The following is a 114358-nucleotide window of genomic DNA, read 5'->3' as shown; positions in this document are numbered from 1 at the left end:
GGCGTCCCGCTCGCCCTGCCGCTGGCCGTCATCGTCTTCATCACGGCGTTCATCCCGATCGTCGGTGCCACCGCCGCCGGCATCCTCGCCGCCCTCGTCGCGCTCGTGGCCCTCGGCCCCGTGCAGGCGCTCATCGTGATCGGCATCGTGATCGTCGTGAACCAGCTCGAGGGCAACTTCCTGCAGCCGGTCCTGATGGGTCGCACCCTCAAGCTGCACGGCCTCGTCATCCTGATCGGGCTGACCGCCGGCACCGTCCTCGCCGGCATCACGGGCGCGATCATCTCCGTGCCGCTGATCGCCGCGGCCTGGGGCGCGATCCTCGTCTGGGACGGCCCGAACACGCCCGCCCGCCCGTGGCGGAAGAAGCGCAACGAGGACGTCACCGCGCACGAGCTGCCGCAGGGCTGACCCGCAGCGCCGCCCCAGCGGGCGCGTTGCGGACATCCACTTCGCGCAACGGGCCCGCACCCAGCAGGATGGAGGAGTGCTCGTCTCCATCGTCTACATGAGTCGCGCCGTCGTCCCCTTCGACGACGAGGCCCTGGCGGTGCTGCTCGCCGAGTCCCGGCTGCGGAACGAAGCGCTCGGGGTCTCCGGGCTCCTGCTCGCCAAGGGTGGCCGGTTCATGCAGCTGCTCGAGGGGCCGGCGTGGAGCGTCGACGACCGTTTCGCCGTCATCGCGAAGGACCCGCGCCACGGCGAGGTCAAGTCACTCGTGCGCGAGGACATCGAGCGCCGGCGGTTCGACGGCTGGTCGATGGCCTACCGGGCGCTCGACGACGCGGACGTCCGGTCCGAGGAGGGCTTCAGCCCGTTCCTCTCCGGCACGATGGACTTCCCGCGCTCGTTCGACCGGACCAGCGCGGCGTGGCTGCTGAAGTGGTTCCGCGACCGCGAGCTGCACGACCTCTGATCCGCCGGCGGTGGCGCCCCGTCGGCGGCGCTTCAGCCGGTGCCGAACGCGTCCTCGACGACGGCGAGCAGCCGGTCGCGGTGCTTCGGGTCCGCCGTCGCCGCGATCACCACGCGCCACATGGTCGCCACCGCGGGCATCAGGTCGGTGCGTCGCGTCCGGACGTCGGACACGAGCTGCACGCCCGTGAAGTACGGCACCACCGTCGAACCGAGCTGTTCCGCGGTCAGGTCGGTGCGGAGTTCCCCGCTCGCGACGGCCAATCGGAACACGTCGACGATCCCGCCGATCCACTGCTCGTAGAAGCTCAGCGTCGCGGTCTGGAACTCGCCGCGCTCCAGCGACAACCGGATCCCCGCCCGCACGATCGGGTCGGTCCGGAGCAGGTCGGCGATGCCGTGCGACGCCCCGATCAGCGCGGCGACCGGCGAGCTGTCGGTGTGGCTGACGACGTCGAAGGTGCGGGCGTTCTGCTCGCCGATGACGCCGAGCGCCAGGGCGAGCTTCGTCGGGAAGTGGAAGTGGAGCGTGCCCTGCGAGACGCCCGCCGTGCGGGCGATGCCCGCGATCGTCGCGCCGGCGAAGCCGACGCGGTCGAACTCCTCCGCCGCGGCCACCAGGATCTGCTCACGTCGTTCCACGGGACCAGTCTCACAGTCTGGAGGCACGGTGCCAGCTGGCACCGCGCCTCTCCCCACCGGCACGGCCGGTCGGCCGCTGGCGCGACGACCCGGAACCGGCGGCGTGGGCCCAGTCCGAGGGGTGGTGCGTCTCAGGCCGCGTGCCGGCAGTCCGAGGTGTGGTGCGGCTCAGGCCGCGTGCCGGCCGAGCGTGATGCGCTCCTCGGGCAGGTCCTGCAGGTCGCGCCCACGGAACCAGCGGAGCAGCCAGTCGGCGGGCGTACCCGCCACCCCGGTCGGCAGACCGGTGCGGTCGCTGAGGAAGGTGCTGAAGCCGGGCTCGTCACGGAGCTCGTCCCCGGTCGGGCTGCCGAACGCCATCGCCCAGCCGTCGAACCGACGCGTGCTGATGGACTCACGCGACAGCGACTTCACGCCGGTGTGCCGCGGGTCGCGCTCGATCGCGGCGAAGCGGTCCTCGACGCTCCAGACCGGACCCTCGAGCACCTGCATGAAGCGACCGCCCTTGGCGAGCAGGAGCCCGGAGACGCCGAGCGCGTGGTTGCGGAGCCGCGCCTCACGCAGCATGGCGACCAACTGGTCGTCGGTGAGGTCGTCGACGGCGACGGACATGTAGACGAGGGAGGTGAGGGAAGTCATCCCCTGCAGTCTGGGTCGTGGTCGGCGGCACGGTCAACGCGTCGTCCGCACACCGCACCGGACGGTGCGGCATGCGGACGACGGGCGGATCCGAAGGCCGTCGATCAGGTGAGGGCGAGCAGGTTGTTGACCTGCTCGTTGACCCCGGTCAGCGTCGAGATCGGCTTGCCGTTCGCGTAGACGTCATCGAAGGCGGGCTGCAGCAGGGCCTGCACGTCGGCGGGGTTCTTCGTGACCGGGAACAGGAACGTGGTGTCCTCCTCGACCTGCCGGGTGAACGCCGAGACGTCCAGGCCGCGCTTCCGGAACGACGCCACCGCGGCCTCGGTGCCCGCGGGACGAGCGGGGAACACGATCCCGCGCTCACCGACGATCCGCTGCGCCTCGTCGCTGCCCAGGAACGCCACCCACTTCGCCGCGGCCTCGGGGTCCTTCGCCTGCTTCGTGATCGAGTCGCCGAGTCCGTTGAACATCGAGGCACGGTGACCTGATGGCCCGATCGGGGTCGGGGCGACCGCGACGTCGAGGCCCTCCATGCCGAGGTACGACCCGATCATCCACGAGCCGTTGAACGACAGCGCGCACTTGCCGGCGCCGAGCTGGACCTCGGGCCCGGTCGTGGTGGAGAACACCCCGTACTTCGCCATGTAGCCCTTCTCCGCCAGCCGGTAGTACCAGGCGAGGGTGTCCTGCACGACCCGCTCGTCGTAGCGGAACCTGTCACCCCAGGGGTTCTCGTTCGTGTAGAACCAGTCGACCGATCCGGTGAACGGTGACCACTGGGTCTGGCCGAATCCGTCACCGCCCGAGCCGTTCGACGAGATGCCGTAGACGGCGACGTCGTCCTTGTCGAAGCCGTCCTCGTCGCCGCGGCGGCCCTTCGAGTCGACGGTCAGCCGCGCGAGCATCCGTTCGAACGTGCCGCCGTCGTCCGGGTTCCACTCGAGCGACCCGAGCTCCTCGGCGGAGACCCCGGCCGTCGCCATCGCCTTCTTGTCGTAGAACATCGCGACGGTGTCCCAATCCTTCGGGGAGCCGTAGCGGTGGCCGTCCTGGCCCTTCCACAGTTCGGCGAGCCCGGACTGGTAGTCGTCGTCACGGATGCCCTTCGTGGCGTAGAGTTCGTCGAGCCCGTAGAGCACGTCGAGGTCGGCGTACTGCGGGAACTTCGTCAGGTGGTCGGTGAAGACGTCTGGCGCGGTGCCGGCGATGAAGCCGGCGGTGAGCTTGGTCCAGTAGTCGTTCCACCCGAGCTGGGTGATCTTCACGGTGATGTCCGGGTTCGCGCGGTGGAACGCGTCGGCGACGGCCTGGTACGCGGGCTGCTGGTTCGCGTCCCAGAGCCAGTAGCTCACGGTGCGCGCACCCGACCGGTTCGTCGTGCGGCGACCGGGCGACGAGCAGGCGGCGAGCGCGCCGAGGGCCAGGGCGGAGGCACCGCCGGCGAAGAGCGTGCGGCGGGTCAGTTGGTTCGTCATGGTGTTCGTCCTGTCCGACAGCCGGGTCACTTGATCCCGGAGAAGCCGATGGAGTTGACGATCCGCTTGGCGAAGACGCCGAACAGCAGGATCATCGGGAGCGCCGCCACCAGGGTCGCGGCCATCAGCCCGGCCCAGTCGGTGCCGGACTGCGGGGTCTGCGACTTGAAGACGCCGAGCGCGACGGTCAGCACCCGCGAGCTGTCGGTGTACGAGACCATGAGCGGCCAGAAGTAGTCGTTCCAGCTCGTGATGTACGTCAGTACGGCGAGCGTGGCGATCGGTGCCGCCGCCATCGGGATGACGAGCCGGAAGAACACGCGGACCTTGCCGGCGCCGTCGATGAGCGCCGCCTCTTCGACCTCCTTCGAGATGCCGAGGAAGAACTGGCGCAGGAAGAACACCGCGAACGGGGTCATGAACATCGTCGGCAGGGCGATGCCGAGCAGGTTGTCGACGAGCCCCAGCTGCTTGATGAGGGTGAAGTTCGGCAGCAGCGTGAAGATCGCCGGGACCATCAGCCCGGCGAGGAACACCCCGAACACCCTGTCGCGACCGGGCCAGCGCAGCCGGGCGAAGGCGTAGGCGGCCGCCGCTGAGAAGAACACCTGGCCGACCGTGACGAGCGTCGAGACCAGGATCGAGTTGAGCAGGTACCGCCAGAAGTTCAGCGCGGCGCCGGAGCCGCCCTGGGCCAACGCCTCTTCGGTGGACTGCAGGCCGAAGACCCGCTCGAACCCGCCCAGGCTGAACCCGACGGGCAGCAGCGAGGTGGGGTCGGAGTTGATCGCGGTGTTCGACGACAGCGCGGTGCGCAGGATCCAGTAGAACGGGAACAGGGTGACGACGATGACGAGGATCATCGCGACCCAGGCGAGCACCCGGCCGAGTGACGGGCGACGACGGTGGCCGGCGCCCATCCGCGGCGGGCGGGACGTGGTGACGGAACGGGTGAGTGTCGTGGTCATGGCGCTTCCGTTCAGTCCAGGTCCGACTCACCCGAGCGGGTGAGGCGGTACTGGATGATCGTGATGATGCTGAGGACGATGAGGAGCGCGACCGAGACCGCGGACGCGTAGCCGAACTGGAACCGGCCGAACGCCAGGTTGTAGATGTAGTTCTGCACGACGTTCGTGGCGTTCGCGGGGCCGCCCTGCGTGGTGACGGCGACGGTGTCGAACACCTGGAACGACCCGATCACCGTGATGATCAGCACCAGGGACAGGATCGGGCGGAGCAGCGGCACCGTGATGCGCCAGAACATCTTCCACTCGCTCGCACCGTCGATGCGTCCGGCCTCGTACACGGTCTCGGGCAGCGACTGCAGGCCGGCGAAGATGAGCAACGCCGTGTAGCCGACGTGCCGCCAGACGTTGATGAGCGCGATCGAGGGAATACCCCAGACGTCGCTCTGCAGGAACGGGATGCGGTCGAGCCCGAGTGCGGCGAGCATCTCGTTGCCGATGCCGAGCTGGGTGTCGAGGATCCAGAGCCAGACGAGGGCGGCGACGACGTTCGACACCAGGTACGGCGCGAGCACGATGCCGCGCACGAAGGTCGACTTGGTCAGGCGGTGCATCATCACGGCGATGAACAGCGCGACGACGGTCTGGATGACGATGTTGATGAGCACGTACTCGACGGTCACCACCATCGAGTGCCAGAAGATCGAGTCCTGCACCAGGCGGGCGTAGTTCTGCAGGCCGGTGAACTCGGGCTCGGTGAGCAGGTTGTACGAGGTGAAGCTCAGGTAGATGCCCCGCACGGTCGGCCAGGCGAGGAACACCGCGAACCCGACGGCCGCCGGGGCGATGAAGACGAGCGCGAGCCACAGGTCGTTCCTGGGGCGGCGCCGTGGTGCGGTGGTGCGGGCACGGGCGAGGTCGGCGGACCGACTCCTCCGTCTCGTGCTGGCGGTCGTCAAGGGTGACGACACAGGGCTCTCGGTTGCCATCGCGACTCCTTCGTCTGCGGTGGACTGACGTGCAGCAGTCCGTGAGCCGGGAATCTACACGTGGGGACCACCGCTGGCAAGAGTCGCTTTTCGGGCTGTGGACCGGGGTTGTCACGTGTAGACACCGTGTGTCAGGATGGCGCTCGATCGCATCGGAGCGACCCGCTCGGCGACGCATCCCACACCCTGGAAAGGTCACTGATGATCTCTGTCGGAATGGTCGGCGCGGGCCAGTTCGCCCCCCAGTTCGCCAAGCTGTTCAAGCTCCACCCCGACGTCGACCGGGTCTACGTCACGGACCTCGTCGGCGAGCGCGCGTCCGAGCTCGTCGAGACGCAGCACCTCGACGGCACGTTCCCGGACTTCGACGCCGTCCTCGCCTCGGACGTGGACGCCGTCGCGATCTTCACGCAGCGCTGGACCCACGGTCCGCTCGTGGTCGAGGCCCTGCGCGCCGGCAAGCACGTGTACTCCGCCGTGCCGATGGCGATCTCCGTCGACGAGATCCGCGACATCATCCAGGCGGTCCGCGAGACCGGCCTGACCTACATGATGGGCGAGACGAGCTACTACAACCCCGCGACGGTGTTCGCCCGCAAGCAGGTCGCCGCCGGCGCCTTCGGCCGGGTGTTCTACGCCGAGGGCGACTACGTGCACGACATGGACCTCGGCTTCTACGCCGCGTACCAGTACAGCGGCGGCGACGAGTGGAAGCGCACCGCCAGCTACCCGCCCATGCTCTACCCGACGCACTCGGTCGGTGGGGTCCTCGGCGCGATCCCCGGGCACGCGGTCAGCGTCAGCTGCATCGGCGTCAAGGACGACCGCGGCGACGGCGTCTTCGACAAGGACGTCAGCCAGTTCGACAACGACTTCTCGAACGCCACCGCCCTGTTCGAGCTCGACAACGGCGGGATCATGCGCATCAACGAGATGCGTCGGGTCGGCTACCCGTCGCACATCCGTGAGTCGCGCTTCCGCTACTTCGGCACCGAGGCTAGCTTCGAGCAGCTCGCGAAGACCAGCGTCTGGCAGGACAAGGAGGACTCGTACGACATCAGCGACAAGATCGACACGCAGGCGACGATGTCCCTCGACGACCCGCGCCTGGCCGACGTCGACCCGTCCCTGCGCGACGCGTTCGTCTCCGGCTACGCCGAGGTGCACGACACCGACCGTCTGCCCGCCGAGTACGACGGTGTGCCGACCGGACACGAGGGCAGCCACCAGTTCCTCGCCGACGACTTCGTCCGCGCCGTCGTCGACCGCACCCTGCCGCCGGTGAACGCCTGGACCGCCGCGCGCTTCACCCTGCCGGGCATCATCGCCCACCAGTCCGCGCTGCAGGGCGGCGCCCGCCTCGAGGTGCCGGACTTCGGCGACGCCCCGGAGACGGCAGGCAGCACGTCGTCGGCTACGATCGCGTCCGAGTAACACGTGTCGTTCGGGTGCCGGTCCCTCGCGGGCCGGCACCCGAACGACGCTCCCGGACCCGACGAAGGTGGCTGCCGTGACCGTCCCGACGAATCCCAGGGCGGTCACCCGTGCGGACGTCGCCCGCTACGCCGGGGTCAGCACCTCCGTCGTCAGCTACGTCGTGCACGACGGCCCCCGCCCCGTCGCCGCCGCCACCGCCGCCCGGGTGCGCGAGGCCATCCGCGTCCTCGGCTACCGCCCGAACGCGAGCGCCCAGGCCCTGCGCACCGGCTCGTCGAAGATGCTCGGCCTGATCGTGCCCGAACTCGACAACCCGTTCTGGTCCGAGCTCGCCGTCGCGGTCACCCACGCGGCCGCTGCACGCGGCTACGACGTCCTGCTCGCCAACAGCGACGGCGACGCCGCCCAGGAACGCGAACGGCTCCGCAGCCTGTCCGCCCGCCAGGTCGACGGCATCATCGTGACGAGCATCATGACCCACCCGGACCTGTCGACCGTCACCGACCCCGGCCTGCCGATGGTCCTGCTCAACACGTTCTTCGAGGTCCCCGAGTACGCCAGCATCGGTGTCGACGCCCTGCGCGGCGCTCTCGACGGCACGCAGCACCTGGTCGAGCACGGCTACCGCTCGATCGGTCTCGTGATGGGGCACACCGGCTCGATGGAACTCCGCGAGCAGGGCTGGATGCGTGCCCTGCGCCAGGCCGGCCTGCCCGACGGTCCCATCGTCCGCACCGACTTCACCCGCCGCGGGGGCTACGAAGCCGGCCTCCGGATGTTCGCGGACGAGACCGGACCCCGAGCCGTCTTCGTCAGCTCCGACATGCAGGCGATCGGCGTGATGCGCGCACTCTGGGAACTCGGGCTCCGCGTCCCCGAGGACGTCGCGATCGTGTCGTTCGACGGCGCGGCCGAGGCCGACTACACCAACCCGCAGCTCACCACGGTCCGGCAGCCGATCGAGACGATGGCGGTCGCCGCGGTCGACCGCGTGCTCGGCCTCGACGCCGACAACCAGTGGCACCGCGACCTGGTCCCCGCCGAGTTGGTCCTCGGCGCGAGTTGCGGGTGCGACGTGCGTCGCTGATGCACCCACCGACGGCCTGGAGGCGCGGGGCGGGGCCGCCACGGGCCTCCTGGCCGTCAGGTGGTCGCGTTCAGGACGTGCGCTCCATGACGGCGTCCAGGCGCGCGGTCGGGATGCGCTGCTGCGCACCCACCGTCACGGCGGCGGCCTCGACCGCGTCGCCGGTCTCGGCGTCGACGAAGCGCAGGTCCGACGCCCGATCGGACGGGCGGTGCCGGTCGGCCCAGCCGCCGAGGGCGAGCAGCACGAGCGACAGGTCCCGGCCCGCCTCGGTCAGGACGTACTCCTCGCGGGCGCGCGCCCCCTCGGGCTTGTAGGTCGTGCGTTCGAGCACTCCCCCGTCGACGAGTGAGGCCAGCCTCGCGGTCAGGACCTCGCGCGGGACGCCGAGGCTCTGCTGGAACTGACTGAAGCGGGTCGAGCCACCGAGGGCGTCGCGGACGATCATGAGCGTCCACTTCTCGCCGAGGACGTCGAGGGAGCGTGCGATGGGGCAGCGCTCGTCGCCGCCGAGGATGCCGAGCATGTGGCCATCCTATCTGGGTTCGATTTCCGGACACAACGTGCTAGGTTCGGCTTCCGTACTCAACATCCCGCATCCCTGCACGACTGGAGCACCCCATGACCGACCTCACCAACGCCGTCGTCCTCGTCACCGGAGCGAACGGCGGCCTCGGCGCCGCGTTCGTCCGCCAGGCCCTGGAGCGTGGCGCCACCAAGGTCTACGCGACCGCTCGCAACCCGCGCGCCTGGGACGACGAGCGCATCGTCCCGCTCGCCCTCGACGTCACGAGTCAGGAGAGCGTCGACGCCGCATCCCGTGCCGCGGCCGACGTGACCGTCGTGGTGAACAACGCCGGCATCGGCGGCATGGCGCCACTGCTCGAGACCTCGGTCGCCGAGGTGGAGCGCCTCTTCGCGACGAACGTCTTCGGGGCGCTCCGTGTCGCGAAGGCCTTCGCCCCGACGATCGCCGGTGGCGCACTGGTCGACGTCCACTCGGTGCTCAGTTGGATCGCGCTCGGTGGCGCCTACTCGGCGTCGAAGGCGGCCTTCTGGTCCATCACCAACTCCTTGCGCCTCGAGCTCGTACCGCAGGGCACCCAGGTCGTCGGCGCGCACCTCGGCTACACCGACACCGGGATGACGGAAGGACTGGACGTCGAGAAGTCCGACCCCGCGGACATCGTCCGATCGATCTGGGACGCCGTCGAGGCCGGCGAGCACGAGGTCCTCGCCGACCAGGTCAGCCGTGACGTCCGTGCCGGACTGAGCGCCCCGCTCGCCGCGCTCTACCCGACGCTCGCCGGCGCCTGAGGCCTGTTCCCGTTCGGGCTGTGACGGTCCTGGTTCGCGAACACCCGGGTTCGTGAACCAGGACCGTCAGCTACCCCGGCAACCTCCCGCTCATCACCGGTACGCTGACCCGATGACGGCAGGGGAAGCGTTCGGTCAGCGGCGCAGCGGGTGGTCATCGGCAGGGCGCACTGCGGTCTTCTGGGCGACGGCAGCGCTCGGGACGTTCGCTGGCTTCGCCACGTGGTTCTGGCTGTACCTGGCGTCCGACGTCGACAACCGACGTTCAGCTGACGACTTCTCGCACCCGAACGAGGGCGCGCTGTCCCTCGGTCTCCCGGTGGTGGTGGTCGCGCATGTGATCGGTTTCTGCGTCCTGCTGCTGACCGCCCGGAGGGCACGTCGCGACCGCCGGTCGGCATCGTGGTTCGCCGCGGTCGCACTGATCATGAGCTCGCTGGTCGGGATGATGGCACTGATGCCCCTGACCGACGGCCACCTCCTGATGCCGTACCCGCTCCCGTTCGTGCCGTGAGTGCGGCGGGTCAACCGGCTGCGCCGCGGTCGGTGATCCGACGGTTCGTGGCGGTGATGGCGGCGCGCTCGTCGTCGGACAGGCCACCGGCGTGGAGGATACGGCCCAGCACCTCGCTCTTGCGCTCGATGTAGTCGTCGATGTCCTCGGCCTCGGAAGCCGCCCGGCGCTTCACGGCGGCGTACTCGTCGCGGAGCGCCGGATCGGCACGCAACACGTCGCGGACGGTCAGGTGGTTCCGCAGCGCGAGCGATCCCACGGTGATCACGTAGGTGTTGGTCGGTGCGAAGCGCTCGGGCGTGCGGAACGCCTGCCGCCCCGGAACGCCCAGTTCGCCACGCGACTCGAAACCGATCATGGCCATCGCTGCCACCGCAGCGGGCACGTCAGCTGCATCCACCACGATGTCGACGTCGAGCACGGGCTTCGCCGCCAAGCCAGGCACGGACGTGCTGCCCACGTGCTCGATGCTGCGGAACGGCACGGCGGCGTCGTCGAGCGCGGCGGCGTACGCATCGTGCAGCTGCCGGAACCGCTCGGGCCAGGACGTCTGGTACTCGACGACCTCGATCACGGGGCCGACGTCGGCGCGAGGAGCTGGAACATGACGTGGTCGCGCCAGACCCCGTCGATCTTGATGTACTCCGGCGCGAAGCCGTACCGGGTGAAGCCCGCCGACTCGAGCGCGCGCTGCGAGCCGACGTTCTCGGGCAGGGTCTCGGCCTGCACGCGGTGCAGCCGGAGCACGTCGAACGCGTGATCGGCCGCCGCGCGGACCGCACGGGACGCGTGGCCTTGTCGGGTGCGGTCGGCGCGGATCCAGTACCCCATCGCGCACGACTGCAGGGCGCCGCGGACGACGCCGCTCAGCGTGATGCGGCCGAGGAGCTCCCCGTCGGTCGACTCGATGACGAACGGCACCGCGTTGCCGGCCCGCTGCGCGGCGAGGGCCTGCGTGATGACGTCCCGCTGGCCGGACTCCGTGTAGTACGACGGCGCTCGGGCCGGTTCCCACGGTCGTAGGTGGTCAGCGTTCTCGGTGATGACCGCAGCCAGGACGGCCGCGTCGTCGAGGCGGAGTGGGCGCAACCGTGTGTCCATCGCGGAGGGTGTGGGATTCGAACCCACGAGACATCTCTGCCCACCTGTTTTCAAGACAGGCTCCATCGGCCGCTCGGACAACCCTCCAGTGACGCGACCACGTGGCGAGACGTGATCGCGTCCCGGGAAGTCTACCCGGGCCTCCAGGCTGGGGTGCGCGCGAGCGCGGACTAGCGGGGCAGGGAGTCGAGCGCCGCTGCCAGGCCGTCGTCGGTGATGCCGCCGGTGAGCTCGTTGCCGGCGTCGACGACGTCGTCGGGCGCCTGGCCCATGACGACGCCGCGACCGGAGGTCGAGGCCCAGCGGAGCATGTCGATGTCGTTGCGACCGTCGCCCGCGGCGAAGACGCGGGAACGCGGGATGTCGAGCCACTCGCGGACGCGCTCCATCGCGGTGGCCTTCGTCACGCCCTCCGGCGCGATGTCGAGCCACGACGTCCAGCCGACGGAGTAGGAGACCTTGTGCAAGCCCATCTGCTCGACGATCTGCAGGAAGTCCTCGGTGTCGTGGCCGGGCGAGATGACGACGACGCGGGTGGCCTCGACGCCGAGCAGCTGCTCGAACGGCACGTGCTCGCCCTCGACGGTCATGGTGTCGTCGGGGAAGTTGCCGGACAGCAGGAAGTGACCGGTCTCGTCCTCGACCCCGAAGGCGGCGTTCTCGAGCGCGCCGTGGATGGTCTGCAGCACCTCGGACGGGTCGAACCGCTCGACGTGTTCGCGCACGTAGGAGCCGTCGGCGCGGCGGGCCAGGATGAGCGCTCCGTTGGCGCAGACCAGGTACTTCGGCCGGATGCCAAGGGTCTCGAGCAGGGGCACGGTCATGCCCTCGCTGCGGCCGGTCGAGAGCATGACCTCGTGCCCGGCGGCCTCGGCATCGCGCACGGCGGCGACCACCGCTTCGGTGATGACACCGTCCTCGCGCATGGTGGTGCCGTCGATGTCGAGCGCGACGAGCCAGCGCTTGGTGCGGGCGGGCGCGTCGGTGCCCGCGCCCTGTCGGGTGCCGTCCACGAAGCGTCCCTGGGTGCTCATCGGGGCTCGATCACCTCGACGCCACCGAGGTAGGGGCGCAGGACCTCGGGCACGACGACGGAGCCGTCGGCCTGCTGGTGCGTCTCGAGGATCGCGACGATCCAGCGGGTGGTGGCGAGGGTGCCGTTCAGGGTGGCGACCGGGGCGGTCTTGCCGCTCTCGGTGCGGTACCGGATGTCGAGGCGGCGTGCCTGGAACGTCGTGCAGTTCGACGTCGAGGTGAGCTCGCGGAACGTGCCCTGGGTCGGGACCCAGGCCTCGATGTCGTACTTCTTCGCCGCGCTCGTGCCGAGGTCGCCGGCGGCGACGTCGATCACGCGGTAGTGCAGCCCGAGGTCCTGGAGCATCTGCTCCTGGTGCGCGACGAGCCGCTCGTGCTCGGCCTCGGCCTGGTCCGGGTGGACGTAGGCGAACATCTCGAGCTTGTTGAACTGGTGGACGCGGAGGATGCCGCGGTTGTCCTTGCCCGCCGAACCGGCCTCGCGCCGGTAACAGGTCGACCAGCCGGCGTAGCGGTGGGCCTGTCCTTCCTCGAGCGGCAGGATCTCGTCGGCGTGGAACCCGGCGAGGGCGACCTCGCTCGTACCGGTCAGGTACAGGTCGTCGGCTTCGAGCCGGTAGACCTCGGCCGCGTGCTCGCCGAGGAACCCGGTGCCGGCCATCGTCTCGGGGCGGACGAGCGTCGGGGTGATGAGCGGCTCGAAGCCGGCGGCGATCGCACGGTCGAGGCCGAGCGACATCAGCGCGATCTCGAGCCGGGCGCCCATGCCGCGCAGGAAGTAGAAGCGCGAGCCGGAGACCTTCACGCCGCGCGGGATGTCGATGATGCCGAGGTGCTCGCCGAGGTCGGCGTGGTCCTTCGGCTCGAAGTCGAACTCGGGCTTGGTGCCGACGGTGCGGAGCGTGACGAAGTCGTCCTCGCCGCCCTCGGGCACCCCGGGGAGCACGACGTTCGGGATGCCGCGGACGACGGTGTCGAAGGTGTCCTCGGCCGCGGTGACGGTGGCCTGCGCCTCCTTCACCTTGGCGGAGAGGGCCTGGGCCTGCTGCACCAGCGCGGCCTTCTCGTCCTTCGGGGCCTTGGCGACGGTCTTGCCGAACGCGTTCTGCTCGGCGCGGAGCGACTCGAACGAGGTGATCGCACTGCGGCGGGCGGAATCGGCGGCGACGGCTTCGTCGACGACGGCCACGGAGGCACCACGCGCCTGCTGTGAAGCCTTGATGACGTCCGGGTTGTCGCGAAGCAGCTGTGGATCGATCACCGCCCCATCCTAGACGGGGCAACCGCACGCAGCCTCGATCGGTAGCGTGGGCGTATGTCGACCCCTTCGGAGACCGCGCCCGCGGATCAGGACGCCCTCCCCACCGAGCAGCGGACGGCCGCGGTGGTCTACAACCCGGTCAAGGTCCACCTGCCGACCCTCAAGCGCACGGTCCAGGAACACCAGGAACAGGCCGGTTGGGCCGAGACCCTGTGGTTCGAGACCTCGGAAGAAGACCCGGGCGGCGGCATGGCCCGCGCTGCGATCGAGGCCGGTGCCGACGTCGTCGCGGCGGCCGGCGGTGACGGCACGGTCCGTGCGGTCGCCGAGGTCGTGCACGAGGCCGGTTCGACCCTGGCGCTGCTGCCGAGCGGCACCGGCAACCTGCTCGCGCGCAACATGAAGCTCCCCCTCGACGACCTTGCCGCGAGCGTCCGGACGATCTTCCACGGCGACGACCGCAGGATCGACTTCGGCATGCTGAAGATCGAGCGACCCGGCGGCGAGCGCGAGCGCTTCGGCTTCCTGGTGATGGCGGGTCTCGGGCTCGACGCGCGGATGCTCGTGAACACCCGCCCCGAGCTGAAGAAGAAGGTCGGCTGGCTCGCCTACGTCGACTCGCTGTTCCGCTCGGTGCGCGACGCCGATGCGTTCGAGTTCCGCTACCAGCTCGACGACGACGGCAACCACTCGCTCCGGGCGCACTCCCTGATCGTCGGCAACTGCGGGATGCTGCAGGCCGGTGCGATCCTGCTGCCCGACGCCGAGATCGACGACGGTGTGTTCGACATCGCCGTGATGCGTCCCCGCGGGTTCTTCGGCTGGGTGCGGATCGGAGCCCGGGTGTTCTGGGAGAACGGGATCCTGCGGGCGTTCCGCCGGTCGAACCTGTCCAAGACCGCCGTCGGCAAGAAGATCGTCTCGAAGTCGCGCGAGGAACGACCCCTGCGCTACCTGCGCGGGCAGGAGTTCACGGCGCGGCTCGAGCGGCCCGACGAGTTCGAGATCGACGGCGACCCGGTGGGCGAGGTCATCGCCTTCCGGTCGCGCATCGACCCGATGGGGCTGTCCGTGCGGGTGCCCGACCCGGCGGACGACCGCCACGGCTCGCGCCAGGTGCCCTGAGCTGAGCCGGGGGCGGTTCCGCCGCTACCGAGCCCCGGGCTCGCCGGACACGATCGCGCGCAGCCAGTCGCGCGCCTCGACGAACGCGGCGTCCGAGTAGCGCGCAGGCACCTCGGGGCGGGCTCCGTCGGCGCGCGGGTACGACCCGAGGAACGTCACGCGCGGGCTGAACCGGCGCAGGCCGAGCAGCGCGTCCGCGACGCGCTCGTCGCGCACGTGCCCGTCGAGGTCGATGACGAACCGGTAGCGACCGAGCTCGTCACCGATCGGCCGTGACGACAGCAGCCCCATGTTGATGCCCCGCGTCGCGAACTGCTCGAGCATGTCGACCAGGGCGCCGGGGTGGTCGGCGGGCAGCTCGACGATGACGCTCGTCTTGTCGGCACCGGTGGGCTCGGGCAGGGCGAGGGTCTTCGACACGAGCACGAACCGGGTGACCGCCGAGGCGTTGTCGCCGATGGACGACGCGAGCACGACGACGTCGTGGTGGTCGGTGATGCCGGGCGGTGCGACGGCGGCGTCCGCCGTGGGGTCCGCCTCGAGCAGGGCGAGCGCCGCGGCGACGTTCGACGACGCCGGGATGTGGCCGTGGCCGGGCAGGTTGGCCTCGAGCCAGTTGTGGGTCTGCGCGTAGGCGACCGGGTGTGCGTTCACGGTGCGGACGTCGGCGAGCGTGGTGCCGGGCCGGGCGACGAGCACGAAGTCGACGGGGACCAGGTACTCCCCCACGATCCGCACGCCGGGGATCCGGGCCAGCGCGTCCTGCGTGGCGCTGACCCCGCCGTCGACGCTGTTCTCGATCGCGATGACGGCCCCGATCGACCGGCCGGACACGACGTCGTCCAGGGCCTCACCGACGTTGTTGACGCTCCGCCAGGGCTTGCCGGCGGCGGCCTCGACGAGTTTCAGGGCCGCCTCGGTGAAGGTGCCGGCGGGTCCGAGGTAGGAGTACGTGTCGGACGGCGCGGCGGGGTCGGTCATGCGGCGAGCCTATTGCAGGGACGCGACGGTCAGGCGGCCTCAGTCCGTGGCCGCACCCGTCAGCCGCTGCTCGCAGATCGCGGTGTCGTCGTCCTCGCGCGGGTACGTCAGCGCCGCGAACCGCCCCTCGGGGTCGAGGCGGGTCAGGAGCGACGCGGCGATGCCGTCGAGCTGCGCGACCTGCTCGTCGGAGAGCGCGTCGATCACCACCCGGCGGGCGGTGCGGACGTGGTCCGGAGCGGCCTCGACGATGGTGGTGTACCCGGCGTCGGTCAGGCGGACGTCGGTGGCCCGGCGGTCGGAGGTCGACGGGCACCGGGTCACGAGCCCGCGCTTCTCGAGGCGGGACACCACGTGCGACAGCCGCGGCAACGAGGCGTTCGTGGCCGAGGCGAGCGCCGACATCCGCAGGGTCCGGGTGTCGGTCTCGGAGAGCATCGCGATGACCATGTAGTCGAAGTGCGTGAGGTCGGCGTCACGCTGCAGCTGCTGGTCGAGCGCGGCCGGCAGGAGTTCCATGACGGCGACGAGCTTCATCCACGCGCGTAGCTGCTCGCGGGTGAGCCACGGGGTCTCGTCGGTCATGAGCTGATCATACCGAAAGGTTGTCCCTTCAACCAGTGGTGCGCACCGCGGACGAACCAGCCGGACCCGCCGGATCGGACGAACCGCGAGTCCGACGCGACCGCACCACCCCGACCACGAGCACCACCACCACGACGACGAGCAGCGCCCCCTCGACGAGCAGCAGCCGCGTGCCGTAGTCGAACGGCAGCACGGTGGGGTTCTTCTGCCCGTGGTCCTTGGCCGCGATCTCCGGCAGGACCACCAGGGCGAGCACGCTGCCGAGGACGATCGCCGCCTGCACGACGACGAGCACCCAGGCCCGGAGCGAGCGTCCGGCCCGACGCAGCAGCAGCCCGGCACCGACCACGAACGGGGACAGGACCGCGTCGTGCAGCACCACCGCCGCGAGCAGCCACACCCCGAGCCCGCCGATGCGGTTCGGGGTGACGGACGTCACGAGCACGGACGCCCCGAACGCGATGACCAGCACGCCGATCACCACGAGCACGATCCGCGCGGCCTTCACCGGAGCACCTCGATCTTCTCGATCCACTTGGTCTGCAGCACACCGGGCCGCCCGGGAGCGATGATCCGCGCCGGGAACCCGTGGTCCAGGTCGAGCGTCGCACCGTTCAGCTCGAGGGCGATCAGCGTCGTCGGGTCCTCGGCGTACTCCGGTCCCATGTCCATGATCCGGTAGCCGCCGTGCCGCTCCAGGCTCGTCACCCGCACGTGGGACCCCTGCGGCGCCTGCACGGCGTCGAGCAGGTCGCGCATCCGCACGCCCTTCCAGCTCGCCATCTGGCTCCACCCCTCGACGCACGAGATCGGCAGGTCGACCTGCGCGGTGCCGAGCGCGACGAGTTCCGCCCGGACGAACGTCCGGCTCACGTCGTGGCCGACGACGGTGAGCGTCCAGTCGGCGGCGGTCGCGCTGGCGAGCACACCGGCCGCACGCGCGGTCCGGTTCACCGGCAGCCCGTTCGCCCCGATGCCCCGGCCGCGGGCGCCGAACACGTTGAACGGTTCCGCGAGCTTCGAGGACTGCCCCGCCGTGAGCGCGACGACACCGACGGTCGCCGCCGTCACACCGGCGAAGAACCCGCGTCGGGCGATGCGCTGGCGTCGTCCGGTGGCTGCGTCCGGCGTCGGCCTGGAGGCCCGGCTCGGCTCCGCCACGTCGGCCGTCGGCTGGGCGGGACTCGGCTCCTCGGACCCCTCGCGGGTCTCCGGGGCCGTGTCCGGTCCGGTCGGCCGGGACTCGGCGCCGCCGCCGGGGGCGGCGTCGACGCCGTCGATCCAACGGAACACGCGGCCCAGCAGGCCGGGGGCGGTGGACCCGGTGGTCTCGGCGACCGCAGCGTGCGGGGCGGACGCGGGATGCGCCTCCAGGCTGGGTGGGAGCAGTTCACTGCCGGACGCGGGGTCCGCGATGAACCGGCCGTGCACGTCGTAGGAGTCGCGCTTCCGCCAGTAGCGGGCGATGACCGGCAGCTTGGCGGCGATGTGGATGGCCAGCGACCCGATGATCACGTAGGCCATCGCGTTGTGCACCTGGCGGAACGGGAACGGCCACGGGTACCACTGGTACGTGTTGAGCAGGCCGGTGACGACCTGGATGATCGACGCGGACACGAGCACCGCGATCGACAGCCGCTCGAGCAGGTGCAGCACGCCACGCACCGGCGGCACCTGCACCAGGGCGGGCATGACGGTGTTGAGCTTGGCGAGCAACAGCGGGATGATCGCGATCCCGGTCGTGATGTGCAGGCCCTGCGTGAACTGGTACAGCTGCGTCGGACGGGTCGGGAACCGCATCCAGCCGAGCGGTTCCTGCAGCAGGTGGCTGTAGATCCCGGTGCCGAAGCAGATCAGGAACGCGATGCCGAGCAGCCGCCCGAGCACCACCGCCGAGCGGGCGTTGCGGTTGGGGGACGCCAGAGCTGCTCGTCCGTCGTGCAGCAGGCGCTGGAGGCCGGATAGCCTCGACGCACCATGAGCGACCGACTGCGTGCCCTCCGACCGTCCCTGGCCGACGGCACCGCCGCCCGGATCGGCACGGTGCTGGCCGTCGTGGGAGTACTCGCCCTGTCGGGCGTCATCGCCGTCGGCGTCACGCATCTGGGGTTCCTCCGATCGGGCCATCGTTCTGCATTCGTTGCGTGGACGCTGATCGCTTGGACCGTCTTCGTCATCGCCGTGCTCGGGGTGCGTTTCGTGCCCGTCCGGTGGATGACCACCGTGGTCATCGGCGGAGCGGTGGTGATCGGCATCGCCGCGCTGGTCGGCCCGCCGAACACGAGCACCGACTCCGCTCGGTACGCGTGGGACGGCATCGTCCAGCATGCCGGTGTCTCACCGTACGCGCACACCCCCCAGTCCGCGGCACTGTCCGGTCTGCGACCCGACTGGTTGTTCCCCGACAAGGTGGACGGCACGTGCGATCCGCTGAAGCCCCGGTTCCGCGGGCTCGGCGACGGCGCCGACGGGCACTGCACCGCGATCAACCGGCCGGACGTCACGACGATCTACCCGCCGATGGCGCAGCTGTGGTTCGCCGCGGTGCGGTTCTTCGTGCCCGCGACCGCGCAGTACCTGCCGTTCCAGGTCGCCGGACTGCTCGTGTCGCTCGGCGTGACCGTCGGACTCGTCCTGGTGCTCCGTCGGATCGGCCGTCCGACCTGGTGGGCGGCGCTCTGGGCCTGGTCGCCGCTCGTCGCCTCCGAGGCGGTCACCAACTCGCACGTCGACGTCGTCGGCGCCGCACTCGCCACGGCCGGTGTCGTGCTCGTCGCGTTCGGCCGGCCGATCTGGGGCGGCATCGCGCTCGGGGCCGCGACCGCGACGAAGCTCATCCCGGCGATCGTGTACCCGCCGTTGCTCGGCCGCGGGCGGGCCTGGTGGGCGATCCCGATCGGCATCGCGGTGTTCGGGTTGCTCTACGTGCCCTACGTGCTGACGACCGGGCTCGACGTGCTCGGGTACCTGCCCGGCTACCTGAGCGAGGAGGGCTACGAGGACGGCTCCCGGTTCGCACTGGTGTCGCTCGTGGTCACGGGCGACGCGGCGACCCTGGTGGTGGGGCTCCTGGTGCTGCTGGCGGCGTTCGTGGCCTGGCGGCTGTCCGACCCGGCGCGGCCGTGGTCGGGCGAGGTCCTGATGATCGGCGTGACGTTCCTCGCCGTGACGCCGCGCTACCCCTGGTACGCGCTGCTGCTCATCCCGTTCGTGGTGCTGTCCGGGCGCTGGGAGTGGCTGTCGATCGGCCTCGCCATCGCACTGCGCGGGGTGTGGCCGTCGGCGGACGCCTACCGGTGGTGGTTGCTCGCGGCCGTGGCGGTCATCGTGCTCGTCACGCTGCTGCGCACGGAGCGGTCGGAGTGGCGACGGTGGTGGGAACGGCTGTCGTTCCGGCGCGTGGAACACGTACGCTGACGACCATGGCACCCGCGATCCTGCTCGGCACGACCGGCTCCGTGGACCCGGCTCCCGCCGGGCTCGTCGACCGGTTCGGGCGTCGCGCCGTCGACCTGCGGGTGTCGCTGACCGAGCGCTGCAACCTGCGCTGCACGTACTGCATGCCCGCGGCCGGGCTGCCGTTCGCCCCCGACGAGGCCCTGATGACGGCGACCGAGATCGAGCGCCTGGTGCGGATCGGCTCGTCGCGGTTCGGCGTCCGCAAGGTCCGGTTCACCGGCGGCGAGCCGATGCTCCGGCACGACCTGGTCGACGTGATCGCCCGGTGCGCCGCGCTGCCCGACGCGCCGGAGCTGTCGCTCACCACGAACGCCATCGGCCTGGCCCACCGTGCCCAGGGCCTGTACGACGCCGGGCTGCGGCGCGTGAACGTGTCGCTCGACACCGTCGACCCCGACGTCTTCACCACCGTGACCCGCCGCCCGTTCCTCGACAAGGTCATCGCCGGGCTGTCGGCCGCGCACGACGCCGGACTCGACATCAAGGTGAACGCGGTGCTGCTGCGCGGCATCAACGACGAGGCCGCCCCGGAGCTCCTCCGCTGGTGCCTGGAGCGTGGCTACGAGCTGCGGTTCATCGAGCAGATGCCCCTCGACCCCGACCACGCCTGGGACCGCACCTCGATGATCACCGCCGCCGAGACCCGCGCGCTGCTGGCGACGTCGTTCGTGCTCACGCCCGACGACGCTCCGCGCGACGGTGCCCCGGCCGAGCGGTACCGCGTGCACGATGCGGTCACCGGGGAGCCGCTCGGCACCGTCGGGATCATCGCGAGCATCACCGAGTCGTTCTGCGCCGACTGCACCCGGACCCGGCTGACCGCCGACGGGCACGTGCGCAGCTGCCTGTTCTCCGACGAGGAGACCGACGTGCTCGGGCCGATGCGCTCCGGGGCCGACGACGACCACGTCGCCGAGCTCTGGCGGCTCGCGATGTGGGCGAAGCCGCGCGACCACGGTGACGACAGCGACGAGCTCGTGCACCCGACGCGTGGCATGAGTGCGATCGGCGGCTGAGGCATGACCACGATCCGGTTCTTCGCCGCTGCCCGGGCCGCCGTGGGTGTCGACTCGATGACGACCACGGCCGACACGATCGACCAGGCGGTGCGCGAGGTCGTGCCCGCGGACCCCGAGCGCTGGACGGCCCTGCAGGAGCGTTGCTCGTACCTGGTCGACGGCGTGACGACGCGTGACCGGGCGACTGCGCTCCACGGTGTCGAGGTCGTCGACGTCATGCCGCCCTTCGCCGGGGGCTGAGCGGCGCCCGTTCCTTCCCAGAACGCCCGCGATACCAGGCGTTTTCGGGCATACCGTGTCGGAACTCCTGACCAGGTACGCCCGAATCGACCCGGCATACCCGATGCGACCAGGTACGCACGCAACGGCCTGGTTCAACCAGGGGGCGCGTAGACCGCCACCTCGGCTGCGGGGACGTCGATGCGCACCGCGTCGCCGGGGGCGATCCCGAGCGCGGTGAGCCGGGCGAGCGTCAGGTCCGCCACCAGGTCACCGGCCCGGACACGCACCAGTCCGTCGCGCGGTTCGAGCGACGAGACGGTGCGCGTGGCTCCGGCACCGTCCCGCGTCAGCACGGCGGCCGTCGGGTGGAACGCAGCCAGGGCGGGCCGGCCGGGAGGCACGGCGTGCGTCCCCGACGCCAGCTCGCCCCCGCCGTCGATCGCGATCCCACCCCCGGTGGCGGTCCCGCGCACCAGCGCGAGCCCGGAGAACGTCGCGGCGAACGCACTCGTCGGACGACCGAGCACGGCCGCGGGGGTGCCCTGCTCCACCATCCGTCCGCCCTCGAGCACGACGACGCGGTCGGCCAGGGCGACGACCTCGACCGGGTCGTGCGTGACGAGCACGGCGGGCCGGCCGGCGACCGCGGTCCGGAGTGCCGCGCGGACCTCGTCCTGCGCGCCGACGTCGAGCGCCGAGGTCGGTTCGTCGAGCAGCAGCACCGCCGGTTCGGTGGCGAGCGCCCGGGCGATCGCGACGCGCTGCGCCTGACCGCCCGAGAGTGCTCCGGGGTGGCGGGTGGCCAGGTCGGCGACCCCGACGGTGTCGAGCGCGTCGAGGGCACGTTCCCGGGCCGTGGCACGACCTGCTCCGGCCGCACGGGGCCCGAAGGCGACGTTCCCGACGACGTCGAGGAACGGAAACAGGTCGGACCGCTGCGCGACGAGTCCGGTCCGACGACGGTGCGCGGGCACGGTGTGCCGCGGGCTCGAGACCTGCACCCCGCCGAGTTCGATCCGGCCGGCGTCGATCGGCAGCAGGCCGGCCAGGGCCTCGAGCAGCGTCGACTTGCCGGCACCGTTCGGCCCGATGATGGCCAGGCACTCCCCCGCTCGGACCTCGATCGCGACGTCGACGTCCCGCGACCCGACGACGACGTGTGCCCGGACGCCCACCGTGCCCTCGGCCGTCACGCCAGGGCTCCGCGGGTCCGGAACGACGAGGCGCCGATGACGACGACGGCCACCACGACGAGCACGACCGACAGGGCCACCGCGGTGTCCGGGTCGACCTCACGCTGCAGGTAGACCTCGAGCGGCAGGGTCCGGGTGACCCCCTGCAGGCTGCCGGCGAAGGTCAGGGTGGCGCCGAACTCGCCGAGCGCCCGGGCGAAGCAGAGCACCAGCCCGGACACGATCCCCGGCAGGACCCGCGGCGTCGTGACGGTCAGGAAGGTCCGGGTCGGTCCGGCGCCCAGGGTCGCGGCGACCCGCTCGTAGCGGTCGCCCTCGACGCGGAGTGCCCCCTCGACCGAGGACACCAGGAACGGCATCGCGACGAAGGTCTGCGCGATGACCACCGCCGTCGTGGTGAACGCGATGTGCAGGCCGTGGTCGTCGAGGAAGGCCCCGACCACCCCGAGCCGACCGAAGGCCGCGAGCAGCGCGAGGCCGCCGACCACCGGCGGCAGGACGAGCGGTAGGAGCACGACGGCCCGGGCGACGCCGACCCACCGTGACCGCGACCGCGCGAACAGCACGGCGAGCGGGTACCCGAGGACGAACGCGACACCCGTGGCCGCGAGCGCCGTGCCGAGGCTGAGCCCGAGCGCGGTCAGCGACGCAGTGGAGGTCACGAGCCCGACGAACGACGACCAGTCCACCCGGCCGAGCATCGCGAGCACGGGCACGACGACGAACAGCCCGCCGAGCACCGCGGGCAGCGGGAGCCACCACGCGACCGGCGGCCGTCCGTCAGCGCGCGGAGCCACGGGTCAGGGCTTCCCGAAACCCGCGTCGGCGAGCACACGCTGCCCGGCGGCGGAGCGGACGTACTCCGAGAACGCCTGCGCGAGCGCCGGGTCCTCCGAATCCCGGAGCACGCCGATCGGGTACGTGTTGACGGCCGTGGCCGACTCGTCGAACGGCACGCCGTCGACCTTGCCGCCGGCCCCTCGGACGTCCGTCACGTAGACGAGTCCGGCGTCGGCCTGACCGGATTCGACCTTGCCGAGCACGTCGGTGACCGACTGCTCCTCGCTGACCGGCTCGAGATCGACGCCCGATGCGGACTCGACCTCCGCCGTCGCGGCACCGCACGGCACCGGGGCGGCGCACGTGACGAGCTGGACGCCCGGAGCCGTCAGGTCGTCGAGGTCCGTGATGCCCTTCGGGTTGCCCGGAGCGACGGCGATCTCGAGGACGTTCGTCGCGAAGTCCCGCGGCGATCCGCTCGCCAGGTCGGTCGACGACAGCTTCGCCATGTTCGCTTCGTCGGCGGACGCGAACACGTCGGCGGGGGCACCGTTCTGGATCTGGGTGACGAGGTCGCTCGAGCCGGCGAACGAGAACCGGATCGAGGCGCCGGGGTTCGCGGTCTCGAACCGCTTGCCCAGGGTCGTGAAGGTCTGCTGCAGGGACGCGGCGGCGAACACGGTGATCGAACCGGTCGGCCCCTCGGTGTCGGACCCCGCCGGGGCCTGGGCCCCCGAGCCCGTGTCCGGAGCCGTGCACGCTGCGAGCCCGAGCGCGACGGTGGCGGCGAGGGCCAGCGCCGCGAACGGCCGGAGGAGGCTCATCGTTCGTCCTCGTGCCGTGCGGGTGCCTCGACCGCGACCATCGTGGCCTTGACGGACGCCACCGCGACGGAACCGACCTCGAGCCCCAGGTCGCGGACGGCCTCGGCACTCATCAGGGACACCACGCGGTGCGGGCCGCACTGCAGTTCGACCTGCGCCATCACGGTGTCGACGACCAGGTCGGTGACGATCCCGACGAAGCGGTTGCGCGCCGAGCTCTTCACCGCGGACGCCGGGTCGGTCGGCTCGGTGCTGCGTTCCCGTGCGTACGCGGCGACCTCGCGACCGTCGACCACGGCTCGCCCCGCGTCGTCCGTGGCACGGGTGAAGGTGCCCCCGTCGACGAGCCGGCGCACGGTGTCGTCACTGATCCCGAGGAAGGCCGCAGCGTCCCGTACCCGCAGTTGCGTCATGATCGACCAATCCTACCCGCAGACGCGGCGGCAGGCGCAGTGGACGTGACCGAACGAGGTCAGGACCGGTGCTCGATCGCCACGGGCAGGCCCTCGCGACGCCAGGCCTCGAAGCCGCCGTCGAGGACCGCCACGCGCCTCCCGGCCGGCTGCCGCGCCGCCCACGCGTCCGCACGGGGTCCGCGCGCGCAGTAGACGACGACCTCGTCCGAACCGGTGTCGTCGGTGACGGCACCGGCGACCACGCCGGCCGCGCGTTCCTCGGCGGTCCGGACGTCGACGACGACCAGCGGATCCGACGGGTCCGCCACCCTGGCGGCCAGGGCTGCCGGCGCGATGCGCGGCGCCGCGGCGACGGCGGGTGCCGGTCGACGCGAGGCGGGACCACGACGGACGGGGCTCTCCGTCCAGCGCCACCGGCGGGCGTCGACGGTCAGGACGCGTCCGAGCAGGGGGTCGCCGCTGCCGGTGACCAAGGCGAAGACCTGCCCCGCCATCACCGCACCGACCGCGCCGCACAGTGCCGGGACGACGCCGTCGAGGGCGCACGAGCCCTCGTCGGGCAGGGCGTCGGGGTGCAGGTCGTGGAAGTCGACGCCGTCACCTCCGGCGTCGCGGAAGACGCTGACCTGCCCGTCGTGGCCGAGCACGGTGCCCCACACGAACGGCACGCCGGCCGCGGCGCAGGCGTCCGAGACGGCCCGAGTGACCACGACCGAGTCGGCGGCGTCGACCACGACGTCGTGCCCGGCGACCAGGTCCGGCGTGAACGACCCGACCACGGCGACCGCGTCGAGTTCCGGGTCGACGGCGACGGCTCGGGCGACCGCGACCTGCGCCTTCGGCGAGCCGACGTCCGCGGCCGTGAAGAGCGTCTGCCTGGCCAGGTTCGAGGCGTCGACCACGTCGGGGTCGACCACCGTGAGCCGACCGATCCCGGCGAGGTACGCGACCACCGGCGCCCCGAGCCCGCCGGCCCCGACGACGAGGATGCGCGATGTGGCCAGGCGGCGCAGCCCGGTGACCCCGACGTCGGCGAGCGCGGCGGTCCGCGAACCGAGCTGCGTCCGTCCCGGGGAGAGCGCGGCGGCGGGGGCGACGAGGGGTTCCATCCCGTCATTCTGGCCCGTCGCACCGAACGCCTGCATGTGAGAGTTCAACGCCCGGACGCGGCGGATCCCCAGAGCAGATCGGTACGGTCGCGGACGTGAGTTCCCCGCGTACCGGTACCGTCCCGGTCCGACGCACGACGTCGGACGCGTCGGTGCGTGCGCGCTCGCGCGGGGTCGTCGTGGCGGCCGTCCGGGCCCTCGCGCGGACCCCCGAGATCACCGTCGGCGCGCTCGGCGTCGTCGTCGCCGCGGCCTTCAGCTGGGTGCCGTCGGTCTGGTACGACGAGGCCGCGACCATCGCGAGCGCGCAGCGGAGCTGGCCGGCGCTCTGGGCCGAGCTGCAGAACGTCGACGCCGTCCACGGCCTGTACTACGCCGTGATGCACGTCTGGTTCACGCTCGTCGGGTACTCGCCGTTCACGCTGCGGTTCCCGAGTGCCCTGGCCATCGGGGTCTCCGCCGGGCTCGTCGTCGCCCTCGGCCGTCGGCTCGGCGGTGTGCGGCTCGGCGTCGTCTCCGGGATCGTGTTCCTGGTCCTGCCCCGCGTCGCCTGGGCCGGCACCGAGGGGCGCCCGTACGCCACCGTCACGACCTTCGCCGTCGCGCTGACCCTCGTGGGGATCACCGCGGTCCGGCGCACCCGGACCCGGCACCACGCGACCCGGTGGTGGGTCGTCTACGGCCTGCTCGCCGTGGTGGCCGTGCTGTTCAACGTCTACCTGGCCCTGGCCGTCGTCGCGCACGGGGTCGTGCTCCTCTGGACCGCCGTCGCCGACCGTGCCGCACGGCGCGACGCCGTGCTCTCGCAGCGAAGCGGTCCGGTGGCCGCGCCGATGGTCGACCGCGCCGCGCTCGTGCGCTGGGGTGTCGCCGCCGTCGGGGCCGCCCTCGCGGTGTCGCCGTTCATCGTCCTCGCCGCAGGTCAGGCCAAGCAGGTCGGCTGGATCACCGGCGTCGGGTGGGCCACCGTGCGCCAGGTCGTCGCGACCGCCTGGTTCGGTGCCGTCTGGCCGTACGCGGTGCTCGGGTGGGTCCTGATGATCGTCGGCGTCGTGCTCGCCGTGCGCGCGGCGCGACGCCCCTCCCCCGCTTCCCGTGACCTGCTGCGGATGCAGGCCCTTCGCGTCGCCGTCCCCCTGACGGTCCTGCCCACCGCACTGCTCGTCGGCGCGACCGCGGCCGGGGAGCACCTGTACTCCCCGAAGTACGCCAGCCTGAGCCTGCCGTTCGTCGCGCTGCTCATCGGCCTGGCGATCACGGCGATCCGGCCCCGGCGGTGGCTGGCGCTCGCGGTCGTCGGGATGCTGCTCGTGTCAGCACCGACGAGCACGATCGTCCGGCTGCCCCACGCCAAGCAGGACTCGCACTGGGCGAACGCGGCGGCGATCATCGAGCGCGAGCGGGACCGCCGCACCGACCAGAACGAGGGCGTCGTCTTCGGCAGTGTCTGGGAGCACCCGGGCACCACCGCGCAGGTGATCGCCGACTCCTACCCCGAGGCCTTCACCGGGATGCGCGACCTCGCCGTCGCCGAGACCGGTGCCGAACGCGGCCAGCTCTGGAACGTCAACGGCGACATCGCGACGACGGTGCCCGAGCGGGTCTCGGGGATCGACACCGTGTGGTTCGTCGGCGGCAAGTCGCGGAACATCCGCCCGCAGGTCACCGACACGCTTGTGGCCGAGGGGTTCCACGTCGTGCGCTACTGGCACACCGGCACGGTCATCCTCTGGAAGTACAGCCGCTGACGGTGGCGGTCCAGCCGCTGACGGTGGCGCTCCAGCCGTCGACGGCTGCGCCGGGGCGTCGGGTCAGTGCAGCACGCGAGCGCCGTGCACCGGGCCGGTGGCACGGAGTGCGACGAGCCCGGCGGCGCTGAGCTCGACCTGCAGCTCGAGCGCGGCGTCGCGGTCGCCCACCAGGAACGCCACCGTCGGGCCGCTCCCGGACACCAGGCCGGCCAGGGCACCGGACTTCTCGCCGAGCTCGAGCGTCGCCGCGAGCCGGGGCTGCAGCCGCATGGCCGGAGCCTGCAGGTCGTTGTGGACGCAGTCGGCGAGCAGGTCGGGGTCGCCGGCGCGCAGGGCCTGCAGCACGTTCGCCTCGACCACGGGGTGCGACGGCGCCGGGGAGATGTCGGCTCGGTACCGCTCCCGGTGCTCGTCGAGCGCACGGTAGACGGCCGGGGTGCTCAACCCGTCGTCGCTCAGGGCGAGGACCCAGTGGAACTCGCCCTTGGCCAGCGCCGGGCTCAGCTCGTCACCGCGGCCGGTGCCCACGGCGGTGCCGCCGGCGAAGGCGAACGGCACGTCAGCGCCGAGCTGCGCGGCGAGCCGGAGCAGCTCTTCGCGACCGAGCGCGGTGCCCCAGAGCGTGTCGACGGCGAGCAGGGTCGCCGCGGCGTCCGCGGAGCCACCGCCCATCCCGCCGGCGACGGGCACCTGCTTGTCGATGGTCAACCGCACCCCGCCGCGGTGTCCGGCCGCGTCGGCCACGAGCCGGGCCGCACGGATGGCCAGGTTCGACTCGTCGACCGGCACGGTGCTGGTGTCGATCGGACCCGTGAAGGTGACCGAGAAGTCGTCGGCGGCTTCGGCGGTGACGTCCTCGTACAGGGACACCGCCTGGTACGCCGTGGCGACGTCGTGGTAGCCGTCGTCCTGCAGCGCCCCGACGGACAGGAACACGTTGATCTTGCCGGGGGCGCGCGTCCGTACGCGGGTCGGTGCGGCCAACGTGGTCATGCCCCCAACCTATCCCGCTGCGGCTGCCGTGAACCCCCGCGCCAGGTCCGCGGTGATGTCGTCGATGTGCTCGAGGCCGATCGACAGGCGGATGAGACCGTCCCCCACCCCGGCGGCCGCCCGCTCGGCGGAGGACATCTGCACGTGGGTGGTCGATGCGGGGTGCACGACGAGCGAGCGGACGTCACCGAGGTTCGAGACGTGGTCGAACAGCTCGAGCGCCGCCACGAACCGTCGGCCCGCGGCGACCCCGCCGGCCAGGTCGAACGACAGCACGGCCGACGGCCCCTTCGGCACGTAGCGCTGCTGCAGGTGGTGCCACGGCGAGTCCGGCAGGCCGGCGTAGTGCACGTGCTCGACCTGGTCGTGCGCGTCCAGCCAGGACGCCACCGTGGCGGCGTTCGACACGTGTCGGTCCATGCGGAGTGACAGCGTCTGGATGCCCTGCAGCACCAGGAACGCGTTGAACGGTGCGATCGCGGGCCCGAGGTCGGCGGACAGCTTCGAGCGGGTGCGCTGGATGAACGCCCGTCGCCCGAACTTCTCGGCGAAGTTCGTGTTCGCGAACCCGGACTGCTCGGTCGAGGCCAGCTGCGGGTACTGCTCGGCGTGCGCGGCCCAGTCGAAGTTCCCGCTGTCGACGATGAGCCCGGCGATGGCGCTGCCGTGCCCGGCCAGGTACTTCGTCGCCGAGTGCACGACGATGTCGGCACCGTGCTCGATCGGGCGCACCAGGTACGGCGTCGCGATGGTGTTGTCGACGATGAGCGGCACACCGGCCTCGTGCGCGACCGCGGCCACCCCGGCGAAGTCCAGGACGTCCCCGCGGGGGTTCGGGATGGACTCGCCGAAGAACGCCTTCGTCTCCGGGCGCACCGCCGACGCCCACTCGGACAGGTCGGTCGGGTCCTGCACGAACGTGAAGGTGATGCCGAGGTCCCGCAGGGTCGAGGCGAACAGCGTGTAGGTCGCGCCGTACAGCGAGGCGCTCGACACCACGTGGTCACCGGCGCGTGCGACGCCGAGCACGGCCAGCGACGTCGCCGCCTGCCCGGACGCCAGCGCCAGCGCACCGATCCCGCCCTCGAGGTCGGCGATCCGGCGCTCGAGTGCTGCGGCCGACGGGTTGTTCACCCGCGTGTAGGTGTGGCCGGGGGCGTCGAGCATGAAGCGTGCGGCGGCGTCCTCGCCCGACGGGTAGACGTACGCGGCGCTCTGCGCGATCGGCGGTACGTTCGCGCCCCAACCCGGGTCGGCCTTGAAGCCGGCGCGGATCTGGCGGGTCTCGAACGCCCAGCCGTCCTCGGCGTTGGTCGACGCGGCACCCATCAGGACTGCGCCCCGACCGACTGCCGGACGAGCGTGATGACCTGCTCGCCGAACCGGTCCATCTCCTCGAGCTGCGGCGAGAACTGCAGCAGGAGCGTGTCGACCCCGGCGTCCTCGAATTCCCGGATGCGGTCCGCCACCTGCGACGGCGTCCCGACGAACCCGGGGCGCAGGCCGCGGTTCGACACCGAGTAGTCCTCGAGCGAGGGCACGTGCTCGAGCTGCGACTTCGAGATGAAGTCCTGGTACGACTCGTACGCCCCGCCGTGCTGCACGTCGGTGATCCGGGCGAGTTCCGCCTGCGCCTCTTCCTCGGTCTCGCGCACGATGACGTACGCGGCCATGCCGAACGCCTCGAACGGCGGCAGGCCGGCGTCGACGCGGCGCTGCTTCATCTCGTCGATCTTCGCGCGGAGTTCCTCGACGGTGCCGCCGTGCGTGACGTAGGCGTCGGCGTACCCGGTGATCGCGGCCTTGCCGGCCTCGCTCTCCCCACCGGCGTAGATGCGCGGCGTCACGCGGGGCTTCGGCTCGAGGTGCGCGTTCTCGATGTCGTAGTACTCGCCCGAGAACGAGTACGGGGTCTCGCGCCACAGGCCCTTCATGACCTCGACGAACTCCGCGGTGCGCTTGTACCGGTCGTCGTGCTCCGAGAAGATCCCGCCGTACTGCTTCGCCTCCTCCGCCCACCAGGCGCTCACGACGTTGAAGGTGAACCGGCCGCACGAGATGTCGTCGATCGTCGCCGCCTGCTTCGCCGTCACCGCCGGCAGGTGGTACCCGGGACGCATCGCCGCCATGATCTCGAGGCGCTCGGTCGTCGCCGCGATCGCCGCCGCGAGCGACCAGGCCTCGAGCGAGGGCGCCGCGGTGCCCTTGATGTCGTTGAGGTTGAGCTCCGGCACGAGCGTCAGGTCGAAGCCGATCCGCTCGGCGCGCTGCGCCAGGCGCTTCACGTAGTCGAAGGTGACCGGCATGTTCTCGTTGTCGACGTTGCGCAGCCAGCCGCCGAAGAGCGGGGTCCAGTATCCGAATCGCACGATGGTTCCTTGGGGGTGTGGGAAGGCGGACGGGAGGCCCGTGGCGGGCCCGCCACGGGCCTCCAGTCCGGTGGGTCTAGCGTCCTCAGGCCGTGAGCTGCGCCGCGTACTCGTCGGCCAGGAGGCCACCGAGGTACCGGGCGATGGAGCGCGGGCCGGAGGCCGGCGCGGACTCCTCGACCGTGGGGTTGTAGTTCGTGTTCGTGTTGATGTCGTAGACCACGGTGCGGCCGTCCGTCGTCTCCATGAACTCGACGCCCGCGATGGTGATGCGCTGGTCGGCGAGGAACGTGCGGAGCTGCTGGACCAGCGGGTGCTCGGCGGTGACCTCGGTGCGGACGCTGAACGCCGGGGGCGCCCCGGCGATCTCGGTGCCGGGGACGTCGCAGACCGCACCCGCGATGGTCTGCGGGACCTCGCACGCGTCGGCCGGGCAGAGCTCGAAGCTGCCGGCGCTCGTGTCGACGCGGACGGCGTAGACGAACTCGCCGCCGACGAACTCGACGCGGGTGATGAAGGGCTCTCGGGCCGTCAGGTACTCCTGCAGCAGGGTGATGCCGTCGACCGGGGCCTCGAACTCGGGGCTGTCGACGTAGGCGTCGAACTCGGCGAGCGAGTCGAACCGCCGCACGCCCAGGCCCTTGCCGCCCTGGTTGTGCTTCGTGATGAACGGCACGTCCTGCCCGTCGGTGAAGGTGCGGGCGGCGTCCTTGAGCGTCGACGTGCCGAACACGGCGGTGGTGCGGGGCACGTCGAACCCGGCCTGCTGCAGGAGACCGTGCTGGGCGACCTTCGACACCTCGAGCTCGAGCACGTGGCTGCCGCCCACGACCTGGCGGCCGGCGCGCTCGAGCCAGCCGAGGATCGCCCGGGTGTACTCCTTGCTGTGCTCGTGGCCGCGGGTGTGGGAGCTCGCGGACATGCGGCTCCAGTAGACGCCGGGTGCCGGCTCGGCCGCAAGATCGATCTGCCCCTCGGTCAGCAGGATCTCCTCGACCGGGACGCCCTCAGCCTGGAAGGCGGCGGCGAGCGGCGGGAACCACTCGGGGTTCTCGTGGATGACGTACACGCGGGGAGTGCTCACGCCCCCACCCTAGGCACGGTATACCGCACGTGCCCAAGTGTGTGACGCGGCGTTGCTTCGCGGCGAGGGCCGCACGGGGTCCTGGTCGCTCGGTGCGAGGTTCCGTACGCGGTGCGACCTGCTCGCCGTCGCACGGCGTACGGAACCTCGCACCGTTCGGTACCGGCGGTGGTCGACCTCGCACCGTGCGAGGTCTTCAGCCGGCGAAGGTCTGCTGTCCGACGACGCCGAGGAGCTCGAGCTTCTGCGCGTCCTCCGATCCCGGAGGCGCCGTGAACAGCAGCAGTGCCTGCGCCTGGTCGTCGGTGTGCAGCACCTGGCAGTCGACGGTGATGCGGCCGAGCTCCGGCTGCACGATCGTCTTGTTGTCCGACCAGCGCGTGGCGACCTCGTGCTTCGCCCAGAGCTGGCGGAACTCGGGGCTGCGGGCCTCCAGCTCGGCGATGAGCTCGGCGGCCCGGCGGTCGCCCGGACCGGCCAGGCTGACGGTCGCGCGGAGCGACGCGACGACGGTCCGCCCCAGTCGTCCGTGCTGCTCGGGTGCGTACTTGGCGCGTTCCTCGCCCGTCACGAACCACCGCCAAGCCTGGTACCGCTGGTTGCCGGCCAGGCCGACCGAGCTGCCGAGGAGTGCCGCAGCGAGCCGGTTCTCGACCAGGGTCTCGCCCAGGTGGCTCACGACGATCGCCGGGGTGTCCTCGAGCCGGTCGAGCACGCGCAGGATGGCGGGGTCGACGTGGTCGGCGCGGTGCATCCGGGTCGGGGCGTTCTGCCCGGCCAGGTGGAACAGGTGGTCGCGCTCGTCGAGGCTGCAGCGCAGGGCCCGGGCGATCGCCGCGATCATCTGCTCGGACGGCTGTGGACCGCGCTGCTGCTCGAGTCGCGTGTAGTAGTCGACGGACATCCCGGCGAGGGCGGCGACCTCCTCACGGCGGAGCCCCGGGGTCCGGCGTCGCGGACCCTGCCCGAGACCGACGTCCTCGGGGCGCAACAGCTCCCGGCGACGGCGGAGGAAGTCGGCGAGCGCGGCACGGTCCATGGGTCGATCATCGTCCGGTTCGCGTCGAGGTGCCAGGGATCGCCGATCCCCCGATGACCGCGCTCTGGTTGCACCCCTGCCCGCGGAGCATCGTCGTGGTCATGGACATCACGAACTCCACCGTCTTCATCCCCGGCGCGACCTCGGGCATCGGTCTCGCTCTCGCCCAGCGTCTGCAGGCCGCCGGCAGTACCGTCGTCATCGGCGGGCGTCGTCAGGCGCTCCTCGACTCCCTCGCCGCCGAGCACGGCTTCGGCACCGTGCAGATCGACGTCGCGGACGCGGCGTCGATCGAGGCCGCTGCCAGCTCGGTGCTCGAGGCGTACCCGACCCTCGACGCCCTCATCACCATGTCCGGCATCATGCGCAACGAGGACCTGCGTTCCTCGGACCACATGGACGACGCGATCGAGACCATCCAGACGAATCTCGTCGGGACGATCCGGCTCATCGACGCCTTCCTGCCGCACCTGCTCGCCCAGCCCGCCGCGACGCTGATGACCGTCACGTCCGGTCTCGCGTTCGTGCCGCTGACCGCCACGCCGACCTACAACGCCACGAAGGCCGGGGTGCACTCGTACACCCAGGCCCTGCGACAGCAGCTCGTCGGTTCGTCCGTCGAGGTGCTCGAGCTCGCCCCGCCGGCCGTCATGACCGATCTGATGGGCGGCGCCGACTTCGGCGGGATGCCGCTCGACGCCTTCGCCGACGAGGTCATGGCGCTCATCGAGTCCGGCGCTGCCCCGGAGATCCTGGTGCAGAACGTGCACCCGCTGCGCTTCGCCGAGCGGAACGGCAACCACCAGCAGATCCTCGAGATGATGGCCGGCGCGGGGCACTGAGCCCGGCGAGCAGGTTCAGCCGGCGGCGTTCTCCGGACCGGGGGCGTCGCCGGCCTCGCGTCGGGCAATGACCCGGTCGAGGAACTGGTTGAGCACGGGGAGGCCGCACACCACGACGAGGCCGAGCGCGGAACCCCACACGGTCCATCCGAACCACGACCGGAGGATCTCGTAGGCCCACGCCGCGATCGCGGTCCACATGAACGCCGTGGCCGCTCGCTGGACCGGACGAACGGGCGTGGAGCCGAGCGCGACGGCGTCGTCGGCGCCGCGCGAGTCGGCGGCGTCGTCGGCGCCGCGCGAGTCGGCGGCGTCGTCGGCGCCGCGCGAGTCGGCGGCGTCGTCGGCGTCGTCGGCATTCGCGTCATACCGGCCGAGCATGCTGAAGGCGACGCCCCAGCCGATGATCGCTGCACCTGCCAGCAGTCGCACCCAGACCACGTCGTCGGTCGGACGCTGCACGAGGTCACGCACCGAGAGCACGATGATCGCGATGCCACCGATGACGGCGATCAGAGTGATGGCGATGGCGAGGCGGCTGACGGGTCGACGGGGCACGGAGTCGATCGTAGGGGCGTCCGCGCTCGGCCCGCGCACCCCCGTTCGCGGTGTCAGAGTCCGGCGAGGAGCCGCTGCAGTTCGGCCTTGGCGTCGGGCATCCGCTCGGGGCCGGTGAGCCGCTCCCGCTGCACCGAGATGCGGACGGTGTCCGGCCGGGGACCGTCCTCGGTGGTGAGCAGCACGGACTCGCGGTCGGGGAAGGTCCACCGTGCCGACGGGCGCTTGCCGCCGCGGCGTCCGGACGTCGGCGCCGACCCGAGTGCGGCCGTGAACACCGGCACGATCCGGTCGAGCACCGCCTCGCGTTCACCCGGGACCTGTCGTGACGCCGACACCGCGAAGGTGCCGTCCGTGCGCTGACCGGGGATGCGGAGTCCGCGGGCCTGCTCGTAGCCGATGGTGATGCCCTGCGCCCACCACGGTTCGACGCCCTGGTCGATCAGCCAGGACGCGATCGCCGCGTGCCCGATGGTGGTCCCGTCTGCGCCGTCGATCAGGGCGTGCCACTCGTCCGGTGACCTGCCCGTCGCTGCGAGGACGCGGTCGGGCGCCATCCCCTGTGCGTGCGAGCGAACCGTGCCGTCGGTCATGCCGTCATCGTAGGGCGCAGAGCGTGCGGAGCACCGCCAAGTCAGGTCAGGTCACGTCACGACCGGACCGCGCCCGCAAGCGACGCGCCTGCTTCGCGCCCCCGGCGTCGATGATCAGCGGCAGGCGCTCCTTGTCGACCACCCCGAATGCCGGATCGACCGTCACGAAGCCGTCGACCTCCCAATCCGACGCTGTTGCGACGTGAACGGCACCCGAAACGGTCAACCCGAACTGCTCCATGAGGTGCGGGACCTCGTCGCTGACGGCATCGATCCCGACCCAGTGCAATTGAGTCGACCGCAGCAATTCCCTCAACGCGGCGACGTGGCGACGAGCGGCTTCCGCGCCCATCCCGTGAGCAGCCTGCAGCACCTCGAACTCCGTGTAGGCGCTGTACAGGATCTCGGTGCCGACCAGGTCGAGGTGATCGAGGAAGGTGACCACCTCGGCATCCTGACGCTCGCATCGGCGCAGAGCGCTCCGGATGAAACTGGAGTCGACGAGGACGACGTCCGGCCGGGCGGCGCAGTCGTTGAACTCGAGGACCCGGTACTCGTCGAACTGATGCGGCTCGAGTCGATCGAACACGGTCAGAGTCGACCGTGGAACGCCGCGGTCGGCTCGACCCAGAAGTCCGGATCGATCAACTCGGACGCTCGCCGCCGACGCTCGCGACGTTCTTCGAACGTGCCCTCCGGCCGCGGTGTCCCGGCGAAGAGGGCTCGACGTTCCGCCGCAGTGGAGATGCTCGTTGCTCGCTGATGATCGAGGTCAGCTCGCCGCAGCGCTCGAAGACGTCCCTCTGCGGCCTGCGCCTCGGTCGGGACACGGCGGAGCGGATGGGGTGATTCGGCTGGTCGCACGGTGCCTCCTTGGTCGATGGAGTCAACCGTAGGAGCGCCGAACGGACGCCACAGAACATTCCGTATTTCGCCGCCTGTCCGTCGACCAGACGTCACTCGGCAGCAGCGAGGACCGTCCGCCCGAGCCGCACGAAGTCGTCGACACCGATCGCCTCACCCCGGGCGGTCGGGTCGATGCCCGCCGCCGTCAGGACCTCGGACGCGTGCGCACTGCCGCCGAGCACCCCGGACAGGCTCTGCCGCAGCATCTTGCGCCGCTGCTGGAACGCGGCGTCCACCAGCGTGAACACTCGCGACCGCAGGAGTTCGTCGCCCGGGGGCTCGTGACGGTCGAACGCCACCAGGACACTGTCGACGTTCGGCACCGGCCAGAAGACCTGACGGCTGACCAACCCGGCGGTGCTCCACGACCCGTACCAGGCGGCCTTGACGCTCGGTGAACCGTAGACCTTGCTGCCGGGGCCGGCGGCCAGCCGGTACCCGACCTCGGCCTGCACCATGACGAGCGACCGCTCGATCGACGGGAAGGTCGCGAGCAGGTGCAGCAGCACGGGCACGGAGATGTTGTAGGGCAGGTTCGCGACGAGGTGCGTCGGCTCGACGTCGAGGTCCGACGCGGCGACCGTCATGGCGTCCTGCTGGACCACGGTCAGCGTGGCGTCGGGCTGCAACGCGGCGACCGTCGCGGGGAGCTTGGCGGCCAGGCGCTTGTCGATCTCGACGGCGGTGACGGGTGCGCCGGTCTCGGTGAGCCCGAGCGTCAACGATCCGAGCCCCGGCCCGATCTCGAGCACCTGTGCCGACGGGGTCACACCGGCGACGGACACGATGCGCCGCACGGTGTTGGCGTCGTGCACGAAGTTCTGCCCGAGCTTCTTCGTCGGGGTGACGTCGAGTTCGGCCGCGAGCTCCCGGATCTCCGCCGGGCCGAGCAGTGCACCCACGACTACTCGTCCACCGTCACGGGCTCGGCGTCCCACGCGCCGTAGACGAGCTCGGTGTTCGAGGCGATCTGGGCCGCGAGCATCGAGGCGTCCGTGCCGAGCGTCTCCGCCATCGACCGCAGGGTGAGGGGGATGAGGTACGGCGCGTTCGGGCGACCACGGAACGGGGTGGGCGTCAGGAACGGTGCATCGGTCTCGATCATGATCAGGTGCCGCGGGGCGACGACCAGGGCTTCACGCAGCACGGCGGCGTTCTTGAACGTCACGGTGCCGGCGAAGGACATGTACCAGCCGCGCTCGGCGCAGAGCCGGGCGAGGTCCGGGCCGCCGGAGAAGCAGTGGAAGACGGTCCGCTCCGGGGCACCCACGCGGTCGAGGACCTCGACCACGGCGTCGTGCGCGTCGCGGTCGTGGATCGTCAGCGCGAGGTCGTGCTCCTTCGCGATGCGGATGTGCTCCTCGAACGAACGGACCTGGGCGTCACGGCCGTCCTCGCCGGTGCGGAAGAAGTCCAGGCCGGTCTCACCGATCGCCCGGACCCGCGGCAGCGCGGCGAGCCGTTCGATCCCAGCGAGGTGCTCGTCGAGCAGCCCCTGTTCCTGCAGCACGGGCGCTTCGTTCGGGTGCAGCGCGACGGCCGCCAGGACCCGGGGCTCCCGAGCGGCGATCGACGCCGACCACTCCGAGGTGGCGAGGTCGGTGCCGACCTGCACGACACCGCGCACGCCGACGCTCGACGCGCGGTCGAGGTGTTCGCGGTACTCGAGCGGTCCGTCACCCCCGTCGCCGACACCGTCGGCGATCTCCATGTGGGTGTGGTTGTCGTACACCGGCACGACGAGCGCCTGGGGCAGCGGCGGGTAGGTCAGGTCGCGCTTCGACCCGCCGGACGACCCGTCACCACGCGCCCGGACGTGCGGTTCCGCGTCGGTCACGCGGAGACCTGCTCGATGCGCGGGAACAGCCCGCTCTCGAGCGGCACGACGTTCGCTGCGCCCTGCCACTCGAACGCGCGGTCGACCCGCTGCTCGGTGACGGAGCCTCCGGCGCCGATCGAGGCCCAGAGCTTCTCGGTCGCCTTCGGCGTGACCGGGGAGAGCAGGACGGTGACGGTGCCCAGGCCGCGGAGTGCCGTGGTCAGGACCGTGCCGAGCCGCTCGCGGTCGGCGTCGTCCTTCGCCAGGGTCCACGGCGCCTGCTCGGTGATGTAGCCGTTCAGGGCGTCGACGAGCTCCCAGACGGTGGCGATCGCGTCGTGCGGGGCGAAGGCGGCGACCGCGGCGTCGGCACGCTCGGTGACCGAGATCGCCAGGTCGTCGATCGCCTGGTCGGACTCGGTCAGCGCACCCCGGGTCGGGACCGCGCCGTCGAAGTACTTCTGCAGCATCGCGACCAGGCGGGAGGCCAGGTTGCCGTACCCGTTCGCGAGCTCGGCCTGGTAGCGCGCCGAGATGTCCTCCCAGCTGAAGTTGCCGTCCTGCCCGAAGGTGATGGCGCGCAGGAAGTAGTAGCGGAACGCGTCGGAACCGAACGTGTCCGTGATCTCGGACGGCGCGATGCCGGTCAGCTTCGACTTGGACATCTTCTCGCCGCCGACGAGCAGCCAGCCGTGGCCGAAGACGCGCTCCGGTACGGGCAGACCAGCGGCCATGAGCATGGCCGGCCAGATGACGGCGTGGAAGCGGGCGATGTCCTTGCCGACGATGTGGACGCTCGGCCAGAGGCGCCGGAAGGCCTCGTCGTCGTCGGTGCCGTAGCCGAGGGCCGTGACGTAGTTGAGCAGGGCGTCGAACCACACGTACAGCACGTGGTCGCTGTCCCACGGGATCGTGATGCCCCAGTCGAAGCTGGAACGCGAGATCGACAGGTCACGGAGCCCCTGCTTGACGAACGAGATGATCTCGTTGCGGACGCTCTCGGGCTGGATGAACAGCGGGTTCGACTCGTACAGGTCGAGCAGGCGTTGCTCGAAGTCGGACATCCGGAAGAAGTAGTTGCGCTCGGCCAGGACCTCGACCGGGATCGAGTGGATCGCGCAGACCTGCTGACCCTCGTACGCACCGGTGCCGGCGACCAGGTCGCTCGGCTGCTTGTACTCCTCGCAACCCACGCAGTAGAAGCCCTCGAACTCGCCGGCGTAGATGAAGCCGTCGTCGTAGAGCTTCTGCAGGAACGCCGTCACGCCACGCTCGTGCCGTTCGTCGGTGGTGCGGATGAAGTCGTCGTTCGCGACGTCGACCGTGTCGAGCAGTGGCTTCCAGGCATCGTTGACCAGGCGGTCTGCCCATTCCTTGGGCGAGACGTCGTTCGCCGAGGCGGTGCGCAGGATCTTCTGCCCGTGCTCGTCCGTGCCGGTGAGCAGCCAGGTGTCGTCACCGCGCTGCCGGTGCCAGCGCGCGAGGAAGTCCGCGGCGACCTCGGTGTAGGCGTGCCCGATGTGGGGCACGTCGTTCACGTAGAAGATCGGCGTGGTGATGCTGAACGAGGACCCGGCGGACATGCGGACCATCCTACGGGCGCACCGAACCCTGATGACGCGCGCGGCGGTGGACGGTGGAGAACCGGGTCCGGGAGGCCCGCGACGGGCCCGCCCCGCGCCTCCAGACCGGCGAACGGGAACGTGACGAGCCCCGCTCAGCGCGCCGCGAGCGCCCCCTCGTACAGGTCGCGCTTCGACAGCCCGGTCGCGTCAGCGACCGCCGCGGCGGCCTCCTTCATGCGCATGCCTGCGGCCACCCGCTCGAGCACCAGCCGGACGCCGTCGTCGAGCGTCGCCTCCTCGGTCGCCTCGGCCGCGCCGGCCACGACGACGCAGATCTCGCCCCGCACACCGTCGGACGCCCACGCGACGAGTTCGTCCAGCGGCCCACGGCGGACCTCTTCGTAGAGCTTCGTGAGCTCACGGCACACCGCGGCGCGGCGGTCGCCCCCGAACCCGACGGCCATGTCGGCCAGGGTCTCGGCCAGCCGGTGCGGGGACTCGAAGAACACCATCGTCCGCTGCTCCCCCGCCAGCGCCTGGAACGCCCGGCGACGCTCCCCGGCCTTGCGGGTCGGGAACCCCTCGAACGTGAAGCGGTCGGTGGGCAGCCCGGACACGGCGAGCGCCATGAGCACGGCCGACGGCCCGGGCAGGGCGGTGACGGTGACCCCGGCGGCCGCGGCGGCCTCGACGAGGGGGAAGCCCGGGTCGCTGATCGCGGGCATCCCGGCGTCGGTCAGGACCACGACGTCCTCGTCACGGGCGAGCTCGACGACCTCGGACGCCTTCGCCCGCTCGTTGTGCTCGTGCAGGGCGATGAGCCGCGGACGGTTCTCGATGCCCAGGGCGCGCATCAGGTGGATGGCGGTCCTGGTGTCCTCCGCCGCGACGACCGTGGCGTTGGAGAGGGTCTCGACGAGACGGCGCGAGGCGTCCCCGAGGTTGCCGATGGGCGTTGCTGCGAGGACGATCACGCACCCATTGTGGGTGCACCGCCGTCCGAGCGGGGACACGCGGTCGATCCGTAGGATGCTCAGCGATGACCAGCGAGCTGACCGACGACCGCACGGCCGTGCCCGACGGGCCGGTCGGCTCGCGCCTGGACGACTGGTGGGGGCGGGTGCTCTCCACGTCGCAGCGGGTCGCCGTGTGGCGGTGGACGGGTCCGCTCGCGGTGACGCTCCTCGCCGCCGTGCTGCGGCTGGTGAACCTCGGCAACCCGCACTCGCTCGTGTTCGACGAGACGTACTACGTCAAGGACGGCTGGTCGATCGTGCACCTCGGGTACGAGGGCACCTGGCCCGCGAACCCGAGCGGTGACACCGCCCCGACGACCGACGACCGGTTCGTCCGCGGTGAGACGGACATCTTCACGAGTGCCGCGGAGTTCATCGCGCACCCGCCGCTCGGCAAGTACCTCATCGGCATCGGCATGCTGCTGTTCGGCGCGGACAACTCGTTCGGCTGGCGTTTCACGGTGGCCGTGCTCGGCATCGCGACGGTGTTCCTCACCGCGGTGATCGCCCGGTCGCTGTTCCGTTCGACGATGATCGGCACGCTCGCCGGCTTCCTGCTCGCGATCGACGGGCAGGCGATCGTGATGTCGCGGGTGACGCTCCTCGACGGCATCCTGACCTTCTTCGTCATCCTCGGCTTCGGGGCGCTGCTGCTCGACCGTCGGCAGAGTCGACGGCGGCTCGACGAGTGGGTCGCCGCCCGCGCCGCCGCCGGCCGGCCCACCCTGTGGGGGCCGGTGCTCTGGTGGCGTCCGTGGCTGTTCGCGATGGGCCTGGCCCTCGGGCTGGCAGCGGCGACGAAGTGGTCGGGGGTGTACTTCCTGGCGTTCTTCGCCGTGTACTCCGTGCTGAGCGACATGATGATGCGCCGTCGCGCCGGGGTCGAGTTCTGGTCGTCGAGCGCGCTGCTGCAGCAGGCACCGGTGTCGTTCCTGCTGACCGTGCCGATCGCCGCCGTGACCTACGTGGCGTCCTGGACCGGCTGGTTCGTGTCGAAGGACGGCTGGGACCGCAACTGGCTGTCCTCGGGCGGCGAACGCTGGACCGGAGTGCTCGCCTGGGTGCCGGACAGCCTGCAGAACTGGTGGCACTACCAGTCGGAGATCTACGCCTTCAACATCGGGCTGCACACCCCGCACTCGTACCAGGCGAACCCGCTGCTCTGGCTCGTGATGCAACGCCCCACGTCGATGTTCTACGTCGGCACGGACGCCGGACAGGACGGCTGCTGGGCGAACCGCTGCGGCGAGGCGATCACCGGCATCGCGAACCCGTTCATCTGGTACGCCTCGGTCATCGCGACGGTCGCACTGCTCGTGCTCTGGATCCTGCGCCGGAAGTGGGAGTACGGCTTCGTCCTGCTCGGGGTCGCGGCGGGGTACCTGCCCTGGCTGATGTACGTCGACCGGACGGTGTTCCAGTTCTACACGATCGCCTTCGAGCCCTACATGGTGATGGCGCTGGCCGCCGCGATCGGGGTGGTGCTCGGCAGACGGAGCGACGAACGGTCACGGAGGTCACGGGCGATCCTGTGGGTCGGTGTGTACCTGGGCGTCGTCGTGCTCGCCTCGGTCTACTGGTACCCGATGTGGACGGCGATGCAGGTGCCCTGGGACTTCGTCCGGTCGCACTACTGGATCCCCAGCTGGCTGTAGCCGGCCGGGCGGATCCGGCCGGTCCGGTCGCGCGCGTCGCGCCGCGCGCTCTGGTGGCGACCACCGCCGGACCGGAGGCCCGTGGCGGCGCCGCCACGGGCCTCCGGTCCGTCCCTGGTCAGGACTGCGCGTGCAGCGCGCGCTCGATCGACTCGCGGTCCAGCGGTTCGCCGAGCATCGGCGCGGTGTCGTCCGTGCCCGGCAGGACGCCCTGGACCAGGAGTTCCGCGTAGCGGCGCCAGGCGTCCGGGTCGTGCTCGCGGGTGGCGTCGGCGACCGCGCCGACCATCGCGGTGAGCATCGGCAGGTCCCGGGAGTCGAAGCCGGGGCGGACGACGCCGGCGGCCTCGGCACGGCCGATGATCGCGGCGACCTGCCGTTCGAGCCGGTCGCGCTCCTGCACGATGGACGGTCGGGCCTTGCCGGCGCGGACGATGGCGTCGGCGAGGGCGCGGTCGCGCGCACGGAACGCGAAGACGCCCATCAGGTAGACGCGGAGCGCCTCGCGCGGGTCGGACACGTCCGCGGCGCGCGCAGCGGCCTCGTTCATGGCCTCGAACTTGGTGGCGAGCAGCGCCTCGATCAGGGAGTCCTTGTCGGCGAACCTGCGGTAGACGGTGCCGACCCCGACGCCGGCCTCGTGCGCGATGTCGTTCAACGTGACGGAGAGCCCGCGCTCCGCGAAGCACTTGCGCGCCGTCTGCAGGATCAGCTCGCGGTTGCGCGCTGCGTCGGCGCGCAGCGGTCGCTCGAGGTCGGACGCGGACTCGGTGGTGCTCACGAGGACGAACCTAGTTGAACTATCTGGGAACAAGTGGATGCGGTTCCTCCGTTTCGGTCTACACTGGCCACAAGCGGATGCTGCGCATCCGGTTCGACCCCCTCTCCTTTCGGAGCGCCCGACGGTGCGCGCTCCGAGTCCCCCTCCAACCTTCATGAAGGAGGCTGCCGTGACGGCAGAACACACCGTGCCGACCCCCACCGGGACAGCACCCACGACTCCGGGCACCACCCCCGCCAAGAGCAACCACCGCTGGATCGCCCTGGCGGTCATCGCCCTCGCACAGCTGATGGTCGTGCTCGACGCGACCATCGTGAACATCGCCCTGCCCTCGGCCCAGGCCGACCTGGACTTCGGCACCGACCAGCGGCAGTGGATCGTCACCGCGTACTCGCTGGCCTTCGGCTCGCTGCTGCTGCTCGGCGGTCGTCTCGGCGACCTGTTCGGCCGCAAGAACACCTTCATCATCGGGCTGGTCGGCTTCGCCGTCGCGTCGGTGCTCGGTGGCCTCGCCGATTCGTTCGGCCTGCTCGTCGCGGCCCGCGCACTGCAGGGCGTCTTCGGCGCGCTGCTCGCCCCGTCCGCCCTCGGCATGCTGACCACCACGTTCCGCGACCCCAAGGAACGCGGTCGCGCGTTCGGCATCTTCGGGTCCATCGCCGGCTCGGGCGCGGCCATCGGCCTGCTGCTCGGCGGCGTGCTGACCGAGTACGCCTCGTGGCGCTGGTGCCTCTACGTCAACGTCGTCTTCGCCGTGCTCGGCGTGATCGGCGCGCTCGTCTTCATGGAGCGCCCGCCGAAGGTCGAGCGTCCGCGCATCGACGTGCTCGGCGTCATCACCATCACCGCGGGTCTGGTCGGGGTCGTCTACGGCTTCTCGAACGCCGAGACCAACGGCTGGGACTCCCCCGTCACGATCGCCATGCTCGCCGCCGGCGTCGTGCTCATCGCCGCGTTCGTCTTCATCGAGACCCGCGTCGCTCACCCGCTGCTGCCCCTGCGCGTCGTGCTCGACCGTGACCGCGGCGGCTCGTTCATCGCCATCGGCCTCGTCGCGATCGGCATGTTCGGCATCTTCCTGTTCCTGACCTACTACCTGGAGCAGACCCTCGGGTTCAGCTCGCTGCAGACCGGTCTCGCCTTCCTGCCGATGCCGCTGTCGATCATGATCTCGGCGACGCAGATCGGTGGCCGTCTGCTGCCGCGCGTCGGGCCGAAGGTGCTCATCTTCGCCGGCGGCCTGGTCGCCGCGACCGGGCTCCTGCTGCTGCTCCGCACCGACCTGGACAGCTCCTACGCGGGCACCGTCCTGCCGGCGCTGATCGTGATCGGCCTCGGCATGGGCACGATCTTCTCGTCCGCGATGAACACCGCGACGACCGGGGTCGCCCGAGCCGATGCCGGTGTGGCATCGGCGACGGTCAACACGATGCAGCAGATCGGTGGCTCGATCGGCACGGCGCTGCTGTCGACGATCTTCGCGGACGTGGTGTCGAACAGCCTGTCCGGGCTGTCGGCCGCACCGACGAAGCTGCAGCAGGCCCAGGCCACGCTCGACGGGTACCACGTGGCGTTCGGCATCTCGGCCGGCGTGCTCGTGCTCGTCGCCCTGGCCGGCGGACTGCTCATCAACCGGCAGTCGGTGCGGGTCGAGCGGCTCGCACGTGCCGGGTCCGCCACGACCGGGAGCATCCCCGCCGCGGCGCACTGACGCTGGCGGCTCGCTCGGCGCCGACGGCCCGTTCCGGCCCTGCCGGGGCGGGCCGTTGCGCGTGCGGGGGGGCGCACCCGTTCCGCGACGATCCACCTGTCGAACGACGCGTGCATCGTCGATGGATGCGCACGCACTCGGTGCCCACGCACGTTCCGACTCACCACTCGTCGAACGACCGGCGCATCGTCGACCACTGCCCACGCATCCACCCCACCCCCGGTTGCGCCGTGTGTCCACGTCCCTGGCCCACGTCAGGGGTGCGGATTATGGTGTGCAACATGGCCCCCGTCCTGACCTCGCCACTCGTGTCGACGCAGTGGCTCGCAGACCACCTCGGTGCTGACGAGCTCGTCGTGCTCGACGCGTCGGTGCACACGGTCGGGGCCGGGTTCGACACCACCTGGTTCCCCGGGCGGGACGCCCACGAGCAGCGCGGCCACGTGCCCGGCGCCCGCTTCGCCGACCTGATCGACGACTTCTCCGCCGCAGACGCCGACGTCCCGTTCACCCGCCCCGGCGCCGAGCGCTTCGAGGTCGCCGCAGCACGGCTCGGCGTGACGAACACCTCGACCGTCGTGGTCTACGACGACAGCGTCGGCGAGTGGTCTGCACGCCTGTGGTGGATCTTCCGTTCGTTCGGCTTCGACTCGGTCGCGGTGCTCGACGGCGGCTTCACGAAGTGGCGCGACGAGGGCCGCCCGGTCCGCGTTGGCGCACTCCGCACCCCCGCGGCGCCGTCCGACCCCGATGCCGGTGCGTTCCTGGCCGGCGAAGAACGTGCGCTCTGGGCCGACCACGACCGCGTCACCCGCGCGGTCTCCGGCGAAGAGCCGGCGTCCCTGGTGTTCGCCGCGCCCTGGGCCGCCCTCAGCAGCGACGACCACCCGCCGATCGTGCCGGGCAGCACCCCGATCACGGCGGACACCGTGGTGGACCCCGAGACGAACGTGTACCTGCGCGGTGCCGAACTCGAGCGGGCCTTCGCCGCGGTGATCGGTGCCGACGAGATCGTCACGTACTGCGGGGTGGGCAGCGCCGCGTGCGTCGACGCCCTCGCCCTGACGGTGCTCGGGCACGACCGGGTGAAGGTCTACGACGGCTCGCTGGCCGACTGGTGGCGGCACGAGCAGCTCGCCTCCTGACGGAACCGAAAGCGGAACGAGGACCCCGTCTGGCCGACGGACGCGGACCGAGGCCCGGCAGCCGAGGACCGACGGCAGCGGAGCGACGGCCCCGCCGCACTACCGTTGCACCATGAGCACCAGACGCGCGGTCATCCTCGGCGGCACCGGCGGCATCGGCTCGGCCGTCGCCCGCGCACTCCTCGACGCCTCGGGCCGCGGCGGCGACGACTGGCAGGTCGACCTCGTCGCCCGACGCGGTGGCCCGGTCGCCGACAGCCTGACGGCTTCCGGGGCCACGTTCGTCCCCGGCGACCGACGCGACCGTCCCGTCCTGCGTGACCTGCTCCGCCCCGGGGCCGACCTGCTCGTCGACACCGTCGGTGTGACGCGCGACGACGCCCAGCAGCTCCTGCCGTTCCTCGACGACGTCGGCTCGACGGTCTTCGTCTCGTCCAAGGCCGTCTACGCCGACGAGCAGGGTCGGCACGCGAACTCGCTCGACAAGCCGGTGTTCGGCGGCGCGGTCACCGAGATCCAGCCCACCGTGACCGCCGGGGACGGCGACCCGACGAGTCGTGACGGGTACGGCGCCGCGAAGGTGGCGGCTGAACAGGTCCTGCTGGACCACGGCGCCCCGGTCACGGTGCTCCGTCCGTCGAAGGTGTACGGCGTCGGCATCGGCCGCCCGCGGGAGTGGTTCGTCGTCCGCCGTGTGCTCGACGGCCGGGAGCGCATCCTGCTCGCCGACCACGGCCGCGGCGTCGACCACACGACGGCGGCGAGCGGCATCGGTTCGCTCGTCCGACTCGTGGCGGACGCGCCGGACCGCCGGATCCTCAACGTCGCGGACGCGTCTGCGCCGACCGCGCTCGAGATCGTCCGCACGATCGCCGGACACCTGGACCACCGGTTCGACGAGGTCCTGCTCGACGAGGACGCACCCGCCTTCGTGGGCGGCACGCCCTGGTCGTCGCCGTCGCCGTTCGTCCTCGACACCACCGCAGCACGTGGCCTGGGTTGGGAACCGCCGGAGTTCGCGACCGCCGTCGCCCCGGAGCTGGCATGGCTCGTCGAGACCGCCCACGCGACGCCCGCCGACGGCGACGTCCCGTGGGCCGACGACCCGTTCTGGGAGCACATGTTCGACTACGGCCCCGAGGACGCCGCCCTCGCACTCCTCTCCCTGAACCTGGGCTGACACGGTGCCCCGGTCCGAGGTCCTGTTCATCGGTGGACGCTCCGGTGTGGGCAAGTCCACGGCGGCCGAGGCACTGCACGACCTGCTCGTCGCGGCGGACGTCCGGCACTCGGTGATCGAGGGCGACCTGCTCGACCTCGCCCACCCGGCACCGCACGTCGAACACCCCGAGGCCCACCTGGCCGAGCAGAACCTCGCCACGATCTGGGCCGGCTACCGGGCGATCGGTCACCACCGACTCGTGTACACCAACACCGTGTCCGTGCTCGAACACGACCGACTCGCGGCGGCGATGGGCGACGACCCGCTGGTCAGCGTCGTCCTGCTCCGCGCGTCCGACGACACGACCGCCGACCGGCTCGCACGACGAGCGGGTGGTGCGGTCCCGCAGGCGCAGCTCGCGCACAGCACGCGGACGGCCGGGAGGCTCGACGCGGCCACCGCGGACACGGTCACCCGGGTGGGCACCGACGGCCAGAGCCCCGCCCAGGTGGCCGCACGGCTCGCGGCGGTCACGGGGTGGCTCGAGCGCTGATCTCTCCGCACGGCCTGTGCAGAGTGGCCAACCCGTCCACAGATGTCCCCGGGCGGTGGTCCGCTCAGTGGTGGGCGGGCACGCTGGAGCCATGAACGACAACCGCCTCGGCACCTCGGTCAGCCCGTACCTGCGTCTGCACGCCGACAACCCGGTCGACTGGCGCGAGTGGGGTTCCGAAGCCTTCGCCGAAGCGCGCGAGCGCGGGGTCCCGGTGCTGGTGTCCGTCGGGTACGCCACGTGCCACTGGTGCCACGTCATGGCGCGCGAGAGCTTCGCCGACCCGGAGATCGGCGAGCTGCTCCGGCGGGACTTCGTGTCGGTGAAGGTCGACCGCGAAGAACGGCCGGACGTCGACGCAAGCCTGATGGCTTCGGCGAGTGCGTTCACGCAGCAGCTCGGCTGGCCGCTGACGACGTTCCTGACGCCGGACGGGCACGTCTTCTTCGCGGGGACGTACTTCCCGCCCACTCCCGTCGGGCAGGTCCCGGCGTTCCGGCAGATCCTGGCCGCGGTGCTCGATGCCTGGACCGAGCGTCGGCACGAGGTCGACGCGAACGCCTCGGCCATCGCGACGGCGATCCGGCAGGGTGCCGTGGCGGACGCGACCGCCCGCTCGGGCGAGGGCGGTGCCGGCGCCGACCCGGGCCTCCCGTCCGTCGACGCCATCCGGGCCGTCACGGACCAGCTGTCCCAGGCCGAGGACACCACCTACGGCGGATTCGGCGGCGCGCCGAAGTTCCCGAGCACGCCGTTGCTCGAGTTCCTCGCCGACGCGGCGGCCGACGGCGACGCCGAGGCCGACGGGCTGCTCGAGCGGTCGTTGCACGCGATCCGCGCGTCCGAGCTGACCGACGCCGACGGCGGCGTCTTCCGGTACGCCACCAAGCGCGACTGGAGCGTGCCGCACTACGAACGGATGCTCTACGACAACGCGGGGCTGCTCGCGGTCGCGGGGGCCGAGCAGGCGCGCGGCATCGCCGATTTCCTCCGGGACACGCTGCGGCGCGCCGACGGGGCGTTCGTCGCCGCGCAGGACAGCGAGTCGACCATCGACGGCCGTCGGGTCGAGGGCGAGTGGTACCACCGGCCGATCGCCGAGCGCGCCCAGCTCGACCCACCACCGCTGGACGACCAGGTGCTCACGGGCTGGAACGGCCTGGCGATCCGGGGGCTCGCGATCGCCGGCGCACGGCACGGCGATCCGGAACTCGTCGCGCTCGCGCGGGGCGCGGCCGACGCGGTCCTCGCCGCCCACGTGCAGGACGGCCACGTGGCGGTGCGGTCCAGCACACCGCGCGGGGTGTCCTCCGCCCCGGCCACCGTCGAGGACGTCGGACTGCTCGCCGAAGGGCTGCTCGAACTGGCCCTGGTGACGGGCGAGGTCTCCTACGCGACCGTCGCACGCTCGCTCGTCGACGACGGCCTGGCCGGGCGCTTCGACGTCGACCCGGTGCTGGCCGCTGCAGGGACCGCCACGGGCGAACAACCGCAGACCGCGATGCGGTCCGGCACCGTGGCGCTGGCATCGGCCGCCGCGACGCTCGGGGCGCTGACGGGCGACGAGGCACTGCGGAGCGCGGCGGCACGACTCGTCGCCGACCGCGCCCGCACCGGGACCGAGCGACCCCTCGGTCACGCGGATGCCCTCGGAGTCGCCCTGGCCCTGCAACGGCCGTCGCGTGAGATCGTCGTCGTCACGAGCGGCACCGACGACCCGATGCGAGCCGTGGCACACCGTGCTCGGCGCCCCGGCACGGTCGTCGCCACCACGACGCCGGAGCAGGCACGCGGCTGGGCCGAGGCGGGCTTCTCGGTGTTCGAGGGACGCGACGTGCTCGAGCCTGCCGCGTACGTCTGCCACGACCAGGTGTGCGAACTGCCGACCCGGTCGGCGGACGCCCTGGCCCAGCAGATCGCCTGACGCACCAGCCGCCCGGCGCGCCTGTATCCTGGAATGCTCATGTCTTCTCCGCTGCCCGTCATCACGTACCCGCCCGAACTGCCGGTCTCGCAGCGGCGGGACGACATCGCGGCCGCCATCCGTGACAACCAGGTGGTCATCGTCGCCGGGGCCACGGGCTCCGGCAAGACGACGCAGCTGCCGAAGATCTGCCTCGAGCTCGGTCGTGAGCACATCGGGCACACCCAGCCCCGCCGGATCGCGGCGCGGACCATCGCCGAACGCGTGGCGGAAGAACTGGGCGGCGGAGAGCTCGGCGGGCTCGTCGGCTACCAGGTCCGGTTCACCGACAAGGTCAGCTCCGAGACCCGCGTGAAGCTGATGACCGACGGCATCCTGCTGAACGAGATCCACTTCGACCGCGACCTCAAGCGGTACGACACGATCATCATCGACGAGGCGCACGAGCGGTCCCTGACGATCGACTTCCTGCTGGGCTACCTGAAGCGACTGCTCCCCCGCCGCCCCGACCTGAAGCTCATCATCACGAGTGCGACGATCGACCCGGAGTCGTTCTCGAAGCACTTCGACGACGCCCCCATCATCGAGGTGTCCGGCCGCACCTACCCGGTCGAGATCCGGTACCGTCCCCTCGTCGCCGAAGACCAGGACGACGACGCCGACGACGAGTCGGACTCCCGCACCGGTGACAGCGGCAACGCAGCCGACGACCGCGACACCCTGCAGGGCATCACCGACGCCCTCGACGAGCTGGCGCAGGAGGACCCGGGCGACGTGCTCGTGTTCCTGTCCGGCGAGAACGAGATCCGCGACGCGCAGGACGCGATCGAGGGCAAGCGCTACCCCGGCACCGAGGTCCTGCCGCTGTACGGCCGCCTGTCCGCCGCCGACCAGCACCGGGTCTTCGAACGCCGGCACACCCCGGGCATCCGCCGTCGTGTCGTCCTCGCCACGAACGTCGCCGAGACCTCGCTGACCGTGCCCGGCATCAAGTACGTGATCGACACGGGGACGGCGCGCATCTCGCGGTACTCCCCGCGGGCCAAGGTGCAGCGCCTGCCGATCGAGGCGATCTCGCAGGCCAGCGCCAGTCAGCGCTCCGGTCGAGCGGGCCGTACGAGTGCCGGCATCGCGATCCGGCTCTACTCCGAGGACGACTTCGGCCGACGTCCCGAGTACACCGACCCCGAGATCCTCCGCACGAACCTCGCCGCGGTGATCCTGCAGATGATCTCGCTCGGCTTCGGGGACATCGAGTCGTTCCCGTTCCTGCAGCCGCCGGACAGCCGCGGGGTGAAGGACGGCCTCGACCTGCTCCGCGAACTCCGTGCCGTCGACAAGGACGGCCGCATCACGAAGTCCGGGCGACAGCTGACCCGGCTGCCGATCGACCCCCGGCTCGGTCGCATGGTGCTCGAGGCGGGGCGGCAGGGTGTCGGACGTGAGGTCATCGCGATCGTCAGCGCCCTGAGCATCCAGGACCCCCGCGAGCGCCCCCTCGAGAAGCGCGCGCACGCCGACCAGTTGCACGCCCGGTTCGCCGACCCCACGAGCGACTTCCTGACCCTGCTGAACCTCTGGAACCACATCGAGGACCAGCAGGAGGAACTGTCGTCGAGCGCGTTCCGCCGGCTGTGCAAGGCCGAGTTCCTGAACTACCTGCGCATCCGCGAGTGGCAGGACCTGTACCGGCAGCTCTCCCGTGCGGCGAAGCAGGTCGACGTCCGAGTCGGGCAGTCCCGTTCCGACGACGGTGACGCCGTGCACCGTGCACTGCTCGCCGGACTCCTCAGCCAGATCGGCCTGCGGGACCGCGAGAAGCGCGACTACCTGGGCTCGCGGAACACCCGGTTCGTGGTGTTCCCGGGCAGCGTGCTCGCGAAGAAGCAGCCCGACGCCGTGATGGCCGCCGAGCTCGTCGAGACGAGCCGGCTGTTCGCCCGGACCGTCGGCCGGATCGACCCCGCCTGGGTGGAGCCACTCGCCGGTGACCTGCTCAAGCGCACCTACGGCGAGCCGCACTGGGAGAAGAAGCAGGGGGCGGTCGTCGCCTACGAGCGGGTGACCCTGTTCGGCGTGCCGATCGTGCAGCGTCGCCGCGTGCAGTACTCGCGGATCGACCCGGAACACTCCCGTGAACTCTTCATCCGGCACGCCCTGGTCGAGGGCGAGTGGGAGTCGCAGCAGGCCTTCGACCGCGCCAACCGGAAGCTCCGCAAGGAACTCGAGCAGCTCGAGGAACGCACCCGCCGCCGGGACATCCTGCTCGACGACGAGAACGTCTACGAGTTCTACGACGCCCGCATCCCGGCCGACGTCGCCACGACCCGCGACTTCGAGGGGTGGTGGCGGACGACCCGCCGTGAGCAGCCGGACCTGCTCACGATGCGCCGCTCGGACCTGCTGGACGAATCAGCGGCCGAGGCCGCCGAGGACGACGTCGAGTACCCGACCCAGTGGCGGAGCGGCGACCAGCGTCTCGCCATCCAGTACCGCTTCGAACCCGGCGCACAGGACGACGGGGTCAGCGTGCAGGTCCCCCTCGCGCTCCTGCCGCGGATGCGTGAAGAGGGCTTCGACTGGCAGGTGCGCGGCCTCCGCAAGGAACTCGTCACCGCGCTCATCAAGTCGCTGCCGAAGCAGATCCGCAAGAACGTCGTGCCCGCTGCCGACTGGGCCGAGAAGATCGTCGCCGAGCTGCCCGACGACGCCCCGACCGAGCCGACGGAGTCGTTCCGCGCCACCCTCGCCAAGGCGATCCAGCGCATGACCTACGTGCCGGTCTCCGAGTCCGACTTCGACCTGTCCCGCGTCCCCGCGCACCTGCTGCCGACGTGGGCCGTGGTCGACGAGCGTGGTCGCCGGGTCGAGACCGGCAAGGACCTGTCGGTCCTGCAGACCAAGCTCAAGGACCGGACCCAGCAGAGCGTCGCCTCCGCCACGGCGAAGGGCGCGGGACGGACCGGAGGCGCGGCTCGCGTCGCATCCGCCGGTACCGGTCGTCCGCTGGAACATTCCGGACTCACCGCGTGGCCCGACCAGGACCTGCCGCAGACCCTCGACACCAAGCAGGCCGGAGGCGTCATCCGCGCGTACCCGTCCCTGGTCGAGGAAGGCACCGGCCCGAAGGCGACCGTGGGCGTGCAGCTGCTGGCCACCCCGTCCGACCGCGTCGTCCGGATGCCCGCCGGGGTCCGCCGTCTGGTGATGCACGCGGTGCCGTCGCCCGTGTCGTACATCCAGTCGCACCTGACCGCGCAGGAGAAGCTCGCGCTCGCCGCCAGCCCCTACCCGTCGACCGCCGCGCTGTTCGACGACGTGCTGGCCGCCGTGGTCGACGCCGGCATCCGTCGTGCCCACCCGGACGGCCTCGTCTTCACGAAGGCCGAGTTCGAGTCGGTCCGCGATGCCGTGTCGGCCTCGGTCGTCGACACGATGTTCACCGCGGTGTCCGAGGTCGCGGCCGTCCTGGCAGCACAGCGCTCCGCCGAACGAGCACTCAAGCAGGCGAACTCGATGTCGCTGCTCGCCGCCCTCAGCGACATGCGGCAGCAGATGGAGCGCCTGGTGTTCCCGGGGTTCGTCGCCGTCGCGGGGCTCGACCGACTGCGCCGCATCCGCGTGTACCTGCAGGGCATCGAGGCGCGCGTGCAGAAGCTGCTGCAGAACCCCGGACGCGACGCGACCTGGATGCGCGAGGTCACCGTGGCGACCGACCGCTACACCGATGCCGGTGGCACCTTCCCGCCCGCGGTCGGCGCGCACCCCGAGCTCGTGCACGCGCGGTGGATGCTCGAGGAGTTCCGGCTGAGCCTGTTCGCGCAGGAACTCGGGACCGCCGAGACCGTCTCGTTGCAGCGGATCACGAAGGCTCTGACCGCCGCGCGCTGACGGGTCTACCGTGTCGGCCATGATCGGCACACTCGACGTCGTCGTCCTGGACTGCCCGGACACCCGCACCCTCGCCCGCTTCTACGCCGAACTGCTCGGTGGGGAGATCGTCGGCTTCGACGAGGACTGGGCGGAACTCGCCCTCCCGTTCACCGACCACCGTCCGATCCTGGCGTTCCAGCAGGTCGACGACTACCGGGCGCCGGACTGGCCGGGGCAGACGGTCCCGCAGCAGAGCCACCTCGACGTGAAGGTCGACGACCTCGACGACGGCGAGGCAGCGGTGCTCGCGATCGGTGCGACGGCGACGGGGTCGGGCACGGAGACGTTCCGCGTCTACCTCGACCCCGCAGGGCACCCGTTCTGCCTCATCCGGCCGTCGGACTGACCGGTTCGGTCGCCAGACCCTCGACCACGGTCACGTTCGGCAGCGCGGTGAGTGCGGCGCCGGGCAGGAACAGCTTGGCGGCGCGACGACCGGCACCGATGACGACCTCCGGGGCGTCGAGGACGCGCGCGTCGATGTAGAGCGGCCACGAGGACGGCAGCCCGATCGGGGTGATGCCGCCGTACTCCATGCCGGTCAGCTCGACCGCTTCGTCCATCGGGGCGAAGCTCGCCTTGCGGACGTCGAGCAGCTGCTTCACGACCCGGTTGACGTCGAGCTTGGTCGATGCGAGGACGACGCAGGCGGCGTAGCGGATCTCGTCACCGCGCTTCCCCGCGACGACGATGCAGTTCGCGCCGCCGGCCAGCGGGTAGCCGTACGCCTCCGAGAACGCGGCGATGTCGGCCAGGTCGGCGTCGATCGGGGCCCCCTCGATCTTCGCGACGACCTCGGCCGGCAACGCGACGAGGGCTTCGGCGACGGGGATCGCGAGGAATCCGGTGGCGACCAGGGCGGGAACACGTTCGAGCGTCGGCATGGCTCCACCGTAGGGAAGCGATCCCGCACGAGGCTGGAGCCATGACCGAAGTCCGGGCGATCGACGTCGACCAGTGGCCCCGCCGGGAGCACTTCGAGCACTACCGGCACCGCGTGCCGTGCGCGTACGAGGTGACCGTCGAACTCGACGTCACGGCTTTCGTCGAGCGCGTCCGAGCGACCGGCCGTCGAACCTACGCGTCGCAGCTCTGGGCGATCGCGACCGTGGTGAACCGGCACGACGAGTTCCGGATGCAGCTGCTCGACGACGGTTCCCCCGCCGTGTGGGACCGTGTCCACCCGATGTTCACCGTGTTCCACCCGGACACCGAGACGTTCTCCGCCCTCGTCGTGCCGTACGACGACGACTTCGGCGCCTTCCACGACGCTGCGGTGTCGACGATCGAGCGGTACCGCGACGACACCCGGATGTTCCCGCAGGACGACCGACCCAGCAACGTGTTCGACGTCTCGACCCTGCCGGGAGCGTCGTTCACCGGCTTCTCGCTCCAGGTGCGCGACGGCTGGGACCACCTGCTGCCGATCATCACGCTCGGCGGGTACCGGACCGCTGCTGACCGGACGCTGCTGCCGCTGGCGCTGCACATCGACCACGCGGCTGCCGACGGCTTCCACACGACCCGGCTGCTGCGCGAGCTCGAGGAGCTGTTCGCCGACCCTGGCTGGCTCGGCTGACCTCAGGGCATCGGCCGGAGTAGGACGGCGCGCATGACGAACGCAGTGGTGCACGTCGAACTCATCGGCCCGACCCGGATCGGTTGCGGGCCTTCTACGCCGCGCTCTTCGACTGGGACTCCCCGGCGGGTGCCCCGGTCGCCGCAGCCGTCTCCGACCAGTCCTCGTACTCGTTCCTCGACCCGGTGCCGGGCGCCGGACCGGTCGCGGGCGGCATCGGCGGTGGCCCGATGGGTCCCCTGGACCTCGATCACGCGTGCCGTCGGTGTTCTGAGCACGTACGGCTCATCGCTCACCTCCCGATCTGGGGGTGAAGGCGGCTTCCAGAATGGCGTGAGCCCCCAGTACTGTCCTCTTGAACGTCCCTCATTTCAGGAGAGTAAGCATGTCTGGTCCGTACGCCCCGGGTACGCCGTCTCCATTCCCCATGCAGCCACAATCCCCGCGGTCGCATCCGGCGAAGGGCCTCGCTACGGCGGCACTGGTGTTGGGCATCATCTCCGTGGTTCTGTCGTTCGTTCCAGTCGTTCTGCATCTCGGCTTCGTGCTGGGCGTACTCGCGTTGGTCTTCGGAATCTTGGCGCTAGCTCGCCGAGTCAGAGCCGGAGTGACGGGGACAGTCCTGGGTGGAATCGGGGTGGTGCTCTCGCTCGTGTTCGGCACCGTCTACGGTCTCACCGCGTTCAGCTCTGCGCCTTCTGCTGTACAGGCGACGAGCGCCGCCGATGCGACCGACGACGCTGCAGACAGCGCGCAGGTCGAGGTTCCCGATGTGGTGGGCAAGACCATCGAGGACGGAGCCGCTGCATTGACAGATGCGGGCTTTGTCCCGGAAACGAGCGACGCCGACTCATCCGCGGGGATCGCCAGCCAGTCTCCTGCCGCAGGTCAACGAGTAGCGAAAGGCTCGACAGTCCGACTGACGCCGGCGGAAACGGATGGTTCCAGCGCCAATTCCCCCGCCCCTGTCGGCACGAAGTTCCAAATGACCAGCACGAACCGTCTCGATGACACTGAGACTGACTACACACAGTGGATCGACGGGTACAACGACAACTACACCTCCGCGAACGAGTACGAGCAACCTGACGCGAACATGAAGTACGTGGTGCTCACGGTGCACGTCACGGCGTCAACTGCCGGGGTCGACGCGAGTTCTGCAGCATATGACGTCGCTCTGGCGGCAACCGACGGTGCTGTGTACGACTCGACGTACCTCAGCGACGTAGAGGAGATGCCGAGCGTGACGCTCGGTGCTGGTCAGAGCGCGACCGGCAAGGTCGTGTTCGAGGTCCCCAATACCTTCCACGGCGGAATCGCATCGTTCGGTGACGGGAGCGTCTTCGTGAAGACGAACTGACCACTCTCGCTCCACACGACGCGTGTTCCGGGGCGCCGAACCACGAAGAACGCCTCGGCCCCCGTGACGCCCGAGACGTCCTCGGACCGCATCTCCTACGCTGACCCCATGACGTCGCAGTCGGAGTCCTCGGCCCGCAAACGCATCGGCCTCGTCGGCGCGGGCGGTATCTCCGTCGCCCACCTGCCCGGGCTGCTCCGCCTGGGTGACGTGGTGGTGCACGCTCGCGAGGGCGCCCACGAACTCGTCGCCGCCTTCACCGACACCGCCCGGGCCGAGGGCAGCACGATCACCGTCGCCGACAGTCTCGACGACCTCCTCGCCGGGGTCGACGTCGTCGACGTGGTGGTCCCGACGCACGCGCACGCCGAGGTCGTCCGTGCGGCGATCGCGGCCGGCAAGGACGTCGTCTCCGAGAAACCCCTGGCCCGGACCGACGCGGACGCGGCGGACCTGGCGGCGCGCGCTGCGGACGCGGGCGTGCAGCTCTACCCGGCCCAGGTGGTGCGCTGGTTCCCTGCGTACGCGCGCCTGCACGAGGCCGCGACCACGGGCCTCCTGGGCGACCTGGCGGTGTTGCGGTTCTCGCGGTCGGGCGCCTTTCCCACCCACGTCCCCTGGTTCGGCGACCGCGCGCTGTCGGGTGGGATCGTGATGGACCAGATGATCCACGACCTCGACATCGCGCGCTGGGTGGCAGGCGAGGTGACCCGGGTGTCGGCGGTGAGCGTCCGCGCGGGTTCCGAGGCCGAGCCGGTCGAAGCGGCGCACGTCCTGCTCACGCACGAGTCGGGCGCGATCAGCCACGTCGCCGGGCTGTGGGGGCCGCAGCACCTCGCCTTCACGACCGAGTACTCGGTGACGGGGACGCTCGGCAGCCTGTCGCACTCGTCCCGGGCAGAGGAGGACACCCGCAGCGACCTCGCGGCACCGGCCTCCGTGGACGGTTTCCTGCCGACGGTCGACCCGGCGGACGACCCGTTCGCGCTGGAGCTCGCCGACTTCCTCGCCGCGTTCGACGGTGGTGCACCGCCCCGGGTGACCGTGGACGACGGCGTCGCTGCGGTGCGGATCGCGAACGCGGCGATCGCCTCGATCGAGTCCGGCCAGCCGGTGGAGGTGTCGCGGTGACGCTCCGGGTCGGGGTGCTCTCCTTCGCCCACACGCACGCCATCAGCTATCTCGGTGCCCTGGCGGCGATGCCCGACGTCGAGGTGCGCGGGACGGACCCGGACGGGCTGTCGACGGGCGCGGTGTCGACGGGGACGGAGCTCGGCGACCTGCGCGGAGCCGAACTGGCACGCGCGCTCGGCGCCGGGTACGCGGACTCCGTCGACGAGCTGCTCGACTGGGGGCCGGACGCGGTGATCGTCACGAGCGAGAACGCGCGGCACCGCGAGTACGTCGAGCTCGCGGCGGCAGCCGGGGCGCACGTGCTCTGCGAGAAGCCGCTCGCGACGTCGTGGCAGGACGGCCTCGCCATCCGCGATGCGGTGGACCGCGCCGGGGTGCTGCTGATGATGGCCTTCCTGGTGCGCTTCGCCTCAGCGTTCGACCGGTTGCGTGCGACGCGGGACTCGGGCGCACTCGGCACGGTGTTCTCGGTGCGGGGCGCGAACAACGGCATGCTCCCGCTCGCCCGCGACTGGTTCACCGACGTCCGACTGAGCGGCGGCGGCGCCCTCGTCGACCACGTCGTGCACGTCGCCGACCTGATCGACGGACTGACCGGAGCGGCACCGGTGTCCGTCACCGCCGTCGCGAACCGGGTGCTGCACGCCGACCGCGCGAACGCCGAGACCGCGGGCTTGGTGACCATCACGTACGACGACGGCACGATCGCGGCGATCGACTGCTCGTGGAGCCGCCCGGACACGTCGCCGGTGTGGGGTGGGCTGACGCTCGACGTCGCCGGGACCGGTGGCACGGTGTCGGTGGACTTCTTCGGCGCGGCTGCTCGCGGGCTCGACGCGGTCGGGGGCCGGCCGATCGAACTCCGGTACGGACCCGACCACGACCTGCCGATGCTCCGGACGTTCCTGGCGGCGGTGCGGGCCGGGGAGCAGCCGCAGCCGGACGTCGGGGTCGGGCTGCGGACGCTGTCGATCGTGCTGGCGGCGCAGGAGTCGGTGCGGACGGGCAGGACGGTGCCGGTGCAGGTCGCGGACTGAGCACCGCCGGCGCGCTACGCTCGTCCCGATGCGCGCAACCGTGCGGGACGTGGCCGCCCTCGCCGGGGTGTCCCCGAAGACCGTCTCCAACGTCGTCAACGGCGGCGTGGTCGTGCGCCCGGAGACCCGCGAACGCGTCGAGCGCGCAGTCGCCGAGCTCGACTACGTGCCGAACCTGTCCGCCCGCGGGCTCCGGAACGGCCGCTCCGGAGCGATCGCGCTGACGCTGCCGGAGATGGGCAGCGCGTACTCCGCCGAACTCGCCCAGTCCTTCGTGGAACTCGCCCGCGAACGCGGCTGGGTCGTGCAGCTCGAGCAGACCGGCAACGACCCGGCCCGCGAACGCGAACTGGTCTCCCGTGCCCGCGCGCACCTGGTGGACGGGCTGATCCTCAACCCGGTGTCGCTCAGCGCGAGCGTCCTGGCCTCGACCGAGGGGCTGCCGCCGACCGTCGTCATCGGCGAGGTCGAGCCCGAGCACGTCGACCAGGTGCACGTCGACAGCCGCGCGGCGGCCGAGCAGGTCACCGAACACCTCATCGCCCACCGGCACCGGCGCATCGCGGTCGTCGGGGCGTCACCCGAGGGCGCCGCGACGGCGACGAGCGAGCTCCGCGAACGCGGCTACACCGCCGCGCTCACCGCAGCCGGCATCACGCCCGACCCGTCGCTCCGAGTCCCGCTGCCGGCGTGGACCACGAGTTCCGCGGCGACGACCTTCGCGGCCTGGCTGGACGAGCACGCCCTGCCCGACGCCGTCTTCGCCTTCACCGACTCGATCGCGTTCGGGGTGCTGCACGTCCTGGCCGCCCGCGGCGTCCGCGTGCCCGAGCAGGTCAGCGTCATCGGGTTCGACGACGTCGACGCGGCCGCGTACGCGATCCCGTCGCTCAGCACGGTGTCGTTCGACCGTCGGGCCTTCGCGACGGCGGCACTCGACCTGCTGACCCGGCGGATCGCGGACCGCGGTGCCGCGCCGGAGACCGTCGTCGTTCCGCACCGGATCGTCGAGCGGGCGAGCGTCGGCGACCGCCCGCGCTGACGTCGACGCCGTTCCGCGCTGACCGACACCGCACGCGGTCGCACGCCCGTGGGGTGTCGCTCAGTGCGAACGACCGCCGGAGCGGGAGCCGCTGCCGGACTGCCGCCGCCGTCTGACCGTCAGGCGTACGCTCCGCCGCATGACCAGCGAAGACGCCTCGATGCCGACACTCGCCGCGACCGTCCTGCAGTCCCCCGAGCCGGTCGCCCTCGGCCGGTTCTACGGTGCCCTGACCGGGTGGACCGTCCACGAGGACGGGCCCACCTGGGTGCGCGTGCGCCCCGACGAGGGTCCAGGCCTGTCCGTGCAGTACGAACCGGCCTACGTCGCCCCGGTCTGGCCCGGCACCGAGGATGCCCCGGGCATGCAGCTGCACCTCGACTTCCAGGTCGAGGACCTGCCTGCTGCGGTCGCGCGCGCCGAGCAGCTCGGTGCCCGGCAGGCCGCGTTCCAGCCACAGGACGACGTCCGGGTACTGCTCGACCCGGACGGCCACCCGTTCTGCCTGTTCCTGCCCGGGGCGTGACGCGCTGCCCCTGCTGCCGCCGCTGCCGCGCAGTCGCGCTGACCGACACCGCACGCGGTCGCGCGCCCGTGGGGTGTCACTCAGTGCGAACGACCGCCGGAGCGGGAGCCGCCGCCCTCACCCGGGTCCGCCGCCGCCAGCACCGCCGACCGCGTCCGCGCATCACCGAGGATCCGGAAGTGCCCACCCACCGGCAGCCGCACGTTCGTCGCCCCCTGGAGCGCACTGCCCTCGGGGATGAGCGTGTCGAACACCCCGTACACCGACGTGATCCGCGCGTTCGCGTCGAGTTCCCGCGCGAGCCCCGCCAGCACCGGGTCGGCCGCCCGGAACGCCCGCAGGTGCGGCACCGGCGCGAGCCGCGCGTAGACCGAGCCCGCGAAGGGCGTCGACACCGCGACCATCCGGTCGATCCGCTCGTGCTGGTCGAGCTGCGTCATCGCGTACTTGCCGATCAGTCCGCCCTTGCTGTGTGCGAGCACGAGCACGTTCCGCAGGTCCTGGTCCTCCAGGTACGCGATCACCTCGCGCGCCGAGTCGGGCACGGGCCGCAGGTTGTGGCGCAGGACGGGCAGCACGTGCACCGGGTGTCCCCGATCGTGGAGCGCGTCCATCAGCGGCCGCATGAAGTGCCAGGTCTCGTAGACGCCGGGGACCACGACGACGGGCTGCCCGGTGCCGTTCCGGTAGTCGTCCGCGGTGGTCGGGCCGAGGCTCCGGACCTGCCACCTCGCCGCGTACCCCCAGTCGAGTGCGGCCCACCACGCACGTCGCACCAGCGGGACACGGCCTGGAGGCCCGGATCGCCCCGTCCGCGCCGCATCCGTCCCCGACGTGGCCGGCCGGGTCATCGCAGCCCCTCCAGGCGCTCGGCGCCGCGGAACGACTCGAGCAGGCGCGCGAAGGCGTCCGGCTGCCGTTCCTGCACGTGGTGCGGGCCGGCCAGTTCCGCGAAGGTGCCGTCCGGCGCGGCGGCCGCGACCCGAACCGACCAGTCGTGCCGCGCGATCGGGTCCTGGCTGCCGCGGACGACGAGGACGGGCTGCGTCACCTCGGTGATCGTCTGCTCGGTCGGGTAGCGGAGCATCGGCCGGAGTTCACGCGTGTACTGCCGCATGCTCCGCAGGTAGTCGGTGACCAGGACGCCGTTCATCCGGAGCCCCTCGACGAAGCCGTCGCGGCCCAGGTCGAGCGCCTGCAGCGGGAGCGACCGCCGTTCCGCGTTGATCACCGGACCGACGAGCACGATCGCCGCGACGGTCTCCGGGTGGCGCCGGGCGGACTCGACCACGACCTGGGCCCCCATCGACTGCCCGACGAGCACCAGGTCGCCGTCGACCAGGTGGCGGACCGCCCGCACGACCACGTCGCCGAGCTCCTCGATGGGCAGCCGTCGACCGGCCGCGGGCAGCCAGCCGAACCCCGGCAGGTCGACGCTGATCGTGCGGTGCTCGGCGGCGACGGCGCGCTGCGACCGGGCGAAGGACCGGTGGGACATCCCGATGCCGTGGACGAACACGACGGTGGGGTCGGTGTCGTCGCGGACCGGCTCTCGCGCTGCCATGGTGTGCAGGCGCACGGGCAACCCGTCGATCCGGACGGTCTCCACAGCAGCGCGCACGAGCCGAGGCTACGCGGCGGTTCGCAGCACCGGGTCAGCCTCGTCATCGGCCGCACACAGCCGGGCCGTGTGCACTCCTGGCATGAGCGACACCACTCCCACCAACGGCCACGAACCGGACGGCTCCGACCGGGTGAACCGGGCGACGGCTCCGACCGGCTGGGGCGCCGCCCCGTCCCCGACGTCGACCTCCACGCTCGACGCCCCCGCGCCGCAACAGCAGCAGCAGCAGCAGCAGCAGCCGTACCGCCCGGACGCCGACGCCAGGAACCCGGGCGCCTGGGACTCCACCGCCCCGAACGGCGCCACCCCCTGGTACGGCGCCGGCGCCGGCGCTGCGACCACCCGCCGCAGCACCGGCCCGAAGCCCCCGTGGTTCTGGCCGCTCCTCGCCGCGATCGTCGGGCTCGCCGCGCTGCTCGTCGGCGGAGGCGTCGGATTCGCCATCGGCCACGCGATCGGTGCGGACCGGACGCAGTCGACCACGCAGGTGCCCGACACGAACCGGTTCCCGGGCAACGGCACCGGGCAGGCCCCCGGGTACGGCTCCGGCAGCAGCGACGGGAGCACCAGCGACGGAACGAGCGACGGCAGCAGCAGCGACGGCTCCGGCAGCTGACCGACGGGTACGATCCGTCCCATGCGGAAGACCACTGCCGGTCTGTTCACGTCGGTCGACGGCGTCGTGCAGGACCCCTACGAGTTCCAGTACGACAGCTTCGACGACGAGCTCGGTGCGGCGATGGGCGCCTGGATGGCCCGGACCGACACCGTGCTGCTCGGCCGGAAAAGCTACCTGGAGTGGTCCGAGTGGTGGCCCGCCCACGCCGACGACCCCTTCGGACAGTGGATCAACCCGATCGAGAAGCACGTTGCCTCCACCACGCTCGGCGACGACCTGACCTGGCAGAACAGCACGCGGATCCCGGGCGACGTCCCCGCGTTCGTCCGCGGACTGCAACAGCGCGATGGGGCGGACATCGCCGTGTGCGGCAGTGTCACGCTCGTCCGCAGCCTGCTGTTCGCCGGGGTCCTCGACGAACTGCAGCTCATGATCCACCCGGCGATCGCCGGCCGTGGCCGACGACTGTTCGAACCGACCGACCCGCCCACGCGGCTGCGTCTGGTCGACAGCACCGTGACGAGCAAGGGGAACGTGCTGAACACCTACGGGCGGCTCGACGCCTGACGGACGCACCACGGGCCTCCCGGCCCCACCCGTCATGCGCCCCGGCGAACCGCGCGTACCCTCGTGGGTGACCATCCGCACCCGAGGAACACCGGAGCAAGCATGACCCAGGACACCCGCCCGCACGTCGTCATCGTCGGCGGTGGATTCGCCGGTGTGGCCGCCATGCGGGAGCTCGCCGATGCGCCGGTCCGGGTGACCCTGGTCGACCGCCACGTCTACAACATGTTCCAGCCCCTGATGTACCAGGTGGCGACGGGTGGCTTGAACGCCGGCGACGTGACGTACTTCCTGCGCTCGCTCCGTGCCCGCCAGTCGAACGCCGAGTTCCGTCACGGCCTGCTGACCGGCATCCGCACCGACGAGCGCATCGCCGAGATGTCCGACGGCGAGCACCTGCACTACGACTACCTGATCCTCGCCAACGGCGTGAACACGAGCTACTTCGGCACGCCCGGTGCGTACGAGTACGCGTACTCGATGTACTCCCGCTCGCAGGCGCTCCGCATCCGCGACGAGCTGTTCACCCGGCTCGAAGAAGCGGCGGCGAACCAGGGCCCCGACGAGATCCGCATCGTCATCGTCGGTGGTGGTGCGACCGGCGTCGAGATGGCCGGCGCGCTCGCCGAGCTCCGCGACCAGGCACTCGTCGGCGCGTACCCGGAGATCGAACGCGGCAACATCTCCATCACGCTCGTGCACCGCAGCGGCGAGCTGCTCAAGCCGTTCGCCCCGCGCCTGCGCCGGTACGCCGCCAAGGTGCTCCGGAAGCGCGGTGTCGTGCTGCGGCTGGGCACCGGCGTCTCCGAGGTCAAGCCCGACGGCGTGATGACCGCTGACGGCGAGTTCATCCCCGCGTCGCAGGTGATCTGGGCGACCGGTGTCGCCGCCCACAAGGAGGTCTCCAGCTGGGGCCTGCCGCAGACCCACGGTGGCCGCATCCAGGTGAACGACGACCTGAGCGTGAAGGGCGCCGAGCGGATCTTCTCCGCCGGCGACATCGCCGCGCAGGACGACGCCCTCGCCCAGCTCGCCCAGCCCGCGCTGCAGGGCGGCCGGCACTCGGCGCGGCAGATCGTGCGCCTGCTCGAGGGCAAGGCCACCGAGCGCTTCAAGTACTTCGACAAGGGCACGATGGCGACGATCGGCACGAACGCCGCGGTCGCCCAGCTGCGCGGCGGGATCACGATGGTCGGCCCGGTCGCCTGGCTGGCCTGGGTGTTCGTGCACATCACGAGCCTCCTCGGCGCCGGCAACCGGATGTCGACCCTGACGCACTTCTTCGTGCGCTACGTGTGGTTCATGCGGAAGCGCTCGATCCCGATCGTCGGCGACGTGCGCCCGGTGCGGCCGAACGGCGACCGCGAGCCGGACCCCTGGCAGCTGCAGAAGGCCGAGTAGCCGCGCGCGTTTCCATTTCGTGAGCAGGAACGGTCGCGTCCGCACGTCGGACCCGACCATTCCTGCTCACGGTGTGCGTGCGGTGGACGCGGGGCGTGACCGCCTGGAGGCGCGGTGCGGGCCGGCCCCGGGCCTCCCGGCCGGCGCGTGGTGCGCGGGGCTGGCGCCGACGCCTGGCCGGGACCGCGTGGCCGGCCGGCTGACGCGGAACGACCATGTCGCCGTCGTCCGACAGCGACATGGTCGTTGCGCGCGCTTCGCAACAGCGCGCGCGTGCAACGAACGACGTGGTCGACTTCGTCCGACGTCGACGCTGTCGTACGACGTCAGCCGGCCGGCGCCACCCGGACGTCGAAGTACGCGCCGGCGGCGATGTCCTCGAGGAGCCCCGGGCCGGTCGGCTGCCAGTCGAGCAGTTCCCGTGTGGCATCGGAAGTGGCGGACATGTCGATGCCGAAGAACGACGCCATGAACCCGAAGTGCGCTGGCGCGTCGGCGGGGTCGATCGAGGTGACGGGGAGCCCGAGACCCTCGCCGATGGCCTCGGCGATCGCCCGTGTGGGGATGCCGGTCTCCGCCACGGCGTGCATCCGCGTGCCCGCCGGTGCCTGCTCGAGGCCGAGCCGCACGAGCCGGGCGGCATCGGTCACGTGCACGGCGGCCCAGCGATTCGTGCCCTCGCCGATGTACGCGGAGACCCCGTGCTGCCGGGCGGTGGCGACGATGTACGCGACGAAGCCGTGGTCTCCCGTGCCGTGCGTGGTCGGGCTGAAGCGTGCTGCGACGGCGCGGACGCCCTGCTCGACGAAGTCGAAGCCGCGGTTCTCGCCGCCACCGCGCGGAGCGTCCGGACCGACGAAGGGGTTGGGGTCGGCCTCGGTGGCGGGACGGCCGGAGGCGAGCCCGGCCACCCCGGCGGCGAACACGAACGGACGATCGCTGCCGGCGAGCGCACCGCCGATCGTCTCGATCGATGCGCGTTCGGCGGCGTCGGACACCGCCGGGTTCGCGAAGTCGTGCTTGTTGGCGAGGTGCAGGACGCCCTCGGACTCCGCGGCACCACGGTGGATCACGTCCAGGTCGTCGAGGTCGCCGCGGAGCACCTCGACGCCCTTCGCCGCGAGAGCCGCGGCCGAGGCGTCGGAGCGGGCGAGCCCCGTGACGACGTGCCCGGCGGCGAGCAGGTCGTCGACGGTGTGTGAGCCGATCCAGCCGGAGGCCCCGGTGACGAACACGTGCATGAGCGTTTCCTTCCGCAGTGTCCACGACCCGATGTCATGAACTGACATCACCGTAGCACTCGATGTCAGCCACTGTCATCAGTAGACTGCGGGCATGGTTCGTTGGCAACCCGGCACCCGCGCGCGGCTCCAGGCGGTCGCCCTGCAGCTGTTCACCGAGCAGGGGTACGACCGCACGACGGTGGCCGAGATCGCGGCGGCGGCCGAGGTCACCGAGCGCACGTTCTTCCGGCACTTCGCCGACAAGCCCGAGGTGCTGTTCGCGGGACAGGACGGGTTCCTCGCCATGTTCGTCGACCCGATCACCGCCGCCCCCCAGGGCACCGCGCCGTTCGACCTGATCCGCCTCGCGCTGGACGCCAGCGCCGACTTCTTCCCCGAGGATCGTCGAGCGTGGTCCCGTGCGCGCCAGCAGGTCATCGACGCGAACGCGGCCCTCGGCGAGCGGGAACTCGGCAAGCTCGCCACCCTGAAGGCCCGCCTCGGCGAGGTCCTGCGTGAGCGAGGGGTGCCGGAGCCGGTCGCGACGATGGCCGCCGAGGCCGCGGTCACCGTGTTCCACCTGTCGTTCGCCCAGTGGATCGCACCGGACGAGGACCGCCCCTTCGCCGCGATCGCCCACGAGCGACTCGACGCCCTGACGAGTCTGGTGCACCCCGCTCGTTGAGACTCCTCTTACCCGCGAGGAGGACCCTGGTCGGCGACACGCAACCGAGCAGCGCGGGGAGGGACCATGGCGACGACCACGCTGACCCACGCGCCGACGCAGGCGCAGCCACAGCACCGCACGGCCGCCCCGGAGCACTCCGGGGCGAGGACGCAGCAGGCGCCCCCGCCCCCGCTGACACACCGCGCACCCGCGCTCGACGGACTCCGGACCCTCGCCATCCTGGTCGTCGTCCTGTACCACCTGCACGTGCCGCAGTTCGAGGGCGGCTTCATCGGTGTGACGGTGTTCTTCGTGCTGTCCGGCTTCCTCATCACGACGCTGCTGCTCGGCGAACGGCGTCGCACCGGGCGGGTGCGCCTCGGCTCGTTCTGGGTGAAGCGACTGCTCCGCCTGTACCCGGCACTGCTCGCGTTCGTCGTCGTCGGGCTCCTGCTCTGGAACTGGGTCGGTGACTACAAGGGCGCTTCGCTGCAGTCGGGCGAAGCGGCGTTCATCGCGCTGACCTACACGGGCAACCTGTTCCGCGCCTTCTGGGACACCTCGCAGGGCGTCTTCGCGCACACGTGGAGCCTGTCGATGGAGGAGCAGTTCTACCTGGTCTGGCCGCCGGTGCTGGTCCTGCTCGCCGCACTCCGGGTCCGTCGCCGCTGGCTCCTGACGGGGCTCGGGGCCCTGGTCGTCGGGGCGTCGGCGGCGTCGTGGGCGAGCTACCGCAGCCCGAGCGGCGGTGCCACGCCCGACGTCTACTTCTCGCCCGTGCTCGGGGTCGTGCCGCTGGCGACCGGCTGTGCACTGGCCCTGCTGCTCGACGACGAACGGGTGCGCGTGCGGGCCGCCGGGATCCTCGGGCACGTGGCGACCTGGCTCGGTCTCGTGCTGCTGGTCGGAGTGCTGCTCTGGATCGACGACGACTGGACGCGGCACGCGTCGACGTTCGGCATCGTGCTGCCGCTGACCGGGCTGATCGCAGCGGTGACGATCGGTGGGCTCGTCTCGGTCCGCTCCCCGGTGTCGGCCGCCCTGGCCTGGACGCCGGTGTCGTGGTTCGGCCGCCGGGTCTCGTACTCGGCGTACCTCTGGCACCCGCTGGTGATCGCCCTGCTCGGCACCTTCGCGATCGGCCCGTGGGGCACGGTCGGCCTGGTCGGCGCGGTGGTGATCGTGTCGATCGGTGCCGCGTACGCCGTCGAGGTCCCCGTCGAGCGGTTCCGCGCACGGGTCCGAGCGGGTCGCCGGGCAGCAGGCCCGCGCAGCACATCGAGTGAGCAGAAGACGTCGAGTACGGCCCGCTGACCCGACGTCTTCTGCTCGCTGAACGCCGCGGTGAACGGTCACCGTAGGCTCGCCGACGTGCCCATCGAACGCGTCGACGTCCTCGTCGTCGGCGGCGGCCCCGTCGGGCTGTTCCTGGCGGCACTCCTCGCGGCGCGGGGCGTCGACGTCCGCGTGTGGGAACGCCGGGCCGAGCCGCCGACCGGTTCGCGGGCCATCGGCATCCACCCGCCGTCCCTCGACGCGTTCGCCGCGATCGGCCTGGACACCGCGGTGCTCGCCGAGGCGTCACTGGTGCACGCCGGCGTGGCCCGGAGCCGCGGTCGGACCATCGGCACCCTGCGCTTCGACCGGGCATCACCGACCCATCCGTACGTGGCCACCCTCGACCAGCACCGTACCGAGTCCCTGCTCCGGGACCGGCTCCGGGCCAGCGCACCGAGCGCCCTGCGGACCGGGACCACCCTGACCGCGCTGTCCCGGCAGGCCGACCACGTCGACGCCGTCGGGACCGGACAGGACGGCGGCACCGTGACGCTCCGCGCAGCCTTCGTCGTCGGTGCCGATGGTGCGCGGAGCGCCGTCCGCGACCTGCTCGGCATCGGGACGACCGGGCGCGAGTACCCGGACCGCTACGTGATGGGTGACTTCGCCGACCCCGAGGCGCCGTCGGCACGGTCCGCCGCGCTGGTCGACGTCGGCCCGGACGGCGTCGTCGAGTCCTTCCCGCTGCCGGGCGCACGGCGCCGGTACGTCGCCCTGGTGCCGGACGACGACGCGTTCGCGTCGGCCGAGGGCAGCTGGACGAGCACGCCCGACGCCTCGGTCGTCGTACGCCTGGCCGCGCTCGTCGCCGAACGGACCGGGGTCGTCCCCGACCCCGCGAGCTGCTCGATGACCAGCGGCTTCCGGGTGCGCCGCCGCACTGCCGAGCGCGTCGGCGTCGGCCGGGTCGTGCTCGTCGGGGATGCCGCCCACGAGATCAGTCCGATCGGCGGGCAGGGCATGAACCTCGGGTGGCTCGACGCTGCCGAGCTGGCGCCCCTGCTGGCGGGCGCGGTCCACACCGGCGTCGCCGGTCCGTGGCCGGGCTACGCCGCCCGCCGCCAGGCAGCCGCCCGCCGCGCGGCACGGCAGGCCGAGGTGAACATGGCACTGGGCCGTCCGCTCGGCCCCGTCACGGCGACCGGCCGGGAGGCGCTGCTCCGGACCGCCCTGTCGCTGCCGACCGCGCACGGCCTGGCTCGGCTCTACGCGATGCGCTGGGCCTGACGGCCCGCGTTCTGCGCAGTCGCGGCGCGCGGTCGGGGCGATCGGGCGGTCGCGCGGTCGCGCCGTGTGTTCCGCGTCGTCAGGCGACGAGTCGCGCGCCTGCGAAGCCGAGCTCGACGACGAGCACGAGGGACGACGCGATGACCAGCCGGAACAGGGTGCGTGATGCGCGTCCCGCGAGCACCAACCGGACGCCGACGACGGCGAGCACCGCCACCACGACGGCTCCGAGGACCGCGAGCACGATCCCGGGCCCCTGCACGGGGTCGTCGCCGAGCACCTGTCCGCCGAGCACCAGGGCGGCCGCGACGACGAGCGAGGCGAACGCGACGATCCCCGCGCCGCGGAGCCCGAGGCGGTGCGGGAAGCCCCGCACTCCGGTGGCGTCGTCGTCGACCAGGTCGGGCAGCACGTTGGTGCAGTGGATCGCGATGCCGAAGACGGCCCCCGTGGCGATCGCCCACCACGCCGGCCACTGCCCCTCCGGCCCGGCCGCGACGGACACGACGGGCAGCAGCCCGAAGGCGACGACGAACGGCGCCACCGACCACACCGAACGCTTCAGCCCGGCGTCGTAGGCCCACCCGGCGGCGACCAGCACGAGGTGCGCGACCGCGGCGACCGGCCCCAGGAACAGCGAGAGCACCACGGCGATCCCGGCGGTGGCGTACGCCGCGGCGCGGACGGTGCCGACAGCGATGAGGCCGCGGGCCACGGGCTTGTCGCTCCGCCCGACGGCTCGGTCGCGGTCCGCGTCGATCCAGTCGTTCGCCAGGCCGATGGACAGCTGCCCGGCGACGACCGTCAGCGCCACCAGCACCACGAGCCACACGGGGTGCCCCACGGCGGCGGCGATCACCGCGGCGAGGACGGTCACGGTGACCGTGGGCCCCGGGTGCGACGACGCGAAGAGCAGTCGTGCGGTCGACGGGGTGCGGCTGGCGGTCACCCGGTCAGCGTACGGATCGCTCCTGCGCGGTCGTGCCGCCGGTCACGGGACCGCGGGCACCTGGACGCCGAAGCGGTCGACGAGCTCGCGCTTGAGCACCTTGCCGCTCGGGCCGAGCGGCAGCGCGTCGAGGACGTGCACCACCCGGGGGTACTTGTACGCGGCGATCTCGGCGGCGACGAAGTCGACCAGGACCTGCGGCTCGACGGACGCGCCGGAGCGCAGGACCACCGCTGCCTCGATCTCCTGCCCGTGGACCGCGTGCGGCACGCCGAACACCGCGGCCATCGCGACGTCGGGGTGGGTGGCGAGGACCTCCTCGACCTGCCGCGGGTACACGTTGTAGCCGTTGCGGATGATCATGTCCTTGGTGCGGTCGACGATCGTCAGGTACCCGTCGTCGTCCTTCGTGCCCAGGTCACCGGTGCGGAACCACCCGTCGACGATGGCCTCGGCGGTGTCCTCGGGCCGGTCGAGGTACCCGTTCATCAGGTTGTGGCCCCGGATCACGAGCTCGCCGATCTCGCCGCGCGGCAGCATGACGATCGCGTCGCGGACCTCGGGGTCGGCGATCTCGACGTCGATGCCCCAGACCGCCGTGCCGATGGTGCCGGGCCGCGGCGGTCGCCCGACGTGGTTGAAGGTGGCAACCGGCGAGGTCTCGGTCAGCCCGTACCCCTCGTGGATCGGCGCGTCGAAGACCTGCTGGAACCGCTCGAGCACCGCGAGCGGCAGCGAGGCCCCGCCGGAGATCGCGTACCGGAGCGTCGGACGGGCCTCGGACCGGGTCGCGGCGTCGAGCAGCGCCATGTACATCGTCGGGACGCCCATGAAGATGCCGCAGCCGTGCTCGACCATCGCGGCGAGCGCCGTGTCACCGTCGAACTTCGGCAGCATGACGAGCGTCGCGCCGGTCCGGAACCCGGTGTTCATCGTGCAGGTCTGCCCGAACGTGTGGAACAGCGGCAGGGCGCCGAGCAGGACGTCCCCGCGGTGCATGTCGAACGTGGTCATCAGGTTGGTGTTGACCTGTTCGAGCAGCGCGAAGTGCGAGCCCTCGGCACCCTTGGGCTGGCCGGTGGTGCCGCTCGTGTACAGGATCGTCGCGGTGTCGAACGGGTGCCGCGGCACGTAGGTGTCGAGCGGTTCGCTCTGCGCGGCCAGGGCCTCGAGCCGGTCGGGGCCGGCCGCGGACCCGTCGTCCGTCGTCGCCGGTGCGAGCACGGTCACGACGTCGACCCCGGCGAGCTCGGCACCGGCGGCGCCTTCGCCGAGCAGCGGGGCGGCACAGACGAGCAGGGTCGCGCCGCTGTCGCGCAGGACGTACTCGATCTCGCGGCGCTTCAGCAGCGCGTGCACGGGCACGGCCACCGCGCCGAGGGCCAGGGTGGCGTAGTAGACGCGGGGGAAGTCCGCGACGTTCGGCACGAGCATCGCCACCTTCGACCCCTCGGTCACGCCCCGTGCCCGGAGTGCCCCTGCGTAGGCCAGGGTCTGCGCCCACAGCTCGGCGTAGGTGGTGCGGACGTCGCCCACGATGACGGCGACGTCGTCCGGGTACCGTGCCGCGGACTCGGCGAGGATCGCCGCGACCGACGCGGTCGCGCGGGTGGTGTGGGTGTCGTGCATGCCGGTCTCCGTCTTCCTCGACGACCTCGTCGTCGTCACCGCCGATCCTACGGCTGGACCCGCCGGACCGGTCAGGCAGGCTCGAGCCTCCGGACCGGTCAGGCAGGCCCGAACCGGCGGACCACTCAGGCAGGCTCGGCCCGGGGCGCCGGTCAGGCGGCGGACGCCGTGGGTTCGCGCCGCCGGATGAGCACCCCGGACGCCAGGGCGATCCCGAGCAGGACGACGAGTCCGCCGACGGGCTCGTTCCACCGCACCCGCTCCCCCAGCACGAGCACCCCGAGCGCCACCCCGACCACCGGCGTCAGGTACGTGACGGTGGAGGCGCGGCCGGCACCCCACGCCTGCACGAGCCGCGTGTTCCAGGCGTAGGCCAGCCCCGTGCCGACGCAACCGAGCGCGATCATCGCGGCCACGATCCTCCCGTCCAGCTGCACCGGACCGGTCGCGATGACGGGCGCGACCAGCAGGAGCATCCCGGAGGCCAGCGTCAGCTGGACCGTCGCCAGCGTGACCGGGTCGTACGCGCTCGCCACGGCCACCCGGCGCAGGTAGGCGAGCCCGACGCCGTAGGAAGCGGTCATGCCGAGCAGTGCGACCTGCCCCGGCACGCTCGCCAGTACCTCCGGGTCGGTCAGGACGTCCCACGGGCCGACCAGCACGAGCACCCCGACGATGCCGAGCACGATCCCGAGCACCTGTCGTCCGCGGAGCCGTTCGGACGGCACGAGCACCGCGAGCGCGGCCAGCGTCATGATCGGCGTGGTCGCGTTGTAGATGCTCGCAAGCCCGGACGGCACCGTCTGCTCGGCCCACGCCATCAGCGACGACGGGACCGCGTTGAGGAACACCGCGACGACCGCCAGGTGCGCCCAGGTCCGCGGCTCCCGTGGCCACCGGCGCCGGGTCGCCAGGAGCACCACGACGAGCGTCGCCCCGCCGAGCACGGTCCGCACGGTGGCGACCTGCTGCGGGGCGAGTCCGTCGAGGCCGATCTTCGCGAAGAGGAAGCTCGAACCCCAGGTCAGTGCGACGAGGGCGTAGAGGAGGGCGTTCACGAGGTACAGTCTCGGCAGATGCGCGGCATGTGGCGAACGCATGTCGCTCATGGACACATGAGGAGGACGCATGACCGTGTCGGTCCAGCAACTGCGCGCGTTCGTCGCCACGCTCGACGCCGGGTCCTTCACCGCGGCGGCCGCCGCGCTGGGCGTCGGCCAGTCCGCGGTGTCCCACGCCGTCGCCGGGCTCGAACGCGAGGTCGGCGGCCCCGTGGTGCGCCGTGGCACGGTCGCCGCCGCCACACCGCTCGGCGACCGCCTGCTGGCCCACGCCCGGAGCGTGCTCGCCTCGGTCGAAGCCCTGGAGGCGGTGGTCCGGCCCGCCACGGCGCGCGGCACCGTGCGCCTCGCCGCCGTCCCCACCGTCTGCCAGGGCCTGCTGCCGCGGCTCCGTGAGCTGTGGACCGTGACCCTGCCGGACGTCGACGTGCAGGTCTACGAGGGGGACGACGACGAGATGCCGGAGTGGCTCGAGGCCGGCACGGTCGACGCCGCCGTGCTCGTCGACCCCTCGCCGGTGCCCGACGGTGGCGTGGTCGTGGCGCGGGACGAGATGGCCGCCGTGATCCGCCGCGACCACCCCCTCGCCGAACTGCCCGCACTCACCCTCGACGACCTGCACGAGGACGGTCTGGTGGCGGGCGGCGGCGGCTGCGAGTACCAGATCCAGAAGCTGCACGAGCTCGACGGCCGCCCGTTCCGCTACGCCCACCGGGTGCGGGAGATGAGCACGATGTTCGGGATGATCCAGCGGGGCGAGGGCGTGTCGATCGTGCCGACCCTGGGCCGCGGGATGCTGCCGCCCGACCTCGTGATGATCCCGATGGCCCGGCGGCTCGAACGGACCCTGGTGCTGAGCGGTCCGTCGTCCCGTGCGTGGCACCCGCTGGCTCGGGCCCTGGTGGACGCGGTCTGAGACGGACAGTCCCCCGGTCAGGCAGCTCCGGCAGCTCAGGCAGCTCCGACCTTCGGCGGATCCGCTCGTCCCGACAGCTCCCTAGGCTCGGGGCATGACCTCGACCGCGCTCCCCGCCGTGCCGCTCGGGCAGCGTGTGTGGTCCCAGACCTGGCGTGTCGCCGTCGCGGCCCTGACCGGGCTGCTCACCGCGGGGCTCGTGTGGCCGTCGATGGACACCCGCGGCTGGAGCGACCTGCACGTCGGCGCGCTGATCCTCGGCGATGTGGGAGCCGGCCTGGTGGCCCTCGTCCTCCTGCCGTTCCGGCACCGGGCACCGCTGGTGATCACGGTCGTCATCGCTGCCCTCAGTTCGGTGTCGACGTTGGCGGTCGGGGCGGCCGCGATCGCCACGGTGTCACTGGCCACCCGGCGCCGGGCCGTCGAGCTCGCCGTCGCCGGTGCGGTGCTGCTCGGTGCCACGGTGCTCTACGACGTCGTCCTGGCGCCCCAGGGCGACGCCATGCCGCTCTGGCAGATCGTGGTCGCCGGCGCCGTCGGCATCGCCCTGCTCGTCGCGATCGGCATCGGGATCGGCCAGCGCCGGGCGCTGCTGCTGTCCCTGCGCGAGCGCGCAGCCCTGCTCGAACGCGACCAGCAGCTGCGCGAGGACCGTGCCCGCGAGCAGGAACGCGCCCACATCGCCCGCGAGATGCACGACGTCCTGGGCCACCGGCTGTCCCTGGTCGCGCTGCACGCCGGTGCGCTCGAGTACCGCGGCCCGGGGCTCACCCTCGACGAGACCGTCGCGGCGGCCGGGGTCGTGCGGGCCGAGGCGCACTCCGCGCTCACCGACCTGCGCGACGTCCTCGGGGTGTTGCGCGACCCCGCGGCGAACGGTGGCGACGAGGTGACCGGCACCGCGCCTCCGCAGCCGACGCTCGTCGACCTGCCCGCCCTGCTCGACCAGGCGCGTTCCGGCGGTGCGACCGTCGGGGCGCGTGTCGACACCGACGGCACGGCGGTACCGACCGCCGTGGGGCGACACGCCTACCGGATCGTGCAGGAGTCGCTGACGAACGCCCGCAGGCACGCCCCCGGGGAGCTCGTCGACGTCGTCGTCGAGACCGTCCCCGGTCCGGCGATCCGGGTGGTGGTGTCGAACACACTGGCCGACGGACCTGCGCTCGGCGACGACTCCAGGCACACGGCCGGGCACGGCCTGCGCGGGCTCGCCGAGCGCGCCCGACTCGTCGGCGGGAGCTTCCGCGCCGGCAGCGACGACGGTCGCGTGCACGTGGTCGAGGCGGTGCTGCCGTGGACCCCGTGACCGCTCCCGTCCGCGTCGTCCTGGTCGACGACGACCAGCTCGTGCGCGTCGGACTCCGCATGGTGCTCAGCGGCGACGACGGCCTGGTGGTCGTGGGCGAAGCGGGCGACGGGCTCGAGGCCGCGGGCGTCATCGCCGAGACCGCGCCCGACGTCGTGCTCATGGACATCCGGATGCCCCGGTGCGACGGACTCGTCGCCACCGAACGAGAACTGCGCCGCCGACCAGACCTGGCCGTCCTGGTGCTGACGACCTTCGAGGGCGACGACCTCGTGCTCGGAGCGCTGCAGGCCGGCGCCCGCGGGTTCCTGCTCAAGGACACCCCGCCGCACGAACTCGTGCAGGCCGTGCGGACCGTGGCGGCCGGGCGCTCGATCCTGTCCCCCTCCGTGCTCGACCGGGTCATCGCGTTCGCGGCCGGAACCCGCTCCGGCCCGATGGCCGGTGGTCCGGGCGGCGGACCGGCCGGACGATCGGCCGGCACCGCTCCGGACGGCACCGACGCGCGCCGGCTGCTCGCCCTGCTGACCGAGCGGGAGCGGGAGGTCGCGCTCGCCGTGGCGAACGGGGCGTCCAACGCGCAGATCGCGGCCGACCTGTACGTGGGCCTGGCCACCGTGAAGACGCACGTCGGGCACGTGTACGAGAAGTTCGGCGTCGAGAACCGGGTGCAGCTCGCACTCGTCGTGCACGCGGCCCGGCGCGGGGACTCCACCGGGTGACCGGGTGACCGGGCGACCGGGTGACCGTCGGCTGAACGGTCGACGGTGGTCCCTCGGCAGGATGGGCCGATGGCCGAGACGCACGTGAAGACCTTCACCACCGCGGACGAAGCGACAGCCGAAGCCGCCGGGCTCGCCTGGCTCGCCGAGGCCGAGGACACCGGAGGCACCCGCATCGCCCGCGTGCTCGGGCGCCCGAGCCCGACCGTGCTCGACCTCGAGCTGATCTCCGACGGCTCCCCCACCGCCGCCCAGGCCGAACGGTTCGGCCGCTCCCTCGCGCACACGCACGCCGCCGGTGCCGACCACTGGGGCGCGCCGCCCGCCGGATGGACCCGCGGTGCGGCGCTGCGGATGGGGCGCTCGCGCACGCCGTTCGTCGCGACCGAGCAGGCACCGGCGACCTGGGGCGAGTTCTTCGCCGAGTACCGCATCCGCGACTTCGTCCGCCGCATCGTCGACGCCGGCGGGTTCGACCGCGCCGAGGCCGCCGTGTTCGAACGGGTCGCCGCACGCGTGCAGGACGGCACGCTCGGGTCGCCGCAGCCCGCGCTCGTCGGGGACCGACCCGCGCGCCTGCACGGCGACCTGTGGGCCGGCAACGTCCTCTGGCCGACGGACTCGTCCGAACCGACCGGCGCCGTGCTCATCGACCCGATCGCGCACGGCGGGCACGCGGAGACCGACCTGGCACTGCTCGGGCTGTTCGGGCTCCCCCGCCTCGAGACGGTGCTCGCCGCCTACGACCGGGAGTCACGGCTGGCGGACGGCTGGCAGGAGCGCGTCGACCTCCACCAGCTCGCGCCGCTGCTGCTGCACGTGTTCCTGTTCGGCGGCTCGTACACCGGCGCCGCGATCCGGGCAGCGCAGCGGTACGCCTGACCCCTCGCACCGTGCGAGGGGCGCCGCACGAACGGTGCGAGGTTCCACACTCCGTGCGACCCCGCGTGCCTCGCACCGAGCGCGGAACCTCGCACCACGGCAGACCGCCCCCTCGCACCGTGCGAGGGGGCGCACCGTGCGTCCTTAGGCCGCACACAGCCTGCGCAGTGCAGCAGTCGGGGAACGCCCCGGATGCTCATCGACATGACCACGTACCCGATACCCGTGACCGACCGACGCGATGCCGCGCGCAGTGCCGCGCGGGATCGGCGCCGCCCGCCCCTCGCCCGACTGTTCCTCGGCGAGCGCGAGGACGCCCGCTGGCTCCGGCCGGCGTTCTGGGCGCTCCTGACCGCGACCGCCGTGGTGTACCTGTGGGACCTCAGCATCTCCGGGTACGCCAACAGCTTCTACGCCGCCGCCGTGCAGGCCGGCACGAAGTCGTGGGAGGCGTTCTTCTTCGGCTCCCTCGACTCGTCGAACTTCATCACGGTCGACAAACCGCCGGCTTCGCTGTGGGTGATGGTGCTGTCCGCCCGGCTGTTCGGCTTCTCGAGCACCAGCCTGCTGCTCCCCCAGGCACTGATGGCCGTCGGTTCGGTCGCCCTGGTCTGGGGCACGGTCCGCCGCACCCTGGCCCGACTCGGCGCCACCACCGCGAACGTCGGCGCCCTGCTCGCGGGCTTCGTCGTCGCAGCGACCCCGGCGGCGGCGCTGATGTTCCGCTTCGACAACCCGGACGCCCTGCTCGTCCTGCTGATGACCGCCGGGGCGTACTGCACGGTGCGGGCACTGCCGGAGGGCAGCTGGAAATGGATCGCGCTCGCCGGGGTCGCCCTCGGCTTCGCGTTCCTGACGAAGATGCTGCAGGGCCTGCTCGTCCTGCCCGCCTTCGGCCTCGTCTACCTGTTCGCCGCCCGCACCGGCTGGGGCCGGCGTGTGGTCGGCCTGCTCGTCGCCGCCGGCTCCCTCGTGGTGTCCGCCGGCTGGTGGGTCGTCGCGGTGTGGCTCTGGCCCGCCGAGTCGCGCCCCTACATCGGCGGCTCGACGAACAACACCGTCCTCGACCTGGTGTTCGGCTACAACGGCCTCGGCCGGATCTTCGGCGGCTCGGGCAACGGCGGCGGAGGCGGCGGCATGACCGGCGGGACCGCCGGAGGCTCGTTCGGCGGCTCGACCGGTCTGAACCGCCTGTTCTCGTCGGAGATGGGGCTCGAGATCTCGTGGCTCCTGCCCGCAGCGCTCATCGCCCTGGTCGTCGGCCTGGTCGTCGTCGGCCGCCGGCACCTGGCCGATCCCGCACGCGCAGGTCTGGTCCTCTGGGGCGGTTGGCTCCTGGTCACCGGACTCGTGTTCTCGTACATGTCCGGCACGATCCACCCGTACTACACGGTCGCCCTCGCCCCGGCCATCGCCGGACTCGTCGGCACCGGCGGTGCCCTGCTCTGGCACGCACGAGCCCGGTTCGTGGGCCGCCTCGGCCTGGCTGCGATGATCGGCGTCACGGCGTTCTGGGGCTGGTGCCTGCTGAACGAGAACCCGACCTGGCTCCCGTGGCTGCGCTGGGTGATGCTCACCGGTGGGCTGCTGTCCGCAGCGCTGATCGTCATCGGCAGCGTGCCGTCGCTGCGCAGGCTCGTCACGGTCGGCGTCCTCGCCGGCACCCTGTTCGGGCTGTCCGGCACCACTGCCTACGCCCTCGCGACGACGACCGTCGCGCACTCCGGTTCGATCCCGAGCGTCGGTCCGGCGGGCAGCAGCTCCGGCGGGATGGGCGGCGGTGGTACCGGTGGCTTCCCGGGAGGCACGGGCGGACCGGGTGGGTCGACCTCCGGCTCCGACGACGGCGGCTCCGACAGCACGTCGGACACCCAGCAGGGTCCCGGCGGGACCCCGCCCGAGGGCGGGTCCGGCGAGGCGCCGGACGGCACGACCGGCGAGGTGCCGGAGGGCACCGCCGGGCAGGCACCGGGCAGTGGCCAGGACGGCACGGACGACGCGACGTCCGAGGGTGGGTCGGGGACGGGCCTCCAGGCCGGGGGTGGTGGCGAGGGTGCGTCGACCTCGTCCGCCCTGCAGGAGCTGCTCGAGGCATCCGACGCGAAGTGGGCTGCCGCGGTCAACGGATCGCAGTCGGCCGCGCAGCTCGAACTCGACACCGACACCGCCGTGATGGCGATCGGCGGCTGGTCGAGCGACCCGGCACCGACGCTCGCGCAGTTCAAGGCGTCCGTCGCCGACGGTGACATCGGGTACTACGTGTCGTCCGGCTCCGGCGGTGGCATGGGCGGCGGCTCGTCGACCGCGTCGGCGATCCAGGAGTGGGTCGCGGCGAACTACGAGTCGACGACCGTCGGCGGCCAGACCGTCTACGACCTGAGCACCACGAAGTGATCGACGACGAGGGCGCGGTGGATAGGCTCCGGGGCATGCCCGGCCCCCCGCTGCAGCGCACCGACGGCTCCCCCGTCCGCGCCCTCGTCGTCGACGACGAGCACGCCCTGGCCGAGGCCGTCTCCCTGGCGTTCGCGGGCGACGGCTGGGCCGTGCGGTCCGTGCACCGCGGGCGCGACGTGCTGTTCGCGGCCCGGGAGTTCCAGCCCGACGTGATCGTGCTCGACGTGATGCTGCCGGACATCGACGGGTTCGAGGTGCTCGAACGGCTCCGCGACGCCCGCGACGGCGTCCGGGTGCTGTTCCTCACCGCACGCGACGCCCCCGAGGACCGGCTCGCCGGGCTGACCGGCGGCGGCGACGACTACCTGACCAAGCCCTTCGGCATCGAGGAGCTGCTCGTCCGTGCGCGGATCCTGGCGCGCACCTCGGCCCGGGTCGCCGCGGCCGGGGGGAGCGCCGAGGTCGTGGTCGGGGACCTCCGGCTCGACGAGGACGCCCGCTCGGTCAGCCGTGCCGGGGAACGCATCGAGCTCACGCCGACCGAGTACGAGCTGCTGCGGCACCTGGCCCGGAACGCCAACCGGGTGCTGTCCCGCGAGCAACTGCTGGCGAGCGTCTGGGGCATGGACTTCGGCACGTCGTCGAACCTGGTGGACATGTACGTGTCGTACCTGCGGAAGAAGCTCGACGCCGGACGCGAGCCGATGCTGCAGACCGTCCGTGGGGCGGGGTACGTGCTCCGGCCGGCGACGTGAGCCGCCCCGGGCGCACCGCGCGTGTGCCGTCGCTGCGCTGGCGGATCGTGGCGGCCGTGGCCCTGCTGCTCGTGGCGACGAACGTCGTCGTGGGGGCGGTGACCGTCGTCGCGTTCCGGGGGTACCTGGTCGACCGACTGGACGCGGAGCTGTCGACGGCGGCGATGCGGACCGTCGGCGGACGGGACGGGGCCGAACCGCCGCCGGGGGCGTCCGGGCCACCGCCGGGGTCGTCGTCGTCCTCGTCGTCGGACTCCGATGATCTGCCGGATCCCGACAACGCCTTCATCGGTGCGCCGGGGCAGTCGGCGGGCACGGTCATCGCCATCGTCCGCGACGGCGACGTGGTGCTCGGTGGCTACACCGACGGTGACGGTGACCAGCGCCGTCTGACGGCGGCGCAGCAGCGGACCCTCGCAGCGGTGCAGACCGGCGGCGAGTCCGTGACGGTCGGACTCGGCGCGCTCGGCGACTACCGGGTGCAGGCGGTCGGCGACGACGGCGACGTGTTCGTCACCGCGCTCCCCCTCGGTGACCTCGACGCCGCGATCGCTCGGTTGCTGCTCGTCATCGGGGTCGTCACGGTGCTCGGGCTCGCCGTCGCCGCGTGGGCCCTCACGGTGCTCGTCCGTCGATCGCTCCGGCCGCTCGAACGGGTCGCCGCGGTGGCGTCCGGCGTGACCGCGCTCGACCTGGAACGCGGCGACCCGGACATCCCCGTCCGCGTGTCCGACTCCGACCTGCGCGCGAACCGCGAGGTCGCGCAGGTCGGCAACGCGCTGAACCGGCTGCTGGGCCACGTCGCCCGGGCGCTCACCGTCCGTCGTGACGCCGAGGCCGGCATGCGGACGTTCGTCGCCGACGCCTCGCACGAGCTGCGGACCCCGATCGCCACCGTCCGGGCGTACGCCGAGCTGTCGGAGCGGACTTCCGACCTGGACACCGTGCACCGCAACGTCGAACGGATCGGACGCGAGGCCGTCCGGATGGGCGACCTCGTCGACGAGCTGCTGCTGCTCGCACGGCTCGACGCCTCGGCCCTGGCGTCGGAGTCGCCGGCGTCGCAGGTCGTCCGCGAGCCGCTCGACCTGACGTCGCTCGTGGTCGAGGCCACCATGGACGCCCGTGCGACCGCGCCGGACCACCGGTGGACGTTGCAGATCGTGGACGACCAGCCGGTCAGCGTGGCCGGCGACGAGGTGCAGCTCCGGCGGGTGGTCACGAACCTGTTGACCAACGCCCGGACGCACACGCCGCCGGGGACGGCCGTCGTGGTGTCGTTGCAGTCGGTGCCCGGGTCGGGAGGTGCCGTCGTCCGCTTCGTCGTGGCGAACGACGGGCCGCCGATCCCCACCGAGTCCCTGGCGACCCTGTTCGACCGGTTCTCCCGGGGTGAGGCCTCGCGCTCACGGGAGCACGGCACGAGCGGCCTCGGGCTCGCGATCGTGCGGGCCGTGGTCCTGGCGCACGGCGGCGGTGTGCGGGTCGCGTCCGAGCCCGGCCGGACCGCGTTCACCGTGGACCTGCCGGCCTCGGGCGGGTCGACGGCGGACGCTTCGGGCGCTTCGGGCGCTTCGTGAGCAGGAGATGTCGGGTGCCGCGACCGCACTCGACATCTCCTGCTCACCGAACGCCGCCCGGGTCGCATACTGGTCCGAGAACGCCCGACGAGGAGGCCCCGTGACGAACGCGTACGACAAGCTCCCGGGCCGCCCGGACCCCACCGACCTGGTGGTCGAGGTCCCGGCGTTCGAGGACGACCGCCCCCAGCCCGAAGCCGCTCCGCCCGCCGCGGCGCCAGAGCTCGTGGCCGCGACCGAGTTCGCGCGCTCCTCGCACGCACCGCCGACGATCCGCCGGACGCAGATGCGGGCGGGCGCCTGGATCGCGGGCGTCCCGATCGCGGCGCTCGCGGTCGTCGCGATCGTGCAGATCCTGCTGCCCCGCTGACCGAGAGCGTCACTGATATGTAGAGTGGTACGCCGTGGGGACGCGGTGGTGACGACAGCGACGAACGGGTACCGAGAGATCTTCGTCGATGAGTCGAAGGTCAAGGACTACCTCCTCGTCGCCGTCTGCCTCGAACGCTCATCGACACGGGCCGCACGGTCGGCACTCACCGGCCTCGTCCTGCGTGGGCAGTCGCGCCTGCACATGCGGAAGGAGAGCGACGCCCGTCGCCGGCTGATCCTCAGCACGATCGCGTCCTTACCGGTGGAGGTCGCGGTCTTCCGTGCCGTCAAGGACGGGCGATCCGACACAGCACGCCGTGCTGCGTGCCTCAGACGACTCGTCGCCGCCACCGCGGTGCCCCCGCGCGTCAGCGTGTGCTTCGAACGGGACGAGACACTCATCCGCAAGGACCGACAGTGGATCGTCGAGGCGACGCGGGACTCGGGTGGCGCCCGTCTGGTCCACCGCCACGAGACGGCTGCACACGAGCCGCTCCTGGCCCTGCCGGATGCAGTCGGGTGCGCGTGGGCGAAGGGCGGCGACTGGAGACGTCGTTGTCCACCGGAGATCACCGTGATCGACGTCTGAAACGCGCAGAACCCGAGCGCCCAACCGTCCGGATGGGTCTCGGGTCCACTTCTCGAAGCTCAACGCAACGAGCACGATCACGCTATCACCGTGCCATGTCACACGCCAGGACCGGCAGACGATGGCACGGCGATCCGGCGTCGTCCGGATCGTCAGACGATCGACCAACGTCGAGCCCCAGCGCGTGCATCCGCGTGGGAGCGCACGCAGGCTGGGTCCTGTCCGAGCAAGACGACCCGAACGGGTCACCACTGCAGAGATGGGAAACACGATCATGAACTCGTTCAAGCGCACGTCCGTGAAGCTCCTCGCCGGCACCGCACTCGGTGGCGCCGTCATCGCCGGGGCGTTCGTCGCAGCCCCCGCGCAGGCCGCCGAGCCCGCACCGCCCAGCACCTCGTCGTCCGTCGGCGGCAGCGTCAACGTCAACCTCGACCCGGTCGCGATCGTCAACGCGATCAAGGACGCCGTCAACGACCAGAGTGATCGCGGCGGCGCCGTGCAGGCGGCACTCGACGTCGGCTACTGGAACGCCGGCAATCCCGACCGCCTCACCGTCGCGGTGGTCAACAAGAACCAGGACATCACCGTCGAGGGCGACGTCGCGGACGCCCAGTCGATCGACATCAAGGGTGGCAACTACGTCATCTACTGGTTCAAGGGCCCCGGCAAGATCACCAACAACGGTGACGGCGGCTGGCTGAACTGGGGTGCGTTCGGCACCATCGAACGCATCGACAACGTCATCCACGTCAACGGCGGCTGACCACCCCGTTCGTCGGCGACGCCCCCTGGGACCTCGGTCCCCGGGGGCGTCCCCGTGTGCGGTCGACCTCAGGGAGCGTCGTCGTCCGTCCGCGCCGCGTCGATCGCCGACGGCCGATTGCGCGCAGCGAGCCTGAGGTCGCGCCGGGACCGGATCCAGCCCCGGACGAAGGCGACCGACACCAGCGCCGTCCGGTTCGGCGCGTTCCAGGACTTCATGAGCCGGCCGAGGTGCCAGGCGACGGCCTGCCGGCTGTAGGCGGTCTCCTTGGCGATCGCGTCGTTCGAGAGCCCGCGGGCGGCGAGCGCCAGCATCCGTTCCTCGGTCTCGTCCAGGCCGGGCGCCGACGCCACCAGGTCGATGTCGTCGGCGCCGAGTGCTGCCGTCGCGTCCCCCGACGCCCCTCCCCGCTGCTGCGCCCAGGCCTCCGCCCAGCACGAGCCGAGTTCGTGTGCCACGAGTGATGCCCGGCTCATCGCGAGCATCGTCCGTCCGGCGTGGTCGATCGTCGTCGCGTGCTCGCGGGTGGCCGTGTGCATGACGAGGGCGAAGACACGGATCGCGGGCAGGGCGCCGCGGAGCACGACCGAGACGTCGACCTGCGGGTCGTCGGCGCTGGCGGCTGCGACCTCGCGGAGCCGCACCAGGCACTCCTGGTCGAGTGGCTCCCCACGCTCGACCGCGCGCAGTGCCGCCGGGAGCACGAGCGGGACGATCTGCTCGTACCGACGCCGGAGCCAGTCGTGCCCGTCGGGTCGGATGCCGTGCAACGGTGGCGCGAGCAGCAGCTCCGTGAACTCCGGGCACCGCTCGTCGAGCGCCAGGCCCAGCCGCTCCCCGGGGAGCAGCACGGCCGTCCGTCGTGCCTCGTCGCGCTCGGTCGTCATCGTGCGTCGACGGTATCCGGACGACAGGTGTCGTGTCCGCTGCGTTCACGTGGTGTTCGTTCTTACCCGGGGCACAGCGCCCTGCCTCGGCCCCCGTAGCCCCGCTGCCGAGCATGAGCGGCATGACGGAGACGAACCAGCCCCTCGACATCGACATCGTCGTCCCCTGCTACAACGAGCAGGACACGCTCGCCGCCCACGTGCGACGGCTCCACACCTTCTGCCGGACGTCGTTGCACCACTCGTGGCGGATCACGATCGCGGACAACGCCTCGACCGACGACACCGCCCGGATCGCCGACGACCTCGCCGCGATGCTCCCCGGCGTCCACGCGGTGCACCTGCCCGAGAAGGGCCGGGGCCGCGCACTCAAGGAGGTCTGGGCGGCATCGCCGGCGACCGTGCTCGTCTACGTGGACGAGGACCTGTCCACCGACCTCGCCGCGCTCGACCCCCTCGTGGCACCCCTGCTGTCGGGGCACTCGGACCTGGCGATCGGCACCCGGCTGGCAGGTTCGTCGCGCGTGGTGCGCGGCAGCAAGCGGGAGTTCATCTCGCGCTCGTACAACCTGCTGCTCCGGACGACGATGGGGGTGTCGTTCTCGGATGCGCAGTGCGGGTTCAAGGCGGTCACGAAGGCCGCTGCCGACCACCTGCTGCCGTTGTGCGAGGACGACGCCTGGTTCTTCGACACCGAGCTGCTCGTGCTGGCCGAGCACGCGGGACTCCGCATCCACGAGGTCCCCGTCGACTGGGTCGACGACGTCAACTCCTCGGTGCACATCGCGTCGACCGCGACCGAGGACCTGAAGGGCATGTGGCGGGTGTCGAGGAACATCGCCACCGGGCGGGTGCCGATCAGCACGGTCTACACGGCGATCGGTCGGCAGCCGTTCAGCCCACCGAGCGTGGGGTTCCTCGGGCAGGTCCTGCGGTTCGGGGCGATCGGGGTGCTCTCGACCCTGGCGTTCGCCGCCCTGTACGCCCTGTTCCGGCCGGCGATCGGTGCCCAGACCGCGGACTTCCTCGCACTGCTGGTCACGGCGATCGGCAACACCGCTCTGAACCGACGGTTCACGTTCGGGGTGCGAGGCCGTGCGGGAGCGGGTCGGCACCACGTGCAGGGCCTGGTCGTGTTCGGCGTCGCCTGGGCGATCACGTCGGGGTCGCTGGTGGTGCTGCACGCGTCGGTACCGGGCGCTTCGCACGGTGCGGAGATCGCGGTGCTGACGGCGGCCAACCTGGTGGCGACCGGCGTGCGGTTCGTGTTGTTCAAGGCGTGGGTGTTCCGTGCTCGCCGGCGCCCGGAGCTCATCCGCCCCGGCACCACCCCGGCGGCCGACGCCAGCACGGCGGTCACCGAACCGATCGCGACCGCCGAACGCACCGGTGACCGCGCCGCCTGACACCGCGAGCAGCACGGCAGCGACCCGCCGCGCCGCCCATCCGGTGCGAGGTCGTCCGCTCCGTGCGGCGCTGCGGCCTCGCACCGAGCGATCACCCTCGCACCACCGCGAGAACGCCGCACGGTGCGCCACACCACCCGTGTTGCACGGTCGGTATACCAAGCCGTAGCATCGCCGTACCGCACCACCACCCCACAGGGCCCGACTGCCACCATCGGTCTGCCCGCGGCGAGCGCTCCATCGATGCAGCCCGCGCCGTCCGCTGCCGGCAACGCCCCACTGGACCCGCACGTGAACCCCACCTCTTTCGGTCTCTACGACCCTGCCCGCGAATCGAGCGATTGCGGCGTCGGTTTCATCACCCGTCTCGACGGGACGCCGAGCCACGACGTCATCCGCAAGGGCGACGAAGCGCTGTGCTCCATCCCGCACCGCGGCGGCAAGTCCGCCGAGGGTGTCGGTGACGGCGCGGGCGTCAGCATCGACCTGTCGGTGGAGTTCTTCAGCGCCATCACCGGCGAGCAGCTGCGCGCCGGGCACTTCGGCGTCGCGAACTGCTTCGTGCCGAGCGGCGCCGGCCCGGCCGCGGACGCCGAGCGCGCGCGTGCGCAGCAGACCGTCACGGACGCCATCGAGCAGCAGGGCTTCGAGCTCCTGCTCGTCCGCGACGTCCCGGTGGACCACTCCGTCGCGCGCCCCGAGGCCGAGCAGTACCAGCTGCCGATCGTGCAGTGGGTCTTCCGTGCACCGTCCGACTGGGACCGCACCGAGGTCGACGCCGCCGCGAACCGCGCCCTGCTCGCGATCGAGGCGGTCTCCTACGCGCAGGCCGCCGCCGAGCGTGCCGAGCACGCCGGCCTGTACCCGCTCTCGCTCAGCGCCCGGACCCAGATCCTGAAGGGCCGGCTGAACTCGGGTGAGGTGATCGGGTACTTCACCGACCTCCGCGACCCCCGGCACTCGGTCCGGACGCTGTACTTCCACACCCGGTTCTCGACGAACACCGAGCCGCACCCGACGATGGCGCAGCCGTTCCGCCTGATGGCGCACAACGGCGAGCTGAACACCGACCGGAAGAACCGGCTGTCGGACGAGGCGCTCGCGCGGGCCCGCACCCGGAGCATCGTGCGTCCGCCCGGGCAGTCGGACTCGAGCCGACTCGACCAGACCCTGCAGAGCCGCGTGTTCGACGACGGGCTCGAGATCATCGAGGCCGTGGTCTCGCTCATGCCGCCGGCGTGGGAGAACGACCGCACCCTGACCCCGGACGTCCGGGACATGCTCGAGTACTTCTCGCTGTACGAGGAGAAGAACGACGGCCCCGCCGCCGTGATCTTCAGCGACGGCGACGTCGTCGGCGCCCGCCTGGACCGCCTGGGCCTGCGGCCGCTGCGCACCGTCGAGACGGCCGAGTACCTGATGGTGTCGTCCGAGGCCGGCCAGGTCGAGTTCGACGCCGACGAGGTCGTCCACCGCGGCCGCATCGAGGCCGGCGGCATGCTCGTCGTCGACCACCGCACCGGCACCCGCATGCGCACGGGCGAGGTGCTGCACATGCTCGCGGCCCGCCGTGACTACGGCGCCCTGCTCGACGCCGCCCGCGTGAACCTGGACGACGTGCCCGCTCCGGACTACGAGCGCACGACGTCCACCCTGGGCTACGACGGCGACCTGTCGCTCGCGGGTCGGTACGTGGCGTACTCGTTGAACCAGGAGAGCTTCCGGTTCATGCTCGACCCGATGCTGCAGAACGGGTCGGAGCGCATCTCGGCGATGGGATACGGCAACGCGATCAACGCCCTGAGCGACACCGAGGGCGGCATGGCGAAGTACTTCTCGCAGCGATTCGCCCAGGTGACGAACCCGCCGCTCGACTCGATCCGCGAGGCCGACGGGATGTCGATGCGCGTCGCGCTCGGCGCGAAGCCGGACGGCACGGGCACCACGGGGCGTCAGCTCGTCGTGCAGTCCCCGATCCTCGGGCACCTCGACATGGTGCGGCTGCGCGAGCAGGACATCGTGCCGCTCGAACGTTTCGACATGCTCTACGTGCCGGTGCCCGACGACGAGCAGGCCAACGCCGACGCGGTGCGCGGCGCGCTGGACGCGCTGTGCGACGCGATCGAGGCGTTCGCTGCGCGCGGTGGGGGGATCGCGGTCGTGACCGACCGCGAGGTGTCGTCGACCCGTGCGCCCCTCCCCGTGATCCTGGCCGTGGCCGCCGTCAACCAGCGGCTCATCGAGACCGGTCTGCGCCTGCGGGTGTCCGTCGTCGCGGAGAGCGGTCAGCTGCCATCGTCACACCACGTCGCGACCGCGCTGGGCTTCGGTGCCGCCGCTGTGTACAGCTTGAGCGCTCGGCTGCGTGCGGAGGAGAAGTACCCCGCCGCACCCGCGCCCGCCGGCGAGCTGACCGCAACCGACCTGGCACTGAAGCAGTTCCGCAAGGCCGCCGAGAAGGCCCTGGCGAAGACCATGGGCCGTGTCGGCCTGTGCACCGCCGAGAGCTACATCGGTGGCGAGTTCTTCGAGCCGAACTACCTCGACACCGGCGACGACGTGCTCGCGCGGATCTTCCCGCACATGCAGGCACCGGTCGGCGGCGTCGGTTTCGCGCGCATCGCCCAGGCGGCGACGGACTGGCACGAGCGTGCCCGCTCGGTGGCGTCCGAGGGCCAGGTCCCGCTGCTCGGGCTGTTCAAGGAACGCTCCGACGGCGCCGGCCACTCGTTCGGCGTCGCGAGCGTCCGCGGGTTCGGCGGCATGACCGAGGAGCGCCCGGCCTTCGAGCGCTCCGGCGACTCGGACGCGCTGCGCCTGCTCACGCTCGGCCAGCTCGACGACTCGTTCGGCATCACCGACGCCGCGTACCGGAACACCGGGTACGACCGACTGAGCGATGCCGAGATCGACGCGCACCGCATCACGCCGGGGTACGTCACGTTCCTGCAGACGACCCACGACGAGCGGTCCCGCCGTCCCGCCGCGCTCCGCGACGTGCTCGCGCTGCCCGCGGACGTCACCGGGATCGACACGGCCGAGGACTTCGCCCGCGAGCTCGGCCGCTTCTCGACGAGCGGCAACGCCAGCGTCACCGTGCGCGGGCTCTCCGGCTCGCGTCCGTCGGACGACCAGGACCTGCCGGGAGGCACGGAGCGGTTCCGGCTGGAGCTCACGTCGACGGGGTCCACGGGTGCACTGCGCCACGCGGCACTGGCGGACGGCCTCGCGCTGCTCCACCCGGGGCAGATCGACGTCGACGCCGTCGACGACACCGGGGTGACGCTCCGCGCCACCGGTGCGGCCGTCGCCCTGCTCGCGCTGCTGCAGAGCGCCCCGGCGAGCGTCGGGCTCGACGAGGTGCAGCCGGCCCACGAGATCACCCGGACCCTGGCGTCCGGCGCGATGAGCCACGGTGCGCTCGTCGCCACCGCCCACGAGGCCGTCGCGCACGGCACGAACATGGTCGGCGGCATGTCGAACAGCGGTGAGGGCGGCGAGCACCACTCCCGGTACGGCACCATCCGCGGCTCGCGCATCAAGCAGTTCGCCTCGGGCCGCTTCGGTATCTGGGCCGGCTACCTCGCCGACCCCATGCTCGAGGAGCTCGAGATCAAGATCGGCCAGGGCGCGAAGCCCGGCGAGGGTGGCCAGCTGCCCGCACCCAAGGTCACGGTGGACATCGCCGCGGCCCGTGGTGGCACGCCCGGCGTCGAGCTGATCTCGCCGCCGCCACACCACGACACGTACTCGATCGAGGACCTCGCGCAGCTCATCCACGACTGCAAGGCCGCTCGTGTCCGGGTGATCGTGAAGCTCGTCTCGTCCGAGGGCATCGGCACGATCGCGGTCGGCGTCGCGAAGGCCGGGGCCGACGTGATCAACGTCGCGGGCAACACCGGCGGCACCGGCGCCGCGGCGGTCACCAGCCTGAAGTACGCCGGCCGCTCCGCGGAGATCGGCGTCGCGGAGGTGCACCAGGCCCTGGTCGCGAACGGCCTGCGCCAGAAGGTCACGCTCCGCTGCTCGGGTGCGCACCAGACCGGCAGCGACGTGGTCACGAGCGCCCTGCTCGGCGGCGACAGCTTCGAGTTCGGCACGACCGCGCTCATGATGCTCGGCTGCGTGATGGCGAAGAACTGCAACGTGAAGTGCCCGGCGGGCCTGACCACGAACGCCGAGGCGTTCGAGGGCGACCCCCGCGCGCTCGCGCAGTACCTGCTCAACATCGCCCACGACGTGCGGCAGATCCTGGCCCGTCTCGGCCTGCGCTCCCTGCGCGAGGCGCGCGGCCGGACCGACCTGCTGCAGCTCCTGGACCACCCGGCCAGCGTGGGCCGGCTCGACGCCCGAGCCCTGCTCGCCCAGGTGCCCGAGAAGATCGTCGCGGACCCGGAGTACCTGGAGAAGGACTTCCACACCGACGACGCCCTGCTCGAGCGCGTCCGCACCGCGCTCGTCGACCACGCGCAGGAGCACGTACTCGTGCACGGCGTGCTGCTCGGCAACGCCGACAAGTCGGTCGGCGGCCAGCTCGGCATCGACCTCGAGCGCCTGCTCAACCACGAGCTCGGCGCCGAGGACGTCCAGGGCCTGCCCGCCGTGACGACGGACGACCGCGGACGCCGCCGGCTGGTGGACGGCGCGGTCACGATCCGCACGCAGGGCTCGGCAGGGCAGTCCTACGGCGTCTTCAACAACGACGGCGTCGTGCTCGAGCACACCGGCACCGCGAACGACGGCGTCGGCAAGAGCCAGAGCGGCGGACGGATCATCGTCCGCGCCCCCGGTGGCGGCAGCGCCGAACCGAGCGGCAACGTGCTGGTCGGCAACTTCGCGCTGTTCGGGGCGACCGGTGGACGCACCTTCGTCGAGGGCGAAGCCGGTGACCGGTTCGCCGTCCGCAACTCCGGTGCGACCGCCGTCGTCGAGGGCGTGGGCGACTTCGGCTGCGAGTACATGACCGGTGGCGCCGTCTTCAACCTCGGCGCGTTCGGCAAGGGCCTCGGCAACGGCATGTCCGGGGGGTTCCTGTACCAGTACGACCCGTCCGGCCAGGTCGCCGAGCGTGCCAGCACGGATTCGCTCCTGGTGTTCCCCGTCACCGACACCGAGCGCGGTGCCTTCCACGAGTCCGCCGCACGCCTGCTGCTCGAGTGGCACCTCGAGGCGACCGGTTCGGCCCTGGCCGAGCGGCTGCTCGCCGAGTGGGACACCGCCCGAGCGCACGTGTACGTCGGCATGCCGCGTGCCCTGCTGCTCACGCAGGACGCCGGCGAGATCCTCGCGGCGGCGACCAGGCCCGACCTCCTCGACGAGCTCGCGACCTCGATCGCCACCGACAAGCTCCGCGCGTTCAAGCTCGACTACCGCGACCAGCGCGCGGTGCTCGACGGCCGTGCCCCGGCGCTCGGCGACCAGGGCGAGGACATGTTCTCGCTGCTGTCGTCGTACACGGTGCTCGGGGTCGCCCAGGACGTCGCCCTCGAGCGCGTCCCGGGTGCGCTCGGTGCCGCCGACCCGCGGGTCGCCGAGGCCGTCAAGAACCTCGTGCTCACCGAGGACTTCTCCGTCAAGCAGCGCGTCGTGAAGTACCTGCGCGGCACGCTCGACCGGTTCGCCGACGACCAGCTCGCGACCCTCATCGCGATCAAGCGGCTCGACGACTACAAGCGCGCGCTCACGCAGCGGAACAACCGCAGCATGGACGCGCCGGGCACCACGGGGTGGATCATGCACCAGAACGCCAAGAACGACGGTCGCGTCCGCGAGGCCCGCTTCGACGAGCTGCTCGCCACCGCGGCGCTCGAGGACATCGCCCGCCGTGCACCGCAGGCGCCGACCGAGGCGGTGACCGCGTGAGCCTGCTCCCCCCGACCGGGTCGCTGATCCCCGTCGACGCACCGTTCTCGGCCGCCCAGGAGTCCTGGCTCGCCGGGTTCATCGCGGGCATCGCCGCCGCCGGCAAGAAGGTCGCAACCGGCGCGCCCACGACGACGATCGACGTGCTCTTCGGCACCCAGACCGGCAACGCCGAGTTCCTGGCCGACGAGCTCGTCGCCGGCGCGAAGGCCCGCGGACTCGGCGGTCGTGCCAGTGCGCTCGACGCCGTCACCCCCGAGCAGCTGGCCGAGATGTCGCACGTGCTCGTCGTCACCTCGACCTACGGCGAGGGCGAGATGCCCGACAATGCCGGGCTGTTCTGGGACGCCGTCCAGGCGAGCACCGTGCCGCGGCTCGAGGGGCTGCAGTACGCCGTCCTCGGACTCGGCGACACGAGCTACGACGAGTTCTGCCAGGCCGGCAAGCTCCTCGACACCCGGTTCGAGCAGCTCGGCGCGACCCGCATCCACGACCGTGTCGACTGCGACGTCGACTTCGAGGACCCGGCCGCACTGTGGACCGCGGCGGTCCTCGACCGCCTCGCCGCCGAGGCCGGCGCGACGGCTGCACCCGGCGCGACCCCGGGCGGTGGTGCCGGCGACGGTGCCGGCGCGACCGGCGGGGCGGGCGCGAGCCGTGCCTCCCGGCCGGGGTCGCGGTGGAACAAGCGCAACCCGTACCCGTCGCGCCTGGTCGAGAACCGGCTGCTCTCCTCGCCGCGCAGCGCGAAGGAGATCCGGCACTACGAGTTCGACCTCGGCGACTCGGGCATCGAGTACGCGGCCGGCGACGCCCTGGCGGTCGTGCCGGTGAACGACGAGGTCTTCGTGGCCGACCTGCTCGAGCAGGTCGGCGCGAACGGCGGCGAGGCGTTCGACGGCCGGCCGATCACCGAGGTCCTGCGGACCGACCGTGAGATCCGGACGCCCTCGAAGGACCTGATCGCCGACCTGGTGCAGCGCGCGCCGTCGAGCGAGCTCGCGGCCGTCGTGGCGCACGGCGACAAGCACGAGCTGGACCGCTGGCTCTGGGGACGCGACGTCCTCGACCTGCTCCGCGGCGCCGGTCCGGCCGCCCCGGGACTCGACGAGCTGCTGCCGAACCTGCGGCCGCTGCAGGCGCGGCAGTACTCGATCTCGTCGAGCCCGCTGGCGCACCCGGACCGCATCCACCTGACCATCGCGTCGGTGCGCTACGGCGACCCGCACCGGATGTACGCCGGCGTCGCGTCGACGTTCCTGGCCGACCGGGTCGACCCGGACGGCACCGTCGACGTCTACCTGCAGCCGAACGCGTCGTTCGGGGTGCCGGCGGACGAGTCGGCCCCGATGATCATGATCGGACCGGGCACGGGGGTCGCGCCGTTCCGCGGGTTCCTGCACGAGCGCGCGGTGTCCGGCGCGACGGGGCGCAACTGGCTGTTCTTCGGCGACCAGCACCGGGACACCGACTTCGTGTACCAGGACGAGCTCACCGAGCTGCAGGAGCAGGGTGTGCTCGACCGCCTCGACCTGGCGTTCTCGCGCGACCAGGCCGAGAAGGTCTACGTGCAGACGCGGATGCTCGAGCGCTCGGCGGAGCTGTTCGCCTGGCTCGAGGACGGCGCCCACGTGTACGTGTGCGGCGACGCCTCACGCATGGCGAAGGACGTCGAGGCCGCACTGCTCCAGGTCATCCGGACCGGACGCGGGCGCGGCGAGGACGACGCGCAGGCCTACCTGGCGGACATGCGTCGCGCGAAGCGGTACGTGCGCGACGTCTACTGAGCCGCACACGGCGTGCGGCCCGCGTGACGGCGGAGCCCCGTGCGGGTGCGACCGCCGATCTGCACGCAGACCTGATGAGTCCGCCCCGGCCACGGAACCCGAATCCGATGGCCGGGGCAGTCCCGGAGGAGCGCCGGTCGATGGGGGCGGACCGGCGGGCCCTGCAGCGTGACGCACGCGTCGTCGACGCACAGCGTCGGTGATGCGTGCAGCGAGTCCCCTGATCCGGGACTCGCGTCCCTCGCGATTCTCGGCGACCGGTGGTTGGTCGGCACCGGACTCGCTGTGCGTCACGGACTGTTCGGGTCCCCCTCCTGCCGCGGACTCTGTCAACACCGGAGCCCGAGCAGACCGGTGCGGGGGACGACAGCCGACCGCGGTACGGAAACGGTACGACGGTGGAGAGTCCGAGCGGAACCCGTTGACCGGGATCAGCGCACGTGCTAGTGCGCCGGGATCAGCGCGCAGTGCTCCCGCTCGGTGTCCCCGAGGCGTCGTCCGCGTCGCCGGGCGCCACCGCCCGCGACCACGCGGAGTCGGCCGCCGTGCTGGTGTCCTGCGGCTCCGGGGTCAGCACGAGCCCGGATCCCGAGGTGGCCGAGGCGTAGAGGTCCTCGAGCCAGCTGCGGTTGATCGACGGCACCCGGCTGCCGGTGAACTTGAAGTGCAGGCTCACGTTGGGGTTCAGCCAGATCGTGCTGCGACCGTTGCCGTGGACGACGTCGTCCTTCCACGAGAACGCGAAGCGGTGATCGCGCCGGAGCATGTTGACGATGACGATCTGCAGGTGCGTGAGCGCGCGGTCGTCGATCCGCAGGTCGAGCGGTCGGCCGTCGTAGATGAGCTGCCCCATGGCTCCTTCTACTCCTGTGTTCCGGTGTGCGCGAGACCGGACGCCCAGTTCGTGATGGTGCGGTCGAACCAGACGGCGTCGACGTTGCGCTCCCAGGCGTGCTCGGCGGGTTCGCTGACCGCCAGTGTGACCGTGCCGGGGTGGGCGTCGGCGAACTCCTGACTGGCCGAGAACGGCACCGTGGTGTCCCCGGTGGAGTGGATGAGCAGGGTCGGGGGCAGCCGCCGCGGCGCACGCAACCAGGACAGCTCGCGCACGTCGACCGGCGAGCGCAGCCCCACCAGCCGGCAGAGGACCGGCGTCGCCATCGCCCCGAGGGCAGCGCCCACCACGGGGCCCGGCAGCCCCGCGCGACGGGCCTGGGACCGGACGGTGACGGCCCAGTCCAGTGCCGGGGCGACGAGCACGATCCCGGCCACGCGGTCGCGGTGCGCCGAACGGGCGAGGAGCTCGTGCGTGATCGTCGCGCCCATCGACCACCCCACGATGACGAGCCGTTCGGCCCCGTTCGCGACGGCGTGGTCGAGCGCCACCTCGACGTCCGCCCACTCGCGCGTGCCGAGGTGCGAGGCCCGGCCCTCCCACGGGGCCTCGCCGTCGCCGCGGAACGACGGGACGACCGAGGTCCAGCCGAGCTCGAGCGCCGCGGGGACGGTCCGGAGCGCGGTGACCCGGGTCGTCCGGATCCCGTGCACGTGGACGGCCCAGGTCCGGGCGGCCGCAGGGTCGGCACCCTGCGCAGCCCCGCGGTCCGGGCGTGCAGCACCGTCCGGCCCGGGCCGCACCACCCACGCGGGCGCCGGCCCCACCGGCGTCGGCAGCGACACCTCGGACCAGTCGACGTCCATCGCCGCCGGGTCCGGGTACACGTGCCCGCTCCACCGCACCCGCGATGACACCGCGCCGGTCGTCCGCACCACGGCCCGGCGCACGAACCCGGCGGCTTCGTCGACCTCGAGCACCGGCCCGACGGTGGTGTGCCCCGGGCCGTCGTGCCACAGCCCGTACTCCCCCGGCCGCACGGTGTCGTCGGTGATCGGCAGCCGCACGGAGTCCGCGTCGGACTCGATCACGGGCGTCCACCGATGGCCACCCGGCAGCACGATCCTGCCGACGACCTTCCGCAGGACGACCAGGACCGCCAGGAACACCGCCGCCAGCACCACGAGCGCTCCGAGCACCCACCACACGATCGTCACGCCGTCATCCTCCGAGGTTCCGGGTCAGGGTCCGTTCCGCCGACCGCACCTGCGCGAGTTCGGCGTCGTCGAGGGTCCGTCCCTGCACCTCGGCGTCGCGGATCGCGATGACCAGGTCGTAGGTCCGGGCCTGCGGGTCCCCCGGCCGCTCGACCGCCCGCACCGCGTGCCGACGGGCGATGCGGCGCAGGCGTCGGTGGTGCCCGCGGTGGCGCAGGTCACGGCCCCACCGCCGGAACGTCAGCGAGGCCATCGCCACGACGATGAGCACGATGCCGAGGTAGAACGGCGGGTCGAAGGCCAGGCGCAGTCCGTCCCGCACCCCGGCCGGGAAGAGTCCGAAGTGGTCGGCGGTGAGCGAGACGACCTCGTCGACGCTCGCCACGACGACCAGGGCGAGCCCGACGCGGAACACCACGAGCGCCACCGGGTTCTGCAGCACGCCGCGGCGCAGTGTCGTCGCGGCGATCAGTCCCACGCCCACCATGTACACGGTCGCGTAGAGCCACATCGGGGTCTGTTCGATCTCGCGCACGATGAAGTGGAAGTCGGTCCCGCCACGCTCCTCGACCAGCAGGAACGGCACCGTGAACGCCACGACCACGAGGAGCAGCGCCACCGGCCGTGCCAGCAGTGGGCGCTCCGGCAGGTCGTCCGTGCTCGCGCGCAGCATCAGCCAGAACGCGACGGTCGCGCAGACGTTCTGCACCAGGTTGATGAGGTTCGAGCCGCCCAGGGCACCGTCGAGCGCCGGCTGCGGCACGACGCTGCCGAGGGTCAGGAGCCCGAGCGCCCCGACGCCGGTGGCGCCCCAGGCAGCCCGACCACGGGGGTTCCGCAGCACGTACGGCGTGCGGGCGAGGAAGATCAGCGCCGCGAACCAGAAGGCCGCGGCGTGCAGGACGGCCATCAGCCGTAGGCCCGCTCGTCCGCGCCCGTGGCCCCGGCGAGCAGGACCGTTGCGAGCTCGTAGGCGAACCGTTCGGCGAAGTGCTCGTCGTCGTCGGAGATGCTCACGAGCCCGGAGTCGGCGTCGAGCGCGCGACGGCAGACGTGGCCCCCGGCGGCGAACTCGGCGACGGACGACCGGGTCGGTGTGCCGACGTCGCCGTGCACCAGGTGCCCGAGCTCGTGCAGCACGCAGTGCATGCGGTAGAGCGGCGGTGCGCCGGCCGGCACGAGCACCAGGTTCTCGTGCTCGAACTGCGACACGAGCGCGGTGAGCGGACCCCAACTCGGCCCGTCGACGTCGACGACGCGCGTGGGCTTGCCGACCATCCGACCGACGCCGCTCACCACGTCGGACAGCTGCGGTGCACGAGGCAGGGTGGCCACGAGGGCACGGACGGCACCGGACGCACCCAGCTGCTCCGCCATCGCCCCTCCGATCTCCGCGGCAAGACTACCGGCAGGTCCCCCTTGCGGACGAGACCGGCCGGACGTAACCTACAACCAAATGGTTGTACGAATCGAACTGTCCGACGCCGAGGTCGACCGGGTGTTCCACGCACTGGCCGACGCGACCCGTCGTGACATCGTCCGGCGCACGCTCGTCGGGTCGTCGTCCGTCAGCGAGCTCGCGGACGCCTACTCGATGTCGTTCGCCGCCGTCCAGAAGCACGTCGCCGTCCTCGAAGGAGCCGGACTCGTGAGCAAGGAGGCCCGCGGCCGCACCCGCATCGTGCGCGCCGAGCCGGAGCAGCTCGACCGGGTCCGTGCCCTCCTCGACGCCTACGGCCGCCTCTGGCACCGCCGGATGGACCGTCTGGGCGACCTGCTCGACGGCGACGCGTCCGGACGCCCAACACCAGACGACACCTGACGACACCAGGAGCGATGATGCCCACCACGTCCGTCCACACCGATCCCGACACCCGCTCGATGACCCTCGTCGCCGAGTTCCCCGTCCCCGTCGAACGCCTCTGGGCCGCCTTCGCCGACCCGCGCCAGCTCGAGCGGTTCTGGGGACCGCCCGGGTTCCCCGCGACCTTCACGACGTTCGACCTGCGCCCCGGTGGCCGCGCCGACTACCGGATGACGTCTCCGCAGGGCGAGCGGTTCCACGCCGTCTGGCAGGTCACCGAGGTCGACGAGCACCGTCGCATCGTCTTCCGCGACCTGTTCACCGATCCGGAGGGCACGGTCGACGAGTCGCTCCCCACCAGCGAGACCGTGTTGTCGTTCGGGCCGGCGGGCGACGGCTCGCGGGTCACCGTGGTGTCCTCGTTCGCCTCGACCGCCGACCTCGACGCGATGCTCGAGATGGGCATGCTCGAGGGCTACCGGCAGGCGTTCGGCCAGCTCGACCGGGTGCTCGCCGACCTGCGCGAGTGGGCCCTCGGTGCGGGCACCGAGACCGAGGTCCTCGACGACACCCACGTCCGGATCACCCGGGCGTTCGCGGCGCCACGGCACCTGCTCTGGCGGGCGCACACCGAGCCCGAACTGGTGCGCCGGTGGCTGCTCGGACCCGACGGGTGGGAGATGACGGTGTACGAGAACGACCTGACCCCGGGCGGCGCGTTCCGGCAGGCCTGGGCGCCGACGGGTGACACCGAGGGCGAGCCCTTCGGGTTCGAGGGCGAGAACCTCGTCGTGGAACCGGAACGCCGGATCGTGTCGACCGAACGCATGACCGGGGCGCCCTTCCCGCCGAACACGAACGACCTGCAGTTCGACGAGGCCGACGGCGTCACGCTCATGACCCTGCTCGTCACCTACCCGGACCGCCAGCAGCGGGACGCGGTCCTCGCGACCGGCATGACGGAGGGCATGGAGGCCAGCTACCGGCGGCTGGAACGCGAGGTCCTGTCCGCAGCGTGACCAGTGGACGGACAGGAGGCCCGTGGCGGCGCCGCCACGGGCCTCCCGTCCGTCCCGGTATCCGGTCTAGGACGCCTCGTAGTGACGCGCGCCGCCGCGCACGCCGGCGAACCGGAACGGCGCGGTCGTGACGCGCGGACGCTCGACGTCCTCGCTGGTGGCGGCACCCGCGGCGTGCAGCGCGCGGTAGGCGTCGACCGTCAGCGGGACCCGTGCCTCGAGCAGCGACCGCACGCGACCCGCACGGCGATGCTCGCGGTAGTCGGGCCGGACGGTGCCGGTGATGAGCTCACCGACGCTGCCGGAGCCGTAGCTGAACAGGCCCAGCCGCTCCCCCGCCAGGTCGTCGTCCAGGTCGAGCAGCGCCGCGAGCCCGATCCAGAGCGACGCCGTGTAGGTGTTGCCGGTCTGCCGGTTGTAGGTGAACCCGATCGCCAGGTCGGCCTCGTCGAACGGTGCGCCGACGTGCTGCGTGAGCTTGCGGTGCGCCTTGATCGCCATCTTGGTGAAGGGCTGGTGGTGCACGAACCGGGCGATGTCGTCGTACGCCGGGCCGCCCTGTTCCGCCAGGTCGTCCCATGCACCGACGAACGCGTTGACGTACGCGCTCACCGAGAGCCGACCGTCGACCAGCGCGGTGGAGCGGTCGTTCGGCCGCCAGAAGTCGTCGACGTCCGCCGTGTACACGCCGGCCGCCGGCTCGATCTCGATCAGGTCGGGGTCGGCGGACACCAGGATCGCGGCGGCACCGGCACCCTGGGTCGGTTCGGCCGGGGTGTCGACGTCGTACCGGGCGACGTCGGCGGCGATGACGAGCACCCGCTCGTGCGGGGCGCGGGCGACGATGCCGAGTGCGAGCTGCACCGCGGCCATCCCGCCGTAGCAGGCCTGCTTCAGCTCGACCACGCGGACGGCCTTCGGCAGCCCGAGCAGGCCGTGCACGTACACGCCGGCGGCCTTCGACTGGTCGACGCCGGACTCGGTGGCGAACAGCACCGTGCGGATGCCGTCGACGCCGTGTCGCTCGATGAGCTCCTTCGCGGCGGCGGCGCCCATCGTGACGATGTCCTCGTCGGGCGCGGGCACGCTGAAGGCGTCCTGCCCGATGCCGACGTGGTACTTCGCCGGGTCGACGCCGAGCCGTTCGGCCAGGTCGTCGAGCTCGAGCACGTGGTGCCCGGTCGCGATCGCGATGTCGTGGATGCCGACGCCGGTCATGCCACACCCCCTGCGGGCTTCGCGCCACGGCGTTCCATGGCGACGTGGGCGGCCATCAGCTCACCCGGGTTGGTCTGTGCGGCGAGGAGCGAGAGCTCCCCGCACAGGACGGTCGCGGCGCACAGGGCGGCGAGGCGGCGGGCGTTCCCGCCCGGCTCCCGCTCCTGTCGGCAGCCGAGGCGCACCAGTGCGTCCTCGACGACGGGCAGGTCCCCGCCCTTGCCGTTGCCGACCGTGCCGACGATCAGGTGCGGCAGCGAGGTCGCGAAGTACAGGTCGCCGTCGCGGTCCTCGGCGCTCGTGATGCCCTGCGAGCCCTCGACGATGTTGGCGGCGTCCTGCCCGGTGGCCAGGTAGAAGCCGAGCAGCATGTTCGCGTAGTGCGCGTTCGCCGAGCGGATTGCCCCGGCGATCGTCGAACCGATCAGGTTCTTCGCGATGTTGAGCTCGACGATGCGCGCGGTACTCGACCGCAGGCGCTTCTCGACGACCTCACCGGGGATCACGATCTCGGCGATGGTGTTGCGGCCTCGTCCACGGATGCCGTTCACGGCGGTGGCCTTCTTGTCGGTGCAGAAGTTGCCCGACACCGAGACGTACCGCAGGCCCGGCTGCCAGTCCAGGATCGCCGGCAGCAGCTTGTCCGCCGCCTGCGTGACCATGTTGTGGCCGGAGGCGTCACCGGTGGTGAACGCGAAGCGCAGGAACAGCAGGTCCCCGACGATCTCCGGGTGGACCTCGATGAGCTTGGCGAACCGGCTCTGCCCGGACACGATCGCGGCGAGCTCGTCCTGGCGCGCGAGGATCTGGCCCGCGGCGACGTGGGCTGCTGCAGCGCTGTCGGCACGGACCACGACCGAGCGGGTCATGCGCTCGTCGACGACGGTCGCGACGATGCCGTCCTCGACCATGCGCGAGATGCGGGCGCCGCGGCCGACGGACGGCCAGAGCGGCGACTCGTAGGTGGCGAGGGGGACCTCGTGCTCCCCCTGCACGGCGTTGCCGCTGACGCGGATCGGGCCGACCCACTTGGTGGGGATCGGTGTGAGCAGGTCACTCATCGAGGGCTCCTTCTGGTGCTCGCACCGCGACGCTGAGGTGTCTGATGTCGTGCGCCTCCCAGGCGCGGTGGATGCCGGCGGGGTCGGTGTCCGCCGGGACGAGCGCGATGCCGCAGTCGCCGCCACCGGCACCGGACGGCTTCGCCGCCCCACCCGCCGCCTCGACGACGTCGCACAGGGTCGCGAGACGCTCGGTCTCGATCTGCGACCCGACCGAGTCGCCGAGGCGCTGCAGCAGCCCACGGGCGCGTCTGAGGGCGCCCAGCGTGCGCTCGGCGTCGCCGGTCTGGAGGCCCGTGGTCAGGTCGTCGACGGCGCTGCGGCTCTCGTCGAGGAACGCCTGGTACCCGCCGTTGCGGTGCCGACGCACCACGTCGACGAGCTTCGTGGTGGACGCGGGCGAGCCGGTCCAGCCGACGAGCAGCTGCAGGTTCTCGGGGGCGGGCAGCCGCTGGACGTCGAAGCCGTCCCACGCGTCGGCGTCCGTCAGGATCGCGGACACGGCGTGGTCGCCGAGCATCGCGGCGAGGCGCTCGCGGTCCGGGGCGCTGTACCGCAGCCAGCCACCGAACGTGCTCGCGGCGAGGTCGCCGCCGGAGGCCCGCGGGTTCACCCGGATGGTGGCGAGCAGGGCGACCTGGAAGCGCTGGCGCTGCGTCAGGCCGATGCCGTAGAAGCGGTCGAGTGCGCCGACCGTGGCGACGGTGACCGCAGCCGAGGACCCGAGGCCGAACTTCCGCCCGCTGGCGTCGTCGAGCTGGCTCTCGATGCGCAGGTCGTGGAACCGCGGGGCGATGCCGTGTTCGGCGCGGAGCTTCTCGACCAGGTCGATCGTGGCCATCACGTAGTCGTACGGGTGGTGCTCGCGGTCGAGCGCGAGGCCGTCCTCGGCACGGGTCCACGTGAGCGGCAGGTGCCCGTACTCCTCGGAGTGCACGCTGCCCGCGCCGTGGCCCTCGCGCACCTTCGCCGTGATGGCTCGGTCGAGGGCGATCAGGACGGACGGTTGGCCCGGCTCGACGACGGCGTACTCGCCGGCGACGAACAGCTTGCCGTGTGCACGGAACTCGATCACTGCGCGGACTCCTTCTGGTCGGGATTGCTCCCGATCTCTTCGGAGCGGAGCACCCGCGCGGCAGGTCCGGTGCCGGACTCGATGACGTCCCCCAGCGACGCGAGCGCCCCGGCGACGGCCGACCGGTCCTGCGGCTTCGTGAGCACGACGACGTTCGGGCCCGCGTCGGCCGTGGCGTAGGCCTCGGTGCCGCCGGCACGCAGCTCGGCGACGGCGTCGAACACGGCGACGCTGCGGGCGTTGAGGTAGCGGATCGGGGGGAACGCGCCCTCGATCGTCGCGTGCATGCGGAGCGCGTTGCTCTCGGTGATCTCGCCGATGCGGGTGAAGTCGCCGGCGGCACACGCCGTGAGCATGTCGCCGACGGTCTCGGTGGTCGAGGTCACCCAGGCCGGGTAGAAGGGCGACGTCGCGATGGTGCGGCGCATGGCCTCACGCGATCCGATCGGTTTCGGGCCGGCGTCGATCGTGACCACGACCATGGCCATCGGCGGGGCGGGGATCGGCTCGGCGAAGGAGCCCTGGTTGTCGCCGGCGTGCCAGACGGCGACACCACCCGGGATCGAGCGCGTGGCCGAGCCGGAACCGCGACGGGCCAGACGGGACAGGTCGCGCTGCGACAGGTCCAGGCCGTAGGCCGCGGCGGCCGCGGTCGCCAGGGCGGCGAAGCCGGACGCGCTCGATGCCAGCCCCGCGCCGGTCGGGACGGTGTTGTCGGACACCACCGACGCCCGCTCGGACGACCCCGCGAGCTCGCGCACCAGGTCGAGGAACTGCTGCACGCGCCCCAGCGCACCGTCGTCGACGACGTGACCGTTCAGCGTGAACGCATCACGCGCCTCCCGTCCGCCGTCCACCGTGACGGTGGTCGTCGTCGGGAACACGTCGAGCCCCATCGAGACGCTGCCCGTGGCGGGCAGCGCGAGCTGCGCGTCCGCCTTCCCCCAGTACTTGACGAGGGCGATGTTGGGGTGCGCGACGGCGGTGGCTGTCAGCAAGCGCGGGCTCCGATCGTGGTGGTCCAGGTGGCTGCGGCCCCTGCGCCGCGGAGTGCGGCCGCGATGCGGTCCGCGTGGTCGTCGTCCGCGGCGAGCGCGAGGACGCACCCGCCCCGCCCGCCGCCGGTGAGCTTCGCGCCGAGGGCGTCCGCAGCACGTGCGGCGTCGACGAGCCGGTCCAGGTCGTCACTCGACACGTCGAGTGTGCTGAGCAGGTCGTGCGCGGCGTCCATGGTGGCACCCAGAGCCTGGGCGTCGCCGTCCTCGAGTGTCCCCCGTGCCCGCCGGGCGAGCGCGCCGATCCGGTCGATCACGGCACCGACGCCGGTCGGGTCCTGGTCGTGGCGGGCGCGGACGGCCGACACCGCCTGTCGGGTGTGCCCGGGGACGCCGGTGTCCGCGACGACGAAGGTGAACCGGGCGCCGAGCGTGACGGGTTCGATGTGCCCGCCCTCGAACCAGACCGGCGCGGACGCGACGACGCCCCGGGCGTCGAGGCCGGACGGTCGGCCGTGGGCGACGCGCTCGCACTCCTGGATGAGCTCGTGGTGGGTCTCGACGTCGAGGGTCTCGCCCAGGGCGTCGGCGACGGCGGCGGTCACGGCGGCGGCGACCGCGGCGCTCGAGCCCATGCCGCGTGCTGTCGGCACCTCGCTGTCGACCCGGACGTGGAAGTGCCGGTCGGTGACCCCGAAGTGGCGCAGGGTCGCGGTGACGGCGGTGACGGTCGGCATCACGGCCGCGGGAGCGAGGTCGAGCGGGCCGGTGTGCACGGTCGACTGCAGGCTGTGACCGGGCTGCTCGGCGTCGGCGGCGACCGGGGTGACCGTCGCCACGACCCGTGCGTCGAGCACCGGCAGGACGAGAGCGGGTGCGCCGTAGACCACGGCGTGCTCACCGATCAGGATCGTCTTGCCGTGGGACGACGCCGATCCGTTGCCGGGGGTCGTGGTGTTGTCGAGGTCGCTGCTGGTCATCGTGGGTCACGTCAGCCTAACCGCCCGGGCAGTCGGCGTGTTCGTCAGCTGGGCATCCGCTGCATCGAGTTGTGCACAACTGGGTTGCGTGACAGTGTGGACGCATGCCCGTGACCGACGAGATGGTGTGCTTCTCCCTCTACGCGGCGTCCCGTGCCACCACGCAGGCGTACCGCACGATGCTCGAACCCTGGGGCCTGACGTACCCGCAGTACCTGGTGCTCGTGACCCTGTGGGTCGAGGGCGACCAGACCGTCTCGAGCCTCGGGGAACACCTGCAGCTCGACTCCGGCACCCTCTCGCCGCTGCTCCGCCGCATGGAGCAGAGCGACCTGGTCCGCCGTGAGCGCCGCAGCACCGACGAGCGCGTGGTCACGGTGACCGTCGGCGAGCGCGGGCGCGAACTGCGGTCCGAGCTGAGCGGCATCCCCGCGCGCATCGCCGCCGGGATGGGCCTGGCCGACGAACGCGCCGCCGCCGAGCTCATCGCGACGCTGCACCGGCTGACCGAGACGATGCACGCGGCGGCCGACCCCGAGCGTGACGCCGCTGGCGCTGGCGCTGACGCTGGCGCCGTTTCGCGCTGAGCGACACCGCACGCCGCCGTGCGCCCGTGAACTGTCGCTGATCGCGAGAGCACGCCGCACACCCACTTCACGATCCGCCCCACAAGGAAGGAACCCCATGGAAACCCTCTACACCGCCGAGGCCCTGGCCACCGGCGAAGGCCGCAACGGCCACGTCGCCACGAGCGACGGCACGGTCGAGTTCGACCTCGCCATCCCGAAGGAGATGGGTGGCTCCGGCAACGGCGCCAACCCCGAGCAGCTCTTCGCAGCCGGCTACGCCGCCTGCTTCCACTCCGCACTGCAGGGCGTCGCCCGCAGCCAGAAGGTGAAGATCACCGACTCGTCCGTCGGCGGACGCGTGTCGATCGGCCCGAACGGCAACGGTGGCTACCAGCTCGCCGTCATGCTCGAGGTCGTCATCCCCGGCCTGGAGCACGACCAGGCCCAGGCCCTCGCCGACGCTGCCCACCAGGTCTGCCCGTACTCGAACGCGACCCGCGGCAACATCGACGTCACCATCGTCGTCTCGGAGGACTGACCCGTGAGCACCACCACCCCCACCACCATGCGCGCCGTCGTCCACGAGACGTTCGCCGAGCCCGCCGACGTCCTCGAGGTGCAGGAGCGCCCCGTCCCGACGCCCGGCGCCGGCGAGGTCCTCGTCCGCACGGTCCTCTCCCCCATCCACAACCACGACCTGTGGACCGTCCGCGGCACCTACGGCTTCAAGCCGGAGCTCCCCGCGGCCTCGGGCACCGAGGCACTCGGCGTCGTCGAGGCGCTCGGCGAGGGCGTCACGAACCTGCAGGTCGGCCAGCGCGTCGCCGGCGGCGCCTTCGGCGTCTGGGCCGAGTACTACACCGCGAACGCCGCCGGACTCGTGCCTGTGCCGGACGCGATGTCCGACGAGGCCGCCGCCCAGCTCGTCTCGATGCCGTTCAGCGCCATCAGCCTGCTGCACTCGCTCGACCTGCACGAGGGCGACTGGATCATCCAGAACGCCGCCAACGGTGCGGTCGGACGCATGGTCGCCCAGCTCGGCGCCGCCCGCGGCATCAACGTGATCGGACTCGTCCGTCGCGCCGCCGGAGTCGACGAGCTCCGCGAGCAGGGCATCGAGCGCATCGTCGCCACCGACGCCGACGACTGGCAGGACCAGGTCGCGGCGATCACCGGCGGCGCCCCGATCATCGCGGGCGTCGAGTCGGTGGGTGGCAAGGCGGCCGGCGACATCGCCTCGGTGCTCGGCGAGGACGCCACCCTCGTCGTCTTCGGCGCGATGGCGTCCCCGACGCTCGAGATCCCGTCGGGCAAGGTCATCTTCGGCCAGCTCACCGTGAAGGGCTTCTGGGGCTCCGTCGTCAGCAAGACGATGCCGGCCGAGACGAAGGGGCAGCTCTTCGGTGAGCTCATCACCCGCGTGCTCGACGGCTCGCTGACGCTCCCCGTCGCCGAGACGTTCGCCTTCGAGCAGGTCCGCGACGCCGTGCGCGCCAGCGACACCGCCGGCCGCGTCGGCAAGGTGCTCCTGCGCCCGTAGCGCGACCAGCAGACGGACGGGAGGCCCGTGGCGGATCCGCCACGGGCCTCCCGTCCGTCCCGGGGTGCGTCCCGTCGGCGTCAGCCGCCGATCACGTGGATGCCGTAGGCGGCGAAGAAGCCGAGGACGGCGATGAGGCCCGTCCAGGGTCCGGTCTTCCGGAACGCCTCCGGCAGCATGGTGTCGGCGAGCATCGCCAGGATCGCTCCCGCGGCGACGGCCGTCACCGCGCTCTGCACCCCGGCCGGGGCCTGCCCGAGGATCGCGTACCCACCGAGTGCCGACAGGGCGCAGGCGAGGGCGATGGCCCCCCACACCGTGAAGACGTAGCGGGCACCGCGGCCGTTCGCCTTCATGTCCGAGGTGCTCGACAGCCCCTCCGGCAGGTTCGAGATGATGACGGCCGCGACGACCGCGATGGACAGCGACCCACCGGCGGCGAGTCCGACGCCCTGCACCGCCGTCTCCGGGATGCCGTCGAGCAACGCGCCGAGGGCGATGCCGAGTCCCGTGCCCGAGCCGGGTGACCCGGCTCCGCTGCGCTTCTTGCGCGCACCGCGCCGTTCCAGCAGGACGTCGAGGCCGACGTAGACCACCGCTCCACCCAGGAACCCGGCCATCGCCGTCCAGAACGTGCCGGACCGGGTGGCCTCGGCGACGAGGTCGAAGGAGAGCGCGGAGATGAGGACGCCGGCACCGAAGGCGGTGATCGTGGCGACCACGGTCCGTGGCACGCGGACGAACCAGGCGATCGCGGCGCCGACGACGAGGGCGAGACCGGAAGCCAGGCCGGCCCCGGTCGCCAGGAGGAGGGGATGCACGCGTCGAGTGTAGGAACCGGGTGGTGGGGACGCGCCAAGGTCACCCGGACACGATTGCGTGCCCATGGTGCGCAGAAGACGTCGGGTGCCCTGGGGCGACCCGACGTCTTCGGCGCACTCGGTGCAGCGTGATGTGACCTAGCGGCGCGACGCCTTCACGGGGACGGTGAAGATGTTGCCGGTGGTGACGCCCTCCTCGACCTCCTCGAGGGTGCGACCGCGGCTCTCGGGAACGAACTTCCAGATGAAGAGCAGCGCCAGCAGCCCGACGACCCCGAAGCCGAAGAAGGTCCCGGTGATGCCGGTCGCGGCGACGATCGTCGGGAAGTACAGCCCGAGGAACGCGTTCGCGATCCAGAGGCAGAACACCGAGATGCCCATGCCGAGCGCGCGGATCTGCGTCGGGAAGATCTCGGACAGCACGACCCAGACCGCGATGTTGAGGAAGGTCTGCATCGAGCCGACGAACGCGACGACGAGGAACAGGATGACCCACGGGCGGGCCGGGTTGCCGTCCGGCAGCGCCACCGAGGCGATGCCGATGAGGAAGTGGCAGACGGTCGTCAGCGAGAACCCGATGATCAGGGTCGTGCGACGGTTGATCTTCTCCATGTTGGAGATGGCGATGATGCCACCGATCACGGCGATGACGCCGGGCGCGATGTTGGCGATGAGCGCTGCCGACTGCTCGAAGCCCGACTCGATCAGCACGGTCTGGCCGTAGTACATGATCGAGTTGATGCCGGTGAGCTGCTGCGCGACCCCGAGCCCGGCACCGATGAGCACGATGCGGATGAGCCACTTGTTGCCGAGCAGGGTGCGCCAGCCGCTGACCTTCTGCAGCTTCGCCTCGAGGTCGTTGGTGCGCTTGATGTCGTCGAGCTCGGCGTTCGCCCGCTCCGTCGTGCGGATCTGCCCGAGGACCGAGAGTGCCTCGTCGTTGCGCCCCTTCGACGCGAGCCAGCGCGGCGACTCCGGCACGCGGAGCATGCCGACGAACAGCGCGATCGCGGGGAGCGCACAGACGGCCAGCATGACGCGCCACACGCCGTTGCCCTCACCCCACACGGTACCGATGAAGGCGTTGACCACGAACGCAGCGAGCTGGCCGATCACGATCATGAGCTCGTTGCGGCCGGACAGCGACCCGCGGATCTCGTACGGTGCGAGTTCGGCGAGGAACACCGGCACCACCGTGGAGGCGCCACCCACCGCGAGCCCGAGGAGCACACGACCGACGACGATGACCTCGAACGTCGGCGCGAACACGCAGATCAGCGTGCCGACGAAGAACGTGACGGCCAGCAGGATGATGGTCTTGCGGCGACCCCAGCCGTCGGCGATGCGGCCGCCGAGCATGGCACCGATCGCGGCGCCGAAGAGCAACGAGCTGGTGACCACGCCCTCGGTGAAGTTCGTGAGGCCGAGCTCCGCCTTCATCGGGTTCAGGGCACCGTTGATGACACCGGTGTCGTACCCGAAGAGCAACCCGCCGAACGTGGCGACGAGGGCCAGCACGCCGAGTCGTCGGCGGTGCGGACCGGTCCCCAACGGGGGCAGTGCGACAGTCGGGGCTGTCGGTTTGATGTCGACCATTCGGTGACTCCTTCGTCGGTGATCGCGCTTCATCGCGTGGACCGATCGTAACCCGATTCCATGTCCTGTCAATTGGACATTCTGTCGTCAGGTCGTTTGGATCGGTCCACATAACGCCTGATGAGGAGGGGAGCGGTCCAATGCGCGGGTCGGGCCTAGCGCTCGTCGTCGACGGGGCCCTCGCCCAGGACGTCCCCCAACGAGGCCATGTCGGCGCCGTGGTCGGTGTAGCGGCGTACGGTCCGGCGGGCGGCGGCACTCGCGGCACCGGCCAGGGCGGGGTTGCGTCGGGCAGCGTCGGCGACGCGGCCGGCGTGCCCCGCGGTGGAGAGCAGCACGTTGGCCAGGGCTCGGGCGTCGCCGCGCTCGGGGACCCCGGTCACGGTCCACGCCGTGCGGACCTGCGCATCGGGGGTGACGCCGCGACGGGTGCCCATCCGGTGCCAGTCCGACAGGACGCCTTCGGTGCGCGAGGCCGCGCGGTCTGCCTCGCCTGCACGTCGGCGCGCGGCGTCGCGGGCGTCGGACTCGCCGCCCGTGCCCTCGACCGTGTCGTACCGGTCGGTGAGCCCGTCGGCCCGGCGCCGGACACTGTCGGCCCGTTCACGCGCTGCGACGTCGTCACCACCGGCCGCTGCGATGCGGGCGGCGTGCGCGGCGGCAGCCGCGGCGAGGATCTCCGAACGCTCCATGCCCTCGACCGTAGCCGCTCCGACCGACACCGTCGGACCGTCCGGCGCGGTGGCGGGGCGCGGCGGTGGGCGCGTTTCGCGCTGGGCGACACCTCTCGGGCCAGCGCGCGCGTGAGGTGTCGCTGAGCGCGAAAGCGGCCCGGCGTCCGGCCCGCGGCCGCAGCGCACGCACACGACGGACGGGAGGCCCGTGGCGGATCCGCCACGGGCCTCCCGTCCGTCAGGTGGGGACGTGCGCTACGCGCGCAGCTCCAGGTACTTCGCGATGAGCGCCTTGGTCGACGGGTCCTGCGCGTCGAGCGCAGCCTGGTCGCCCTCGACGGCCGGCGTGACCTGCAGCGCCAGCTGCTTGCCGAGCTCCACACCCCACTGGTCGAACGAGTCGATGCCCCAGATCGTGCCCTCGGTGAACACGATGTGCTCGTACAGCGCGATGAGCTGGCCGAGGACGCTCGGGGTGAGCTCCGGCGCGATGATCGACGTGGTCGGCTTGTTGCCCGGGAACGTGCGCGCCGCGACGATCCCTTCGTCGGTGGTGCCCTCGGCGCGGACCTCGTCGGCGCTCTTGCCGAACGCGAGCGCCTTGGTCTGCGCGAAGAAGTTCGCCAGGAAAAGGGTGTGCACGTCCGTGCCGGGCGCGACGCCCTTGCCGTCGCCGGTCTCGTCCTTGAGCGGACGGGCCGGGTTGGCGACCGTGATGAAGTCGGCCGGGATCAGGCGGGTGCCCTGATGGATGAGCTGGTAGAACGCGTGCTGACCGTTCGTGCCGGGCTCACCCCAGAAGACCTCGCCGGTCTCGGTGGTGACGGGCGAGCCGTCCCAGCGGACGCGCTTGCCGTTCGACTCCATCGTGAGCTGCTGCAGGTACGCGGCGAAGCGGTGCAGGTACTGCGTGTACGGCAGGACCGCGTGGCTCTGCGCACCGAGGAAGTTCGTGTACCAGACGTTGAGCAGGCCCATCAGGACGGGCACGTTCTGCTCGAGCGGCGTGGTGCGGACGTGCTCGTCGATGGCGTGGAAGCCGGCGAGGAACTGCTCCCAGTTCTCCTTGCCGATGGCGATGACGACGCTCGTGCCGATGGCCGAGTCGACCGAGTAGCGGCCGCCCACCCAGTCCCAGAAGCCGAAGGCGTTCTCGGGGTCGATGCCGAAGGCCTCGACCTTGTCGAGCGCGGTGGAGACGGCGACGAAGTGCTTCGCGACGGCGTTCTTCTTCTCGTCGTCCGCGGCGTCGGTCAGGCCGAGCCGCTCCCACAGCCACTGGCGCGCGAGGCGTGCGTTCGTCAGGGTCTCGAGCGTGCCGAAGGTCTTCGACGCGACGATGAAGAGCGTGGTCTCGGGGTCCAGGTCCGCGGTCTTCTCGTAGATGTCCGCCGGGTCGATGTTCGAGACGAAGCGGGCCTCGAGGCCAGCCTGCACGTACGGCTTCAGGGCCTCGTAGACCATGACCGGGCCGAGGTCGGAGCCACCGATGCCGATGTTGACGACGGTCTCGATGCGCTTGCCGGTCACGCCGGTCCAGGCGCCGCTGCGGACCTGCTCGGCGAAGCCGTAGAGCTTGTCGAGCGTGGCGTGCACATCGGCGTCGACGTCCTGGCCGTCGACGGTCAGGGGCGCGGCCGGCACGAGGCCCTCGGTCGCCTTCGGGCGGCGGAGCGCGGTGTGCAGCACGGCGCGGTCCTCGGTCACGTTGATGTGCTCGCCGGCGAGCATCGCCTGGAAGCGTTCGGCAACGCCGGTGTCCTTCGCGACCTGCAGCAGCGCGGCGAGGATCTCGTCGGTCACCAGGCCCTTGGACAGGTCGACGGTCAGGTCGGCCGCCTGGAAGGTGTACTGCTCGGCACGACCGGGGTCGCTGTCGAACCACCCTCGCAGGTCCGGGGTGAAGCCGGCAGCGATGCTGTCGAGCTTCTTCCAGCCTTCGGTCGATGTGGGGTCGACGGGAGCGGATTCGGTCACTTCGGTCCTCCTGGGGATCACGTTCGAGACGTACAGCCCGCGGGTCACGCAGCGCTGCGTCGCGGACCGTCTTCGAGCGTAGTGCGCTCCGGCGGGTGGTGCGCACAGTCGGCCGGGAGGCGCGGCTCGCGTTCGCTGCGCGCGTCACGCCCTCCGGCCGGTCGCGTGCAGGGCCGCAGTCGGCTCGCCGGGTTCAGGGCCGCGGGCTCGCCGGGTTCACGGCTGCGCCGCGAAGCGACGCAGCCGCAGGCTGTTCGTCACGACGAAGACGGACGAGAACGCCATCGCCGCACCCGCGAGCACCGGGTTGAGCAGCCCCGCCATCGCGAGCGGGATCGCCGCGACGTTGTACGCGAACGCCCAGAACAAGTTGCCCTTGATGACGCCGAGCGTCGCGCGCGACAGCCGGATGGCGTCGGCCACCACCGTGAGCCGACCGCTCACGACCGTGATGTCGCTCGCCGCGATGGCCGCATCGGTGCCCGCCCCCATGGCGATGCCGAGGTCGGCCGCGGCCAGCGCGGCGGCGTCGTTCACGCCGTCGCCGACCATCGCGACGCTCCGCCCCTCGGACTGCAGCCGGCGGACGGTCTCGAGCTTCGACGCCGGGGTCGCGCGGGCGTGCACCTCGTCGATGCCGACGCTCGCGGCGACCGAACGTGCGGCACCGTCGTTGTCACCGGTGAGCAGCACCGGGTGCAGGCCGAGCGCCCGGAAGCGGGCGATCGCGTCGGCGGCCTCGGGCTTCACGGTGTCGCCGACGACGACCACGCCGAGGGCCGTGCCGTTCCGGGCGACGACGACCGCCGTGCCCCCGTCGGCCTCGGCGCGGTCGACGGCGTCGGACAGCACCGGGGGCAGGGTGATCGACCACGAGTCGGTGAGCCAGCGGGTCGTGCCGACCAGGACCACGTCGCCGTCCACGACGGCCTGCACACCGGCGCCGGCGGTCGCGGTGAACTGCTCGGCCTCGGGCAGGTCGAGGCCTCGGGCACGGGCCGCGGTGGTGACGGCACGGGCGACGGGGTGTTCGGAGCCGTCCTCGACCGCTGCGGCGAGGCGCAGGACGACGTCCTCGGTCTCGGTGCCCCCGGGGTTCGCGGCGGCGGTGACCGACCGCAGGGTCATCGACCCCGTGGTGACGGTGCCGGTCTTGTCGAGCACGACGGTGTCGACACCGCGGGTGCGCTCGAGCACCTGCGGACCGCCGATCAGGATGCCGAGCTGTGAGCCTCGACCGGTCCCGACCAGCAGGGCGGTGGGCGTGGCGAGTCCGAGGGCGCACGGGCAAGCGATGATGAGCGTGGCGACGGCTGCGGTGAACGCCGCCGTGACCGAACCGCCGAGCACGAGCCAGCCGACGAAGGCCAGCACGGCGAGCGCGATGACGATCGGCACGAAGACCCCGGACACGCGGTCGGCCAGGCGCTGTACCTCGGCCTTGCCGGTCTGGGCGTCCTCGACCAGGCGACCCATCCGGGCGAGCTCGGTGTCGGCGCCGACGCGGGTGATCGCGACGACGAGCCGACCGCCGACGTTGATCGTCGCGCCGGTGACCCGGTCGCCCGGTCCGACCTCGACCGGCACGGACTCGCCGGTGAGCATGCTGAGGTCGACGGCCGAGGAGCCGTCCTGCACCAGGCCGTCACTCGGGATCCGCTCGCCGGGCCGCACCACGACGACGTCGCCCACGACCAGGGACGAGGCCGGCACGCGGTGTTCGGCACCCTCGCGCAGCACGGTGGCGTCCTTCGCACCGAGTTCGAGCAGTGCCCGGAGTGCGGCACCGGACTGCGTCTTCGCGCGGGCCTCCATGTACCGGCCGGCGAGGATGAACACCGTCACGGCCGTCGCGACCTCGAGGTACAGGTCGGTGGCCTCGGGGTCCGTGGCGAACCACGAGAAGGTCATGTGCATGCCGGTCGTGCCGGCGTCGCCGAAGAACAGGGCGTACAGCGACCATCCGAAGGCGGCGAGGACGCCGACGCTCACCAGGGTGTCCATGGTGGCGGCGCCGTGCCGGGCGTTGACCCACGCGGCACGGTGGAACGGGAGCGCGCCCCAGACCGCGACGGGCGCGGCGAGCGTCAGGGCGAGCCACTGCCAGTTCGGGAACTGCAGCGCCGGCACCATCGAGAGCACCACGACGGGCACCGCGAGCACGGCGGACACGATCAGACGTCGGCGCAGCGGGCCGGTCGGGTCGGCATCGGCCACGGCTTCGGCGTCAGCGGCGGCGGGCGGGGCCGGCACCGTGGCGCCGTAACCGGCCGACTCCACCGCGGCGATCAGCGCCTCGGGGTCGGCGGTGCCGTCAGCGGCGACCTGCACCTGCGCCTTCTCGGTGGCGTAGTTGACGGTGGCGGTGACCCCGGGCAGCTTGCCGAGCTTCCGCTCGATGCGGTTCGCACACGAGGCGCAGGTCATCCCGGTGATGTCGAGTTCGACGGTGCGGTCGGTCACGAGCGCACGACCTCGTACCCCGCCTCGGCGACCGCGGCGCGGAGGGCGTCCGCGTCGACGGGTGCCGTCGAGCTGACGGTCACCTCGGACGATCCGCCGGGGACGAGTCGGACGTCGACGCCCGAGACCCCGTCGACCTCGGTGAGTTCCTCGGTGACGCTCATCACGCAGTGGTCGCAGGTCATGCCCTCGACGAGCAGCGTTTCGGTGGTCATGGTGTCTCCTTCTCGGTGGTGGTCGTCAGGGTCAGGAGCGGACGAGCCGGGCGATCGCCTGGCTGGCCTCGCGCACCTTCTCGTCGGCGGCGTCCCCACCCTCGGCGACGGCCTCGGCGACGCAGTGCGCCAGGTGGTCCTCGAGCAGCGACAGCGCGACGCGTTCGAGCGCCCGGTTCGCCGCCGAGATCTGGGTGAGGACGTCGATGCAGTACGTCTCGTCCTCGACCATCCGCGCGATCCCGCGCACCTGTCCCTCGGCGCGACGGAGTCGCTTGAGCAGGTCGTCCTTGTCGCCGATGTACCCGACGTGTTCGTGCATGTCTGCCTCCACCGTTCTCAACACGGTACCCCCCTAGGGTATTCCTTCCCGTGCCCGGTGCGACTGATGGCATGATCGGCGCATGGACCCCTCGACGACGAACGGATTCCGCCGGTTGCGGTTCTCCGACGGCGAGGGTTCCGACTACTCCGCGATCTTCGCGGCCGAGTACGGCGGCTCGGACTTCGCCTCCGAGACCTTCGCCACCGACGACACCCGGTACGAGTACACGGTCGTGGGCGACGACGACCTGTCGCTGCGCACCATGCGGGCCGAGGGCGGCCGACGCGGCGGGATCATCGGCGTGCGGGACGACCACGTGGTGTTCTGGCTCACCAAGGGCCGGCTCGAGATGCACTTCGCCGACCGCACCCGCGTCGTCGAGCCGGGCAGCCCGTACATCGCCTCGGCGTCCGAGGCCTACCGGTTCGAGTCCGACGGCACCGTCTACAACGGCGTGCACGTGTCCGACCGGTTCCTGCGGAGCGTCGGCCGTGACCTCGGCTACCGCCTGCCCGACGGCCCGCTGCTGTTCGACCAGCAGGACGAGGTCGTCGCCCGGCGTGAACCCCTGCGGCACCTGATCCGCGAGCTCGGGCCGGCCCTGGTCGACGACCGCGTGCTCGGCCCGATGCGGACCGCCCTGAACCGTCGGCTGGCCGTGGTCATCCTCGACACGTTCCCCATCCGCAACCGCGGCGACGACGTGCCCGTGGCGAACCGGCTCCGCGACGCGATCCGGTTCATCGAACAGCACGCCGCCGAACGCCCCTCGGTGCCCACGATCGCCGCCGCGTGCGGACTGAGTCAGCGCGGGCTGCAGGACGTCTTCGCCCGGACGCTCGACACCACCCCGCACCGGTTCCTCCGCGACCACCGCCTGGACCGCGTGCGCGAAGAGCTCCTGCGTGCGGGCCGCGGGGGCGCGACGGGCGCAGACTGCCCACTCGTGTCGTCGGGGATCGCCGCGATCGCCCGCCGCTGGGGCTTCACCAACCCCGGCCGGTTCGCCGAGACCTACCGCGAACGCTTCGGCGAGGACCCGGCCACCACGAAGCGCCCAGCACTCGCGGCGCAGCCGGAGTCCGGGAAGGCGTCGTGGCGGGTCCGGCGCGCAGTCGCGTTCATCGAGCAGCACCTCGACGACCCGCTCACGCTCGACGACGTCGCGGCCGCTGCAGGGGTGCTCCCCCGACGGCTGCAGCAGCTCTTCCGCGAGGAGCGCGGCGAGTCCCCGATGGCCTGTGTCCGCGCCATGCGGGCCGCTGCCGAGCGCAACGGCGCGGCCGGAATCGGCTGAACGGCCTGCTGGAACGCCTCAGGGGTACACACACGTCCCCGGTTCTCCGGGCATCCCTGGACATCGCCCGAGTCCGTGAATCCGCGTGTGACGAATCTCTTCCACAGCCCGTCTCATCCGTGAACAGCAACCGCTGGGAACGCCCGGCGGGTCAACGGAAGGAACGAACATGGCTGACACCATCACCCCCGCGACCACGGCCACCCGTGCCACCTCGCACGCCGGCACCAGCGGCGTCACCGGCAAGACCGTCATCGACGACACCGTCGTGTCGAAGGTCGCCGGCATCGCCGCCCGCGAGGTCAACGGCGTGCACTCCCTCGGCAACGGCGCAGCCCGTGCCATCGGAGCCCTCCGCGACGCCATCGGCCAGCGCGACTTCGGTCAGGGCGTCAAGGTCGAGGTCGGCGAGAAGCAGGTCGCCGCGGACATCGTGATCGTCGCCGAGTACCCGGTGTCGCTCCAGCAGGTCGCCGACGGCGTCCGTGCCGGAGTCGCCCGTGCCCTCGAGCAGATCGTCGGCATGGAGGTCGCCGAGGTCAACGTGACCGTCCAGGACGTCTACATCCCGGGCGACGACGACGACAACGAGGACGAGAAGAAGGAAGCGCGAGTCGCATGAGCAACACGCTGATCGGCGCCCTCATCGGCGCAGTCCTCGCCGTCGTGGCACTGCAGTTCGGGTTCTGGGGCTTCGTGCTCGTGATCGTGTTCGGTGCGATCGGGGCCCTCGTGGCCGCGCTCGCCACCGGTCGCATCGACCGCCGTGCCCTGACCGACGTGCTGACCGGACGCCGGAGCTCCCGGTGAACGCCGGCCCGGACGTCCCGGGCCGCGTCGAGATCACCGCACGCGCGCTCACCTCGCTGGCGCGGGCCGTCGCAGCCGAAGGGCTCGGCGCCCCCGCCAAGCGGGTGCGCGTCGGACTCGGCGACGCGTCGGGAGCACTGTCGCTCGACATCACCGGGCCGA

General features: G+C 71.8%; 111 protein-coding genes and 1 tRNA gene (2 of these 112 only partly in view). 55 read left to right on the top strand and 57 right to left on the bottom strand.

The genetic code is table 11. The features are described from left to right. Together Q9R26_RS01130 and Q9R26_RS01125 are read left to right on the top strand one after the other, a co-directional pair. Nucleotides 1-411: the 3' end of an AI-2E family transporter gene (locus Q9R26_RS01130; RefSeq protein WP_311226322.1), read on the top strand. 744 nt of this gene lie to the left of the window's left edge; only the last 411 of its 1155 coding nucleotides appear in the window; the start codon falls outside the window, past its left edge; the stop codon is at nt 409-411. A 76-nt stretch (nt 412-487) separates the two neighbouring features. Beyond that, nucleotides 488-916: a BLUF domain-containing protein gene (locus Q9R26_RS01125; protein WP_182066774.1), complete on the top strand. Its 429-nt coding sequence runs from the start codon at nt 488-490 to the stop codon at nt 914-916. Between the two features lie 32 nt (nt 917-948). Here Q9R26_RS01125 and Q9R26_RS01120 read toward each other — a convergent pair whose 3' ends face one another. From Q9R26_RS01120 to Q9R26_RS01100, 5 genes are all read right to left on the bottom strand, one after another. Next, complete coding sequence (locus Q9R26_RS01120) at nt 949-1557, bottom strand: ScbR family autoregulator-binding transcription factor (RefSeq protein ID WP_182066775.1); 609 nt, start codon at nt 1555-1557, stop codon at nt 949-951. Nucleotides 1558-1725: 168 nt separating this feature from the next. Beyond that, a complete protein-coding gene (locus Q9R26_RS01115) occupies nt 1726-2196 on the bottom strand; it encodes a BLUF domain-containing protein (protein ID WP_051596847.1) in 471 nt (156 codons plus the stop codon). Nucleotides 2197-2300: 104 nt separating this feature from the next. Then, nucleotides 2301-3674, bottom strand: coding sequence for a sugar ABC transporter substrate-binding protein (locus Q9R26_RS01110; protein ID WP_311226321.1), 1374 nt, complete (start codon nt 3672-3674; stop codon nt 2301-2303). A 26-nt stretch (nt 3675-3700) separates the two neighbouring features. Further along, complete coding sequence (locus Q9R26_RS01105; protein ID WP_182066778.1) at nt 3701-4642, bottom strand: carbohydrate ABC transporter permease; 942 nt, start codon at nt 4640-4642, stop codon at nt 3701-3703. Nucleotides 4643-4653: 11 nt separating this feature from the next. After that, the gene (locus Q9R26_RS01100; RefSeq protein WP_228516654.1) at nt 4654-5628 is read right to left on the bottom strand and encodes a carbohydrate ABC transporter permease; all 975 of its coding nucleotides are present in this window, start codon (nt 5626-5628) and stop codon (nt 4654-4656) included. A gap of 201 nt (nt 5629-5829) precedes the next feature. Between Q9R26_RS01100 and Q9R26_RS01095 the strand changes: the two genes are divergently transcribed. Both Q9R26_RS01095 and Q9R26_RS01090 read left to right on the top strand, forming a co-directional pair. Then, on the top strand, nt 5830-7062 hold the full coding sequence (locus Q9R26_RS01095) for a Gfo/Idh/MocA family protein (protein ID WP_396136809.1): 1233 nt from the start codon (nt 5830-5832) through the stop codon (nt 7060-7062). Between the two features lie 76 nt (nt 7063-7138). Then, complete coding sequence (locus Q9R26_RS01090) at nt 7139-8152, top strand: LacI family DNA-binding transcriptional regulator (protein WP_232536521.1); 1014 nt, start codon at nt 7139-7141, stop codon at nt 8150-8152. 70 nt (nt 8153-8222) lie between these two features. On the opposite strand, the gene Q9R26_RS01085 is transcribed toward Q9R26_RS01090, so the two are convergent. Beyond that, a complete protein-coding gene (locus Q9R26_RS01085; RefSeq protein ID WP_311226320.1) occupies nt 8223-8678 on the bottom strand; it encodes a helix-turn-helix domain-containing protein in 456 nt (151 codons plus the stop codon). A gap of 95 nt (nt 8679-8773) precedes the next feature. On the opposite strand from Q9R26_RS01085, the gene Q9R26_RS01080 reads away from it, so the two are divergent. Continuing rightward, entirely contained in the window at nt 8774-9469 is a 696-nt protein-coding gene (locus tag Q9R26_RS01080) for an SDR family oxidoreductase (RefSeq protein WP_311226319.1), read from the top strand. Between the two features lie 112 nt (nt 9470-9581). Further along, on the top strand, nt 9582-9983 hold the full coding sequence (locus Q9R26_RS01075; RefSeq protein WP_259580115.1) for a hypothetical protein: 402 nt from the start codon (nt 9582-9584) through the stop codon (nt 9981-9983). 10 nt (nt 9984-9993) lie between these two features. Here Q9R26_RS01075 and Q9R26_RS01070 read toward each other — a convergent pair whose 3' ends face one another. The 5 genes from Q9R26_RS01070 to serS form a co-directional block, all read right to left on the bottom strand. Beyond that, nucleotides 9994-10557 carry a GrpB family protein gene (locus Q9R26_RS01070; protein ID WP_311226318.1) on the bottom strand — a complete coding sequence of 188 codons (564 nt, stop codon included), beginning with the start codon at nt 10555-10557 and terminating at the stop codon, nt 9994-9996. Further along, nucleotides 10554-11084 carry a GNAT family N-acetyltransferase gene (locus Q9R26_RS01065; RefSeq protein ID WP_182066784.1) on the bottom strand — a complete coding sequence of 177 codons (531 nt, stop codon included), beginning with the start codon at nt 11082-11084 and terminating at the stop codon, nt 10554-10556. Before Q9R26_RS01065 ends, Q9R26_RS01070 begins: the two co-directional genes overlap by 4 nt. Nucleotides 11085-11086: 2 nt before the next feature. Then, a tRNA-Ser gene (locus Q9R26_RS01060) sits at nt 11087-11171 on the bottom strand. Between the two features lie 83 nt (nt 11172-11254). Continuing rightward, a complete protein-coding gene (locus Q9R26_RS01055) occupies nt 11255-12118 on the bottom strand; it encodes an HAD family hydrolase (protein WP_182065089.1) in 864 nt (287 codons plus the stop codon). Then, a complete protein-coding gene (gene serS / locus Q9R26_RS01050) occupies nt 12115-13380 on the bottom strand; it encodes a serine--tRNA ligase (RefSeq protein WP_311226317.1) in 1266 nt (421 codons plus the stop codon). The genes Q9R26_RS01055 and serS overlap by 4 nt, the downstream gene beginning before the upstream one ends. A gap of 54 nt (nt 13381-13434) precedes the next feature. On the opposite strand from serS, the gene Q9R26_RS01045 reads away from it, so the two are divergent. Continuing rightward, on the top strand, nt 13435-14505 hold the full coding sequence (locus Q9R26_RS01045; protein ID WP_311226316.1) for a diacylglycerol kinase family protein: 1071 nt from the start codon (nt 13435-13437) through the stop codon (nt 14503-14505). Nucleotides 14506-14529: 24 nt separating this feature from the next. On the opposite strand, the gene pheA is transcribed toward Q9R26_RS01045, so the two are convergent. The 4 genes from pheA to Q9R26_RS01025 are packed head-to-tail and all read right to left on the bottom strand — an operon-like array spanning nt 14530 to nt 17961. Beyond that, nucleotides 14530-15486 (bottom strand): prephenate dehydratase, encoded by a 957-nt coding sequence (gene pheA / locus Q9R26_RS01040; protein WP_182065092.1) that lies wholly within the window; start codon nt 15484-15486, stop codon nt 14530-14532. Nucleotides 15487-15525: 39 nt separating this feature from the next. Beyond that, nucleotides 15526-16071, bottom strand: a complete 546-nt coding sequence (locus Q9R26_RS01035; RefSeq protein ID WP_182065093.1) for a MarR family winged helix-turn-helix transcriptional regulator — start codon at nt 16069-16071, stop codon at nt 15526-15528. Between the two features lie 28 nt (nt 16072-16099). After that, nucleotides 16100-16579 (bottom strand): hypothetical protein, encoded by a 480-nt coding sequence (locus Q9R26_RS01030; RefSeq protein WP_311226315.1) that lies wholly within the window; start codon nt 16577-16579, stop codon nt 16100-16102. Then, nucleotides 16576-17961 carry a molybdopterin-dependent oxidoreductase gene (locus Q9R26_RS01025; RefSeq protein WP_311226314.1) on the bottom strand — a complete coding sequence of 462 codons (1386 nt, stop codon included), beginning with the start codon at nt 17959-17961 and terminating at the stop codon, nt 16576-16578. Before Q9R26_RS01025 ends, Q9R26_RS01030 begins: the two co-directional genes overlap by 4 nt. An 87-nt stretch (nt 17962-18048) precedes the next feature. Here Q9R26_RS01025 and Q9R26_RS01020 point away from each other — a divergent pair, with 87 nt between their 5' ends. The 3 genes from Q9R26_RS01020 to Q9R26_RS01010 are packed head-to-tail and all read left to right on the top strand — an operon-like array spanning nt 18049 to nt 20789. Then, entirely contained in the window at nt 18049-19488 is a 1440-nt protein-coding gene (locus Q9R26_RS01020; protein ID WP_311226313.1) for a glycosyltransferase 87 family protein, read from the top strand. A 5-nt stretch (nt 19489-19493) separates the two neighbouring features. After that, entirely contained in the window at nt 19494-20546 is a 1053-nt protein-coding gene (gene moaA, locus Q9R26_RS01015) for a GTP 3',8-cyclase MoaA (protein ID WP_182065096.1), read from the top strand. Nucleotides 20547-20549: 3 nt separating this feature from the next. After that, nucleotides 20550-20789 (top strand): MoaD/ThiS family protein, encoded by a 240-nt coding sequence (locus Q9R26_RS01010; RefSeq protein ID WP_182065097.1) that lies wholly within the window; start codon nt 20550-20552, stop codon nt 20787-20789. Nucleotides 20790-20923: 134 nt separating this feature from the next. Here the strand turns inward: Q9R26_RS01010 and Q9R26_RS01005 are convergent, their stop codons facing one another. From Q9R26_RS01005 to Q9R26_RS00985, 5 genes are read right to left on the bottom strand one after another with little or no spacing between them, the layout of a single operon-like run. Next, nucleotides 20924-21964: an ABC transporter ATP-binding protein gene (locus Q9R26_RS01005; RefSeq protein WP_311226312.1), complete on the bottom strand. Its 1041-nt coding sequence runs from the start codon at nt 21962-21964 to the stop codon at nt 20924-20926. Then, a complete protein-coding gene (locus Q9R26_RS01000) occupies nt 21961-22761 on the bottom strand; it encodes an ABC transporter permease (protein WP_311226311.1) in 801 nt (266 codons plus the stop codon). The genes Q9R26_RS01005 and Q9R26_RS01000 overlap by 4 nt, the downstream gene beginning before the upstream one ends. 3 nt (nt 22762-22764) lie before the next feature. After that, the gene (gene modA / locus Q9R26_RS00995) at nt 22765-23568 is read right to left on the bottom strand and encodes a molybdate ABC transporter substrate-binding protein (RefSeq protein ID WP_311226310.1); all 804 of its coding nucleotides are present in this window, start codon (nt 23566-23568) and stop codon (nt 22765-22767) included. Further along, nucleotides 23565-23981 carry a TOBE domain-containing protein gene (locus Q9R26_RS00990; RefSeq protein ID WP_311226309.1) on the bottom strand — a complete coding sequence of 139 codons (417 nt, stop codon included), beginning with the start codon at nt 23979-23981 and terminating at the stop codon, nt 23565-23567. Before Q9R26_RS00990 ends, modA begins: the two co-directional genes overlap by 4 nt. 59 nt (nt 23982-24040) lie before the next feature. After that, nucleotides 24041-25093, bottom strand: a complete 1053-nt coding sequence (locus tag Q9R26_RS00985) for a ThiF family adenylyltransferase (RefSeq protein WP_311226308.1) — start codon at nt 25091-25093, stop codon at nt 24041-24043. Between the two features lie 95 nt (nt 25094-25188). Here Q9R26_RS00985 and Q9R26_RS00980 point away from each other — a divergent pair, with 95 nt between their 5' ends. After that, nucleotides 25189-26841: a glycosyltransferase family 39 protein gene (locus Q9R26_RS00980; RefSeq protein ID WP_311226307.1), complete on the top strand. Its 1653-nt coding sequence runs from the start codon at nt 25189-25191 to the stop codon at nt 26839-26841. Between the two features lie 63 nt (nt 26842-26904). On the opposite strand, the gene Q9R26_RS00975 is transcribed toward Q9R26_RS00980, so the two are convergent. The 5 genes from Q9R26_RS00975 to Q9R26_RS00955 all read right to left on the bottom strand — a co-directional run bounded on the left by Q9R26_RS00975 (nt 26905) and on the right by Q9R26_RS00955 (nt 32329). Beyond that, on the bottom strand, nt 26905-27837 hold the full coding sequence (locus tag Q9R26_RS00975) for a 4-(cytidine 5'-diphospho)-2-C-methyl-D-erythritol kinase (RefSeq protein ID WP_311226306.1): 933 nt from the start codon (nt 27835-27837) through the stop codon (nt 26905-26907). 9 nt (nt 27838-27846) lie between these two features. Beyond that, nucleotides 27847-29166, bottom strand: a complete 1320-nt coding sequence (locus Q9R26_RS00970; RefSeq protein ID WP_311226305.1) for a PLP-dependent transferase — start codon at nt 29164-29166, stop codon at nt 27847-27849. After that, a complete protein-coding gene (locus Q9R26_RS00965; protein ID WP_311226304.1) occupies nt 29166-30206 on the bottom strand; it encodes an LLM class flavin-dependent oxidoreductase in 1041 nt (346 codons plus the stop codon). Before Q9R26_RS00965 ends, Q9R26_RS00970 begins: the two co-directional genes overlap by 1 nt. An 85-nt stretch (nt 30207-30291) precedes the next feature. Then, nucleotides 30292-31290 (bottom strand): RimK family alpha-L-glutamate ligase, encoded by a 999-nt coding sequence (locus Q9R26_RS00960; protein WP_182065105.1) that lies wholly within the window; start codon nt 31288-31290, stop codon nt 30292-30294. A 196-nt stretch (nt 31291-31486) separates the two neighbouring features. Next, nucleotides 31487-32329, bottom strand: a complete 843-nt coding sequence (locus Q9R26_RS00955) for a helix-turn-helix transcriptional regulator (protein WP_311226303.1) — start codon at nt 32327-32329, stop codon at nt 31487-31489. Between the two features lie 101 nt (nt 32330-32430). On the opposite strand from Q9R26_RS00955, the gene Q9R26_RS00950 reads away from it, so the two are divergent. After that, nucleotides 32431-33171: an SDR family oxidoreductase gene (locus Q9R26_RS00950; protein ID WP_182065107.1), complete on the top strand. Its 741-nt coding sequence runs from the start codon at nt 32431-32433 to the stop codon at nt 33169-33171. A gap of 15 nt (nt 33172-33186) precedes the next feature. On the opposite strand, the gene Q9R26_RS00945 is transcribed toward Q9R26_RS00950, so the two are convergent. The 7 genes from Q9R26_RS00945 to rsmI form a co-directional block, all read right to left on the bottom strand. Further along, on the bottom strand, nt 33187-33729 hold the full coding sequence (locus Q9R26_RS00945) for a hypothetical protein (protein ID WP_311226302.1): 543 nt from the start codon (nt 33727-33729) through the stop codon (nt 33187-33189). A gap of 53 nt (nt 33730-33782) precedes the next feature. Next, the gene (locus tag Q9R26_RS00940) at nt 33783-34322 is read right to left on the bottom strand and encodes a hypothetical protein (RefSeq protein ID WP_182065109.1); all 540 of its coding nucleotides are present in this window, start codon (nt 34320-34322) and stop codon (nt 33783-33785) included. 46 nt (nt 34323-34368) lie between these two features. Then, nucleotides 34369-34911, bottom strand: a complete 543-nt coding sequence (locus Q9R26_RS00935; protein ID WP_311226301.1) for a hypothetical protein — start codon at nt 34909-34911, stop codon at nt 34369-34371. A 367-nt stretch (nt 34912-35278) separates the two neighbouring features. Continuing rightward, nucleotides 35279-36130 carry a 16S rRNA (adenine(1518)-N(6)/adenine(1519)-N(6))-dimethyltransferase RsmA gene (gene rsmA, locus Q9R26_RS00930; RefSeq protein ID WP_259580164.1) on the bottom strand — a complete coding sequence of 284 codons (852 nt, stop codon included), beginning with the start codon at nt 36128-36130 and terminating at the stop codon, nt 35279-35281. 2 nt (nt 36131-36132) lie between these two features. Beyond that, nucleotides 36133-37065 carry a TatD family hydrolase gene (locus tag Q9R26_RS00925; RefSeq protein WP_311226300.1) on the bottom strand — a complete coding sequence of 311 codons (933 nt, stop codon included), beginning with the start codon at nt 37063-37065 and terminating at the stop codon, nt 36133-36135. Next, on the bottom strand, nt 37062-38630 hold the full coding sequence (gene metG, locus Q9R26_RS00920; RefSeq protein WP_311226299.1) for a methionine--tRNA ligase: 1569 nt from the start codon (nt 38628-38630) through the stop codon (nt 37062-37064). The genes Q9R26_RS00925 and metG overlap by 4 nt, the downstream gene beginning before the upstream one ends. A 134-nt stretch (nt 38631-38764) precedes the next feature. Next, nucleotides 38765-39586 carry a 16S rRNA (cytidine(1402)-2'-O)-methyltransferase gene (gene rsmI, locus Q9R26_RS00915; RefSeq protein WP_311226298.1) on the bottom strand — a complete coding sequence of 274 codons (822 nt, stop codon included), beginning with the start codon at nt 39584-39586 and terminating at the stop codon, nt 38765-38767. Nucleotides 39587-39651: 65 nt separating this feature from the next. On the opposite strand from rsmI, the gene Q9R26_RS00910 reads away from it, so the two are divergent. Next, complete coding sequence (locus Q9R26_RS00910) at nt 39652-41283, top strand: phospholipid carrier-dependent glycosyltransferase (RefSeq protein WP_311226297.1); 1632 nt, start codon at nt 39652-39654, stop codon at nt 41281-41283. Between the two features lie 118 nt (nt 41284-41401). On the opposite strand, the gene Q9R26_RS00905 is transcribed toward Q9R26_RS00910, so the two are convergent. Further along, complete coding sequence (locus tag Q9R26_RS00905; RefSeq protein WP_311226296.1) at nt 41402-42064, bottom strand: helix-turn-helix domain-containing protein; 663 nt, start codon at nt 42062-42064, stop codon at nt 41402-41404. A 169-nt stretch (nt 42065-42233) separates the two neighbouring features. Here Q9R26_RS00905 and Q9R26_RS00900 point away from each other — a divergent pair, with 169 nt between their 5' ends. From Q9R26_RS00900 to Q9R26_RS00870, 7 genes are all read left to right on the top strand, one after another. Beyond that, a complete protein-coding gene (locus Q9R26_RS00900) occupies nt 42234-43775 on the top strand; it encodes an MFS transporter (protein WP_182065117.1) in 1542 nt (513 codons plus the stop codon). A gap of 281 nt (nt 43776-44056) precedes the next feature. Continuing rightward, nucleotides 44057-44920, top strand: coding sequence for a rhodanese-like domain-containing protein (locus tag Q9R26_RS00895; RefSeq protein ID WP_311226295.1), 864 nt, complete (start codon nt 44057-44059; stop codon nt 44918-44920). Nucleotides 44921-45032: 112 nt separating this feature from the next. Beyond that, entirely contained in the window at nt 45033-46100 is a 1068-nt protein-coding gene (locus Q9R26_RS00890) for an NAD-dependent epimerase/dehydratase family protein (RefSeq protein WP_311226294.1), read from the top strand. A gap of 4 nt (nt 46101-46104) precedes the next feature. Then, nucleotides 46105-46635, top strand: a complete 531-nt coding sequence (locus Q9R26_RS00885; protein ID WP_311226293.1) for an AAA family ATPase — start codon at nt 46105-46107, stop codon at nt 46633-46635. Between the two features lie 91 nt (nt 46636-46726). Continuing rightward, nucleotides 46727-48559 carry a DUF255 domain-containing protein gene (locus Q9R26_RS00880; protein ID WP_311226292.1) on the top strand — a complete coding sequence of 611 codons (1833 nt, stop codon included), beginning with the start codon at nt 46727-46729 and terminating at the stop codon, nt 48557-48559. A gap of 39 nt (nt 48560-48598) precedes the next feature. Further along, nucleotides 48599-52450, top strand: coding sequence for an ATP-dependent RNA helicase HrpA (gene hrpA / locus Q9R26_RS00875; RefSeq protein ID WP_311226291.1), 3852 nt, complete (start codon nt 48599-48601; stop codon nt 52448-52450). A 19-nt stretch (nt 52451-52469) separates the two neighbouring features. After that, entirely contained in the window at nt 52470-52838 is a 369-nt protein-coding gene (locus Q9R26_RS00870; RefSeq protein WP_182065123.1) for a VOC family protein, read from the top strand. On the opposite strand, the gene Q9R26_RS00865 is transcribed toward Q9R26_RS00870, so the two are convergent. After that, nucleotides 52819-53376 carry a YbaK/EbsC family protein gene (locus tag Q9R26_RS00865; protein WP_311226290.1) on the bottom strand — a complete coding sequence of 186 codons (558 nt, stop codon included), beginning with the start codon at nt 53374-53376 and terminating at the stop codon, nt 52819-52821. The genes Q9R26_RS00870 and Q9R26_RS00865 overlap by 20 nt on opposite strands. Nucleotides 53377-53417: 41 nt before the next feature. Between Q9R26_RS00865 and Q9R26_RS00860 the strand changes: the two genes are divergently transcribed. The 7 genes from Q9R26_RS00860 to Q9R26_RS00830 all read left to right on the top strand — a co-directional run bounded on the left by Q9R26_RS00860 (nt 53418) and on the right by Q9R26_RS00830 (nt 59170). Continuing rightward, entirely contained in the window at nt 53418-54071 is a 654-nt protein-coding gene (locus Q9R26_RS00860; protein WP_311226289.1) for a CatA-like O-acetyltransferase, read from the top strand. A gap of 83 nt (nt 54072-54154) precedes the next feature. Next, nucleotides 54155-54385, top strand: a complete 231-nt coding sequence (locus Q9R26_RS00855; protein WP_311226288.1) for a hypothetical protein — start codon at nt 54155-54157, stop codon at nt 54383-54385. A 170-nt stretch (nt 54386-54555) separates the two neighbouring features. Beyond that, nucleotides 54556-55431 (top strand): PASTA domain-containing protein, encoded by an 876-nt coding sequence (locus Q9R26_RS00850; RefSeq protein WP_311226287.1) that lies wholly within the window; start codon nt 54556-54558, stop codon nt 55429-55431. Nucleotides 55432-55539: 108 nt separating this feature from the next. Continuing rightward, nucleotides 55540-56562: a Gfo/Idh/MocA family oxidoreductase gene (locus tag Q9R26_RS00845; RefSeq protein ID WP_311226286.1), complete on the top strand. Its 1023-nt coding sequence runs from the start codon at nt 55540-55542 to the stop codon at nt 56560-56562. Beyond that, entirely contained in the window at nt 56559-57602 is a 1044-nt protein-coding gene (locus Q9R26_RS00840) for a Gfo/Idh/MocA family oxidoreductase (RefSeq protein ID WP_311226285.1), read from the top strand. The genes Q9R26_RS00845 and Q9R26_RS00840 overlap by 4 nt, the downstream gene beginning before the upstream one ends. Nucleotides 57603-57630: 28 nt before the next feature. Further along, a complete protein-coding gene (locus Q9R26_RS00835) occupies nt 57631-58644 on the top strand; it encodes a LacI family DNA-binding transcriptional regulator (protein WP_311226284.1) in 1014 nt (337 codons plus the stop codon). A gap of 139 nt (nt 58645-58783) precedes the next feature. Then, complete coding sequence (locus Q9R26_RS00830) at nt 58784-59170, top strand: VOC family protein (protein WP_247737634.1); 387 nt, start codon at nt 58784-58786, stop codon at nt 59168-59170. Nucleotides 59171-59250: 80 nt separating this feature from the next. Here Q9R26_RS00830 and Q9R26_RS00825 read toward each other — a convergent pair whose 3' ends face one another. Both Q9R26_RS00825 and Q9R26_RS00820 read right to left on the bottom strand, forming a co-directional pair. Beyond that, a complete protein-coding gene (locus Q9R26_RS00825) occupies nt 59251-59946 on the bottom strand; it encodes a triacylglycerol lipase (RefSeq protein ID WP_209134150.1) in 696 nt (231 codons plus the stop codon). Nucleotides 59947-60017: 71 nt separating this feature from the next. Further along, nucleotides 60018-60791 carry an alpha/beta fold hydrolase gene (locus Q9R26_RS00820; RefSeq protein WP_259580189.1) on the bottom strand — a complete coding sequence of 258 codons (774 nt, stop codon included), beginning with the start codon at nt 60789-60791 and terminating at the stop codon, nt 60018-60020. 82 nt (nt 60792-60873) lie between these two features. On the opposite strand from Q9R26_RS00820, the gene Q9R26_RS00815 reads away from it, so the two are divergent. The 3 genes from Q9R26_RS00815 (at nt 60874) to Q9R26_RS00805 (ending at nt 63381) form a co-directional block, all read left to right on the top strand. Continuing rightward, on the top strand, nt 60874-61410 hold the full coding sequence (locus Q9R26_RS00815; RefSeq protein WP_311226283.1) for a hypothetical protein: 537 nt from the start codon (nt 60874-60876) through the stop codon (nt 61408-61410). A gap of 21 nt (nt 61411-61431) precedes the next feature. Then, nucleotides 61432-61980, top strand: coding sequence for a dihydrofolate reductase family protein (locus Q9R26_RS00810; RefSeq protein ID WP_311226282.1), 549 nt, complete (start codon nt 61432-61434; stop codon nt 61978-61980). Nucleotides 61981-62082: 102 nt separating this feature from the next. Then, a complete protein-coding gene (locus Q9R26_RS00805) occupies nt 62083-63381 on the top strand; it encodes an NAD(P)/FAD-dependent oxidoreductase (RefSeq protein ID WP_311226281.1) in 1299 nt (432 codons plus the stop codon). 326 nt (nt 63382-63707) lie between these two features. Here Q9R26_RS00805 and Q9R26_RS00800 read toward each other — a convergent pair whose 3' ends face one another. Beyond that, nucleotides 63708-64622 carry an SDR family oxidoreductase gene (locus Q9R26_RS00800; protein WP_311226280.1) on the bottom strand — a complete coding sequence of 305 codons (915 nt, stop codon included), beginning with the start codon at nt 64620-64622 and terminating at the stop codon, nt 63708-63710. Between the two features lie 94 nt (nt 64623-64716). Between Q9R26_RS00800 and Q9R26_RS00795 the strand changes: the two genes are divergently transcribed. The 3 genes from Q9R26_RS00795 to Q9R26_RS00785 all read left to right on the top strand — a co-directional run bounded on the left by Q9R26_RS00795 (nt 64717) and on the right by Q9R26_RS00785 (nt 67836). Next, nucleotides 64717-65289, top strand: a complete 573-nt coding sequence (locus Q9R26_RS00795; RefSeq protein ID WP_209134158.1) for a TetR/AcrR family transcriptional regulator — start codon at nt 64717-64719, stop codon at nt 65287-65289. Nucleotides 65290-65355: 66 nt separating this feature from the next. Next, nucleotides 65356-66585 carry an acyltransferase gene (locus Q9R26_RS00790; protein ID WP_311226279.1) on the top strand — a complete coding sequence of 410 codons (1230 nt, stop codon included), beginning with the start codon at nt 65356-65358 and terminating at the stop codon, nt 66583-66585. Between the two features lie 57 nt (nt 66586-66642). Beyond that, nucleotides 66643-67836, top strand: a complete 1194-nt coding sequence (locus tag Q9R26_RS00785; RefSeq protein ID WP_311226278.1) for an NAD(P)/FAD-dependent oxidoreductase — start codon at nt 66643-66645, stop codon at nt 67834-67836. A gap of 79 nt (nt 67837-67915) precedes the next feature. Here Q9R26_RS00785 and Q9R26_RS00780 read toward each other — a convergent pair whose 3' ends face one another. The 3 genes from Q9R26_RS00780 to Q9R26_RS00770 form a co-directional block, all read right to left on the bottom strand. Continuing rightward, on the bottom strand, nt 67916-68785 hold the full coding sequence (locus Q9R26_RS00780) for a UbiA family prenyltransferase (RefSeq protein WP_182065133.1): 870 nt from the start codon (nt 68783-68785) through the stop codon (nt 67916-67918). Nucleotides 68786-68827: 42 nt separating this feature from the next. Continuing rightward, entirely contained in the window at nt 68828-70414 is a 1587-nt protein-coding gene (locus Q9R26_RS00775) for a long-chain fatty acid--CoA ligase (protein ID WP_182065177.1), read from the bottom strand. Nucleotides 70415-70566: 152 nt separating this feature from the next. Continuing rightward, nucleotides 70567-71472: a DMT family transporter gene (locus Q9R26_RS00770; protein WP_182065134.1), complete on the bottom strand. Its 906-nt coding sequence runs from the start codon at nt 71470-71472 to the stop codon at nt 70567-70569. A 70-nt stretch (nt 71473-71542) separates the two neighbouring features. On the opposite strand from Q9R26_RS00770, the gene Q9R26_RS00765 reads away from it, so the two are divergent. The 10 genes from Q9R26_RS00765 to Q9R26_RS00720 all read left to right on the top strand — a co-directional run bounded on the left by Q9R26_RS00765 (nt 71543) and on the right by Q9R26_RS00720 (nt 81763). After that, nucleotides 71543-72391 (top strand): LysR family transcriptional regulator, encoded by an 849-nt coding sequence (locus tag Q9R26_RS00765; protein WP_182065135.1) that lies wholly within the window; start codon nt 71543-71545, stop codon nt 72389-72391. A gap of 94 nt (nt 72392-72485) precedes the next feature. Then, entirely contained in the window at nt 72486-73700 is a 1215-nt protein-coding gene (locus Q9R26_RS00760) for a histidine kinase (RefSeq protein WP_311226277.1), read from the top strand. Continuing rightward, nucleotides 73688-74422: a response regulator transcription factor gene (locus Q9R26_RS00755; protein ID WP_311226276.1), complete on the top strand. Its 735-nt coding sequence runs from the start codon at nt 73688-73690 to the stop codon at nt 74420-74422. Before Q9R26_RS00760 ends, Q9R26_RS00755 begins: the two co-directional genes overlap by 13 nt. Nucleotides 74423-74491: 69 nt before the next feature. Beyond that, nucleotides 74492-75304: a fructosamine kinase family protein gene (locus Q9R26_RS00750; RefSeq protein ID WP_311226275.1), complete on the top strand. Its 813-nt coding sequence runs from the start codon at nt 74492-74494 to the stop codon at nt 75302-75304. Nucleotides 75305-75508: 204 nt separating this feature from the next. Next, on the top strand, nt 75509-77698 hold the full coding sequence (locus Q9R26_RS00745) for a glycosyltransferase family 39 protein (protein WP_311226274.1): 2190 nt from the start codon (nt 75509-75511) through the stop codon (nt 77696-77698). Nucleotides 77699-77733: 35 nt separating this feature from the next. Next, the gene (locus Q9R26_RS00740) at nt 77734-78456 is read left to right on the top strand and encodes a response regulator transcription factor (protein ID WP_280634950.1); all 723 of its coding nucleotides are present in this window, start codon (nt 77734-77736) and stop codon (nt 78454-78456) included. Continuing rightward, nucleotides 78453-80036: a HAMP domain-containing sensor histidine kinase gene (locus Q9R26_RS00735; protein ID WP_311226273.1), complete on the top strand. Its 1584-nt coding sequence runs from the start codon at nt 78453-78455 to the stop codon at nt 80034-80036. Before Q9R26_RS00740 ends, Q9R26_RS00735 begins: the two co-directional genes overlap by 4 nt. Nucleotides 80037-80136: 100 nt before the next feature. Beyond that, nucleotides 80137-80406 (top strand): hypothetical protein, encoded by a 270-nt coding sequence (locus Q9R26_RS00730; protein WP_259580202.1) that lies wholly within the window; start codon nt 80137-80139, stop codon nt 80404-80406. A 48-nt stretch (nt 80407-80454) separates the two neighbouring features. Then, nucleotides 80455-80997 (top strand): hypothetical protein, encoded by a 543-nt coding sequence (locus Q9R26_RS00725; protein ID WP_311226272.1) that lies wholly within the window; start codon nt 80455-80457, stop codon nt 80995-80997. A 259-nt stretch (nt 80998-81256) separates the two neighbouring features. After that, complete coding sequence (locus tag Q9R26_RS00720) at nt 81257-81763, top strand: hypothetical protein (protein ID WP_247737636.1); 507 nt, start codon at nt 81257-81259, stop codon at nt 81761-81763. Nucleotides 81764-81831: 68 nt separating this feature from the next. Here the strand turns inward: Q9R26_RS00720 and Q9R26_RS00715 are convergent, their stop codons facing one another. Continuing rightward, a complete protein-coding gene (locus Q9R26_RS00715) occupies nt 81832-82650 on the bottom strand; it encodes a helix-turn-helix transcriptional regulator (protein WP_311226271.1) in 819 nt (272 codons plus the stop codon). Nucleotides 82651-82763: 113 nt separating this feature from the next. On the opposite strand from Q9R26_RS00715, the gene Q9R26_RS00710 reads away from it, so the two are divergent. The 3 genes from Q9R26_RS00710 (at nt 82764) to Q9R26_RS00700 (ending at nt 91705) form a co-directional block, all read left to right on the top strand. Further along, nucleotides 82764-84056 carry a bifunctional glycosyltransferase family 2/GtrA family protein gene (locus Q9R26_RS00710; RefSeq protein ID WP_259580204.1) on the top strand — a complete coding sequence of 431 codons (1293 nt, stop codon included), beginning with the start codon at nt 82764-82766 and terminating at the stop codon, nt 84054-84056. A 291-nt stretch (nt 84057-84347) separates the two neighbouring features. Next, nucleotides 84348-89918 carry a glutamate synthase-related protein gene (locus Q9R26_RS00705; protein ID WP_311226270.1) on the top strand — a complete coding sequence of 1857 codons (5571 nt, stop codon included), beginning with the start codon at nt 84348-84350 and terminating at the stop codon, nt 89916-89918. Beyond that, a complete protein-coding gene (locus Q9R26_RS00700; protein ID WP_311226269.1) occupies nt 89915-91705 on the top strand; it encodes a sulfite reductase subunit alpha in 1791 nt (596 codons plus the stop codon). The genes Q9R26_RS00705 and Q9R26_RS00700 overlap by 4 nt, the downstream gene beginning before the upstream one ends. Nucleotides 91706-92162: 457 nt before the next feature. Here Q9R26_RS00700 and Q9R26_RS00695 read toward each other — a convergent pair whose 3' ends face one another. The 4 genes from Q9R26_RS00695 to Q9R26_RS00680 are packed head-to-tail and all read right to left on the bottom strand — an operon-like array spanning nt 92163 to nt 95134. Further along, nucleotides 92163-92558: an ATP-dependent DNA ligase gene (locus Q9R26_RS00695; RefSeq protein ID WP_182065146.1), complete on the bottom strand. Its 396-nt coding sequence runs from the start codon at nt 92556-92558 to the stop codon at nt 92163-92165. 8 nt (nt 92559-92566) lie between these two features. Further along, nucleotides 92567-93757 carry an alpha/beta fold hydrolase gene (locus Q9R26_RS00690; RefSeq protein WP_311226268.1) on the bottom strand — a complete coding sequence of 397 codons (1191 nt, stop codon included), beginning with the start codon at nt 93755-93757 and terminating at the stop codon, nt 92567-92569. Nucleotides 93758-93761: 4 nt separating this feature from the next. Further along, entirely contained in the window at nt 93762-94667 is a 906-nt protein-coding gene (locus Q9R26_RS00685; RefSeq protein WP_311226267.1) for a hypothetical protein, read from the bottom strand. Further along, nucleotides 94667-95134 (bottom strand): hypothetical protein, encoded by a 468-nt coding sequence (locus tag Q9R26_RS00680; RefSeq protein WP_182065149.1) that lies wholly within the window; start codon nt 95132-95134, stop codon nt 94667-94669. Before Q9R26_RS00680 ends, Q9R26_RS00685 begins: the two co-directional genes overlap by 1 nt. Nucleotides 95135-95213: 79 nt before the next feature. Here Q9R26_RS00680 and Q9R26_RS00675 point away from each other — a divergent pair, with 79 nt between their 5' ends. Both Q9R26_RS00675 and Q9R26_RS00670 read left to right on the top strand, forming a co-directional pair. After that, entirely contained in the window at nt 95214-95579 is a 366-nt protein-coding gene (locus Q9R26_RS00675; protein ID WP_259580206.1) for a helix-turn-helix transcriptional regulator, read from the top strand. 17 nt (nt 95580-95596) lie between these two features. Then, nucleotides 95597-96580 carry an SRPBCC family protein gene (locus tag Q9R26_RS00670; protein WP_311226266.1) on the top strand — a complete coding sequence of 328 codons (984 nt, stop codon included), beginning with the start codon at nt 95597-95599 and terminating at the stop codon, nt 96578-96580. Nucleotides 96581-96646: 66 nt separating this feature from the next. Here Q9R26_RS00670 and Q9R26_RS00665 read toward each other — a convergent pair whose 3' ends face one another. The 5 genes from Q9R26_RS00665 to mvk are packed head-to-tail and all read right to left on the bottom strand — an operon-like array spanning nt 96647 to nt 101909. Next, a complete protein-coding gene (locus tag Q9R26_RS00665; protein ID WP_182065152.1) occupies nt 96647-97798 on the bottom strand; it encodes a hydroxymethylglutaryl-CoA synthase in 1152 nt (383 codons plus the stop codon). After that, nucleotides 97795-98859 (bottom strand): hydroxymethylglutaryl-CoA reductase, encoded by a 1065-nt coding sequence (locus Q9R26_RS00660; protein ID WP_182065153.1) that lies wholly within the window; start codon nt 98857-98859, stop codon nt 97795-97797. Before Q9R26_RS00660 ends, Q9R26_RS00665 begins: the two co-directional genes overlap by 4 nt. Continuing rightward, nucleotides 98852-99934, bottom strand: coding sequence for a phosphomevalonate kinase (locus tag Q9R26_RS00655; protein WP_182065154.1), 1083 nt, complete (start codon nt 99932-99934; stop codon nt 98852-98854). Before Q9R26_RS00655 ends, Q9R26_RS00660 begins: the two co-directional genes overlap by 8 nt. Further along, nucleotides 99931-100932: a diphosphomevalonate decarboxylase gene (gene mvaD, locus Q9R26_RS00650; protein ID WP_311226265.1), complete on the bottom strand. Its 1002-nt coding sequence runs from the start codon at nt 100930-100932 to the stop codon at nt 99931-99933. The genes Q9R26_RS00655 and mvaD overlap by 4 nt, the downstream gene beginning before the upstream one ends. After that, on the bottom strand, nt 100926-101909 hold the full coding sequence (mvk, locus tag Q9R26_RS00645) for a mevalonate kinase (RefSeq protein WP_182065156.1): 984 nt from the start codon (nt 101907-101909) through the stop codon (nt 100926-100928). The genes mvaD and mvk overlap by 7 nt, the downstream gene beginning before the upstream one ends. 104 nt (nt 101910-102013) lie before the next feature. On the opposite strand from mvk, the gene Q9R26_RS00640 reads away from it, so the two are divergent. The 3 genes from Q9R26_RS00640 (at nt 102014) to Q9R26_RS00630 (ending at nt 104018) form a co-directional block, all read left to right on the top strand. Then, the gene (locus tag Q9R26_RS00640; RefSeq protein WP_259580209.1) at nt 102014-102496 is read left to right on the top strand and encodes a MarR family winged helix-turn-helix transcriptional regulator; all 483 of its coding nucleotides are present in this window, start codon (nt 102014-102016) and stop codon (nt 102494-102496) included. A gap of 97 nt (nt 102497-102593) precedes the next feature. Then, a complete protein-coding gene (locus Q9R26_RS00635; RefSeq protein ID WP_071406102.1) occupies nt 102594-103016 on the top strand; it encodes an organic hydroperoxide resistance protein in 423 nt (140 codons plus the stop codon). 27 nt (nt 103017-103043) lie between these two features. Continuing rightward, nucleotides 103044-104018 (top strand): zinc-binding dehydrogenase, encoded by a 975-nt coding sequence (locus tag Q9R26_RS00630; RefSeq protein ID WP_262140067.1) that lies wholly within the window; start codon nt 103044-103046, stop codon nt 104016-104018. A gap of 80 nt (nt 104019-104098) precedes the next feature. On the opposite strand, the gene Q9R26_RS00625 is transcribed toward Q9R26_RS00630, so the two are convergent. The 7 genes from Q9R26_RS00625 to Q9R26_RS00595 all read right to left on the bottom strand — a co-directional run bounded on the left by Q9R26_RS00625 (nt 104099) and on the right by Q9R26_RS00595 (nt 112086). After that, nucleotides 104099-104839 (bottom strand): ZIP family metal transporter, encoded by a 741-nt coding sequence (locus Q9R26_RS00625; RefSeq protein WP_182065158.1) that lies wholly within the window; start codon nt 104837-104839, stop codon nt 104099-104101. A gap of 138 nt (nt 104840-104977) precedes the next feature. Continuing rightward, the gene (locus Q9R26_RS00620) at nt 104978-106435 is read right to left on the bottom strand and encodes a sugar porter family MFS transporter (protein ID WP_182065159.1); all 1458 of its coding nucleotides are present in this window, start codon (nt 106433-106435) and stop codon (nt 104978-104980) included. 155 nt (nt 106436-106590) lie between these two features. Next, nucleotides 106591-107127 (bottom strand): hypothetical protein, encoded by a 537-nt coding sequence (locus tag Q9R26_RS00615; RefSeq protein WP_182065160.1) that lies wholly within the window; start codon nt 107125-107127, stop codon nt 106591-106593. A gap of 237 nt (nt 107128-107364) precedes the next feature. Further along, nucleotides 107365-109086 carry a glucose-6-phosphate isomerase gene (gene pgi / locus Q9R26_RS00610; RefSeq protein ID WP_311226264.1) on the bottom strand — a complete coding sequence of 574 codons (1722 nt, stop codon included), beginning with the start codon at nt 109084-109086 and terminating at the stop codon, nt 107365-107367. Between the two features lie 216 nt (nt 109087-109302). Further along, nucleotides 109303-111549: a heavy metal translocating P-type ATPase gene (locus tag Q9R26_RS00605; protein WP_311226263.1), complete on the bottom strand. Its 2247-nt coding sequence runs from the start codon at nt 111547-111549 to the stop codon at nt 109303-109305. Continuing rightward, nucleotides 111546-111764 carry a heavy-metal-associated domain-containing protein gene (locus Q9R26_RS00600; protein WP_182065163.1) on the bottom strand — a complete coding sequence of 73 codons (219 nt, stop codon included), beginning with the start codon at nt 111762-111764 and terminating at the stop codon, nt 111546-111548. Before Q9R26_RS00600 ends, Q9R26_RS00605 begins: the two co-directional genes overlap by 4 nt. A 31-nt stretch (nt 111765-111795) precedes the next feature. Continuing rightward, nucleotides 111796-112086, bottom strand: a complete 291-nt coding sequence (locus Q9R26_RS00595) for a metal-sensitive transcriptional regulator (protein WP_027466001.1) — start codon at nt 112084-112086, stop codon at nt 111796-111798. Nucleotides 112087-112168: 82 nt separating this feature from the next. Here Q9R26_RS00595 and Q9R26_RS00590 point away from each other — a divergent pair, with 82 nt between their 5' ends. The 4 genes from Q9R26_RS00590 to Q9R26_RS00575 form a co-directional block, all read left to right on the top strand. Next, entirely contained in the window at nt 112169-113386 is a 1218-nt protein-coding gene (locus tag Q9R26_RS00590) for a helix-turn-helix domain-containing protein (RefSeq protein WP_311226262.1), read from the top strand. Nucleotides 113387-113555: 169 nt separating this feature from the next. Next, a complete protein-coding gene (locus Q9R26_RS00585; protein ID WP_209134211.1) occupies nt 113556-114008 on the top strand; it encodes an Asp23/Gls24 family envelope stress response protein in 453 nt (150 codons plus the stop codon). After that, nucleotides 114005-114196, top strand: a complete 192-nt coding sequence (locus Q9R26_RS00580; protein ID WP_311226261.1) for a DUF2273 domain-containing protein — start codon at nt 114005-114007, stop codon at nt 114194-114196. The genes Q9R26_RS00585 and Q9R26_RS00580 overlap by 4 nt, the downstream gene beginning before the upstream one ends. Then, nucleotides 114193-114358, top strand: partial view of a hypothetical protein gene (locus Q9R26_RS00575; protein WP_209134215.1) — the 5' portion only. It continues 149 nt past the right edge of the window; 166 of the gene's 315 nt are visible here — the first part of the coding sequence; its start codon is at nt 114193-114195; its stop codon lies beyond the right edge, outside the window. Before Q9R26_RS00580 ends, Q9R26_RS00575 begins: the two co-directional genes overlap by 4 nt.

The sequence above is a fragment of the Curtobacterium sp. BRB10 genome, from assembly GCF_031844325.1.
GTDB lineage: Bacteria > Actinomycetota > Actinomycetes > Actinomycetales > Microbacteriaceae > Curtobacterium > Curtobacterium poinsettiae_A.
Note: the sequence above shows the minus strand (reverse complement) of the source record. Positions and strands in the feature narration are given on the sequence as shown.

Bases quoted from the DNA above. Each gene is read 5' to 3' on its own strand.
- Q9R26_RS01115 (WP_051596847.1), bottom strand. From the start codon at position 2,196: ATGACTTCCCTCACCTCCCTCGTCTACATGTCCGTCGCCGTCGACGAC.
- Q9R26_RS01110 (WP_311226321.1), bottom strand. From the start codon at position 3,674: ATGACGAACCAACTGACCCGCCGCACGCTCTTCGCCGGCGGTGCCTCC.
- Q9R26_RS01105 (WP_182066778.1), bottom strand. From the start codon at position 4,642: ATGACCACGACACTCACCCGTTCCGTCACCACGTCCCGCCCGCCGCGG.
- Q9R26_RS01100 (WP_228516654.1), bottom strand. From the start codon at position 5,628: ATGGCAACCGAGAGCCCTGTGTCGTCACCCTTGACGACCGCCAGCACG.
- Q9R26_RS01095 (WP_396136809.1), top strand. From the start codon at position 5,830: ATGATCTCTGTCGGAATGGTCGGCGCGGGCCAGTTCGCCCCCCAGTTC.
- Q9R26_RS01085 (WP_311226320.1), bottom strand. From the start codon at position 8,678: ATGCTCGGCATCCTCGGCGGCGACGAGCGCTGCCCCATCGCACGCTCC.
- Q9R26_RS01080 (WP_311226319.1), top strand. From the start codon at position 8,774: ATGACCGACCTCACCAACGCCGTCGTCCTCGTCACCGGAGCGAACGGC.
- Q9R26_RS01075 (WP_259580115.1), top strand. From the start codon at position 9,582: ATGACGGCAGGGGAAGCGTTCGGTCAGCGGCGCAGCGGGTGGTCATCG.
- Q9R26_RS01065 (WP_182066784.1), bottom strand. From the start codon at position 11,084: ATGGACACACGGTTGCGCCCACTCCGCCTCGACGACGCGGCCGTCCTG.
- Q9R26_RS01055 (WP_182065089.1), bottom strand. From the start codon at position 12,118: ATGAGCACCCAGGGACGCTTCGTGGACGGCACCCGACAGGGCGCGGGC.
- Q9R26_RS01045 (WP_311226316.1), top strand. From the start codon at position 13,435: ATGTCGACCCCTTCGGAGACCGCGCCCGCGGATCAGGACGCCCTCCCC.
- pheA (WP_182065092.1), bottom strand. From the start codon at position 15,486: ATGACCGACCCCGCCGCGCCGTCCGACACGTACTCCTACCTCGGACCC.
- Q9R26_RS01035 (WP_182065093.1), bottom strand. From the start codon at position 16,071: ATGACCGACGAGACCCCGTGGCTCACCCGCGAGCAGCTACGCGCGTGG.
- Q9R26_RS01020 (WP_311226313.1), top strand. From the start codon at position 18,049: ATGAGCGACCGACTGCGTGCCCTCCGACCGTCCCTGGCCGACGGCACC.
- moaA (WP_182065096.1), top strand. From the start codon at position 19,494: ATGGCACCCGCGATCCTGCTCGGCACGACCGGCTCCGTGGACCCGGCT.
- Q9R26_RS01010 (WP_182065097.1), top strand. From the start codon at position 20,550: ATGACCACGATCCGGTTCTTCGCCGCTGCCCGGGCCGCCGTGGGTGTC.
- modA (WP_311226310.1), bottom strand. From the start codon at position 23,568: ATGAGCCTCCTCCGGCCGTTCGCGGCGCTGGCCCTCGCCGCCACCGTC.
- Q9R26_RS00990 (WP_311226309.1), bottom strand. From the start codon at position 23,981: ATGACGCAACTGCGGGTACGGGACGCTGCGGCCTTCCTCGGGATCAGT.
- Q9R26_RS00985 (WP_311226308.1), bottom strand. From the start codon at position 25,093: ATGGAACCCCTCGTCGCCCCCGCCGCCGCGCTCTCCCCGGGACGGACG.
- Q9R26_RS00975 (WP_311226306.1), bottom strand. From the start codon at position 27,837: ATGACCACGTTGGCCGCACCGACCCGCGTACGGACGCGCGCCCCCGGC.
- Q9R26_RS00970 (WP_311226305.1), bottom strand. From the start codon at position 29,166: ATGGGTGCCGCGTCGACCAACGCCGAGGACGGCTGGGCGTTCGAGACC.
- Q9R26_RS00955 (WP_311226303.1), bottom strand. From the start codon at position 32,329: ATGGACCGTGCCGCGCTCGCCGACTTCCTCCGCCGTCGCCGGGAGCTG.
- Q9R26_RS00950 (WP_182065107.1), top strand. From the start codon at position 32,431: ATGGACATCACGAACTCCACCGTCTTCATCCCCGGCGCGACCTCGGGC.
- Q9R26_RS00940 (WP_182065109.1), bottom strand. From the start codon at position 34,322: ATGACCGACGGCACGGTTCGCTCGCACGCACAGGGGATGGCGCCCGAC.
- metG (WP_311226299.1), bottom strand. From the start codon at position 38,630: ATGTCCGCCGGGTCCTCGTTCAGCATCACCACGCCGATCTTCTACGTG.
- Q9R26_RS00910 (WP_311226297.1), top strand. From the start codon at position 39,652: ATGACCAGCGAGCTGACCGACGACCGCACGGCCGTGCCCGACGGGCCG.
- Q9R26_RS00895 (WP_311226295.1), top strand. From the start codon at position 44,057: ATGGCCCCCGTCCTGACCTCGCCACTCGTGTCGACGCAGTGGCTCGCA.
- Q9R26_RS00890 (WP_311226294.1), top strand. From the start codon at position 45,033: ATGAGCACCAGACGCGCGGTCATCCTCGGCGGCACCGGCGGCATCGGC.
- Q9R26_RS00880 (WP_311226292.1), top strand. From the start codon at position 46,727: ATGAACGACAACCGCCTCGGCACCTCGGTCAGCCCGTACCTGCGTCTG.
- hrpA (WP_311226291.1), top strand. From the start codon at position 48,599: ATGTCTTCTCCGCTGCCCGTCATCACGTACCCGCCCGAACTGCCGGTC.
- Q9R26_RS00870 (WP_182065123.1), top strand. From the start codon at position 52,470: ATGATCGGCACACTCGACGTCGTCGTCCTGGACTGCCCGGACACCCGC.
- Q9R26_RS00865 (WP_311226290.1), bottom strand. From the start codon at position 53,376: ATGCCGACGCTCGAACGTGTTCCCGCCCTGGTCGCCACCGGATTCCTC.
- Q9R26_RS00860 (WP_311226289.1), top strand. From the start codon at position 53,418: ATGACCGAAGTCCGGGCGATCGACGTCGACCAGTGGCCCCGCCGGGAG.
- Q9R26_RS00845 (WP_311226286.1), top strand. From the start codon at position 55,540: ATGACGTCGCAGTCGGAGTCCTCGGCCCGCAAACGCATCGGCCTCGTC.
- Q9R26_RS00835 (WP_311226284.1), top strand. From the start codon at position 57,631: ATGCGCGCAACCGTGCGGGACGTGGCCGCCCTCGCCGGGGTGTCCCCG.
- Q9R26_RS00830 (WP_247737634.1), top strand. From the start codon at position 58,784: ATGACCAGCGAAGACGCCTCGATGCCGACACTCGCCGCGACCGTCCTG.
- Q9R26_RS00815 (WP_311226283.1), top strand. From the start codon at position 60,874: ATGAGCGACACCACTCCCACCAACGGCCACGAACCGGACGGCTCCGAC.
- Q9R26_RS00810 (WP_311226282.1), top strand. From the start codon at position 61,432: ATGCGGAAGACCACTGCCGGTCTGTTCACGTCGGTCGACGGCGTCGTG.
- Q9R26_RS00805 (WP_311226281.1), top strand. From the start codon at position 62,083: ATGACCCAGGACACCCGCCCGCACGTCGTCATCGTCGGCGGTGGATTC.
- Q9R26_RS00800 (WP_311226280.1), bottom strand. From the start codon at position 64,622: ATGCACGTGTTCGTCACCGGGGCCTCCGGCTGGATCGGCTCACACACC.
- Q9R26_RS00795 (WP_209134158.1), top strand. From the start codon at position 64,717: ATGGTTCGTTGGCAACCCGGCACCCGCGCGCGGCTCCAGGCGGTCGCC.
- Q9R26_RS00790 (WP_311226279.1), top strand. From the start codon at position 65,356: ATGGCGACGACCACGCTGACCCACGCGCCGACGCAGGCGCAGCCACAG.
- Q9R26_RS00775 (WP_182065177.1), bottom strand. From the start codon at position 70,414: ATGCACGACACCCACACCACCCGCGCGACCGCGTCGGTCGCGGCGATC.
- Q9R26_RS00765 (WP_182065135.1), top strand. From the start codon at position 71,543: ATGACCGTGTCGGTCCAGCAACTGCGCGCGTTCGTCGCCACGCTCGAC.
- Q9R26_RS00760 (WP_311226277.1), top strand. From the start codon at position 72,486: ATGACCTCGACCGCGCTCCCCGCCGTGCCGCTCGGGCAGCGTGTGTGG.
- Q9R26_RS00750 (WP_311226275.1), top strand. From the start codon at position 74,492: ATGGCCGAGACGCACGTGAAGACCTTCACCACCGCGGACGAAGCGACA.
- Q9R26_RS00745 (WP_311226274.1), top strand. From the start codon at position 75,509: ATGACCACGTACCCGATACCCGTGACCGACCGACGCGATGCCGCGCGC.
- Q9R26_RS00740 (WP_280634950.1), top strand. From the start codon at position 77,734: ATGCCCGGCCCCCCGCTGCAGCGCACCGACGGCTCCCCCGTCCGCGCC.
- Q9R26_RS00720 (WP_247737636.1), top strand. From the start codon at position 81,257: ATGGGAAACACGATCATGAACTCGTTCAAGCGCACGTCCGTGAAGCTC.
- Q9R26_RS00715 (WP_311226271.1), bottom strand. From the start codon at position 82,650: ATGACGACCGAGCGCGACGAGGCACGACGGACGGCCGTGCTGCTCCCC.
- Q9R26_RS00710 (WP_259580204.1), top strand. From the start codon at position 82,764: ATGAGCGGCATGACGGAGACGAACCAGCCCCTCGACATCGACATCGTC.
- Q9R26_RS00695 (WP_182065146.1), bottom strand. From the start codon at position 92,558: ATGGGGCAGCTCATCTACGACGGCCGACCGCTCGACCTGCGGATCGAC.
- Q9R26_RS00685 (WP_311226267.1), bottom strand. From the start codon at position 94,667: ATGGCCGTCCTGCACGCCGCGGCCTTCTGGTTCGCGGCGCTGATCTTC.
- Q9R26_RS00680 (WP_182065149.1), bottom strand. From the start codon at position 95,134: ATGGCGGAGCAGCTGGGTGCGTCCGGTGCCGTCCGTGCCCTCGTGGCC.
- Q9R26_RS00675 (WP_259580206.1), top strand. From the start codon at position 95,214: ATGGTTGTACGAATCGAACTGTCCGACGCCGAGGTCGACCGGGTGTTC.
- Q9R26_RS00670 (WP_311226266.1), top strand. From the start codon at position 95,597: ATGCCCACCACGTCCGTCCACACCGATCCCGACACCCGCTCGATGACC.
- Q9R26_RS00665 (WP_182065152.1), bottom strand. From the start codon at position 97,798: ATGACCGGCGTCGGCATCCACGACATCGCGATCGCGACCGGGCACCAC.
- Q9R26_RS00660 (WP_182065153.1), bottom strand. From the start codon at position 98,859: ATGAGTGACCTGCTCACACCGATCCCCACCAAGTGGGTCGGCCCGATC.
- mvk (WP_182065156.1), bottom strand. From the start codon at position 101,909: ATGACCAGCAGCGACCTCGACAACACCACGACCCCCGGCAACGGATCG.
- Q9R26_RS00640 (WP_259580209.1), top strand. From the start codon at position 102,014: ATGCCCGTGACCGACGAGATGGTGTGCTTCTCCCTCTACGCGGCGTCC.
- Q9R26_RS00635 (WP_071406102.1), top strand. From the start codon at position 102,594: ATGGAAACCCTCTACACCGCCGAGGCCCTGGCCACCGGCGAAGGCCGC.
- Q9R26_RS00630 (WP_262140067.1), top strand. From the start codon at position 103,044: ATGCGCGCCGTCGTCCACGAGACGTTCGCCGAGCCCGCCGACGTCCTC.
- Q9R26_RS00620 (WP_182065159.1), bottom strand. From the start codon at position 106,435: ATGGTCGACATCAAACCGACAGCCCCGACTGTCGCACTGCCCCCGTTG.
- Q9R26_RS00615 (WP_182065160.1), bottom strand. From the start codon at position 107,127: ATGGAGCGTTCGGAGATCCTCGCCGCGGCTGCCGCCGCGCACGCCGCC.
- Q9R26_RS00600 (WP_182065163.1), bottom strand. From the start codon at position 111,764: ATGACCACCGAAACGCTGCTCGTCGAGGGCATGACCTGCGACCACTGC.
- Q9R26_RS00595 (WP_027466001.1), bottom strand. From the start codon at position 112,086: ATGCACGAACACGTCGGGTACATCGGCGACAAGGACGACCTGCTCAAG.
- Q9R26_RS00590 (WP_311226262.1), top strand. From the start codon at position 112,169: ATGGACCCCTCGACGACGAACGGATTCCGCCGGTTGCGGTTCTCCGAC.
- Q9R26_RS00585 (WP_209134211.1), top strand. From the start codon at position 113,556: ATGGCTGACACCATCACCCCCGCGACCACGGCCACCCGTGCCACCTCG.
- Q9R26_RS00580 (WP_311226261.1), top strand. From the start codon at position 114,005: ATGAGCAACACGCTGATCGGCGCCCTCATCGGCGCAGTCCTCGCCGTC.